This window comes from Alloscardovia macacae, assembly GCF_002259705.1.
Lineage (GTDB): Bacteria > Actinomycetota > Actinomycetes > Actinomycetales > Bifidobacteriaceae > Alloscardovia > Alloscardovia macacae.
In genome coordinates this window covers 113,977-207,319 of the sequence record NZ_MWWT01000009.1, presented here as the reverse complement: position 1 = coordinate 207,319, position 93,343 = coordinate 113,977, and the positions used below count along the sequence as shown (strand labels likewise).

Genomic DNA, 93,343 nt, shown 5'->3' with positions numbered 1-93,343 from the left:
GGGAGGGTTTGCGTATACAGCGTTTATTACTGACGCGTACTCGCGTCGAATAGTTGGCTGGACGTGCGCGACGAGTCTGAAAACTGAGGATATAGCCCTTCCTGCTTTGAACGAGGCACTCGTGTGGGCCTCGATAAGGGATACGACACAGGGGCTTATTCATCATTCTGATCACGGGGTTCAATACATTAGCCGTGTCTATAGTCAGCGGGTTGAAGATTACGGTCTTTTACCGTCGACTGGGAGTGTAGGAGATTCGTATGATAATGCTCTAGCAGAAAGGACAAATAATGCATACAAAACAGAACTAGTCTACCGGCATGAGCCTTTCGAGACTGTTGAAGAGCTCGAGTTTGCGACTTTTCAATGGGTGGACTGGTATAACAATCGGCGTCTTCATCAAGCACTCGATTACAAAACCCCAGCCCAAGTAGAAAAAGAATACTACCACAACCAACAAGAAAAAGAAGAAACTAGTATACTAGAAAAAAGGAACTAAACCAGCCCCACAGCGGAACCAAAACCAGTCCACATCATGCTGCTCATTTGTGGGCTTGGGAAGATACGAGTAAAGATCGTCTTCGTTCTTCAAGTGAACTTATTATCATTGCAAATGATAGTGAGAGCTCTGCTAATGTGAGCATAGTGAATGCGTATGAAAAATATGGCGTAGATGTCATTCCTGTGAGTGATATTTCTCGACTTAGTGCGCGACTCGCTGCTTAGGATTTACAAAACGGTGTCTACTAAAAACGTGGTATCGGTAAATCTTCAGACTAGGAATGCGATACGTTTAGCATGAAAAGGAAGATGTGAGGAAGAAGTATGGATAAACTCGGTTTAGATAATGTTGTTCCTAAGCTAGCAGCTGTAGGCGTGCCTGCATTGTCTTCGTAGTAGCGTATGGATCTGCAGTCGCGGCTGGACTCGCTGGAGCGGCAGCTTTTACTGCTACTTTGGCTGCACTGGGGCCAGCAGGAATGATAGGTGGGCTAGTTACATTGGGGCTCATCGGTCTCTTATCGCAAGTACTGGCTGAGCATGGTGCTGATGTAGTAGCAGAAGCTCTTATACGGGAATTGATTAACAAAGGTGAATCTCAGGAAAACATTAAGAAGAAAATTTCGGGCTACCCGATTACTCAAGCACTAAAGTTAAAACTCTATGAGTTATTAGAAAATGAGGGAAAGAAGGAGTAATACCATCTTCGGAAGATAATTATCGTGTTATATACTCTAGAAAATGAAGACAGAATTGTGATTCGGGACTAGGATGGTTTTCCTGGGTCTCGTAGTGTAAGGAAGCAGATCTAGTATTCTTTTACTTTAAAGCTGCTGTGTATTCAGATATGTAGATATTTTGTCTTTCTATGTGCACGACACGGTTTGTTTTCGTTCTCTCTTTTCTGTACTCTGCGGGCAGTATTCTAGATGTTAATTCTATGTATGACGTGGAGAGTTATACATTAAAGCACGAAAGGATGGTGTCCTCCAATGGATAAGCTGATAGACATTACTCAAGAGCCTATCGCGGGATTACTGGAGGATCTGCTTTTCGACCGTACGACGCGTAAGAATATCATATGGGCCACAGAAACATATAGCGACTTTGGAGATGGGTATCTAGATAAAGATTTTATTACCGCGCGGACTTTACTTAAACATACTGATAGGATTAAGCCGCGTATGGAGAAATCAGCCGAAGATCAGCAAGAACGTACGCGTAAGAAAGCAGAAGTTTTCACTCCGTCGTGGATCTGTAATGAGATGAATAACTATCTCGATGAAGACTGGTTCGGACGTAAAGATGTTTTCAACATCGTACAAGAAGACCATACATGGATTCCCGTGGAAGGGCGTATAGATTTCCCAGAAGGGAAGACCTGGAAAGATTACGTAGATTCACGCAGGCTAGAGATAACCTGTGGGGAAGCGCCTTATCTCATATCTCGGTATGATGTGTCTACCGGCGAGTTTATAGAACAGACCATTTATCGTATAGGTATTCTAGATCGCAAATTACGCATAGTAAATGAGAATGCTGAAAACTATGATGAATGGCTGAAATGGGTCTACCGTGCCTTTGAATCCTGCTATGGGTACGAATATCAAGGAGATAACTTACTGATAGCGCGTATCAATGCGCTGCTGACGTTTACTGATTACTATTTAGAGCGATGGGGAAAAGATCCAGATCAGAAAACTATGACGTTTTTATGCCGAGTGATTTCTTGGAACTTCTGGCAGATGGATGGTCTAGCTTGCACTGTTCCGATGGGAAAGTTGCATAGTGACCCAATATTTGATGGTGCAGTTCAGGGGTCTCTTTTTGAGAATGATCTGAAAGAAACGCATTATAGCAGGATACAAAACTGGAGAAGAGGCAACTCCACACCTTTTATAAACCTAAAGGAGAGAAAAGTGGGAAACAAGTTATTCGACTTTATAGTTGGCAATCCACCATACAATGAAGATTTTGGTAATTCAGGAGACAACGGTAAGTTTGCGAAGCCTGTATATAACGAATTCATGGATTCTGCATTTAATCTTGCTGAAAAAGTGGAGCTCATTCATCCAGCTCGATTCTTATTCAATGCGGGTAGCACGCCAAAAGTATGGAATAAAAAGATGCTTAATGACAAGCATTTTAAGATTCTTGAATATACGGCGGATGGGTCGCAGATCTTCCCTAATACAGATATTAAGGGCGGAATAGCAATATCGTACAGAGACTCTCTAAATGAGGGGAAACCAATAAAGGTATTTGTACCTTTTAGAGAGCTTACGTCGATAGTAGATAAAGTAGTACCTAGTACTAGTGAGTTCCTTGACAATATCGTACTCGGACGTGGAGTTTATAGGATTTCAGATTTGGCTCTCAAAGAACATCCAGAAATTGAAAAGATACAGTCAAAAGGGCACAAGGCAGATGTAGGAGGTAATGCTTTCCAAAAGCTTAAGGATATCGTGTTCTTTGATAAACCTAGAGATGATGGTAATGAATATGTAGAGTTTGTGGGGTTACAAGGAAACAAGCGAACTCGTAGATTTGCTATACGTGATTACGTAAAAGTTCCTGATAGCTTTTATAAATATAACGTGTTCGTACCGAAAGCTAATGGATCTGGTGCTTTAGGTGAAGTGTTGTCTACGCCCCTTATAGGGCAGCCCCTTATAGGGCATACTGAAACTTTCCTTACTGTAGGATCGTTTGATACTGAGGAGGAAGCAAATAATCTGCTGTTATATATCAAAACTAAGTTTGCACGTGTCTTACTTGGGGTATTGAAGGTAACTCAGGATAACACTGCTGAAAAGTGGAAGTATGTTCCACTGCAAAACTATAGCAATGATTCTGATATTGATTGGAAAGCATCAATTGCAGAAATCGATCAACAGCTATACGCAAAGTATGGCCTAGATGATTCAGAGATTGATTTTATCGAGTCTCACGTGAAGGAGATGGCATAAAATGGTACGTATTAATGTTAACTCCGTTAAGAAGGTACAGCCGCAGTGCTATGCCTATGTTCTTCCTACCGTTCCTGAGCATGCTGGATATACGAAGATAGGATATACAGAGCGGGATGTAGAGACGCGTATTAAAGAGCAAACGCATACTGCTGGTCTTAATCCTGTAATTAAGTGGCATATGCTTGCTAGCTTCGTGACGGATCCTATGGATATGTTTACAGATAAAGACTTCCATAAATATCTTAAAAAACTCGGGGTGAAGCGTCGTGAGGGTACTGAGTGGTTTGAGATAGATCCAGATCAGGCGAAGAGTGACTACCGTGATTTTACAGAGAATCACGGTGAAATAGAGCTAGATAAAGAAGAGTATACGAGTCTTCCCTACAAGTTGCGGTACGAGCAGAAGAGTGCAGTTTCGCATGCAGCTCGCTATTTTGAATCCCATCAGAAGAGCGAGTTCCTTTGGAATGCTAAGCCTCGTTTCGGTAAGACTCTTGCTACGTACGATCTATGTAAACGTATTAAAGCGAAGAATGTTCTCGTTGTAACGAATCGACCTGCTATAGCTAACTCATGGTATTCCGACTATGAAACGTTCTTAGGGCCGACATCAGGTTATCTATTCGTTAGTGAGATAGCGAGTCTTGAAGGGAAGAAATATGTGTATAGCCGCAAAGACTATACTCAGTTTCTGATTAAGAATAATGCGGATGGCAGGTATTCTGGTTGCATCGAATTTGTGAGCTTGCAGGATCTCAAGGGGTCTATAGAATTTGGTGGCTACATAGAAAAGTTACAGGAAGTTCGAAAAACGAAGTGGGATATACTTGTCATCGACGAAGCGCATGAAGGCGTGGACACGTATAAGACGGATGTAGCTTTCGAAAATATAGAGCGTAAGTACACTTTGCATCTTTCGGGTACGCCATTTAAGGCTCTTGCTAATGATAAATTTGCCGATGAAGCCATTTTTAACTGGACATATGCTGATGAGCAGAAGGCGAAGCGGAATTGGGATAATTCCTTGGAAGAGGAGAACCCTTATACAAACCTCCCGCAGCTAAACCTCTTTACATATCAGATGTCTGAAATAGTGCGAGATAAACTGTCTCAGGGTATTCAGCTCGCAGATAATGATATAGAAGAGTATGCTTTTGATCTCAATGAGTTCTTTGCTACGAATGAGTCGGGGAAGTTTGTTCATGATAAGGACGTGAATAGGTTCCTTGATGCTCTTACACAGCAGGAGAAGTTCCCATTCTCCACGCCTGAGCTTCGCGATGAGCTAAAGCATACTTTCTGGCTGCTTAATAGGGTAGCCAGTGCAAAAGCACTGGCTAAAAAGCTTGAAATGCATCCAGTCTTTAAAGATTACGCTATAGTTCTCGCTGCGGGAGATGGCAAGCGCGATGAGGACGATGCGAGCGTAACTGAAGATGCTTTTAACCGTGTGAAGAAAGCTATACAGGAGAATGATAAGACTATCACCCTATCTGTAGGTCAGCTAACTACAGGGGTCACCATACCCGAGTGGACGGCTGTGCTTATGCTTTCAAATATGTCAAGTCCTGCACTGTATATGCAAGCTGCTTTTAGAGCTCAGAATCCATGTCTTTTTGAGACCCCACAGGGGGCGCTGCGAAAAGAAAATGCATATATCTTCGATTTCGATCCAGCACGCACGCTGAACATAGTGGAAAAGTATGCTAATGATTTGATTCCATCTTCTTCGCATGGTGATAGCACACATGATAGGAAGCAGCGTATCCAGGAACTCCTGAACTTTTTCCCTGTATATGGCGAAGACTCCGAAGGAGTGATGGTAGAGCTGGATCCGGAATCTGTGCTAAGTATACCGCGTCGTATTCATGCGCGGGAAGTGGTAGACCGTGGATTCATGTCGAACTTCCTATTCTCGAATATTTCTGCTATTTTTGGGGCTCCCCAGGATCTCGTAGACTCATTATCTCAGCTGGAGGCTATAGAAGAACCGAAGAAGCTAACACCTGTTCATATAGATAGCCAGACTAGTGAGAGTCTTCATCTGAACAGTCATGGGGAAGTAGATATTTCAGAAAGTGTAGCTATCGGCCTTCAACGTGATATATTCGGTGATCATATTTATCGTGACATAGATGATGCCTTCAAGGATAATATAAAGGAGAAGCTTTCACAAGCGGAGAAAGAGAATGAATCAGCTATAGATGATATGCGTCGGATATCTCAGGCATTTGCTGCCCCGCAGGCAAAGGAATATCTGAATGCGACGAAAAAGCATTATGGGAATGAGCTCTCTAATAATGCGATTCGACAGGTCGATCAAGGTATTAAAAGAGTTACTAATCGGATAGTTCAGAGTAAACATGGACAGTACACTATAACGAGAAATAAACTCGAACAGGAGAAGCAGGCTAAGCTTTATGAAGCCCAGTCTGCGAATGCTTCCATGGAAGAAATAACTCAGATTAGTGATGAGTATGATCAGAAAAAATCTGAAGCTCGGAAGGAGATGCTTAACGAGATTCATGAAGAGTTAACCAGTTCTAATACCATCGATGCCATAGGCCAGACCGTAGCGAAAACCGTCGAGACAGAACGTCGCACGAAACAGAAGGAAAGCATAGAGAAAGATATACGTGACCACTTACGTGGTTTTACACGTACTATTCCAGCGTTCCTTATGGCATATGGGACAGAGGAAACCTCGCTGGCTAACTTTGATGAAATAATCGATCCACAAACCTTCCAGGATGTTACGTCTATCTCTGTAGAACGTTTCCGCCAAATGCGTGATGGATATGATTACTATGATGAAGAGAATAACCTCAAACATTTTGATGGGCATCTCTTTGATGAAGTAGTTTTTAATGATTCTGTGCAGGAATTCCTTACGAAGCGGCATGCTTTGGCGAACTACTTTGATGAATCTCAGAAGAGTGATATCTTCGACTATATTCCACATCAGAAGACGAATCAGATCTTTACTCCTAAAAAGGTAGTTATAGATATGGTGGATCGTCTTGAGCAGGAAAATCCAGGATGCTTCGACAATCCTGATAAGACATTTGCTGATTTGTACATGAAGTCAGGCATGTATATCTCGCAGATAGTTACTCGTCTATACCGTAGTGAAAAGATGAAAGAAATTTTCCCTGACGATGTAGAGAGACTGAACCATATCTTTGCTAAGCAGGTCTTCGGATGTGCTCCTACACAGATTATTTATGATATCTGCAGACGCTATATCCTCGGATTTAGTGAGGATATCCGCGTAGAGAAGGATAACATCCGACTTTGCGATACTTTAGAGCTCGCTAAGGAGGGGAATATGGAGGAGAAACTGAAGGAAGTCTTCGAGCTGTAAAGCCGTTTTCGCTTGGAGAGATTTATTGTGCCACTTGTGGGGATGTGAACCACAAGTGGCACAATAGTACTGTAGATAATGAGGAGGATAGAGAGGATGAAATATCAAATTCTACTAGACGAAGTGCGACAAAATTTTGCCAGTGTTGTGTGGACTCATAAGATTCAAGAGAAGCAGGCAGATTTGTATGAATGGCAGTATAAGTGTGTGATGACTATTAACATAGTATTGGCATCTATTACTTCTGCTGGTATTCTTACAGTTATCTTTAACGATGGTTTTGCGCTTCGATTATTCAGTGCACTCGTGTCGTTGGGGTCGTTAGGGACTACTGCGGTTCTTGGTAGTTTTGACTTGAAAGCAATGAGTGAGCGAAATAAAAATACTGCTAATAGACTGGTTATTTTAAGGAATCAACTGATTCATGTTATTGAGAAACTTCATGGAGAGGGAGACATAGAAGAGATTAATCAAGAGTATGAAAATATCATGAGTGAAGTTCACCGTGTGTATGCAGATGCTCCCAGCACTACGAGTAAAGCTGAACGAAAGGCATCGAAAGCACTCAAAGATAACAATGAATATACGTATACACAAGAAGAGATAGATCGTTTTCTGCCGCCTTCGCTGAGAGGAGAGATACATAACGTATGACACTAGCGGAAGATTTTGAACAGTTCTGTAAGGAAATTCAGCTTGATAATCTGAACGATATGAAGAATCAAGCAGCTAAGATAGCAAAGAAGCTTAATAAACACTACTATGGGATTGATGGCGATGATGATTCGCACATGTATATAGTAGGATCAGTGGGGCGTGGAACTGCCATAAAAGGTAGTAGTGACTTAGATCTTATTTTTGATTTACCTAACGATGTTTATAAACAATTTGATGCATACAAAGAGAATGGGCAATCGGCTCTCCTCCAAGACGTGAAAAAGGTGATGCAAGAAAGCTATCCTCGAACTACTATACGCGGAGATGGTCAGGTAGTAGTAATTGAGTTTGATAAGTATCGTGTAGAGCTTGTTCCTGGTTTTAAACAGAACGATGGAAGTTTTAAGTATCCTGATACTCATGATAGTGGAAGCTGGAAATACACTAACCCAATCATCGAGCAAAAGGAATGCAGCCTATGCAATGACAAGTCGTATGGAGTTTATTACGACTTCTGCCATATCATGCGTAGCTGGAAAAATACGATAGGATTCAAATGGGGCGGACTCTTAATTGATACTCTCGTATACAACTTTTTTAAGAAGAATGATTGGTTTGCTGGTAAGGATTCAAATGACTATTTAGAGATACTCAAAAACCTATTCGAATATCTTAAGAATCAAGATAAGTCTCATGCGCATTGGTATGCCCTAGGTAGTAATCAGAAAATTTATGGATCAAGGAATGAGAAATTCGTAGTTAAAGCTGAGAAAGCCTATAAGGAGCTTCAGGATATTACTGAAGCTGATAAAAAGATAAATGATGTATTGCGGTCATTGCTAGGTAAAAGATTCCCAAAGATTAAAGATCGATCTGCAGAGTTTTCTACAACAGAGCAATTTATCGAAGATTTTGTTCCAGTAGATATTAGATATGATCTTGAGATAGATTGTCTTGTCACACAAGATGGTTGGCGTCCTTTTAAGTTAAGGAAGTTTCTTCAGAATAATACGCTTTTGCGGCATAAGAAAAAGCTTACCTTTTTCATAAAAGATACTAGTAATCCATCACAAGACTACGATATTTGGTGGAAAGTAAGGAATGTAGGGGAGGTGGCTATTGAGCGGAGTATGACGAGGGGACAGCTTATTAGAAGTAATGAAAAGAAACAAGTTGAGCATACTAATTTTAGGGGGCCTCACTACGTTGAGTGTTACTTACTAGAAGACGGGATTTGCGTAGCAAGAGATAGAATTGAAGTACCTATAGGTAATGAATAGGTTGACAAAGAGACTGTAAAAGTGAGGAGGTGGCTAGAAATGATTCATTTTAGCTTAATAGCAAGATGCTTTTATATTAGCTTCCTCCTTCGACACCAGAACAAGCCAATAATAAAAGTGCTCCATGGTGTTCGTGGGGTGGGTAAATCTACTATCCTCAACATGTATCGTGACGAGTTACGAGTAGCAGGTGTAGATAAGCAGCATATCATCGTGGTGGACTGTGAGGAAAAGGATACTTATGAATGTGCAGATGTCTTTACTCTAAATAAATACATAGAGTCCCTGATGATGGATGATTCTCTGTATTATGTCTTTCTCGATGAAGTTCAGAAAGTAAAAGGGTATGAGCTTCTTCTGGGGAGTCTCTTCATTAAACCGAATGTGGATCTTTACGTAGCCAGTTCGAGTGGGGAATTTCTTCGAGGGACGTTATCTACGAATCTTACAGGGAGATACTTGCAGAAGGAAGTATTTCCGCTGTCGTTTGCTGAGTATGTATCAGCGAGTGACAGCGTTCTCGACCTAAAGGAGATGTTTCGGGAATATCAGTACAGCGCTTTTCCATATCTACGCCATACACGAGATGATGTAGAGCGAATAAACTATCTCGAGAATCTTTACGATACGATATGTGCGAATGATGGGGATGAGGTGCTTGCATACTCTATTCCTCGCTATGACATCAAGAAAAGAACTTTTCTGCGAGGTTCTGGGAAAGAATACGTGATAGATCTCGGTATGAAGGGGAAGCTAGATATAGAAAGAGCAGACGACGTGGATTATGAGTTAAAGAACATAGTCTGCTTAGAATTGCGTCGTCGTTTTGCTCACGTGTATGCAGGCGTCATAGGTGATTCTGAAATAGACTTCGTAGCCATGGGTGCGACTGGTGAGCGTGAGTATTATCAGGTAGAGTCGTCTCCTTTGTCTGAAGAAGATGTAGAGCATAAGCTGAAATCTCTCGCTACCATCGAGGATCAGTATCCTCAGTACATGCTGACGATGGATCGGAATACTCAGGTGAAGAACTATGGAGGAATTCGCGTGCTGAGTATAGTGGATTGGTTGCTTGAGTCATGCTAACCCACCACACTGAAGAAGTCCTCGCCAAATCCCACGCGAAGGCCCTCTATGACTCAGGCGCGCTCGCAGCTCTCACCCCAGGAAGCACAGCAGCCCTCAGAGCTATCCATGTAGCACTTTTTGAAGGAATCTACGCAGATGCAGGCGAGCTTAGAGATGTGGCCATAGCAAAAGGCGGGTATTCTTTCGTTCCGCCCCAGTACATCGAAGTATCTATGCAAAATGTCGAGAAGATGCCACAGAGTACGTTTGAAGAAATCATAGCGAAGTATGTGCAGATGAACATGATTCATCCCTTTCGAGAGGGTAATGGGCGTAGCATGCGCATCTGGCTGGACGAGCTTCTTAAGGCTGAGATAGGGAAGGTCGTGGACTGGACTGCAGTAGAGAAAGAGGATTATCTGCTCGCCATGGAGCGTAGTCCTATTCGGGACATAGAGTTGCGCTATGTACTTGGCCAGGCTCTGACGGAACAGAGTCATGACCGTGACCTGTTCCTTCAAGGACTTGACCAGAGTTTCTTCTTCGAAGGGTTCTACGCTGTGAACGCTCGGGAGGCGCACTAGCTGCAAAAAACTGTCGAAATTTTTCGTCATTCTGCGTGTTGCCCCTCGTGCTGTGCCGGGGTGCGTACTAGAGTAGTGCAAGCATCGCTGAAGGAGGCCACGCGAAGGTCGCGGGAGAATTGGCCTCAGGCAGAAGAAAAGGAAAGCGCCTTATGTCGCAGCTGACGAGCAGTAACAAGTACGGAAAGTCCATCTTTCAGCGCGTGTTCGGCGGATACTCACAGCTGCTGAGGATCCCGGGGACGGCGCGGTATGCGGTGGGCGCGGTCGTGGCGTCCATGCCGTTTCCCATGGTGGGCATGTGCATCACCATCTCCGTCCAGCAGATATACGGCAGCTACACGCTCGCCGGCACGCTCAGCGCGGTGCAGGCCATCTCGCTCGCGTGCTTGACGCCGCTATTCGGCAAACTCGTGGACCGGTTCGGCCAGACGCGCGTCTCGCTGCCCATCATCGCCGTGTGGGTGGCAGCGGCCATCGCGCTCATGACGTGCATTCAGCTGCGCGTGCCGCAATGGATTCTCTACTTCATCGTGCCGTTTATGGCATTCGTGCCGCCGTGGGGTGCGATGAGCCGGTCGCGCTGGACGTACCTGCTGAAGAATGCGGAGGACGGCGCGGAGAAGATTAATCGCGCGATGGGCTTCTCGTCTATCCTCGACGAGGCTATGTGGATGATCGGCAATCCGCTGTCCTCTATTCTCGCGGTGGTCTCTGGCGTGCTGTCCTTCAGCTTTACGGGCGTGTGTGTGGCTGTGGGGGCGCTCATGTTTCTGTCCGTGCGGTCGGCTGAGCCGCCGAGCCAGACGGATCTCGCACGGGAGGCTGGGCTGACGAGGAAGGAGTACCGGGCGCGGGAGGCAGCGCGCGCGGCTGGGGCTGTGGGGGCTGCATCTGGTTCTGGGGTCGAGGGGAAGCAGCGTTCTATCTTCTCGCTCGGTTTTATCTCCATCTGTGCCACGTGGTTCGGACTGGGAGCATTCCAGAGCGCGAGTGGCATATCCATCATCGCCTTCGCGCGCGAGCAGAATGTGCAGTCCTTCACTGGCTTCGTCTTCGCCTGTTTCTCCTTCAGTGCCCTCGTGGGCGCTACTCTCTATGGGGCAAAGGACTGGAGCATTCCGCTGTGGAAGCGGTTCTACTTCTGTATCATCGTGGTGGCGGTGGGACTGAGCTCCTTCCTGCTCGCGCAGAATATCTGGACCATCATGATTATCTATCTGGTCATCGGGGTGTGCCAGTCGCCGACGTGGATTAATGGGAACCAGATTATTTTGCATCTCGTGCCGCCGGCGCGCTTCACAGAGGGCGTGGGCATCATGAGCGCCATGAACGCCATCGGCGGTTCCGTGGGGAACTCTATCGCTGGCGTGTTCATCGATAAGTATGGAGCGCATGGTGGCTTCGCCACGGTGTGCGTGCTGGCGGTGGTGGCTGTAGTCATAGCCTTTAGCGGCGTGAAGCAGATTCGCGAGGCCACGCTTAAGCCTATGCTCGTGACTGTGGAGGCGTAGGGGAGGGCGCGGGGGTGGGTGACGCTGGAGCCCTCTCTGAGTACCCCGAAAGTTTTTTGCAGGTCGTGCCGTGGGTGGATAGACTTCGGCCCGCGGGAGCTCTGTGCTCGCGCGGGCCGAAGTGCAAAAAAGTTTGGGGGATGGGGAGAAAAAGATTACAGGACCAGACCCAGTACCATGAAGATTACTGCGAGAAGGGGCAGAGAGCCCTGCTTGGCGGATGCGGTGGCGAAAGAATTGTCCTTCAAAACGAGTCCGAGCGCGGCGCACAGCATGGACGCTGTGCCGGCGAGGACGAGCGCAGAGCCTACAGCTACGTGGCCGAGGAACAGAACCGCGAGACCGACGAACACCTCGATGGCGAGGAAGCCGTTATACAGACCCTGGTTATACGCGTAAAAGGCGAACGGGCGAGCGCTTTCCGGCGTGCCGCCGAACGTCTTGCGGGCGAGCGGGCCTTCCCAGGCGAACATCTCCATGTACGCGATGAGCACGTGCAGGGCGGCAGCGAGGAAGGCGAAAACGGACGCGATAATCATAAAAGTATTCATAAAGTACAGTCTATGTGGCACGGTGGAGAGGAGATGACGGCTTTCGGCTGAGAGGGGAATGCCGGGAGGCCGGGCGCTGCAGCACGCGTCCGGAGAGCCGTGTGTGCCGAAAAGCGTCCGAGGGAGCCGAAAAGTCAGGAAATGGGGGCAGAACAAGTGATAGCAGACATAGCACTCAAGCGCGCATACGAGCCAGCCAGGCCAGAGGTGGACGGGTATCGCATTCTCGTGGACCGGCTCTGGCCGCGCGGGGTGTCTAAGGAAAAGGCCGCGCTCGACGAATGGGATAAGGCCATCGCGCCGAGCCCGGAGCTACGCACATGGTGGGGGCATGACCCGGCGCGCTATGCGGATTTTGCAGAACGGTACAGGGCTGAGCTGGATGAGAATCCTGAGGTGCAGCATCTGGTGGAGCTGGTGCGCGGTGCGGGCGGCGTTGTCGAGTCGGACGGCGCCGTCGAGCTGGGCGTGGACGGCGCTGTCGGTGCGGACAGTGTAGAGAGCGGAGCGGTGCGGGCGAGCGGCGAGCCTGCTCCGCACGCCCGCGTCACGCTCGTCTACGGCGCGAAAGACGCGGTCTTTAACCATGCGCACGTGCTGCGAAACTACCTTATCGAGACTCTCGTGCCGAAGACGCATACTATCCTGAACTCGAACGGGTATGAAATCGCGACTATTCCAGCGCGTGCGGGGCGTGCGACGGATGGCGAGGCGCGGGCGGAACGGGCGGCGGGTGTAGCCCCGGAGACGACGGGCGGAACTCGGCAGCAGCAGAGCCCGAAAGTCCCAGACCTCACCGGCCTGACCTTGCGTCGCCTCACTCCAGACGACGCGAAACAGCTCCAATGGGTCTCCGCGCGCACCTTCGAAGACACCTTCCTGCTCACCTCGGAGCCGCGCGATAACGACGAGTTCATCGCGGAAGCGTTCACGCTCGAGGAGATTACGCGCCAGCTTCGCGATGAGCGGATGCTCCATTTCGCGCTGGTGGAGGATGCGACGGGTGAGATCGCTGCGTTTACGAAGCTGAATCTCGAGGGGGCGCAGACTGAGGGCGGCGGTAGTACGCTGGGCCCGTCGGGTGTGGACGGTAGCACCGGGGCGAGCGCGGCACGAGATGCAAAAAACTCCGCAGCACACTCCACAGCACACTCCCCAGCCATCCCGCGAAACAGCCTCGAAATCCATCGCCTCTACGTCACGAGCCGCTTCAAGCGTCGTGGCCTGGGCAGCTACCTCATGCAGCTTGCGCATGATACGGCGCGCGAGCAGGGGTGCGGCTGGCTGTGGCTGGGCGTGTGGCAGTATAATTTCGCCGCGCAGCAGTTTTACGCCGGCTGGGGATTCGAGCGCTTTAGCGAGCATACCTTCGTCGTGGGCTCGGACCCGCAGGTGGACTTTTTACTGAAGAAACGACTCGCCTAAGGCGCGCATGCGCGGGTCTGGCGAGGAATTGTCGAGCGTGACGCGGCCCGGTGTGTCGCGCTCGGCGAGTGCGTTTGTGCGTTCGAGAACGTCGTGGAGGTGCCGCGCAGTGCCGTCGTTTCCATCCACGATGTGCACGTGCTTAGGCACGGCCGCGCGGAAGTAGTCGCGGTAGTACGTGAAGTGCGTGCAGCCGAGGACTATGGAGTTCACTGAGCTCAGGTCGAACGGCGCGAGATACTCGGCGAGCGTGGCGCGGACGAGATTTGCGTCCTGGATTTGTCCGTTTTCTACTATTTCCACGAGTTTCGGGCACGGAAGTTTGTCAATTTTATGTTCAGCTGAGAATCTCTCCATCAGCGCTGCGAATTTCTTCTCGCGTAGTGTCAGTGGTGTGGCGGTCACGATGACGTGCTGTGGCTCGCCGTGACCGAGGTCACAGGCGAGCTTCAAGGCTGGCTCCATACCGATAATGGGAATGGAGTAGCGCTCGCGCATGGCCTGGGCGGCTGCACTCGTGGCAGTATTACAGGCGATGACTAGTGCCTTTGCGCCGAGGTCGATGAGATGGTCTGCCACAGCGAAACTCAGCTTCTGGACGTCGGCTGTGGAGCGGGTACCATACGGGGCGTTCGCTGAGTCTCCAAAGAAGAGGATGTCTTCCTGAGGCAGCTCCTGGTGAATCTGGTTCACCACAGAGATTCCGCCCATACCGGAATCGAAGACGCCTATCGGTGCGTTATTCGGCATGATCAGCCTCCTCGCGGAAGAATTGGGAAACGAGCTGAGCCTTCCGCACGCCGTCGTTATACATGTCCAGCAGTCCCTGACGCGTCTTGCTGAGCGTATTCAGGCCGTACGTCTCGTCCGGAGCGAGGATGAGCAGGCGGCCATCCGCGGCGTACCGGCGAGCCACGGCCATCTCGTCGTTATACGTCTGCGCGCGGCGGCGCAGAGCCTCAGCAGCGTACGGGTAGGAACGCTGCAGGGCGCGCGCCGGAGCCGTATCCTTATGCGGGTCGCGCACGAAATCCGCCGGATGCGTGGTGATGAGCACGACCTTCTCACAGCCGTCATCAAACGCCTTCTGCACCGGAATAGGATCCGTGAGGCCGCCGTCGAAATACGGCACGCCGTTTATGACCACCGGGCGATTCACCACGGGCACGCACGAGGACGCCATAATGACTGTGTAATCATCCTGATGCATGTCCTGTTTTGCAAAATAGTGGGGCAGACCCGTGGAAGCATCGCTGGCCACCACGGTGAGCGTGGTCGGGCTGGCCGCGAACGCCTCGTAATTCAGCGGATACTCGCCATCACTATTCGAGAGAGTCCCGTACGCGTAGTCGAGGCCCACGAAGTTCCGCGTGCGCAGCATGTTCCGCATGGAAGCGTAGCGGTGGCGGAAGGCGTACTCCATGTAAAAACGGTAATTACGCTTATGCTGGCCGGCGAGGAAGGAGGTGAGATTCCCACTGCCGGCGGAGATGCCGTAGGCGTGGGTGAAGTGGAGGGCGGTGGTGGCTGGGTGCTGCTGCTCGGGCTGGGGCTGCTGGCTATGAGGGGCCTGATGCTCGGGCTCCTGTCGCTGAAGCTCCTGCTGCTGAAGCTCTAAAATCCCGTCTAATACACCTGCTCCGAAAATGTCGCGGTAACCGCCGCCTACGTCTATAATCCCCGTAATCATAATGACTCCCAGTGTACTCCTACGCCTTCCTCGCTCGTTTCTCGGGGAGCGGAAGGGTGGTGCGGTGCGTGCGTGCGTGGGGGCGTGGAGAGGGGGGGGGCGGGTGGCGCGGCGTGGGCGGGGCGGTTTCTAGTGGAGGGGCTTGGCACGTTCTGCAAAAAAGTAGCGGGGTGTGCAGGCAGGCTCGTGAGGATACCGGCTCTCCGCCCTGCGGTACGCTCTGCAAAAAACTGCCGGGGTGGGCTCGCCACCCTCTCCACCCTCGCGTACTATAAAACGTATGACATACCCACGCACAGTAATTAAAGCCCACGGCACTGGTAATGACTTCGTTATCTACTTCGACCCTACCGGGGAGTATGAGCCTACGCCTGAGGAAGTGCGTTTCCTCGCAGATAGGCACTTCGGCATCGGTGGAGATGGCGTTATCCGCCTCACGCGGCCAGAGTATGTCTCCGATGTGAGCGAGGAACAAGCTAAGGAGTTTCATGCTCAGGGGGCAGACTGGTTTATGGACTACCGTAATGCGGATGGGTCGCTTGCGGAGATGTGTGGTAATGGTACACGTGTGACGGCTGCGCTCGCTATGCGCGAAGAGCTCACTCGAGCTACAGAGGAGGAGCCTTTCGCGCTCGCCACTCGTGCGGGGATAAAATACCTCACATCACTCGGATCTGTGGAAGGACTGGGGGAGAACGTCTTTAGGATAGACATGGGGCCGTGGAAACTCGGTGCGCGCGAAGAGCTTATGGTCACGCTCCCCGGTGGAGGCGAGCAGGGGATGGGTACTTTTGCAGATATGGGGAATCCTCACGTCGTGACTGTGGTGGGCGAGCCGCTGGTTTTGAACTCGCTGATGGGACCTATGGGTGGGGTCGGCACTGGCTTCGGCATCGGCATCGGTTCTGGAGCTGGTATCTCGGTGAACACGCTGCCAGATGTGCCAGACCTTGACCTCACGCGTACCCCGCGCATTACTCCTGAGCTACCGGCGGGCCAGAATGCGGAGTTTGTGCGCATCGATGCTATGGATAAGTCTGCCGATCAGGGTGAAGGGAGCGGAAAAGCCACTATGCGTGTGAACGAACGCGGAGCGGGCGAGACCCTGTCCTGTGGTACGGGGCTGTGCGCTACAGGAGCTGTGCTGGCGGAGCGCACTGGCGTGAAGCATTGGACGATAAGCGTTCCGGGGGGAGCGCTCCTCGTGGACGTCGAAGAGGAGCGTGTGCTGCTGACGGGAGATGCGACTCTCGTGGCCGAGGTGGAGCTGCTGTAGAGGTCGTCTGGAGTCTCCGGGCAGGAGCACTCCGACACTTTTTTGCAGGTCGTGTCACGGCTGGGTAGGTCGTACTGTACTGGCAGGCTGGAACGACACGCCCGGAGAACCAGACGGAGAGTTATCCACCATAGTTAAACGTTTTACCGCGTGTCGCTGAGAAGAGTTATTCACCGATTTCGCCTCGAAAAGCCCTTTTCGCGACACGTTTATCCACATCTGATAACAATTGCTTTTCACGCTGGACACCCAGCCGTCTCCGCGGAGACAATGGGTGTATGACTACACGACAGAACACGAGCAGCGCCACGCGCTCCGCCACCCGCCCTGCAGACCGTCCCGCTACGCGCGGCCCCGCAGACAGCCGCCCCGCTCGTGCAGAAATTGACACGACGCGCCCGCCGGCGAGAGGGCAGCAGACAGCAGAATCTCGAGCCCGCTCCTGCGCGATGGCGAGCGCCCCTCCGGCAGAATTGTCCCGAGAAAACGCTCCGCCTCAGAGCGGTCCGCACGTCTATGCGAACGCTCCACTGCACGGCCCCGCCCACGCAAACGCCAGGCGGCGCGCTCGCCGTCTCCTGCGCGCCGGCACGCTCACAGAGCTCATCTCCGGCAGATTCGCGCAGACTCAGGACTGGGCCAGGCATTCGCTCGACCGCAAAATCCTCGAGAAGATCCTCGCCGTAACGCAGGTGCATCCTCACTGGGCGCTGGCGAGCATTTCTGCGGCTGCGGTGTACGGCTACGTCGCGCGCGCGGGCTTGCACAGCCGCGTACACTGCACGGCCGACGAGCATACGGCCAGCGCCCGGCGCAGCGTCGTCCCCGTGTGCTTCCATCACGTGAAGGGCGGCCGGTTGCGCTCTGGGGAAGGCGACGACCCGCGTGCCGAGGAACCTCAGCCACGCAGCCAGACGCTTCTGAATGCGTTCGGCGAGCGCGGGTACGAGGACAGTCAGGACGTGGTGAGGAATTACGTGGCGCTCAGTGACACTCTCGGCCTGCTGTTCGGCATCCTCGTGACCTCGCCGCTGCAGACCATGTTCGACTGTGCGCGTATGCTGCCGTTTAGTGACGCGCTGCCGGCGTGCGACTACATCGCGCGAGTTTTTTGCATTTCGCGCGACGCGATTCGCGAGTTTCTCGACAAGCGGCGCGGCTGCTGGAAGATCCGCTACGCGCGCTTCGTCCTAGGCTTCGTGGACGCGCGCTCGGAGAGCGGCGGCGAGTCGTTCTGCCGCGCGCGCATGATCGAGAGTGGTTTCGTGCTGCCTGAGCTTCAGCAGTCTATGGCCAATCCTCTCTCCGCACCAGAATTCATCACCACAGCGCGCTATACCACCATGACGATGCGTACGGACTTTATGTGGAAGGGTACGAAAACTATAGTGGCGGAGTTTGATGGTCAGTGCAAATACACTGATCCCACGATGATAACGAGCGTGGGGGCGAGCGATGGGGATGAGGTGCACGAGATTCAGGCGGAGCGCGACACAGCGCTGACCATGATGGGATGCGAGGTCGTGCATGTCACCTACGCGGACGTCAGATATAACAGCGGCCGGTCTCTTAGCCGAAAGCTTCGCGCCGCTGGTGTGCCTGAAGTCTCTTACTGGGAGAAGTACCGGAGGAAGCACTGGCTCGCACGAAGCTTCCACGCGCGGAGCCTGATGCGGCTGGAATAGGAGGAGCATGGCTCGACCTGCGTCCCGACCTGCAAAAAACTTTCGGGGTAGGAAAAGAGCCGGAGAGGCGGATTACTCCGTCAGCGCGTAGCTCGTGGCGATGAGCTCTTCTACCTGCGCATCGGGCACAGTGCCGTCGAGAATGACTGACACCCAGTGCGTTTTATTCATGTGGTAGGCGGGGGCGAAGCCAGGAAGGGATTGGAGGAAATCCACGTCCTGAGGGTCAGCTTTGACGTTCAGGACCAGAATCTCGTCCTCCGAGTCGCTGATGCCCAGCGTGTACTCGGAGATACGCATGAGCAGACCGAACCATGTGCGAGTTCCTCGATGCCGGATTACTGCGTACTGTGGGTGGGCCTTAAAGGGATGGTCCACCGTGCAGTCGTAATAGTCCGTCACATGGGTGAGGACTGCGGAAGGAGAAGTGAAAATTGACATAAAAACACAAGTCTACGCAAACAGCGCCGCGCCGTACTTCAGCAGAACGACGGCGGCGATAGCCACGAAGACGAGCAGATTCACGAGCAAATCCGCGTTCAGGCGGAAGTATGCCGCGAGTCCGCGTGCAGCACGAGAACGCGCGCCGATGCCCTGCACAGCGTACGTGGCGTGCGACTGCGCCATGAATTGCAGCAGTGTGGAGGTGAGCAGGCCCATGCACCACGGGCACAGCGCCTCGATGACGAAAACGGACTGCGAGAAGAGCCAGAGCGCATAGGCGAGGGCGATCAGGTTACCCACCCACGACGCGATGCTGAACCAGCGCGGAAGCACCACGCCCGCGAGCCCCACGACGGCCACCGTCACGAAGACGGACTCTGCCGCGATGCCGAAGAACGCGTTCGGGAAGCTCAGGCCACCGAAATGGATGAACTCAGACTGCCAGGAATTCGCCACGTTTGAGCAGGAGATAACGGCATTTACATCGCAGGCGAGAGCGCCCTGAGGGTTGCGCGCGAGCTGCAGCGTCTCAGCGCTCAGCGCGAACGAGACGATGAGCGCGCTCGCCGACGCGAGAAGCATGACGAGGTACGTCCACGTGCGCGAGTGGCGCCATCCCGCGAGCGCTCGGGCTGGGGCTGCTGAAGCGTCTGACTCGGCTGGGGCGATGTCAGCGGGGGAGGCTGACTCGGCTGGGGTGGTGGCGTCTGGAGTGGCGGCTAATTTTTCCGTATCCTGAGAATCTGTCATGCTCATATGTATCCCTTTCGTTATGGCTCAGTCTACGATAGAAGTATGACGGTTTCACTGATGGCGCAGGATGGTGCGCAGGATGGTGCGCGAAATGCCACGCAGAGCACGAAGGGTTTACGTGATTCACTCGGACAGAACTCTCACGGCTGGGATTTGCACTGCCATACGGTCTTTTCGGACGGCACATTCAGTCCGACGGATCTCATCCGCATGGCATCCGGGCAGGGGCTCGCAGGCGTAGCCATAAGCGACCACGACACCATAGCTGGATGGTCAGAGGCGAAGGAGGCCTCGGCTCGCTACGGGGTACCGCTTATCCGCGGCACGGAAATAACTGCTCAGCATGATCATGGTCGCGTGAGCGTCCACGTGCTCGCCTACCTCTATGACTGTGAGAATGCGCATGTGCTGGGCTTGTACGAGGAGATGCGTCAGCGCAGGCTTGAGCGCGCGCGTGCGATGGTGGAGAAGCTGAGCGCGGACTATCCCATTTCGTGGGCATCCGTTATGGAGCAGGTCCATGAGGGGGATGCCACCACTGTGGGGCGTCCGCACATCGCTGATGCGCTCGTGGCTGCAGGAGTGTACGAGACGCGCTCGGACGCGTTCGCAGGCATCATTTCTACGAAAAGTCCGTACTATATTCCAGTCTTTTCGCCACGTGTAGCTACCGTGGTTCGCGCTCTCAAGGATGCAGGAGGAGTGGTGGTCCTCGCGCACAGTGGGGCTCCGTCGCGAAATCGTTCGCTGCTCACGGATGAGGATATCGAGTTTTTTGCATGTCAGTGCGGCCTCGATGGCCTGGAAGTGTGGCATAGGGATAATCCGCCTGAGCAGCGCGATAGGCTGCTGGGGTTGGCGCAGCGCTTCGATCTTCTGGTGACTGGCGGCTCGGACTGGCATGGCGCTGGTAAGCCGAACGTGCTCGGTGAGAATACGACGGATGAGCCGACGGTGCAGGAGATAATCCGTCGCGGAAGGATCCGCGTGCTGCCGTAAGTGGGGCGTAAATGCTAGCATGGGGAGGTATTTTTAAAAGCCTCGCGACTTTTTTGCATGTCGTGCCGGGAGTCTTCTTCGAGTCCCTGGCCAGCCGGAGTGGCTGCACCACAGATGCACCACAGATACACCACAGACATAGCCATAGGACATACGAAAATTGCGACTTTTCTAGACGTTCATACGTTCATCGACTTTTCGGCCTTCAAACCGAGATTTTTCGACGAGCGTCTAGAAAAGTCGCACTTTTTATATCCGTGGTCAGGATGCGTCAGCCTCTCATGGCACGACATGCAAAAAAGTCGCGAGGTGCGAGAGTCAGCGCCCTAAATCAAAAAACAAAATGCCCTACAGAGCCCCGAACCCCACTGGGTGCGAGGCTTCAGACCCTACGATGACGTACGCCAGTGAAGCAGCAGGGACGATGGTCGTGCGGCCTTTGTCATCCGTGAGGCGCAGCGCCTGTCCGTCCTTCAGCGCGGCGTCCACGCGCGCATTGACGGCTTCTGCAGTGTCCTGAGTTTCGAGAGTAATAGCTTTTCCGACGTTCTGTACGCCTATTTCGACGAGCATGCCGTCCCCTTTCCCTGATTGAGAGATTTTCAAAGATATAACGTTTAGTCTACCTGCTGTGTGCTGGACGAGTCCTCGTGTTCTTGCGCAGCGAAGACTGTCGTTTCCACATCGTCCGTGTTTGGCACGTCGTGAGAGGAGCTGTGCTCTAAGACGTGTGCGTCGCCCGTGTCGTCCGCATCTACTGCGTCTGTAGCGTCGTCCGTTCCCGTAGAGGCGCCCACGACGCCGTGCTCCACGGAGCTGACATCGTCTAGAACGAATCCCATGGAGTCTACGCGGACGTATTTCTGCGCGCTGTAGGCTGCGGAGGACGTGTACGTCTGGGCGTCGGCTGCGTGGCGTGCGGCGGCGGCCGCGGACTGTTCCTGCATGGCGATGGTGGCTGAGTTCAGGCTTTCTGCTACGGCTTCAGCGTCGCTGACGGCTTTCTGCTCGCCGGATGCGACAGGGGTGACCTCGGATGGAGAGGTGAAGGTGAAGCTTTCGGACTGCACTGGTGTAGAGTTCCAATTCCTCCTTGCTGAGCCTTCATCACGACTCTTTGTGGCAGTCTGAATGGTGCGGTCTATAGTCGCATCGTCCTGAAGTGTGGTCGTGCGCTGGCCGGAGTCCACCACGAAGCGCGTGTGTCCAGCCTTCTGGGAGTTTCCGCCGCGGGCGCGGGTCTCCGCCTTCCCCTGGACGGCACTCGGGTTTTCGAGCAGGTCTCCCACGGTCAGAGATGTGCGACGCTCGCTGGATGGTCGCTGTGGATTATTCTTCGCTATCTGGTGGGCCAGTGAGTTCACCTGGGACTTAAAGGCGAGGATCTTCGCAGTGTCCGCATTCTTCAGGGCGCGCATGTACTCGCCGACCTGTTCCATTTGCGTCCACAGGCCAGCACGCAGCCAAATCATATTATCGAGGCGACTGCCCATCATACGGCTGTACGAAGCGATGAATGCGTCGCGGTGAGATTTGTTCAAATGACTAAATATCCATGCGAGGTCTCGTGCAGGATCGTTAATCTGCATGTTCTCCCAGTGGCGGATAGCGCTCACAGAGTTTGAGACGAAGAGCAGGTCCCCGTTCTCTATGCCCCCGTGCACAGGGCATGCTGTAAAGTTCCACAGTCCGTCTGTGGATATGATGTTCCGCCAGTTATCGATAATTTCAGAAGGAATATGCCCGGCGGATTCCAGACTCGTCATCCAGTGGGATAATTGCCCCTGAATAGCCTCAGCAGAATACGCACGGTAGCGCGCAGACCGTAAAAAGCCGGGACGCAGCCGGTGCACGCCTGCGATGGCCGTACCCGCGGCGGTGCACTGCGCGGACGTGAGGTTCTTCAGCGCTACAGCGTCGCCATCCACGTGCGGCGTAATGTACACGGCATTATCTCCCGTCACATCCTGCGCGCTATCCCCAGGAATGTAGAGCGTATAGTCCTCCAGCGCGAAGCTCAAGCCCACCCCAGCCTTCGACTGCGTGAGCACGTACGCGGCCTTCGCACGGTCCTTCAGTACACTCTTACCCTCAGACGAGGAGGAGACGCTCACGTCGTACTCCATGCCTTCGATGCTCGTCACCACTGCGGTGGTAATATCTTTCTTATCGCCACTCATGATGAACTGCTCGGAGCCGCGCGTAGACGCGACCGCGAGCTCAGGCATGGCAGCAGAAGCTAAAGCTGCTATCTCTAATACTGAACGTAGACTCACACTCTTAAGAATAGTACAAGCGACATAAGTTATGTACCATGGTGTGTATGACTCCGGAATCTTCAGCATCTGTGTCCTCTTCAGCATCTTCGGCTGAACAGGCCGAGCGCATCCTCGCCGGCCTCGACGAGAACCAGGCATGCGCCGCCCAGGTACTCAGCGGTCCCGTGCGCATCATAGCAGGCGCGGGCTCGGGAAAAACGCGTACCATTACGCGGCGCATAGCCTACGCATGCGCGAGCGGCGCGTGGAATCCGGACGCGACCCTGGCCGTCACCTACACGAATAAAGCGGCTGCGGAGATGAAGCTGCGCCTAGCGCGCATGGGTGTGCACGACGTGCATGCGAGCACCTTTCACTCGGCCGCGTACTCGCAGCTTCGACGCGCGTGGCGCATCCTCTCGCACTTCGAGTCTCCTGAGATAGCTGACCCGCGCGACCTCGCCCTGCATGCACACGCCGCCATGGCACACACGCTGCAGCTGAGTGACTACACGGACAGTGAAGTGCGCGACGTTCTGCAGGAGCTGTCTTGGATGAAGGTGAACCTGCTGGGATACGAGGACTATGAGCGCATCGTCGGCTCGCTGGGTCATGAGCTGCCGCTCGACCTCGAGCCGCGTCAGATGCTGGACGTGGCGCGCGCGTTTGAGACGGAGAAGCGCCGCCATAACGTCATCGATTTCGACGACTGCCTGCTTCTGCTGGCTCACCTGTATGAGAACTATGAGGACCTTGCTGAGGATTTCCGTCAATTCATGCGTCACATAACTATCGACGAGTACCAGGATGTCTCGCCTTTACAGCATCTCGTCCTCACGCGATGGCTCGGGAAAAACAGGGACATCTGTGTGGTGGGGGATCCTGCGCAGACCATTTACTCGTATGCGGGGGCCACGAGCTACTACTTGCTGAACTTCGCTGAAGAGTTTGGCCCCGTCAGCCATGACGTGCAGCTAAACACGGACTACCGTTCCAGTGGAAACATCGTAGAATATGCGAATGCTGTGCTTGCTGGTTCGCCTGTGGCATCGTCGGCGTATATAACACTGACGAGTCCGCATGATGCAGGGCCGCGCGTGCATCTGGCGAAATTCGCTTCCGATGGTGAAGAGATGCGCGGCATAGCCTCGCGGATCCTGTGGCATCATGCACGCGGTACTGCTTTACGTGATGTGGCCATCCTCACACGCACCCGCATGCGCGCTCGTGACCTCGCGCGGGCATGCCGCGAGGCTGGACTGGCAGTGAACCTGCGGCTGGATGGGGAAAATGAAGTGCTACGGGGTGCAGTATCTGGCAGCGATGGTGGAGTGGATGTGGGGGCTCCGTCTGAGGAAGCTGGTCAGGACGGCGCCATCACCATCTCCACCATTCACGCTGCAAAAGGTCTCGAATGGCCCCTCGTCTTTATACCGGACTGCCACGAGGGGAATATACCCTTTTCCATGGAGCAGATGATGACGCGCTCAGATGAGGATGAGGACATAGAAGAGGAGCGTCGCATCTTCTACGTGGCTGTGACGCGAGGCATTCAGCAAGTCTACCTGTGTGTAGCGCAGTATCCATTCGAAGGTGGGCGAGGAGTGCAGCGCACGGTCAGTAGATTCGTGCGCCAGGCGAGTAATGCTGTGCGCAGGGCTCATAGGGGGAAATCATAGCATGTCAGACGTCCGGATGAGCTCACACGTGAGTAATCTTTAGTACCCTCTGTTCTACTCCATCGGCTTTTCTGGATCTTCCGCATCCAGAAGCTTGCTGAGCTCGCTATCCCAGTCGATGCGAGACGTGGAAGTCTGCTCAGATGCAGGGCTTTCAGTAGTGTCGGCTTTCGGTGCTTCTTCAGCCGTTTGCTCTGCCAGCTCTTCAAAGTCAGCAGTGGAGAGGGTCTGTGTGCTCTTCGCACTGTCATTCTTTAGCTCGAGCATCACATCGTCGGCGAGTACAGGAAGAGCGTCCGGATGCTGCCAGTGGGCGTCGCGGCCATCTTCGCCTTCTGCCACGGTAAGAGTCTCCCACATATCGCTAGCTTCGCGCAGCTTACGTGGGTGAAGGCTTAAGCCGACGAGAGTTTCGAAGCTACGGGCGGCAGCCCCTCCAGTGACGCGCTCGCGGCGCAGCATCTCACGCAGCTGGTCGATGTGTGGTAGGTAGGCTACTCCTGCACGCCACACGACGCAGTCCACCCAGCCTTCTACGAGGGCGAGGAGAGTTTCTAGCTTGCGCAGAGCTTCGCGCTGCTCAGGTGTATCACTCACACCCACGTTTTTCAGGTTCACTGCTCCCGCTATAGACTCTGGGTTCATAGCCTGTGCCTCGCGCAGCTGCTGCTCCATGGCATCGAGGTCTATGCTGATGGAACGCGCATACTTCGAGATAAGCGCGCTAAACTGTGGCATGAGCCATGGCACATTATGGAAGAGACGGGCATGGGCATTCTCCACGAGAGTGAGGTAGCTGAGCACCTCATTTTCGTCTATATCTAACTTTTTTGCATATTCGGTCACATTTTCCGGGACTATACCGCCACTCTCGTTCTTTGTCAGAGCGATGACTTGGTCGAAGGTTCCGCGCACCTCCTGTGCGAGGGACCCCGCAGCGGAACCGAACTGCATGGCATAGGATGTGTTCCCCAGGACTGCCATAAGTTTAGAAGGATCTTTCATATCATCGGGAAGTGGGATGTTTACTGGTCCTGCGAAGAGTCCAGAGACTTCACCGTCCATGCCCATAGCGCCGAAGCGTTCTTCGAATACCTCGGAGAGTGCGGTATTCATGGAGGAGGCGACAGGAGTGGCGAAGTCTATCCAGGCAGGCAGCGTGGCCTCGACCCATTCGTTTCGCGTATATACGCTCATCGGTTGACGTGATGGCAGAAGAGACGTGGCAGAGTCGAGCCATAAATTGGTCTCAGAGGCAGCAGAACGAACTCGTGACGCAAGAGCAGACGAAACGACCGTAATCTTCTCGCCTTCGCGGGCGCGCTGCTGAGCGATATTCTTCGCCAAACGGCGGTTAATAGGTCCGGAATCGAGAGCATTCTTCATATCATTCAGCGAATTCATGCCACTTTCGGTGAACGCTTGCATGAGCGACTGAATCTCGCGCGGATTCGGCAGACCCTTGCGCCCCTCGCGCAGAAGCTGGTCGCGCATGTACTCAGGAAGCTGCTGGAACTCCTGCCACGCCATCTGGCCTTCAAATGGTCCGAACGTCTCGAGCATCCAGGCGCGCAGGTCGTCCTCGCTCATCGAAGAGTCGTCAAACTCACTGAAATCGTTCGTGCTGTTCATGTCACTCATAGCGCGTCACCTCTGCAGTCTTCTGTAGCCGTCATTCATGCCGTTCACGCGTGCTGTCTCGTATGCTACCGTTTGAGTGCCTTCTGACGAGCTTCCGGCATACTGGGTAGTGTCGCTGGCGGTGCCGCGTGAAAAAATTCCGTACGCACCATACTATGGGAGATATGAAGCAAATGCATAATAATTCGGCGCAAAGCGCGAAAAATTCACGTTCGAGTGGAGAAATGGCCGCAGACTCGTCGCGTGAAAGCGCCGTCACGGCTGGCGGAAGTGCTCCGGCCTTTCCACGCGCATCAGTGCCTACTATGAACTCGTCGCGCAGAACCCCTGGCCGCCACCGCAGGCTCGTCCTCACCTGCGTCCTCGCCGTCGTTATGCTTCTGCTGAGTCTGCAGCCTACGGCACTGGTCATCGAGCTGCCTGGACCTACCGCGGATGTGCTTGGGACGGTGGAAGTGAGCGCTAGTGCGAGCGGTGCCGAGAGCGTGAGCGAGAAGGAGAGCAAGAGCGTGAGCGAGAAGGAGAGGGCGAAGGATTCCGCCACAAAGTCCGCCACAAAGACCGACATCATCTCCATCTCTGGTATCCGCACGTATAAGCAGAAGGGCCAGCTGCGCCTCGTAACAGTCTCGTCTACGGGAGTACCAGGATATCCTGCTCCAGCGGCGGCAGCTCTCTGGGCGTGGTTCGACCCTCGGATGGCTGTGATGCCCCAGGAAGTGGTATATTCTGTGGACACCACGCCTCAGGATTTTAAAAAGGAAGGCGACGAGGAGATGACCACCGCGCAGGATACTGCCAGCAAAGTGGCGGTGGAGTACGTGAAGAATCATGCGCAGGAGCTCGGCTTGGGTGAAAGTGCGTCGAGCATCAGTGCACTGAGCTCTGCGAAAATTCAGCTGCACATCGACGACATCGGTGGTCCATCTGCTGGCATGATGTACACGCTCGGCATTATCGCGAAGCTCACTCCTGCAGATGAGACAGGCGGACAGAAGATAGCCGGCACGGGGACTATAGAAAAGGATGGAACTGTGGGGCGCATAGGTGGTATTCAGCTGAAAATGCTCGGCGCTCAGCGCGATGGCGCACGCTACTTCCTAGCTCCTGAAGGGAACTGTGATGAAGTGGTCGGGCATATTCCACCGGGGCTGGAGGTGTATTCCGTGAAGACTATCGATGATGCGTATGCTGCGGTGAAGGCTATAGGCAGCGGTCAGGCGAGCGGTTTGACGCGCTGTGCTGTGAAGTGACCGAACTCCACAAACACACCGTGAGACGCTGAATTACCGTTTTTCCGCGCGTTTTGTTATGCTCAGAGTGTGTCTAATACAGAAAACCAAGCACTAGAATTCGGTTTCCAGCCAGGCGACGTCGTTCAGGAGTGGCTCTGGGATGATGACGTGGATGAGGATCTGCGCGCAGAGCTTGAGGACTACCTCGGCGAGGAACTCGTAGATGAAGAGTATGATTCCGGCGTAGACGGCGTTATCCTGTGGTGGCGCGACGGTGATGACGAGGATGAACTCGCCGATACTATCGTGGATGCCATGTCCCTGCTGAATGAGGGTGCGCCGTTCTGGGTGCTGACTCCGAAGCCGGGACGCGAGGGCGCCATCGGTCCGAATACGCTTCAGAATGCCGCGAAGACGGCTGGTATGAATGCTGCCACGCCGGAGACGGTGGGTCCGGACTGGAATGGTATCCGTCTGCGTGCGTTCGGCCGGGGACGCGAGCATTAGGATCTCGTTTTTTTGTAGTCAATTCTTCCTCGAGCACACCCGTCTAGTACCGTCTAGCGCTGGTGTGCTCGAGTTTTTTGCAGGTCGTGCCATGAGTCCCTGGCGGGCTCGCAGACCATGTAGGAGTAGCTAAGAGTAGCAAGGAGTAGCAAGGAGTGGCTATGACAGCTGGATATTCAGATAACACCTCCCCGGACGCCATCGTCGCGCAGGTGCGCGCGTGTGCCACGCCCGAAGAGGGTGGAAAGTTCTGGACTCTGATGGAGGAAGACCTCGATGGCGTGTCCGAGAAGGCGCGCGCGGCGGCTCTGGCCATGCGTACAGAGGCGTGCCATGTGGATTTTCCGCGCATATCCGCGTGGCAGCTGCCCGCTGATGTACGCGGAGAGCTGGCTGTGCCGTATGTGGAGGACGGCGATCGCTGCCATTACCTCGACATCTTCTACCCGGCCGACGCGCTGGAAACAGAGGCTCGGAAGGCCGACGCTGCTGAAGGCGCTCGCACGTATCCGGTGGTCATCGACTGCCACGGGGGCGGCTTCGTTTACGGCACGCGCGAACTGAACCGTAGTTTTGCTATGCATCTGGCGCATCGCGGCTACGTCGTCGTGCTGCCGAGCTACCGTCCCGGCCCGCGCTTCACCTTCGCGGACATCCTGACTGATCTGTCCGCTGCGTATTCATGGACGCGCGAGAATGCCGCGCGTTTCGGCGGCGACGTGAACCGACTGTTCCTCACTGGCGATTCTGCGGGTGGCTGCATGGCGCTGTATTCCGCCGTTCTTGAGGCGAGCTCGGCGTTCAGTGCGCAGTCCGGCATTCCTCAGGCCGGGCTCGATATCCGCGGGCTTCTGCTCGTGTGCGGCGTCTACGACCTCGCGAGCTGCTTCGACGAGACCGCTACGCGCGGCATCCTCGCTGGTATTAGTGCAGACGTCTTCGCGTCTGTGCGTGAGAAGTTCGCCGGATTCGAGAGCACCGCGCAGCTTCTAGATGCGGTCAGTCTTCCGCCCACTTTTGTCAACACTGCCTCGGATGACTTCCTCCACGACGAGAACGTCGATCTCTACGAACGCCTGCAGGCGCAGGGAGTGTACGCGGAGCTCGACGACGCAGATGCAAAAAAGTGGGGAAGTCTTGGTCACGTCTATGTGGTGGGTCTGGCCACGCATGAGCGCGCGCAGAAGACACTGGATGCGATGGACACGTTTATGCAGAAGGTTCTGGGGTAGCCGTACCGGCTATAGACGCATTCGTGCAGAGATAGCAGAGATAAACAAAAAGGAGAGCTGAAAAGCTCTCCTTTTTCTATCGGTGGGCGATAAGGTGTGGTGTTTCAGCTGATGTGTCCGCTTTTCGGGTTCGTTTTTGTGTGGCTGTGATGGGGGTTCGTGGCTGTGTGGGTATGATGGATTATGTCTTTTTCACGGAATCGTGCGATTGTGTTTGCTCTTGAGCATACGAACATGAGTGTGCAGCAAGCCGCGTATAAATTTGATTGTTCTACCCGCCAGATTCGTCGGATCCATGCTTGGTATAAAGCCGAAGGAGAAGAGGGTCTTCACCCACGCTCTCACGCGACCCGGTCACATCCTAACCAGACTCCCGAGACTATGGTTTTACGGGTCATTGAACTTCATGACCAGTTAAACGCTCAGGGGTGGGATAGTGGAGCGCGTTCTATTCACGCGTATCTCAGCCAGCAATCTCCTGGCCAGACTATACCGTCAGTGAGTACGATTTGGCGTATTTTGAAACGTGCTGACCGAGTCGAAGCCCAGCCTCAGAAACGTCCTCGCACGAGTTTTATCCGGTTTAGAGCTGATTATCCTAACGAGACATGGCAGTCTGATTTTACACACTGGCAGCTAGCAGATACCACCGATATCGAAATTACCACGTGGATTGATGACCATTCACGTTTCATTCTGCTCGCGCAAGCTTTCGAGGTCACCACTGTAGAGGTTATTACTCATACGTTCCTGACAGCCAGCCGCCGGTGGGGACTTCCTCAAAGTATTCTCACGGATAACGGCCTGGTTTATACTACACGTTTGGCACGCGGTAACCGGTATAACATGCAGCCTAACGGTTTTGAACAGCTTTTAGATAAACTCCATATCACAGCTAAACACGGGCGCCCGTACCATCTAGGAACACAAGGAAAAGTAGAACGCTACCACCACACACTCAAGAAATGGCTCACAGCCCAACCACCAGCACAAACTCTCGAGCAACTCAACCACATGCTCGCTGATTTCGTCGCATATTATAACTATCGGCGCCCGCACCAAAGCCTGGATAACCAGATTCCTTATAACGTGTATACAGCCACACCGAAAGCAGAACCCCAGATCAGTATGAATGGTAGCCTCTGGCGTGTTCGCGTGGATAAAGTCGATACATTCGGTAAAGTCACTTTACGTTGGCAATCAGAACTACGTCATCTAGGAGTAGGACGAGCACACGCCCACACGAGTGTAGCCATCCTCGTCAACGAAAACCACGCTACCGTGGTTAAGACCCAAACAGGAGAAATATTGGGCGAATTCACACTCGATGTGAACAAAAACTACCACGCGAAAAACCCGAAATAACCCCAAAAAGCGGACACATCCGCTGAAACACACACCAAAAACAAGAAATCTCAGGGGCTATCCATAGGACACATCCCCTGAGACATCACACGGTGGGCGATAAGGGACTCGAACCCCTGACATCCACGGTGTAAACGTGGCGCTCTAGCCAACTGAGCTAATCGCCCGACTTGGTAAAAGATAGCAGAGGTGCGCTCCCCTGTGCAAGCCTCGGCGTGTCGAATGTGAGTGAAGGAAAACGGCACACGGTGATGTATTCTTAGAGACAGGAATATATCAAGGAGCATGGTATGGCAGATCTCGCCCGCGTAGAAAAGAACAAGTGGGGCTATAGCGTAAGCCAGGTGGATGAGTTCTTCGCATCTACGAAGCATCTGTATGAAGAAGTAGAGCCGAATGTGACACAGCTGGATATCCAGAACACGAGCTTCGACCTCGAAAAGAACGGGTATGACACGAAGGCAGTGGATGCGGCTCTGCGCAGACTCGAGGACGCAGTCGTGGATAAATTGGCCGTATGGACCACGACGCACGAAGGCGAGCAGGCGTGGGTCGCGCAGACTGAGCAGCTCGCGCTTACGCTCGTGCCACGCGCTAAGCGTGACGAGCGTAAGACCTTCGAGCGTGCACGCCGTTTCATGCCAGCCTATGACATCAAGCAGGTGGACGCCTTCGTGGGCGACATCGTACGGTATGTGAACGCGCAGCTCGGTCTCGGCGTCCTCAGCGTGTCCGAAGGCGACGCGCCTCAAGCGGGGGAGTACACCTCGCACGGCGTCGAGGCGCTCACCTTCACGCAGAGGAAGGGACATCATGGCTACGACGAAGCACAGGTGGACGCATTCCTCAACCGCGTGGTCGAAGTGCTCACACGTATGGAAGCAAGCGAACGCATGGCGAAGAACGCTGCAGAAGCGAGCGCAGAGCCGCAGGTAGCGCCACTACTTATCCCGGTAAACGACCCGTTCGAGCAGGCGTACAGCCAAGCGAACATCCCGTCTATCTTCGAAAGCCTGGATGAGTCTGCATCCGCGCGTATGACGCGCAGTGCGCAGCACAGCAGCGAATTCAGCACGGTCAGCCAGGACGAGGAGCACATCTTCAGCACGAGCTTCCCTGTGGTCGAACCTGCATCTGGGGTTCAGGTCGAAACAGAATCCTCTACCTCGCGCGAGCAGTCTACTTTGCCGGAGGTAGACACGGCCACGGATAGCGTTCCGCAGAGCTTCGCGCCGGAACATAAGCCAGAGCGCGGTTCGGTGGGCTCTGAGCGTACGAGCGTAAACTACTCGGGTCTTATGGACACGGGCTCTATTCGTTCTGTTCAGTTCCATCTGCCGAAGCTGGGCGATGACGACGAGTAAGCCTCAGACGAGTAAGCCTCAGACGAGTAAGTCTCAGGGAAAGTCTGAGCGGAAGTCTGTACACAGGTTCCAGCAGAAAATCCTCGCTATTCGCACATGGTACAGCGTGCATACTGAGGATTATGACGACGGCTCATGGCGTCCGCTTAAGCGTGTGGTGGTCGTGGCCGTCGTTTTCGCTGTGCTTATGGGGCTGTTTATGGGAGTCTCGCGCGCTACGAGCATCGACTGGACGAATGGTCCGCGAGATCAGATCATCAGCAGCACGGGAAGTGATACGTCCGTTACTTTCGGAATGCGTGATGCTGCTCAGTCCTCTTCTGATGCGTCTGCACAGGAGGGGCGAGGCGCGCAGACTTCGCAGTCTTCGCAGTCGGCACAGTCTTCTCAGGTGTCCGAACAGTCTGCGCAGTCCGCACAGTCTGCACAGCAGAGCCTTCCACGGCGCGGAACTTACGCAGTGAAAGAAATCCACGACACCATAGATATCGTGCAGGATGGAACGGGAGAAGTGCAGAAGGATAACGTTATCCTTCGTATACCTGAGAATCCGGAAAACGTGGGGGAGAAGGGTACGAGCGTAGGCTCTGAGTCTATCTCGGGCTCGCGGGAACTTTCATCTCAGGCATCCGCATCCTCGGGCTCTGCGTCCCCGACATCTTCATCCTCGACATCCTCATCCTCGACCTCCGCATCCCAGCCACACAGCGGCATGCCTGCCGCCATCTTCGTGCACGGAGCGGGCACAGGTAATGCGGACGATTCCTTTAACGACGTGGCCGCAGACCTCGCCAGTGCTGGATTCGCTACTCTCGTCATGGATAAGCCACGCTGGAAGACGTGGGATGCCACTCGCGACTACCCGTCCTCGGCGAAAGCCTATCTTAAAGGCGTGCAGTATCTGCGCGATCTCAGCTATGTGAATGACGAAAAGGTGGGCATTTTCACTACGTCGGAAGGCACGTGGATATCCCCGTACATGGTGCGCGAGGATAAGCGCATAGCCTTCCAAGTGATGATGAGTCCTATGGTCTTTAGTCCGCGGCACTCACTGGCATTCTCCGTGGCGCAAATCTTCGCCATCGTGGGAGCAAACCAAGGCTACCAGAACTTTGTACAGAGGATATTCAGCCTCGACCTCGGCATGTTCGGCATTACGAACATAGACTTCGAATCCCAGATTCCTCAGGGGTATAACGTTCCCATTCTCGTCGCCTATGGCGCGAAAGATGTGCTCACCGCACAGGTCTCTGGAGCGCAGCGCATCCTCGAGCTCGCCCATAGCGTGGGAAACTGGGATGTAACCGTGCGCACGTACCCCATAGGGAACCATGTGCTGCGTTTGGGGGACCAGACGCAGGCGAAGACACTGTACGTGGACCACTATGAGTACGACTTCGTGGACTGGGCGGTAGGTGTGACGCGCGACGAGTATGCTTCGGGCGCACTCGTGCAGACGTCCTCGAAGATCTCTGGAGCGGACGTGCAGCAGCCCATAGCTGTTCCACAGTTCCTCCAATCTCATCGAGCACTGACCATCTACTTCGTGCTTTTGCATGCGTTTATGCTCCTGTGGATTCTGGTCACACTTATCCTCGGCCTGTATGCGCTAGGTCGCAAACTGTACCTGCGCCGGCTGGCGAAGAAGACTGGTGAGCCTGTACGCCACGTGTTCGGCTTCCAGGGGCGTTACCAGCGCACGCTTCTACGGCTCGTATTCGTTACTCTCCTGGCTCTTCTCATCTTCGTCGCTGGTGTAGGCCAGCTCATCTGGCGTGTGGTGAACCTTATCTGGGGTGCGGCTCCACCAGAGCCGGGCGTGACATACTGGAGCTGGTATGCCATTCAGGTCGTGTGCATTCTCGTCGTGCTGACGTGGGCGCTCATGGCTGCGGCAGCGTTCGAATCGCTGTCTGTGCGGCTGGCGCGTGCTCACGCGGTAGGCGAGACGCGCACTTTAGCCCAGAGAAAGAAAATGCCCCCGCTACTCGCCAGTGAGCGTTTCGGTATCGTATTCTTTAACGTAGCCATAGAGATGATGTTCTCCGTCCTGCTCGTTTTCGCCTACTGGGGGCTGTTTATCTACTAATGCCTACGTATACAGATGAAGGCGTAGTTCTACGCACAGTAAAGCTGGGTGAGGCGGATAGGATCATCACCATACTGACCCGCGACCATGGGAAGATTCGCGCTGTGGCGAAGGGCGTGCGGCGTACGAAGTCGCGCTTCGGCGGTCGGCTCGAGCCGTTTTCGCGCTGCTCCTTCCTTATCCATACAGGCCGCGGCGAGCTGCAGCACGTGAATCAATGCGAGTCGCTGCAGGCGTTTGGTGCGGACATCATCGCCGACTATGACGCGTATGTCTGCGCGCATGTGATGGCCGAAGCTGTGGATAAATTGCTCGAATCGGCGCATGACATCGTCACGAGCGACATCAGCGCGTACTATACGCTCCTCGTCGCGGCGCTCGGCTCGCTCAGCCGCGGCGAGCATGCGCCGAACGTCGTGGAAAGCTCGTTTCTGCTTCGGATGCTCGCGCTGGGCGGGTGGTCGCCGCGCCTCGACGCGTGCGTAACGTGCGGTAGGCAGACCGAGTTATCCAATTTTTCCGTTCAGGGCGGCGGTATGATGTGCGACACAGATAAGCTCCTCGACGCGCGTCCCATCACGCATGAGTCGCGCGTGCAGCTGTACGCACTGCTGAAAGGTCGGTGGGACCTGCTCGACAGGTCCCCGACGTGGAAGGGACTCGAACCAGATGTCGAGGGAATTGTCGAGGAATGGTTACAGTATTACATCGAACGGCCGGTTCGTTCGCTGAACTTGGTAAAATCCGTCCTATGAGTTTCGACACAGTAGATTACACGTCGCTGGATATCCCAGCAGCACCGTTCAGCCAGCCGGACATCATCCCAGCCTTCCCGAAAGGCGCTGTGCCGCGCCACGTGGGCGTTATCATGGACGGAAACGGGCGCTGGGCCCAGGAGCGCGGACTCATCCGCACGAACGGACATCAGGCAGCCGAGCCAGTGGTCTTCGATATCATCGCCGGCGCCATCGAAGCGGGTGTGCGCTATCTGAGCCTATACACCTTCTCCACGGAGAACTGGAAGCGCTCGCCGCAGGAGGTGCACTTCCTCATGGGCTTTTCGCGTGACATCATCCACCGCCGCGTGGAGCAGATGAACGAGTGGGGAGTGCGTGTGCGCTGGAGTGGGCGTCGGCCGAAGCTGTGGAAGTCCGTCATCGATGAGCTGGAAGTGGCACAGGAAAAGACGAAGCATAATACCGTCATCGACGTCATTTTTTGCATTAATTATGGTGGACGAGCGGAGATAGCGGATGCCGCAGCTGCCATAGCGCGCGAGGTGGCGGAAGGAAAGATTAAGGGAAATAAGGTCACGGAAAAGATGCTGGCCGACCATCTCTATCTGCCAGACGTACCGGACTGTGACCTCGTCATTCGTACCTCGGGAGAGCAGCGCACGAGTAACTTCCTGCCGTGGCAGGCGGCGTATGCGGAGCTGGACTTCGTGCCCGAGCTTTTCCCAGACTGCTCGCGCGAGGTTCTGTGGAGGTCCATAGAGCGGTTTGTGGGGCGTGACAGGCGCTTTGGTGGCGTGAAGGGCGCGAAGGGGGCGAAGGGGGCGGCGAAGTAGTGATGTAGAGGTTGTGGCCTTCGGGGAAGGCAGTCCATTCTGCAAAAAATTTCAGTAATCGGTATTTTTACCATTTTTAGAGCTCTTCGGGGACTCAAAGTGGTAAAAATACCGATTACTCGTAAAAATGGGTCTGGGCGAGTGACCGTGTCCGTGATTATGCTGCGTACTTTTTGCTAAACGGCGCATTTTTCTAGCTACCATCCTCATAAAATGCGCCGATAAGCAAAAAGTAGAGTACTCGAGTAAATGCTCGAAACATTTTTTGCATCTCAGGCCTCCGTCAAGCCAGCCTCACCACACACCCCACCCCCGCACCCACCCCACCCCTAGAACCCCACGTCCTCTTCCCAAAGTAAAGTATCCAGTGAAGAAAAGTGCTCATAAGCCGTATGAGTACGCATTATTAAAGGAGCTAAAGTGGCTGAATCTAAGCTCGATGCTGTCGTCTCTCTCGCGAAGCGCCGCGGTTTCGTCTTCCCAGCAGGTGAAATCTACGGTGGAACCCGTTCCGCATGGGACTACGGCCCTCTGGGCGTGGCCCTGAAGGAGAACATTAAGGAACAGTGGTGGCGTTTCATGGTCACCACCCGTGCGAACGTGGTGGGCGTGGATACCTCTGTCATCCTTCCGCGTGAGGTGTGGGTGGCATCCGGCCACGTGAACGTCTTTAACGACCCACTCACCGAGTGCCTGAACTGCCATAAGCGCTTCCGCGCCGACCACCTCGAAGAGCACTTCGAGGCAAAGCATGGCCGTCTTCCAGAATCCCAGGCCGAGATTCCATGCCCAGAGTGCGGTACGAAGGGTAAGTGGACTGAGCCTCGTGACTTTAACATGATGCTTCAGACGCATCTGGGCCCAGTGGCAGATGAGAACTCGCTGCACTACCTGCGCCCAGAGACTGCTCAGGGCATTTTCGTGGACTTCTCTCAGGTGCAGTCTTCCACGCGTCAGAAGCCACCATTTGGCATAGCGAACATCGGTAAGAGCTTCCGTAACGAGATTACTCCAGGTAACTTCATCTTCCGTACGCGCGAGTTCGAACAGATGGAGATGGAGTTCTTCGTCAAGCCTGGTGAGGACGAAGCTTGGCATCAGTACTGGATCGATGCGCGTAAGGCGTGGTACACGGATCTCGGCATCGACGAGGCAAACCTGCGCCTGTTCGAGCATCCGAAGGAGAAGCTCTCGCATTATTCGAAGCGCACGGTGGACATCGAGTATAAGTTCGGCTTCCAGGGTTCTGACTGGGGTGAGCTCGAAGGCATCGCAAACCGCACGGATTATGACCTGTCCGCTCATGCGAAGCACTCGGGTAAGGACCTGAGCTACTTCGACCAGGCCAGCGGTGAGAAGTACATTCCATACGTCATCGAGCCAGCTGCAGGTCTGACCCGCTCGCTCATGGCATTCCTCGTGGACGCCTATGACGTGGATGAGGCTCCGAATACGAAGGGTGGCGTGGACACGCGTACCGTTCTGCGCTTGGATCCTCGTCTGGCTCCAGTGAAGGCTGCTGTTCTGCCGCTCTCGAAGAAGCCTGAGCTCCAGGGCATCGCTCAGGATCTGGCTGCTGAACTGCGTATGCATGACTGGAACATCGACTACGACGAGGCTGGCGCTATCGGCCGCCGCTACCGTCGTGAAGATGAGATCGGTACGCCTCTGTGCATCACGGTGGACTTCGACACCATCGACGATCACGCGGTGACCATCCGTGAGCGCGATACCATGCAGCAGGAGCGCGTGGCTCTGGATAAGGTCGCTGAATACGTGGCTGCTCGCGTTGGGAACTCCATGAAGCGCTACCCAGCTGGTCCTGCTGAAGCATAAGTCTGCGTCAGCTGAGACAGTACGAGAACGCTCCGTTTCGCCTTCGGGCCGAAGCGGGGCGTTTTTTCTGTGGGTACGTTACACTAATGCGTATGACATCTTCCGTTCAGCTTTCTCCTTTAGACCTCGGGAACCATACCGTTCAGACACCTGTCGTGCTTTCGCCTATGGCCGGCGTGACGAACTGGCCGTTCCGCATGCTGTGCCGCGAGTTCGGCCCGGACGGCTTGTACGTGGCTGAGATGATTACGGCGCGTGCTCTCGTGGCGCGTAATCCTAAGGCTTTGCGCTTGTGCCAGTTCGACCCGTCTGAGAAGTACCGCTCTCTGCAGCTGTATGGGGTGAATCCTTCCATCGTCGAGCAGGCCGCCCGCATCGTCGTCGATGAGAACATGGCTGATCATATCGATCTCAATTTCGGCTGCCCGGTTCCGAAAGTCACGCGTAAAGGTGGCGGTTCTGCGCTGCCATGGAAGAATGACCTGTTCCGTGACGTTCTTCACAAGGTCGTCTCTGTAGCATCTCCAGCAGGCATTCCGGTAACGGCGAAGATTCGTGTGGGTATCGATGATGACCATACCACCTTCCACGATGCAGCCATGATCGCGCAGGAGGAAGGCTGCAAGGCAGTCACGCTCCACGCACGCACCACAGCGCAGTATTACGGTGGGCATTCCGAATGGGAGAAGATCGGTGCGCTGGTGGAAGAATTGGACATCCCAGTCATAGGAAACGGGGACATCTGGACAGCGGAAGACGCCGTCGAGATGGTACGCGAAACCGGATGCGCGGGCGTGGCCATAGGGCGCGGCTGCCAGGGGCGCCCGTGGCTCTTCGGCGACATCGCGAACGCTTTCGCGGGAAGCAGCGAGCGCATAAACCCTACGCTCGGTCAGGTGGGGGACATTATCGTGCGGCACGCACAGCTGCTGACAGCATTCTATGAAGGTGATGAGATGATGGCAGTGCATGACCTCAGAAAGCACGTCGCGTGGTATCTGAAAGGTTTCCCGGTGGGCGGAGGAACGCGTGCAGCCTTCATGAAGTGTGAAAGCGTGGCGGATGTCGAGGCTGAGGTGGCGAAGTTTGACCGCGAGGTAGAGTTCCCTATGGCCATAGCAGATAAGCCGCGTGGGCGCGTGCGCTTCGCAAAGAAAGTACATCTGCCTTACGGGTGGCTGGATTCGCGAGCCATGACCCATGAGGAGCGTGAAGATATGTTCGCGGATGACCCTATGGATGCGTCGTATTAAGATTCCTCTCAGAATTTCTGAAGAATTTTACTTACACGCGCCAGACTTGGGCAGGAAATGTATTACAGTGGTGTGTAGACGTTTATGGATAGGAGCACGATGAGCGAGAATCAGGAGCATACACTGAACAGCAGCACCGTTATTAAGGTCGTAGGTGTAGGCGGTGCAGGTGGAAATGCTGTAAACCGTATGATAGGTGATGGGCTGACGAACGTGGAGTTCGTGGCCATTAATACGGATGATAAAGACCTCGCGCGCAGCGAAGCAGATGTGAAGATATCTCTTGCGGATGACACGAGTCGTGGTCTCGGTGCTGGTGCAGATCCTGAGCGTGGTGCGAAGGCTGCGCAGGACCACCAGTCGGACATCGAGCAGGCTCTGAAGGGCTCTGACCTCGTCTTCATCACTGCTGGTGAGGGCGGTGGTACAGGTACGGGTGCCAGCCCTATCGTGGCGCGTGCTGCACGCGAACAGGGTGCTCTCACTGTAGCTGTCGTGTCTCGTCCATTCTCCTTCGAAGGGCGACGTCGTAGTGCTTCTGCAGAGCAGGGTATAGAAAAGCTGCGCGGTGAAGTCGATGCACTCATCGTCATCTCGAACGACCGCTTGCTCGACATCTCGGACCGCACTATCTCTATGATCGATGCCTTCCATAACGCAGACCAGGCACTTCTGGCTGGTGTGAAGGGTATTACGGAGATTCTCGACGCGAATGCATACATTAACGTAGACTTCGCGGATGTCACCTCCGTTCTGAAGGACTCGGGCACTGCTATCTTCGGTATGGGACGTAGCCGTGGGCAGGACCGCGCAGTGCAGGCGATGGAGCTGGCTATGAGCTCTCCTATGCTGGACGGTGAGATAGATGGTGCGAACGGTATCCTCGTTACCTTCTTCGGCGCTCAGGACATGGGCTTGTTTGAGATGAGCACAGCTATGGATCTCATCCATAAGATAGCGCACCCAGATGCGAACATCATCTGGGGCTCTGCGCTTGATGATACCCTCGGGGACGAGATGGCCATTACGGTTATCGCTACAGGTTTCGGTTTTAATGAAGATAGTGAGGAAGCAGGTCAGCAGACGAACGAGCTCCTCACGAGCGTAGCGGTACAGTCAGCCGCGCAGGCCGTTCAGGCACAGATGGACCAGGCTCCGGCTGTTGTGCAGGCTGCTCCTGCTGCACAGCTCAGCCAGCCAGTTCAGTCTGCGCAGCCAGTGCAGGCCGCCCAGCCAGATGCTTCTCAGTCTCAGCAGACTCAGGCAGCTCCAGTAGCGGCTCCAGCGGCCCAGCCAGTATCCGCAGCACTTCCACAGGTAGCTCCACAGGCTCCTGCGGAGGATGATGACGACGAAGGCTACTCTTTCGACGACATGATGCAGATTCCTGAGTTCTTGCGCTAAGACGAAGAAGAGATAGGGCAGCAGGACTAGCGAGCAGGGCAGTAGCCAAGCAGAAGGAGAACGAGGAATGGCAGGAGTATTTAACAGAGGCTTAAGCTTCTTTGGACTGGCAGATCCGGAAGATTTGGATGATGATAACGTCACCCTCGAAGAGACGGAAGACCAGCGTGAGACGGACTTCGACCGCGATGATACGCTCAGCGCTCAAGCGCAGCGCATCGTGGCTACAGGCCGCGGTGGCTCTGCTCCACTCGCCACTTCAGGCGGGGGAGCAGGGGCTGGCGTGTCTGCGAACGGCTCGACGTCCACTGCTTTCCCGAAGTCTGTGATGAACCGCATTACCACCATCCACCCACGCAGCTATAACGAGGTGGAGGGTGTGGGTCGTGCGCTACGTGACGGTACCCCAGTGGTTCTGAACCTCACGGGAGTAGCGGATAAGGATGCGCAGCGCATCGTGGACTTCGCTACGGGGGTGGTCTTCGGCGTACGCGGATCGGTGGAGCGCGTTACCCCGCGTGTGTGGCTCCTGAGCCCTGCAGCGGTGTCCATTCGTCCGGAGCAGACGGATAAGAGTGGCACTGCTGGGCTGTTCGAGTAGGTAGCGGTTCCATAGGAGAGGTTCACGATAGTAACATTATGGTAGCATTCACATCCCTGACGGCGCTCACGCTTATCTTCCTCGTCCTTCACTGGCTCATCGAGGCATATATGGCCATCCTGTTCATCCGTCTTATCCTCGACTGGGTGGCAGTGCTGTCTCGCTGGCAGCCGCGCGGAGTGGTCTATACTCTGGTGAATGCTGTGTATGTGGTCACTGACCCACCTCTGAACTTCCTGAGACGCTACATTCGGCCCATCCCCTTCGGACCTGTATCCTTCGATGTGAGCTTCCTCGTTTTATGGTTCGTCTTAGGGCTCCTCAGAATCATTCTGTAAAGCACTGAGTTAAAGAGTGCATATAAAACGTACTCATGAACCAGAAAAGTGAACGAGCAGAACGCGTGTCACGTCATACGTTACAGCTAACGTGTTAAAATAGTAAAGAAATCGTAAACGAGTGGCTCGATGGAGTCAAAAGTGAGGTGAAGAGCTCGATGGCCCTTTTAACACCACAAGATATTCAGAAGCACACTTTCCCTACCGTGCGGTTTAAGGAAGGTTATGACATCGATGCTGTGGATGACTTCCTCGATGAAGTCGTCGTAACGGTGGAGAACCTCGGTTCTCAGGCAGTGACGAGTGCTACGGCCTCTCTCGGTACGGATGTAGCTCCACTGAATAACAAGATAGCGGAACTGACTGAAGAAAATACTAAGCTACGCGAGCTGATTCAGCAGGCTGAATCTCAGGCGAGCCGGGCTTCTCAGGCGGGCGAAGAAGCCGCTGCCCATGAGGCTGAGCAGGAGAAGGCTGTGTCTGCCGCACGCGAGCAGGTAGAGACTCTTACCGCGCAGAATACCCAGCTGAAGACTCAGGTGGATCAGCTGAACGAGCAGATAGACCAGCTCACCGCTCAGGCGGCAGAAGGTGGAGACTCTGCGAAGGCTCTGGGAGACCAGCTCGAAGCTGTAAAGCGCGAACGTGATGAATATATTAATAGTGGCGAGCAGCTGCGCGCTGAGCTGAATAAGGCGAACTCTCAGCTGAAGGAAGCCACGGAGGTTCTTCAGCAGACTCAGGCTCAGCTCGAAGCGTCGAACACCACTGCATCTGAAAAGGATGAGCAGGTCACCTCGCTGCGTGCACAGATAGAGAAGCTCACGCAGGACCTGAAGGATTCTCGCGACCGTGAAGAGAGCCTGCGTAAGCAGGTATCCTCCCTTGAGCCTAGCTCAGAGACCGGTAGCCTGCAGAAGATCTCCTCCGCAGGTATCGACGCAAACTCCGAGCCAGAGCGTGCTACCGCTATGCTCGCCCTTGCTATGCAGCTGCACGATCAGTACGTGGATAAGGGTAAGGCGCAGAACGCTGAACTCATCGCCGAAGGTGAAGAGACTCGTGACCGTCTCGTGGCTGAAGCAAACGCGTACGATAAGACCACGCGCACAGGTGCAGATGCATATTCTGCTCGTACTCGTAATGATGCGGATAACTACTCGTCTGTCACCCGTAACGAAGCCGATGAGTACTCCGCAAAGGTTCGCTCGGATGCAGACGCATACGAGACCCAGGTGAAGAAGGCAGCTGAAGACTACTCGGCGAAGACGCATGATGATGCAGATAACTACTCTCGCCAGGTGAAGGATAAGCTGTACGCAGACTCGAAGGTCATCGAAGGAAACATCGAGAGCCTCAAGCAGTTCGAAGCGGACTACCGTTCTCGTCTTACGGACTTCCTCAGCGGTCTGTCTGCACAGATCAGCACCTCGGATAATTATCCTACCGAGAAGAAGAACGAGCAGGGTACCAAGTAGTGGTGGTCTGCACTTCAGAAAGACGGTCACATGTCCCTGTGGCCGTCTTTTGTTCTACAGTCATAGTGGGACTCGTTCTCGATCAGTGGACGAAGAGCTGGGCTCTGGCTCATCTCAGCGCCGGCCAGGATATTCCAGTCCTGAGCCTGGGGCCACTGCGCATCAGCCTCATGCTTCTGCATAATCCGGGTGCGTCGCTTGGTTTCGGCTCGTCCGTCACGTGGATTATCTCGCTGTTCGCGCTTGCTGCTGCGTGTGCCATCGGGTTTTTTGCACTTCGTACCACGAGCGTGTGGTGGGCGCTCGCGCTGGGACTGACGGTCTCGGGTGCGGTGGGGAATCTCATCGACCGCGTTCTGTATGCGCAGGGCTTCCTGAACGGTCGCGTGGTAGACTTCATAAATTACGGCCCGTTCGTGGGGAATGTGGCGGACATTATCCTCGGCTTTGCGGCTGTGAGCATTATCGGCTGCATGCTGCTGGGTGTGAAGACTGGCATAGCGCGCATGGACTCCCTGCTCTTTGATTCTGCCAATTCTTCCTCCACCACATCTGCCGGGGAGGCACGTGACTAATGCCACGCATACTTCCTGCTCCTGATGCTCTTCTCGGCAAGCGCTTCGACGTAGTCATCGCAAAGATGATGGGTGTCTCGCGCTCTGCTGCAGCTGTGCTCATTGATTCGGGGCAGGCGAAACTCGTAGGACGTACGAGTGATAAGTCGGCGAAGATAGCTGCACACGACATGATCGAACTCGACATCGTCGAAGAGGCTCCTGAGCCAGAACCTATCGACACCACCATGCCCATCCTTTATGAAGACGAGGATGTGGTCGTAGTGGATAAGCCTGTGGGCATGGCAGCACACGCATCTGCTGGGTGGACTGGCCCTACAGTCCTCGGGTCTTTGCTGGGGCGTGGCGTGCACATTACGGATTATGGTGCTGCAGGACGCCAGGGTATAGTGAGTCGTCTCGACGTGGGTACCAGTGGTCTCATGCTCGTGTGTAAGTCTGAACTCGCCTATAAAGAGATGCGCCGACAGTTCTCTGAGCATGAAGTGGTGAAGACCTACCATGCTGTGGTTCAGGGGAATCTCACTCAGGACCGTGCCACCATCGAAGCACCCATCGGCCGCGACCGTGTCTCGGACTTCCGCTTCACAGTCACCCCAGCGGGTAAGCCTGCTGTGACGCACTGGGATGTGCTCGAACGTTTCTCCGAAGCCACGTATGTGAGTGTGAATCTCGAGACAGGACGCACACACCAGATTCGTGTGCATTTCTCTTCTCTGGGGCACCCTCTGCTGGGCGACTCCATGTATGGGGCGAATCCTCGCCTTGCTGAGGCTACCGGCGTGGAGAGGCAGTGGCTGCATGCGAAAAAATTGGAATTCAAGCATCCGCGCACGCACGTGTGGACGGTGGTCGAATCCAGCATCCCAGCGGACCTTCTGCACGCGCTCGACGTGCTGCGTGGGCGAGCCGAGCAGCGCGCGAACGAGCAGTAAAACGCGCCACGCCGGCGAACGCTGGACGGCGCCTCTTCTTCGCGCAAACATCGTGGGCGGACACTACTCTAGAATGCATGGCTGATGTAAAACCTTCGGACTTCGTCCACCTCCACGTGCACACGCATTACTCCATGCTCGACGGCGCGGCGCCTATAGACAAGCTCGTCAGCGCCGTTAAAGAGCAGGGGCAGGTGGCCGTGGGCATCACGGATCATGGGAACATGCACGGCGCCTACGAGCTGTGGTCCACAGCAGTCGGTGCTGGAATTAAGCCTATCATCGGCATCGAAGCGTACTTGACACCAGGAACGTCGCGTTTCGATACCTCACGCGTGCACTGGCGCACGTCGGAAGATCAGAAGCGCGATGACGTCTCCGCGAACGGCTCGTACACGCACATGACCATGCTCGCCGAAACGGATGAGGGGCTGACGAACCTGCTGAAAGCCTCCTCCGTGGCGAACCTCGAAGGTCTCATGGGTAAGTCGCCGCGCATGGACCGCGAAGTGCTGAACCGCTATGCGAAAGGCGTCATCGCCACGAGCGGATGCCCGTCGGGAGAAGTGCAGACGCGCCTTCGCCTCGGACAGTATGACGAAGCTCTGCGTGCAGCAGGCGAGTTCCAGGATATCTTCGGTAAAGAAAACTTCTACGTGGAGCTCATGGATCACGGTCTGAGCATCGAGACGCGCGTGCGTCGCGAGCTGCTCGACATCGCGAAAAAGCTGAACGCGCCTCTCGTCGTCACGAATGACAGTCACTATGCGAAAGAAGAAGACGCCGCAGCACAGGACGCTCTGCTGTGCATTAACTCGGGCGCACGTCTGACGGATGCAGACCGCTTTAAGTTTGACGGTTCGGGATACTACATTAAGTCCGCCCAGCAGATGTATGACCTTTTCTCTGAGTTCCCTGAAGCATGCCGGAACACGGTGGAGATAGCCGAGCGCTGTAATGTCATCTTCGACGACCATCAGGACGGCGCGTTCATGCCGGAGTTTGACTGCCCAGAGGGCTGGGATGAGACGTCGCTGTTCCTCAAGCACGTGCAGGACGGTCTGCTGCGTCGCTATAACGGTAGCGTGCCAGAAGAAGTAGCGCGCCAGGCGGACTATGAGTGCGGCGTCATCTGCCAGATGCAGTTCTGCGGATACTTCCTCGTGGTGGCAGATTACATTAACTGGGCGAAAGAGCACGGCATCATGGTGGGACCTGGCCGAGGCTCGGCTGCAGGATCCATGGTGGCGTACGCTATGGGCATCACGGAACTCGACCCACTGAAGCACGGCCTCATCTTCGAGCGCTTCCTGAACCCGGAGCGTGTGTCTCTCCCGGATATCGACGTGGACTTCGACCCAGAAGGCCGTATGCGCGTCCTGGACTATGTGGCGAATAAATATGGCCATGATAAAGTGGCCCAGTGCGTCACCTACGGTACCATTAAGACGAAGCAGGCTCTGAAAGACTCGGCGCGCATCATGGACTATGATTTCTCCATGGGCGAGATGATGACGAAAGCCCTGCCGCCAGCAGTGGGCGGTAAGGATATCACCGTTCATGACATCTTTAATAAAGATGCGAAGCGCTATGATGAGGCCGTCGAGTTTAGAAACCTGTATAACGATAACCAGGATGTGCAGAAGATTACGCAGCAGGCCATGGGTATCGAAGGGCTTATCCGCCAGACGGGTGTGCACGCGTGTGCCACTATCATGGCGTCGAATCCTATCACCGATACGTCCCCGCTGCTCAAGCGCACGGATGGTACCGTGACCACCACCTTCGAGTATCACACCTGTGAGACTCTCGGACTGGTGAAGATGGACTTCCTGGGCCTGTCGAACCTGACGGTTATCCGCGATACCATCACAAACATCGAGCAGAATGGGAAGCCTGGATTTAACATTCAGGACGTGCCTATCGATGATAAAGAGACCTACCAGCTGCTCTCGCGTGGCGATACCCTGGGCGTCTTCCAGCTGGATTCGGATGGCATGCGTAACCTGCTCAAATCCCTGAAGCCGGATAACTTTAACGACATCTCGGCTCTCATCGCCCTGTACCGTCCGGGTCCTATGGATGTGGACTCGCATAATAATTATGCGAAGCGTAAGAATGGCCTCCAGCAGATAGTACCTATCCATCCGGAAGTGGCGGAGCCTCTGGCGGAGGTCCTGGATGAGACGTACGGACTGATCGTCTACCAGGAGCAGGTGCAGTCTGCTGCACGAATCCTCGCAGGATATTCGCTGGGCCGCGCAGACGTGCTGCGCCGCGCTATGGGTAAGAAGAAGCCAGAAGTGCTGGCGAAGGAACAGGTGCCATTCTTCGAAGGCATGGCAGAGCATGGGTACTCGCGTGAAGCAGCTCAGGCGGTCTGGGACATCTTCGTGCCATTCGCCGGATACGCTTTTAATAAAGCGCACTCGGCAGCATACGGGCTTATTTCGTACTGGACGGCGTACTTAAAGACGCATTATCCTACAGAGTTCATGGCAGCTCTGCTGGAAAATGCGAAGAATGATAAGAATAAGACGGCTCTTTACCTCGGCGAGGCGCGCCGCATGGGTATCCAGGTGCTGCCACCAGACATTAATGAGTCCCAGCTGCAGTTCTCCGCAGTGGGGGATGTGGTGCGTTTCGGCCTGGCTGCTATCCGTAATGTGGGAGCAGACCGTGTTACCGAGATCATTAAGGAACGCGAGGGGAAGAAGGGTAAGTTCGTCAGCTTCCTCGACTTCGTGAACCGTGTGCCGCTGTCTGTGCTGAATAAGCGTATGGTGGAGTCCCTCATTAAGGGTGGTGCCTTCGATAACACGGATGGAAACCGCCGCGCTCTCGTCACCATTCATGAGGCGGCCATAGACATCGCTGCTCCTATAAAGCGAAAGGAAGCAGAAGGACAGTTCGATCTCTTCGCAGACTTCGGAGATAATGAGGACGATGGTGCTTTGGGTGGCGGCGCCACCGACTCAGGCGGCCTCTTTGGTCCAGATGCCGGCGTGGAGATCCGCGTGCCAGACATCGAAGAGTGGGATAAGTCTACGAAGCTGAACTTCGAGCGCGAGATGCTCGGCCTGTACGTGTCCGACCATCCGCTCTCCGGTATGGAAAGTGTACTCGCAGGACTGCGTGACACATCCATCGCACAGCTTCTGAATAACGCGCATACTTTCGAGCCGCGCACTATGGTTACCATAGCGGGCTTGATTACGAGCGTGGAGCGTAAGATATCAAAGAAGGGGAACCCGTGGGCCATCATTACGGTGGAGGACATGGAAGCATCGGTTCAGTGCCTCTTCTTCGGTAAAGCGTATGAAGCCCATGCGCAGGAGCTGAACGTGGATACCATAGTGCGCGTGCGTGGTTTCGCTGAAGCGCGTGATGAATCGGTATCCATCCGAGCTGCGGAGATGGAAGTGCCGCACATCGAGGACGTGGATAATTCCGTCCTCATGCTCAAGCTTCCGCAGTCCGTCTGCCAGGGCGCGCGCATGGAAGAGCTGAGCGCGATTCTGCATAATCATCCGGGATACAGCGAGGTGAAGCTCGCCGTCGTGCAGCAGGATGGTTCGGCGTTCGTGGTGACGTTCGGAGATAACTTCCGCGTGAAAAAGGACGCGTCGCTGTACGGGGACATTAAGGCTATGTTTGGTCCGCACTGCATCGCCTGAGGCGAATTCTTCTGTGCACTCAGGGGGCACGTCCACGTGACGTGGCCCCCTTCGTCTTCTCCATGTCTCAGAACGTGGGACATGCACGCCTCTCGCGTGATTTTAGTCACAGATATGATTAGACTCGAGTTATGGCAGAAGAAAAAATTATACGAACTATAGATTTGCGCGGAAAGACTCTAACCCGCGCTGAGCTTCTGGCCGCTGTCCCTCGCGCTCAGATGGGTGTGAGCCAGGCGGAGGAGCTCGTAGCCCCTATCCTCGACGCTGTGAAAACGCGAGGCGCAGATGCCTTGCGCGAGTATGCAGAAAAGTTTGACCATGTGCGCCCACACCACCTGCGCGTGCCGAAGGACGCTATCCAGAATGCTCTGGAGACTTTGAAGCCAGAAGTGCGTGCCGCCATCGAAGAGTCGGTGCGCCGCATTCGCGCCGTTTGCCAGTCTCAGGTGCCGAAGGACTTTTCCACGCCGCTGGCCGAGGGCGCTCGCGTCTCCCAGCGCTGGATCCCAGTGGAGCGTGTGGGCCTCTATGTGCCTGGTGGTAAGGCAGTGTATCCTACGTCCGTTATTATGAATGCCGCTCCAGCACAGGCTGCAGGTGTCGAGTCCCTGGCCATCGCCACGCCGCCTTCACCACAGAATCCAGATGGCCTGCCGAACGCCACCATCCTGGCCACCTGTGCCATTCTCGGTGTGGACGAAGTCTACGCTGTGGGTGGAGCTCAGGCCATCGGCATGTTCGCGTATGGAGCGAAAGGCACCGAGCCACAGGATGGGGACGTCCTGTGCGAGCCAGTGGACATGATTACCGGCCCGGGGAACATCTTCGTGGCTACTGCGAAGCACATGATTTCTGGCATTTGCGGTATCGATGCTGAGGCGGGTCCGTCGGAGATAGGCATTATCGCGGACTCGACGGCGAAGCCAGCATGGCTGGCCGTGGATCTCATGGGGCAGGCCGAGCATGACGAGCTCGCGGGAGCGGTGCTCATCACCGACGACGCCGAGGTGGCGAAGAAGGTAGAGGAAGAATTGGCAGAACGCGTGCCGCGCACGAAGAACGCCCCGCGCATGACAGCCGCACTCACGGGCACACAGTCCGCCATCGTTCTCACGGACAGTCTCGACATGTCCATAGACGTGGCGAACGCGTACGCCGCCGAGCATCTCGAGATTCACACGGCGGACGCGGACGAGGTGGTGAAGCGTATCCGGAACGCCGGCGCTATCTTCCGCGGACCGTACTCGCCAGTGCCACTGGGCGACTACATGTCCGGCTCGAACCACGTGCTGCCGACGGGCGGTACAGCGCGCTTCCAGTCGGGCCTCGGCGTGCACACGTTTATGAAGGCCGTGGAAGTCATCGAGTATGACGAGGTGGGTCTGAAAGCTCTAGCGCGGAAGGTGAATGATTTCGCGGTTAGCGAGGATCTCCCAGCACACGGCGAGTGCGTGCTCACGCGCTTCGTGGATGACACGTATGATAAAGCGACCCTGGCAGACCAGGAGACGAAGGCTGGCCTATGACTGATATGACTGGTATCCCGCTGCGCAGCGACCTCCTCGGCGAAGAACCGTACGGCGCACCTCAGCTCGACGTGCCCGTATGCCTGAATGTGAACGAGAATCCGTATGCGCCGAGCCCTGAGGTCGTGGAGACCATCACGGCTCGCATAGCCGAGATAGCGCCCACGCTGAACCGGTATCCGGACCGCGAGCATACCGCGCTGCGCGAGGCGCTCGCCACGTATCTGAAGCGCGAGACGGGCGTGCAGCTGGCCGTGGAGAATCTCTGGGCTGCGAATGGCTCGAATGAGATTATGCTGCAGATCTTCCAGGCGTTCGGCGGTCCGGGCCGCACGGCTCTGAGCTTTGCGCCGACGTATTCCATGTATCCGGAGTATGCGCGCGACACCTTTACCGCGTGGCAGACTGTGCCGCGCCGCTCGGACTTTACTGTGGATGTTCAGGCGGGGATCGACGCCATCGCGCGCGTGAAGCCGTCCATAGTCCTGCTGACGAGCCCGAATAATCCGACCGGAACTCCTATCAGCGTTCAGGACATCGAACGCATCGCCGCTGCGTGCGCTGAGCTTCCCGTCGAGGGAGCGCCGGGTGCGCATCCGGTTCTCGTGGTGGATGAGGCATATGCGGAGTTTCGCGCGGAGGGCACGCCGTCTGCGCACACGCTCATCGCGCGCTATCCGCTCGTGGCCGTCAGCCGCACGCTCTCGAAGGCCTTTGCTTTCGCGGGTGCGCGCGTGGGCTACGTGGCGTCCAGCCGCGCGGTTATCGACGCGCTGCGCATCGTGCGCATGCCGTACCACCTGAGCGCTCTGACGCAGGCGGCTGCTCTGGCTGCTCTCGAGCATACCGAAGGTCAACTCTCCCAGGTCGCACACTTGCGTGCTACTCGAGAAGAGACCGCCTCCTGGCTTCGCTCTCAGGGGCTCGAGGTCGCCGCGAGCGACTCGAATTTCCTCCTGTTCGGACGGTTCGCCGACTGTCATGCTGTCTTCGAAGGTATGCTCGCTCGGGGTGTACTCATCCGCGAAGTGGGACCAGAAGGATACCTGCGCGTGTGCATGGGGACGGATGAAGAGATGACGGTCTTTCGGAATGCGCTGAGCGCAGTAGTGGAAGAATTGGAGTAAAAAATATGGCACGAACCGCCACCATCACACGCACGACGAGCGAATCAAGCATCGAGCTGACGCTGAACCTCGACGGTACGGGAAAAACGGACATCCACACGAGCGTGCCGTTCTACGACCACATGATGACGGCGCTGGGCAAGCATTCCCTCATCGACCTGACCATCCGCGCGAACGGAGACACGCACATCGACGCCCACCACACGGTGGAGGACATAGCCATAGTCTTCGGCGAAGCGCTGAAGCAGGCTCTCGGCGACAAACGCGGCATCGTGCGCTTCGCAGACTGCCTCGTGCCGCTGGACGAAGCGCTCGCCCAGTGCGTCATCGACATCTCGGGCCGACCATACGCGGTGTGCAGCGGAGAGCCGGACGGATTCGAATACGCGATGATAGGCGGACACTTCACTGGCTCACTCGTGCGTCACGCGCTAGAATCGATAGCGTATCACGCAGGCATCTGCCTGCACATGCGCGTCCTGGCCGGGCGTGATCCGCATCACATAGCGGAGGCAGAGTTTAAGGCTCTGGCCCGAGCGCTACGTGAAGCGGTGAGCCTCGACCCGCGCGTAGACGGAATTCCTAGTACGAAGGGGTCGCTGTAGTGGCAGACGATGAGAGAAAAAATGCAGACGGTGCGGATTCACGTGCTCACGGTGCGGATGCGCTGAGCGACGCGCAGGTGAATGCCGCCTTCGCCGACCTCGAAAAGCAGTTCTCGAGCGATTTCGAAGACTCGCTGAGTGCACTGGATGATAATCTGACCGATCCGGGCGCTGCGTCGGTCGCGTCGGACGCGGACAGCGCAGACAGTGCGAGTGCGGACGGCTTCTCGGATCTCTCGCTCGACCCGCATTTCGACGACGAACTCGCCGGAATCCTCGGACAGAAAGCGAAAGTGGCACTCATCCTCGCGCCCTTCGCTCAGCCGCAGATTCTCGCCGCGCTCGCACGCATGGCAGACGTGGAGATGAGCGTCTTCTTCATCCGCACGGGCTGCGTGGGCGTACTCCACGACCTCGACGGACAGGGGCCGGAAGATGCCGTGCGCGCGCTGTCTGAGATGATGACCGACGTGCCGTTCCTGCTGAGCGTGAACCGCGCTGATAAGGTGAGCCTGACACGCTGGGAAAATGGCGCAGAGGTGGAGCAGCTCACGCCGCCGCTCATCTTCGTGAACATGGACGATGTGGTCGAAGACCTCATGATAGGCTTCACCGCGCTTGGCGAGCTGTCTCAAGCAGGGTATGACGTCGTAGAGGCGAGCTCGTTCGAGACTGTGGAGGCTGCTATGAGCTACCTCGCCGGGATGATGCGCGCGAACAGGAATCCGTTCGCGGATGACGGCTTCGACAGCTCGGACGACTCGGACGGGGAGGCCGTATGACGTCACTCGTCGTCTTCGATTACGGTTTCGGAAATGTCCGCTCCATGGTCCGCGCTCTCGAAAACGTCGCGCCAGACGCTCGTGTGGAGCTGACGCGAGACCGCTCGGCCGCGCTGAACGCGGACGGTCTCGTCGTGCCGGGCGTCGGTGCCTTCGCCGCGTGCATGGACGGCCTCGTGAGCGCGGGTGGTGCGGATATCATTTATGAACGCGTGCGCTCGGACCGCCCTGTCCTCGGCGTGTGTGTAGGCGAGCAGATTATGTTCAATTCTGGCTCTGAGCGGGGGATTCACTGCGACGGCCTCGGTCTTTTCGGAGGGCACGTGGGGATGCTTTCTGCTCCCGTCGTGCCGCATATGGGGTGGAATACCGTGGAGGTCGCGCAGGATTCTGTTCTGTTTTCGGGGCTGGAGGACGAACGGTTCTATTACGTGCATTCTTATGCTGCGCATGAGCTGAACGAGCCTGCGGAGCATGAGGGCGTATTCTCTCGTGCGTATGAGCCACGCGTCACCTATGGAAGCTACGGTGCAGATACTTTCGTGGCTGCAGTGGAAAAGGGGCCACTCATGGCTACGCAGTTCCACCCGGAAAAGTCTGGAGAGGCGGGGGCGGGACTTCTGCGTAACTGGATACGAAGTTTTTCCTAACGAAGAAGGAGCGACGCTATGCTTACACTTTTACCAGCAGTGGATGTGCGATCGGGACGTGCTGTGCGTTTACGCCAGGGGGCCTCGGGCTCGGAGACAGATTATGGCACGCCGTTCGAAGCCGCACAGCGCTGGGTGGATGAAGGAGCCACATGGCTGCATGTGGTGGACCTCGATGCGGCCTTCGGGACGGGAACGAATCACGCGCAGGTGCAGGAGATAGTGGATAAGCTCGGCTCTGTGGTGCATATCGAGCTCTCGGGTGGCATTCGTGATGACGAGTCGCTGGAGTCAGCTCTTGAGGCTGGCGCTGCGCGCGTGAACATCGGTACGGCTGCTCTCGAAAAACCAGACTGGACTGCTGAGGTCATCCGCCGCTATGGTGAGCGTGTGGCTGTGGGTCTGGATGTGCGGGGAATGACGCTAGCGGGTCGCGGCTGGACGAGTGAGGGGGGAGACCTCTTCTCGATGATAGAGAAGCTCGACGCTGCTGGCTGCTCGCGTTATGTGGTCACGGATGTGAACCGGGATGGCATGATGGGTGGACCGAATGTGGAGCTTCTGCGCGAGGTGACAGCACATACGAGCGCATCGGTGACGGCTTCGGGCGGCATTTCGAGCCTCGACGACCTGCGGGCGCTGGCTACGCTCGAGGGTGGTGTGGATGCTGCCATCCTCGGAAAGTCTCTGTATTCGGGAGCGTTCACGCTTCAGGATGCGCGAGAATTGGATATATAACAAACGCGTAACAATTACCTGAGAAAATGACACGTATGAACAAGCAGCAAGAATTCGCATTACGTACGGTAGAAGAGCGCGACATACGCTTCATCCGTCTCTGGTTTACTGACGTACTCGGCCAGCTCAAATCCGTGGCTATAGCTCCAGCCGAGCTGGAAGACGCATTCGAGGAGGGCATCGGCTTCGACGGCTCGGCCATCGAGGGCCTCACGCGTGTCTCGGAAGATGACATGATAGTACGTCCAGACCCGACCACATTCCAGATTCTGCCGTGGCGTGGCGGCCCACAAGGCACCGCGCGCATGTTCTGCGACGTGCTGACCCCAGAAGGACAGCCATCGCTCGGCGACCCACGCTACGTGCTCAAGCGCACGCTGACACAGGCTAAGGAGATGGGCTTCACCTTCTACGTGCATCCGGAGATAGAATTCTATCTCTTCGAGCAGCAGGACGATTATTCGAAGCCTCCAGTACCTATCGACGCGGGCGGATACTTCGACCACGTCCCACGTAGCTCAGGTATGGACTTCCGTCGCGCTACGGTGAATATGCTCGAGCAGATGGGCATCTCCGTGGAGTACTCGCATCATGAGGCTGGACCTGGCCAGAACGAGATAGACCTGCGCTACGCCGATGCGCTGGCCATAGCGGATAACATTATGACCTTCCGCACTGTGGTGAAGGAGATATCTCTCGAACGCGGCATCCATGCGAGCTTCATGCCGAAGCCACTCGTGGACCAGCCAGGATCTGGCATGCACACGCACCTGAGTCTTTTCGAGGGCGATGCGAATGCCTTCTATGAGGCTGGGCAGGAATTTAACATGAGCCAGACTGCTCGTCAGTTCGCAGCAGGTTTGCTGTACCATGCTGCCGAAATCACTGCCGTGACGAATCAGTACGTGAACTCGTACAAGCGCCTGTGGGGTGGGGCAGAGGCTCCGAGCTTCATCTGCTGGGGACATAATAACCGTTCTGCTCTTCTGCGTATCCCGCAGTATAAGCCAGGTAAGGGAAACTCTGCCCGTATGGAATTCCGCGGCCTCGATCCTGTGGCGAACCCATACCTCGCATATTCTGTGCTTCTGGCTGCTGGCCTCGACGGCATCAAGCAGGGCATGGAGCTGGGAGAGCCGACGAGCGATGACGTCTGGGAGCTGACGGATATGGAGCGCCTCGCCATGGGCATACAGCCGCTGCCAGATTCGCTGGACAGGGCGCTGAAGGTCATGGAAAAGTCTGATTTCGTGGCTTCTGTCCTGGGCGAGCATGTCTTCGAATACTTCTTGCGTAATAAGCATAAGGAGTGGGAAGAGTATCGCATGCAGGTGACGCCGTACGAGCTGGAGAAGTATCTGCCACGGCTGTAGTGTGCGGGTGGGGGTGTGGTGCTGGTGTGCGCGGCTGGGACGGGCTTTGCTCCGGGGGCTGCCGAGTACTTGCCGAAGTCGCTTCTGTCTGATTTAGACTACTTTTTGCTAATCGGCGCATTTTTTGAGGTTGGTACCTTGAAAAATGCGCCGATTAGCAAAAAGTAAAATATGGTGAGGGAAAACAATGGTGAATAACTTGCCATAAACGAAGAAAATGTGGATAAGTTTTCCACATCTGATAACAATTACTTCTCAGAGTAGACAAGAGAAGAATGTGTGATACAAACTGATGATATGACACGTGAATATAAGAACTACGTCGAGCTTACCCGGCTTGATGATAAGCAGGAACGGGCTTGTGCTCGTAGAAAAGTACGTAAAGGGTTACTTTGTGAACCTATGTTGGGGTGGTTCATTACTGCAGAGGCATGGACTGCGCTCCCGAAGGATAGACAGATAGTCGAGAAAATTCGTGCTGCAGCAGTGACTCATCCGAACGAGATACTTTCTGGAGTGTCAGCTGCAGCTATTCTTGGTGCTATCTTATGGCCACGGTTTCATCGACATGTTCACTTTGCGACGGATGAACATACATCCACGAGAAATGGCAAGATGAATGTTTATGTACGCCATTACGTTAAAGATTGTCGTAAAGATCTCTATAAGCGCGCGACACTGAATCCTGTATCCGCCGAGAAGTTATTAACCTATGATTCGTCTTATATGTACTGGCTGTATAAGCGTATCAGCGATGTAGCAGGAATAGTGTGTGGATTCCTTGTGACGAGTCCATTACAAACTATGCTTGACGTGGTACGCCAGATAGAGTTCGAATTTGCTTTAGCGGTCTGTGACACGTTAGCACGTTTGTATCACATTACCCGAGAACAGATAGACGAGTTTCTGACGAAGCGAGCTCGATGCAGAGGAATAGATTATGTGAGATATGTTCTCGGATTCATTCGCACAGATTCAGATAATGGTGGAGAATCATTTGCTCGTGCGCGGATGATTAAGGCTGGATTTGAAATACCGGAGTTACAAGTATCAGTAAGGAATCCTTTTTACTCTTCTCAGCGTGATAATAATCCCACACTACAAAATACAAAGACTGTCCGCGTAGACTTTATGTGGAAAGTACCAGGTTCTGATGGAAGAACGAGGTGTGTGGCTGCAGAGATGGATGGGAGAGACAAATATACAGATGCACGAATGCTCGTGGATAGTGGTGCTCAGGATGGGCTAGATGTACTTTTACGACAGCATGATCGTGAAGGAGCACTCACACTTTTGGGTATGACAGTTCTACGGTTTCAGTTTAGGGAAGCATATGAGAAGAATGGTGAATCGATGATTCTTAAGCTGCACAGATGTGGTATACCAATGGTTAGTAGTCAGGAACAAGACGAGAGAAGAAAATGGTTGATAGAGTATCCTCAAAAACATAGGCTGAAGTTTGAGTAAGCCGATGTGAGTCGGCTAATTTTTGCTAATCGGCGCATTTTTCAAGGTACCAACCTCAAAAAATGCGCCGATTAGCAAAAAGTAGGTAAAATACCGTTGACGTTTGAGACCTGGATTTATCCATGGGGGTTATATTTTAGCGACCCCGTCCAGCCCCGTCCAGCCCCGCCCAGAAGGCCAGCCCTACGCCGCCCCAGCCGCCTTCCGCAGCCGCTTCAGGCTAACCGGATACGCCGTCCCATACTCCTGCGCCCACAAGGACACGAGGAATTCTTCGTACATCCAGCGCACCTGCTCGGCCGCCACCACAGCAGCCTCATGCGCCGGCCCCGCGCCTGGTCCGGCAGCCACCCGCGCAGACACACGCGCCACCACAGCAGAGGCTTCATCCGCTTCCCAGGCCCATTGCACGTCGCGGTCGCGGTTCGTCTTCGCTTTCTCCACGCGCAGCACGTCGGCTTGAAGGTAACGCTTAATACGTGGCAGATAGTCGGCAGGCGTGGACCCGATAAACCCAGGTTCCATGAGCGCGGCGCTGTGCGTACGCACGGACTGCAGGACGGACAGCAGCGGCAGGTCAGCCTTTCCGCTCACCACGGTCTGCACGTTCGCATACGCGCGCAGAATGCCGATGACGTCATGCGCCACCTGGTACACGGTGTCCTCGAAGACGTTCACCATACCGGAGATGGCTTCGGCGAGTTCGGCGTCCGTGGTGATGGCGTCCACGGTCGGCATGAGCCGGCGCACGGCCGCACGCTGCATGTCCTCTATGGTCGCCTCCACGTTCGCGTACGGCGCGGTGGCCAGGACGAGCGCCTCCTGGCCGAGCCAGCGCGAGCGGATGCGGTCTGCCGGCAGGCGCAGGGTATCCAGAGCGCTCGACCATAGCATGTCGCGGCGCAGCTGATCCGTGGCGCCCGCGTTATGGAGCAGGTCGGCGCGCTGGACTTCGTGCCCCGCTTTGCGTGCTTTGACCGCTTGGCGCGAGATGCTCGCGTGCGCGGAGGCTTGCGCGCGTTCGCTGAACTGCTGCTGAAGCGCGCTGAGGTCTTTTCCTGTGGCCAATTTTTGCGCTGCGCGTCGTATCCGCCCGCGAGGACCGCACACGGGGTCAGATTCTACGGCGAAGTTCAGTCGTACAAATCCTGGCAAACGCTCGAGCTGGGCAGCACCGAAGTCTTCCGGGTGCAGCTGGGCATTCGTCACGCTGATGGCTGCCTGCGTGAAGGCATGCGTAAAGTCCGGTATATCCGAAACATCCAGAGCTTCACGAGATCCCGGAAGAGCAGGGTAGCGCTCGTCCAGCCACCTGCGGATGCGTGCAGCTGTGTCTGGCGCGGGGACGAATTGGACACGAAGAGCTTTCGGTAGGGACTTAATGGTCTGGATGATGAGATCATCGAGAATACCTGGCACATTCCACGTAAAGTCTTCTGGCTTCACGCGCAGTAGTGCAGACAGAGGGATGTGTACAGTGACGCCATCATCCTCTGCATGCGTGTCATACACATAGCTCAGATGCAGGGCGAAAGCAGTGCCATCTGTACCGCGCACATGCCACGTATCGGGATAGTCACTCAGATCCGTACTGCCAGACTCAGCCAGACGCTCCACCTTCGACTCGTCGAAGTCCAGCAGCTCAGGATTCGCATCATGCACACCCTTCCACCACTTCGCCAGCTCTGCTACGGAGGTCACCGTAGCAGGCAGGACAGAGTCGTAGAAGTCATACAGGTCTTCGTCGCTCACCACATCCGCGACCTGACGAGTGCGGTGGATTTCCTCACCAGCATCTTCGAGAACCTGGCGGTTCTTCTCCACGAAGTCATCATAGCTAAAGTGGCGAGTGATGTCTCCTTCTATGAGTCCCTGACGGATGAGGAGCTCACGCGCCTCAGCAGGATTAATGCGCCCCCACTGGACCTTTTTCCCTGTGATGATAGGCAGGCCATAGAGGTGGATAGTCGCCTCAGCCACTGCACTTCCCGAAGAGCCAGACCAGTGTGCAGGGCCGTAGGAGGTTTTCGTCAGGTCACGTGCCAGATCATATGCCCATTCTGGCTGGATGGCCGCACTCGTGCGCGCCCAGAGGCGTGAGGTCTCGACGAGTTCACTCGTCATGACCCAGGCAGGGGTCGTGGATGCCACGGCAGAGCCCGGGAACAGAGCGAAATGGGTGCCGCGGGCACCCTGGTACTCATTTTTCGCCATTTTAGCGGCCCGCTTCATAGCTCGAGCGCGCGCAGCGCCCTTGAGACCGGAAAATTGGGAAGCGTGCGGCTCGCGGATAACCTGCATGCCGAGGGAAGACAGCAGCCCAGCCAGCATGGACCGGTGGATAGACTCGCCGTCCCACGCGCAGGCGAGCGCGCCCGCGGCCTGCTGCGCGGACGGCAGAGCGAGGATCTCAGCAGACGGACGCTTCAGAGGCGTCACCGCGCCCACCTGCCAGCCCATGTCCGTGCACATCGTGCTGAGCTGCTGGTAGAGGTCTCGCCATTGGCGCATACGCAGGAAATTCACGAACTCCGCCTGGCACAGCTTCCTGAACTGCGAGCTCGACAGCTTCTCAGAACGTTCGAAAAAGTACGTCCACAGGTTCAGCGCGGTCAGGAAGTCCGAGTCAGCAGACACGAAACGCTTATGCACGCGGTCGGCCTCCTCGCGCTGATCCTCCGGACGCTCGCGCGGGTCCTGCAGACTGAGGAAGGCGACTACGGCGAGCACATTCGCGAGCGTATTCGGCGTGGTGCTGCTCGCCTCCACGATCATGCGTGCGAGGCGCACGTCGAGCGGAAGGCGGGCGAGCTGACGGCCTATTTTCGTGAGCGTGACGTCGGATTTTGAGGTCTCAGTCTGAGCGTTCTGCCCACGAGAGCGACCGCATCCGCGCCCAGAGCCGCGCCGGATGGCCTTCAGCTCGAACAGTTCATTAAAGCCGTCGCTGACCGCGCGCATATCCGGCGGATCGATAAAGCCGAAATTCGTCACATCACGAGCAGTGCGCGCCACGCCCACAGACAGCATCTGGAGAACGACGGAACCGAGCGAGGTACGCACTATCTCTGGGTCGGTAAAAACATCGCGAGACTCAAAGTCTTCCGAGGAATACAGGCGTATGGCTATGCCGTCGGCTATGCGCCCGCAGCGGCCAGAACGCTGGTTCGCGCTCGCCTGAGAGATAGGCTCGATAGGAAGGCGCTGCACCTTCGCGGTCTTCGAGTAGCGCGAGATGCGCGCAAAGCCAGGGTCTACCACATAGCGAATGCCCGGAACCGTCAGCGATGTTTCGGCCACATTCGTGGCGATGATAATGCGCTGATGCGCATGGTCTTCGAAGACTTTATGCTGGTCCTTCGCGCTCAGGCGTGCGTAGAGGGGGATTATCTCGATGGCGTCAGAGCGGTGCCGCGGAGCATCGGCTGCAGCGCGCGGCCCGAAAGCGCGGCGGATAGCCGTCTCGTACTCGCGGATGTCGCGCTCGCCGGCCGCGAAAACGAGGATGTCGCGGGCAGAGCTGACGCCTCGGCCGGCTGAGTGTCCGGCGGCGCTTCCGGCTGAAACACCGGCTGAAACACCGGCAGCCGAGCGGTCGTGCGAGGAGTGCACGACGAGCTGCGCGCAGGCGCGGGCTACGGCTGTGGAGACGGCCATGTCGTCGTCGAAGGCGGAGTCCGAGGAGTCTGCGATATCCGAGTCGCCCGCGTCCGCGTCCGCGCCTGAGGCGTCCGCGCCTGAGGCGTCCGCGCCTGAGTCGCCCGCGCCCGCCCCTGCGAACCGAAACTCGCTCAGGTTCCGCACGAGAGCAGGGGCAGAACCGACAGGCTCATAGATGACCTGCACAGGGAAGGTGCGTCCGCTCACCTCGATGACGGGCACGTCGGCGCCCACCACGGAAGAAAAATGTTCCTGGAACTTCTGCGAGTCTATGGTCGCCGAGGTGATGATGAGCTTGAGGTCGCGCCGGCGCACGAGGACGGTGGTGAGGTAGCCGAGCAGAAAGTCGATGTTCAGGCTGCGCTCGTGCGCCTCGTCGATCATGATGGTGTCGTAAGCGCTCAGCAGGGGGTCACGCTGAATCTGCGCGAGCAGAATGCCGTCTGTAGCGATGACCAGACGTGTGTGCGCGGAGCTTTCGTCGGTAAAGCGCACACGGTAACCTACCTGGTCGCCGAGTTTCGTGCGTGTTTCCTCGGCTATACGTTCGGCTACGCTACGCGCGGCTATGCGCCGAGGCTGCGTGACGATGATGCGCTTTCCATGCGTGCCGCGACCCATGTCCAGCAGCATTTTCGGAATCTGTGTGGTTTTACCTGAGCCGGTTTGTCCGGAGACGATGACCACCTGCGAGCTGCGGATGGCGTCCATAATTTCGGTGCGACTGCGACTGACAGGTAGCGCGTCCGGATAGGTGAAGTGAAGTTTTTTCTGTTCTGTCATGAATCCTGTTAGTGTCGTGTGACCTCGATAATGCGGTATCCCTTCGCGGACGCGTACTTCGTCGCGCTCAGCCCCTGGTCTCCGAGCTGGTCGTTCAGCCAGGCGATGAGTGGGTCTGCGCCGAGATGCTTCTGTACGACCAGATATGCGCGTCCCGTCTCGGGAGTGAGGCGTGGGAGGTATTCGAGTAGTAGCGCGTGTAAGGCCTCTTTACCGATGCGGATAGGAGGGTTCGACCAGATGGTGTCGAACGTGACGCCCTTCCATGCATCCGCCAGGCTTTCGCTCGTGCCTGCCGAGACGTGCGTGAGACCGGCTGTTTGAGCATTTTTTGTGGTCAATTCTACTGCTCGCTCATTGACATCTACACCCCACACGGTCGCATCCTGCGGAGCATCCGCGGCGAGTCCGAGAGTGATAGGTCCCCAGCCACAGCCTATGTCGAGCAGATTCGTGCCTTCAGGAGCTGGGGCGCGGTCGAGCAGTACCTTTGTGCCGAGGTCGAGGCGGCTGTTCGAAAACACACTGTTCGATACCTCTACTGTATAGTTTCGCCCTCGTATGGTCACGTCGAGAGTGGAGCGCACATCTTTCGTAGTCGGGTGAGCGCTAAAGTACTGTTCATTTGCTTGAGTCATATCATGGTATTTTACTCGGCGACGCGGATGAGTCATGCAGTCGTGGGCGCTGAGCGAAAAAGTGCGAAACGCACACGATGTCATTCGGTCGTGCTGTGTGCTACACTGGTCACGACAGTCTGGTTAAACGCTTAACCACTGGCGGATGTTTCTCAAGAAAGGGAACAAGCGCAGGATGAGCGAGAATTGACCAGAATAAAACGAAACGATATACAGAGAATAACGGAGGCTTTCGTTATGTCAAAGAAGATGATTCTCGACCTCGACACCGGCGTCGATGATGCACTGGCCATCGCATATGCGCTCGCCAGCCCAGAGGTAGAGCTGATAGGCATCACGGGCACATATGGGAACGTTCTCATGGATCAGGGGACGCGAAACTCGCTGGCCATTACAGACATCCTCGGCCACCCAGAAGTGCCAGTGTTTCGCGGGGTGGATCATTCGAGCACGAGCGAGCCAGGGTCCTTCGAAGTTCTCGAAATATCGAAATTTATCCACGGGGAAAATGGTATAGGCGATGTAGAGATTCCAGACTCTCCGCGCGTGGTAGAGCAGCAGGATGCTGTAGACTTCATCATCGAAGCAGCGCATACGTATGGTGAAGACCTCATTTACGTACCGACTGGTCCAGACACGAACATCGCAGCGGCGCTGAAGAAAGACCCTCAGATAGCCCATCTCATCGGAAGCATCGTCATCATGGGTGGAGCACTCACCGTTCCAGGAAATGTGAACGCGTGGACTGAAGCGAACATCTCCCAGGATCCTGAAGCGGCAGATTATCTCTTCCGTTCCGGGGCGAATGTGACCATGGTAGGACTCGACGTCACCCTGCAGACGCTGCTCACCTATGCAGATACCGCGAAGTGGCGTGCACTCGGCACGAAGGCTGCGAAGTTCTACGCGGATATGACGGACTTCTACATTAAGGCCTACGAGACTACATCTCCACATCTGGGTGGCTGCGGTCTTCATGACCCTCTGGCTGTGGCAGTGGCGGTAGACCCGAGCCTCGTGACCCTTCTGGACATAAACATGAAGGTGGATGTGGACGGGCCGACCCGTGGTCGCACCATCGGAGACGAACAGCGCATCACGGACCGTACGAAGACCATGAAGGTCGCTGTGGCAGTGGATGTGGACCGCTTCGTCGGCGAGCTGATGGACCGCATCGGCGCACTTGTAGCGAAAGCAAACTAAGAGAAGAGAAGTATAATGACGCAAAAAAAATGAATCTTCTGTAACACGTGAGATGACCAGCGATATGGCCGTGAAGGCTCTCATCCCGCTGCTCATCACCTTCATCCTCGGCACTCTGTGCCTGCAGGGTTTTAACCTCGTCTTCCAGCAGGTGGGCCAGGATGTGGGCGCAGCCGGTCAGGCCTCGCTCATCACGGCCATCCCGGGCATAATCCTCGGCATCGTCTGCTTCGTCTACGGCTCGCTCGGCGACTTCGTGTCTCTGAAAAAGCTCGTGACCATCGGTATCGTGACACTGTTCGTCGGATCTGTCTTCGGCTTCGCTGCCAGCTACTTCTTCACTCCGAACCTGTGGGTGGTCATCACTGCACGCGTCCTGCAAACTGCTGGTGAGCAGGTAGCAGGCTCGGCCTTCCTTGTGGTGGCCACGAAGTACCTGAAGAACTCGCTGAAGGTCGTCTTCTTCGGCCTGTTTACCGCGGGATATCAGCTTTCGGCAGCCATCGGCGTCTTCGCAGCTGGCTTCTTCAGCTCCATTCACTGGGCATTCCTCTTCCTCATTCCTACCGTGACTATCCTGCTTCTGCCAGTTTTGCTCGCGAACCTGCCGAACGCGTCTGGTACGGGCGAAAAGGTCGATGGCTGGGGCTTCGTCATCTTCGGTCTGGGCGCTGCATTCCTCGCTCTATTCTTCAGCTATCAGGCATGGTGGATGATAGTGGTGGCCATAGCCCTCTTCGGCTTCTTCGCGTACTACATTCATGTGGCGAAGCATCCGTTCGTCACTCCAGAGTTCTTCCATAATACGAAGTGGCTGACGGCTACCGGCTACGTTCTGCTTTTGTTCTTCCCGAACTACTTCTTCTCGCCGATGTTTAACTACGTGGCGACGAACGTGTACAGCCTCGATACGTCCACCGCGTCGCGCTACATCGTCTGGGGCTTCATCGTGGCGGCAGTGCTTGGGACGAGTTCCGGCTGGATTATCGGTAAGATAGGCCGCCATGCAGCGCTTCTTACCTCTATCTGCCTCATGGGTGGCGGTTTCGTGCTGGCTGGTTTTATGGTCAATTCTGGAATTCTGGCGCTCACCGCAGTCGGATGCATAGTCTACGCTGGCGCGGGGATGCTCTACTCGCCGACGGTCTCGCTGGTTCTCGGATCGCTTTCGAAGGATGAGTCCGGACGTGGTGTCGGTATGAATGACCTGGCCATGAACACTACGGCTTCTATCGGTATAGCCATTATGGGTACGCTCCTCGGCTCGAATGCGCTGAGCGGTTTTAGTGCCATCGGCGCTACAGGTGAGGCTGCGAATGCGTCGAACGTGTTCTTCTTCGCAGCTGCTGTCATCGTGGTGGGTCTGGTCGTGTACCTGGCGACGCATAAGAAGGTAGAAGCAGAGTAGGGACTTCCTTCTTACGCCTTCGGGTAAGCGCGCATGCTCGAGTACGGGTATGCGCGCTTATGCGTTACTATAGAGAAAGATTATTTCGTATACAGAAAAGGTGATATGGCAGTACAGACACATCAGTCATCCTCCTCTCATCAGGGGCAGGCAGCACATGCGCGAACGACGGCGTGGCATACGAACCGTCAGCGAGACAGCTTCGATGTGACCGATGAGCGTTCGGACATCCTCCTCGATGATCATGCTGGCGAAGTAGCAGCGCGTGGAGTTCAGGGGCTGACTGGCGAGCAGACCTGGGAAGAGCGCGAAGGGCGAAATAAGCTTCGTCACGTGGAGGGCTTAGGAGAACTTCAGGACATTACTGAAGTGGAATACCGTAAAGTGCGCCTCGAGCGTGTAGTCCTCGTGGGGGTATGGTCGAGCCGGGAGACCACTCTCCAGCAGGCAGAGGAGTCTCTGCGCGAGCTCGCCGCATTAGCGCGCACGGCTGGTGCTGAGATCATGGACGGCGTGCTTCAGCACCGCATGAAGCCAGATAAAGCGACTTACATAGGTTCGGGTAAAGCAGCTGAAGTGGCAGGAATAGTGGCCGCTACTGAGGCGGATACCATCGTGGTGGATGCGGACCTTCCTCCGAGCCAGCGCCGTGCTCTTGAAGATGTGACGAAAGTGCACGTGGTAGACCGTACTGCTGTTATCCTCGACATTTTTGCACAGCATGCCACGAGCCGAGAAGGTAAGGCTCAGGTAGAGCTGGCACAGATGGAATATATGCTTCCACGCCTTCGAGGATGGGGTGGAAGCCTGTCCCGTCAAGCAGGTGGACAGGCTGCCGGCCAGGCGGGTGGTATAGGTTCGCGAGGTCCAGGCGAAACGAAGATAGAGATGGACCGTCGCGTTATCCGCACCCGTATGGCGAAGCTCAGGAAGCAGATAGAACAGATGGCTCCGTCACGTGCTGTAAAGCGCGGTTCTCGTCACCGCAGCGGGATCCCCACTGTAGCCGTGGTGGGATATACGAATGCGGGAAAGTCGTCGCTTATTAACCGGCTGACAGGGTCGGAAGAATTGGTAGAAAATGCTCTCTTCGCCACGCTCGACACGGCAGTCCGCGCGGCGAAAACGGATGCCGGACGCAGCTTCACGTACGTGGATACCGTGGGCTTCGTGCGAAAGCTCCCCACACAGCTCGTCGAAGCGTTTAAGTCTACGCTCGAAGAGGTAGCGGAATCTCACGTCATCGTGCACGTGGTGGACGCCTCGCATCCGGACCCGTTCTCGCAGATCGATGCGGTAAATGACGTTCTCGAGGACATCGACTCCCTCGCAGGCATGCCCACCGTCATCGTATTTAATAAGATAGACCGCATCGATAGCGTGGCACTCAGCCGTCTCAAAGAGCTCGCGCCGGACGCCTTCTTTGTCTCTGCAGCCTCAGGTGAAGGACTTTCTGAGCTGAACGAGCACGTCCAGTCCCTGCTGCCGAAGCCGAGTGTGCGTGTGGATGCCGTGGTTTCCTACGCGGCGGGGGCACTACTGAGCCAAGCGCGCGAGAAGGGAAGTATTCTCAGCCTCGAGTACCTGAATGAGGGTGTGCATGTGGTGTGCGATGTAGACAGTGCTCTGGCGTCTGCGCTGCTCACCGCACGAGTGGAGGTGGACTCAGCACCTGGAGATGAGGGAGATGAGGGTGAGTGAGTTCTCTCACATTCTTCTTCAGACTGCTCGAGGAGCCTCACTTTCGTAGAGCGGTCTGAGTAAACTAGTATGTGCAATCTCGTTCAGGAACATATTCCTATCATGAAAATCCATGAAAGAAGGGTTCTATAATGGCAGTAACGCCAGTAAAGCCAACTAAGCTTGCTATCGTCGGTGCAGGCGCTGTAGGTTCGACTATCGCATTCGCAGCAGCACAGCGCGGCATCGCACGTGAGATCGTGCTCGAGGACATTAACCTCAAGCGCGTGGAAGCTGAAGTGCTCGACATGCAGCACGGTTCGAGCTTCTATCCTACCGTGTCCATCAGCGGTTCGGATGATCCAGAAATCTGCCGCGATGCAGACGTCATCGTCATCACTGCAGGCGCTCGCCAGCAGCCTGGCCAGAGCCGCCTCGAGCTGGCTGGTGCCACCATTAACATTATGAAGGCCATCATTCCGAGCCTCGTGAAGGTAGCTCCTAACGCTATCTTCATCCTCATTACGAACCCTGTGGACGTCGTCACTCAGGTGGCTCTGAAGCTTTCGGGTCTTCCAGCAAACCAGATGTTCGGCTCCGGTACGAACCTGGATTCCGCTCGTCTGCGCTTCCTCATCGCAGAGCAGACTGGTGTAAACGTGAAGAATGTTCACGCTTACATCGCTGGTGAGCATGGTGATTCTGAAGTAGCACTGTGGTCTTCTGCGACCATCGGTGGCGTTCCTATGCTCGAGTGGAAGGAACTCGCAGGTCACGCTCCTCTGACTGCAGACGTGCGCGAGCAGATTCACCAGGACGTAAAGAACGCTGCATATCAGATTATCGCTGGTAAGGGTGCGACGAACTACGCTATCGGCATGTCCGCAGTGGACATCGTCGAGTCCATCCTCAAGGATTCGAACCGCATTCTGCCAGTATCCTCCCTCCTGGATGACTTCCACGGAATCTCCGACGTGTGCATGTCTGTGCCTAGCGTCCTGAACCGTGAAGGTGTGGATACTCGCCTGAACACGCCTCTGAGCGACGACGAGCTAGCAGCTCTGACTCGTTCTGCTCAGACTCTGCGTGCTACTGCTGCTGAGTTCGGCTTCTAGTTTCTAGAATTCTTTCGTAGCAAAAGGGGCGTGACGTGCTGTATGCATGTCACGCCCCTTTTCGTATGACAGTCAATTCATTCTTTGTCAGGGCTGGTCTGTCTTCGCTCGCCGAGGCGTCTACAGCTTACGCAGGACTGTGACGACCTTTCCCATAATTCTGGCATGGGTGCCATCTATAGGGGAGTAAGCCGGATTATGCGGCATAAGCCACACATGGCCATTCTTATCCTGCTGGAAGGTCTTTACTGTGGCTTCATCGTCGAGAAGGGCTGCGACGATATCCCCATTCGTAGCAGTGGACTGCTCGCGCACGACGACGAAGTCTCCATCACAGATAGCTGCATCCGTCATAGAGTCTCCATGAACTTCCAGCATAAACAGTGTACCTTCACCAGTGAGGCGCTGTGGCAGACGCATGACGTCATCCACATGCTGTTCTGCAGTGATAGGTATGCCAGCTGCGATGCGACCTACGAGTGGAATATCGTGAGAAAGCGCGATGGATTCGCTCACCTCTTCAGGCTGAAGATACTGAGGAATCTGCTGGCCTTCTGGATGAGTTTGGGGGAATGCGTATATCTTCGCTGTCTGCCGTTCTTCAGCAGTTTCTGAGTGAGAGTACTGGTCTGTGTGGGCTTGGTCTGGTTGACCTTCCTTTTTTGTCTGTCCTGTCTGTGACTTCGCTGGTAAAAGCTCTATAGCGCGACCTTTTCGGGGGTTCACACGGATGAGTTCGTGCGTGACGAGAGACTGAACCTGATGCTTGACAGACGAGGAGCTTCGCAGGCCTACGAGGGCACCTATTTCGCGTAACGTAGGCGCAAAGCCGTGCTCGTCCACGTGTTTGCGGATAGCCTCATATACCTGATACTGGCGTGCTGACGTCAGGCCCAGGGCCTTAGCTTTTTGTGCTTCGTCTTCTGAAGCAAAAGAGTTAAGCGGGGTGGTAGTCATGACAGTCCTTCCATAGATGTCTCTAGTCTAGCGTGTTTCTTTGCTGAAAGCAAACAGATGTTCGAATGCGTGTCCTCGGATGGCGACACGCTAGGTGACAAGGTCGAACAGATGTGCGATACTTAGAACATACGTTCGATAGAACATATGTTCGACTTTTTTGTACGTCAAAGGAATGAGAAAACCGAGATGGGAAGTGAGGAGAGTGCTATGAGATCGATGATGGATGCCGGTAATGATGCCACGTATGCAGGCTCCCTGTATGTAGATGCGGATACTGCTGACGTGGATGATATGGGTACCGGGGTATTCGAAAACTTCCTGATGAGTGGACGCGGAGTCTTTACTGTCCTCGGGCTCGCTGTAGTGGTGCTGGTATGTGCTGTGGCGTTCATGCTTCCACAGGCTGCAGCGGATAATGGTGAGGACGAACTCGTGCGGTACACAGTACAGCCGCAGGAAACTCTGTGGTCTTATGCGCAGCAGGTTACTCCAGAAGGAGCTGATATATATGCGACTATGAAGCGTATAAAACGGATTAATCATCTCAGTAGTGATCAGCTTGTCGTAGGACAGACTCTGCTTGTGCCACAAGCCTAGTATCTGCTAGGGTTAGGGGTATGCATTGTCCTTTTTGTCAAAGTGAAGATACGAAAGTCGTCGATACTCGCGTGAGCGAGGATGGATACTCTATCCGCCGCCGTCGCGAATGTGTCGTGTGCTCGAAGCGCTTTACGACACAGGAGTCCATGGTTCTCATGGTCGTTAAGCGCGATGGAAGCTCTGAGCCTTTTAACCGGGAAAAGGTCGTATCGGGAGTGCGAAAGGCATGTAAGGGACGTCCTATCGAAGAAGAACTGCTCAAGCAGCTCGGCATTCATGTAGAGCGGGACCTCCGTTCGCGTGGCGTAGCAGAAGTGAAGGCTGAAGAAGTAGGGCTTGCTATCCTCGAACCACTACGCTTGCTGGATGAAGTAGCGTACATGCGCTTTGCATCCGTGTATCAGCACTTTAATTCCCTCGAAGACTATTCGAAGGCCATAGATCAGCTTCATGCTGCGCGTCTCCACGAGTAGCATCGAGTAGTATGAAGTAGTTAAACGATACACTACTGCGTTATGACAGAGTTCTTATCCACGAGTGAGCAGTGGATAAGAACGTCTCCCTCGCTGTCGAGTGGTGGGAGAGTAGCGCGTAGCGGACGTGGGCTTGTGGAGAAGTCCAGCTCCCGTTCTGGCTCTATCATGCTGATGAGCTTACATGCCGCCCAGTATCCCATTTCGTAGTGGGGAAGTTCTACGGTAGAAAGCTGAGGTTCGAGAGTCTCAGCGAAGATGCGATGGTTATCCACGCCGACCACACTGATGTCTTTTCCGATGGTCAGGCCGAGTCGAGCGGCAGTGTCATATACATACCACGCGCGGGCATCATTAAAGCAGAAAATGCCATCAGGATGCTGTGTCTCTATGAGTTCTCGCACACTGTGCAGAGCAGGACCATTATTCAAAACTGCTGTAACGAGAGAAGAATCGAAAGGCAAGCCAGCTTCTCGAAGTGCCTCTTTATATCCCTCGAGGCGTAATCCTTCGGCGAGCATCGGTTCGCTACATCCTACATAGGCTATGCGTGTGCATCCTGCGTGGATGAGCCGCATCGTCGCATCGTATCCTATGAGGCGCTCATCTGGAGCTATGCCAGTATGATGAATCTGGTTCGGTGTAGTACTGGATGCGGGATGTCCATCCGTAGCATTGACAAGCACGGTAGGGTAGTTCTGGAGTGACGACGGAACCTGCGCTTTTCTGTTTGACATTTCCGCGAGGAAGAAGCCATCCACGCCGTAGCGTTCGAGTGCAGATATCTCGGTTTCTTCTGAGGAACGAGGGTCGTCTGCTGAGACAGTCATAATCACATACCCATACTGGCTAGCCGCATCCTGAGCGCCTAAAATGATAGGTCCAGCGTATGGCGTGGTAGCCACTTCTTTACTGAGGAATCCGAGGATGTGAGTGTGGCTCGTTTTGAGGCTCCTGGCCATGAGATTAGGGCGGTACCCGAGGTCTCTGGCGACCTGACGAATCTGGGCAGCTACACGTGGCTTTATGCGGCCTTTATCACGGTTATTCAGAACGAGAGAGACTGTGGAGACGGACACTCCTGCTTGAGCAGAAATCTCTTTCATCGTCACCATATACGTCTCACCTCTCGTCTTCTCTCGGATCTCAGAAAAGTACTGTCACCCACTATACACGTCGGGTATGGCATACGAGTATACGAAAGCGGGGTGTAAAGCAGAAAATCTGCCCTACACCCCGCGTTCGTATGATTCTTAGAGCTCGGAACTACTCGTTAATCTCAGCGAAGTAGAGGAGGGTACGAATCATGTTGCAGGTGAAGCCATACTCGTTATCGTAGAATGCTACGGTCTGTACGAGCTGCTTGTCACCAGCGGTGTTCACTACGGTCTGGGTAGGGTCGAAGACACCACCGTGGGTGTCGCCGATGATATCCGAGGAGACGATGCCGTCACCGTTATAACCGTAGTACTCGCAGCCTTCGAAAGCTTCCTTAAACGCTGCGTTAATCTCATCAGCGGTGACCTTCTCGCGAAGCTGAGTGGTCAGCTCGGTGATGGATCCATCTGGAACCTGAACGCGCTGAGCGTGGCCCTGGAGCTTACCGTCTACGGAAGGAACGACCTTACCGATAGCCTTAGCTGCACCAGTGCTGTGAGGAATGGTGTTCACAGCTGCTGCACGGTTATTACGGCCAGACTTGTTACGTGGGCCGTCCAGAATCATCTGAGTGCCGGTGTATGCGTGGATGGTGGTCATGAAGCCTACTTCGATGCCCCACTTCTCGTCGAGGAGCTTCACCATAGCAGCCATGGAGTTCGTGGTGCAGGAACCTGCGGACACGATAGCGTCTGCTGGGGTGAGAATCTCGTGGTTTACACCATAGACGACGGTAGGAGTGGTGTCATCCTTAGCTGGAGCGGAGATGAGAACCTTCTTCGCGCCTGCATCCAGGTGAGCCTGGGACTTCTCAGCAGAGGTGTAGAAGCCGGTGCACTCGAGGACGTATTCCACGCCATCGTTTGCTACCCATGGGATATCCTTAGCGTCGCGCTCTGCGTACACTGGATATTCCTTGCCGTCTACCACGAGTGCGGTGTCCGTAGCGGAAATCTCATATGCAGTGCCATCGTCATGCTTGAATGGGCCCTGGCTGCTGTCATACTTGAGCAAGTAAGCCAGCATGGATGGGGTGGTCAGATCATTAATAGCAGCAACGTCGATGTCACCAGCTGCGCCGCCACGATTCTGCAGCTCGAGAATGCGACGGAATGCGAGACGACCGATACGGCCGAAACCGTTAATACCAATCTTTACTGTCATGTAATACTTCCTTATTTAGTGTGCCGTAACCCCGTGTAGAGTTACGAGCTCGGCTAAATGCCTACGCTCCCATTTTAATGCTCTGCCTGTACCGACACGACGAGCGGGCGGGTCATTTCGCCTTAAGCGACGTGCCGTCCTCGTTTAGCGCCCGCGTTAGGCTGGAGATAGGCTGACTTCTTTTGGGTCAATTGACCAAAATCTGCGCTGTCCACAGGCGGAACGCGGCTCTCCACACGCGGGGTAGGCGCCTCACTCGGGTAGATGACGAGCAGTGCGCCGCCGTCTACGGATATCTCAGCAGGCGTATCGGGCAGAAATTCGTTACTCAAGCCCATCGGCTCGAGGTTCGAAAACTCTACATCGTCCACGCAGTACTTCAAGCCCGTAATGCTCACGTGCGCGCAGACGGAAGAGTGAGCAAAAACAGACAGCGGACGCCCGGCGGCTACGTAGCCAGCCGGAAAAGTCATCGTCGCATCCTGAATCACGGTAGTAATCACATGGTCGCCATGCAGAAACGCCACGCCACCAGCAGTAGCTATCTTCGCCGCCGTCTGCAGATTCGCGATGCTATGGTCCATACGCCCACCGAAGACTCCATAAAACTCAAACTCGCGCATACCCAGCGCCCACGCGTGCTTCACGGCTGCCAGCATATCCGAGTCATCCTTCTCGGATGGAAGCGCGATGACGTGGGGAGCGAGGTCCAGTTCGTCACGCTCCTGAATGGAATCCATATCTCCCACGAGCGCGTGCGGCTCTATCCCGAGCGACATCACGTGGTCGTATCCGCCATCTGCAGCGATGACGTAGGCTTGGGGAGGAACGAAAGGCATCTCCTCGTAATACTCGCCTGCGCCGAAGATGATGGCGCGGCGGTATTTAGCTAATAGTAAACCGTCCGAATCATTCGTGCTTTTACTCATGGGTACTACTATACTTTCACCTATAGCTCGAGCTGGTGGGGCGCGAGCATGAATCAAGCATGAACTGAACATGAACTGGACATAAAGGAGTGGGCATGGCAGAGACGAACGTGGTCTATGTGGCAGGTGGATGCTTCTGGGGTATGGAAGAGTACTTTCATAAGGTAGACGGTGTCGTAAAAACGACCGTAGGATATGCGAACTCGCGCGTGGAGAACCCGAGCTATGAGCAGGTATGCACGGGAGCGACGGATGCTGTGGAAGCCGTGCGAGTGGAGTATGACCCATCGCGCGTGTCCTTGCGCGTGCTGACGCTGCTTTTCCTCGACGTCATCGATCCGTGGAGCGTGGACCGTCAGGGGCATGACGTGGGACGTCAGTACCGCACGGGGCTCTACCTCGGTGGACCGGGGGTGGATGCGGATGACGTGGAAGCACAGCGTGAGACCTTCACGACCGCGCTCGCACAGCTCGAGCGCCGCGAGCAGAAGGACAGTGCTGTGGAAGTGGTCTCTCTCGAGAACTTCTACCCAGCAGAGGAGTACCATCAGGATTATCTCATCAAAAATCCTACGGGATACTGCCACATCTCCGTGCAGGCCATGCTGCGCGTGCCACAGCGCCAGAAGTACATAGAGCGCATCTGGGAGCTCAGTAACCTCAGCTACCAGGTGACGCAGAATGCCGATACCGAGCGGCCTTTCGCGAACGAATATGATGCGACGTTCGAGCCGGGGATTTATGTGGACATCGTCAGCAGGAAGCCGCTGTTCGTCTCCACGACGAAGTTCGACTCCGGCTGCGGCTGGCCGTCCTTCAGCAAGCCTATCCATAATGATGACCTCGTGGAAGTAGAGGACTACTCACTCTTCGGGCGTCCTCGCATAGAAGTACGGGCGAAGGACAGTGGCATTCACCTCGGCCACGTCTTTACGGATGGTCCGAAGCAGATGGGAGGCCTGCGCTACTGCATGAACTCCGCCTCCCTGGACTTCGTGCCGCTCGAACAGATGGAGGAGCAGGGGTATGCTGAGCTGATTCCTCTCGTGCTGGAGGGGGAGTAGAGGGGGGGGAGTAATCCTCTAAAAATTTACCTCGCGAGTTTTTTGCATATCGTGCCGCGGCGGTCTGTGAGGCCTCCGCGGCCTTGTTTTGTGAGGTGCCGCGGCGGTACTGGACTGCATTTTCGGGCTCGTACCTTCCACGGCACGGAATGCAAAAAACTCGCGAGGTGTCTTTTTTTCAGCCGTTTAACATAGATGTTACATAGCTTTTATGTCTTCATAACCCCCTGTCTGTAGAATGGAATGACACGAATAGAGATGAGATACAGACTGAAGGAGGAGAGCATGGCTACAGAAATCCTTAATAGTGTGCATATACACCGCAGTGTTCACGTGGGAGATAACATAGAAAACCCACTCGTGGAGCTGAGCCACGTGGAAAAGCACTATGGAGACCTTCACGTGCTGAAGAATATAAACCTGAAGGTGGGAAAGGGCCAGGTGATGGTGGTTCTCGGACCATCGGGCTCGGGTAAGTCCACCATGTGCCGCACCATTAACCGCCTCGAGACCATCGACTCTGGCGTCATTCGCATCGATGGTGAAGTGCTCCCTGCAGAAGGTCGCGACCTGGCGAACCTGCGCGCAGAAGTGGGCATGGTGTTCCAGCAGTTTAACCTGTTCGCGAATAAAACTATCCTCCAGAACGTAACCCTTGCGCCGATGCGTGTACGTCACATGTCGAAGCGCGACGCAGAGGATGAGGCTATGGAGCTTCTGGCGCGTGTGGGTGTGGATTCCCAGGCGCAGAAGATGCCATCCCAGCTCTCTGGTGGCCAGCAGCAGCGCGTGGCCATAGCGCGCGCACTCGCCATGCATCCGAAGGTGATGCTTTTCGACGAGCCGACCTCGGCTCTCGACCCAGAGATGGTGAACGAAGTACTGGACACCATGACACAGCTCGCACACGAAGGCATGACCATGATTTGCGTGACCCACGAGATGGGCTTCGCACGTCAGGTGGCAGATAACATCGTCTTCATGGCGGACGGTAAGATCCTCGAAGCGGGCTCTCCGGAGCAGTTCTTCGAGAATCCGCAGACTGACCGCGCGAAGGACTTCCTGTCGAAGATCCTCAAGCATTAACAGAGCAGAGGAGACGCTCTGAAAGAGGAGCGAGAATTGGCAGTAAAACCAGAGGAACGAGACAGAAGAAACGACATGACGAAACTTTTAGCGAAAACTGCAGCCGCCGTGCTCGCCGCAGTCAGTGTCCTGTCACTGGCAGCGTGCGGGTCGAGCAGTGCGGACAGCAGCGACCATAAGATTACTATCGGTATCAAGTTCGACCAGCCAGGCGTGGGCTTTAAGAAGGGCGGCACGTACACCGGCTTCGACGTATCCGTGGCGCGCTACATCGCGAACCAGCTCGGATACAAAGATTACGAAATCGTGTGGAAGGAAGCGCCATCGAAGCAGCGCGAAGCTATGCTTCAAAACAGGGACGTGGACATGATCCTCGCATCCTACTCCATCACGGACGACCGTAAGAAGACGGTAGACTTCGCGGGCCCGTACCTCGTAGCCGGTCAGGACCTGCTCGTGCGTGCGGATAACACGACCATCCAGGGGCCGGAAGACTTGAACGGAAAGCGCCTGTGCTCGGTGACGGGCTCCACCTCGGCCGTGGTCATTAAAGAAAAATACTCGAACCAGGTCCAGCTCATGGAGCAGCCGAGCTACGCGGAATGCGCCACTGCTCTCTTCTCCGGCATCGTAGACGCGGTGACCACGGATAACATCATCCTCGCGGGACTCGCGTCGAACTCGCGCGGACGCCTCAAGCTCGTGGGTAAGCCATTTACCCAGGAATACTACGGTGTGGGCATCCATAAGGGAGACCACGACCTCGCGAAAAAGATAAACGCGGCCATTAATAAGATGATCTCCACGGGAGACTGGGAGCAGGCCATCGAGGAAAACACGCAGGGAACCGGCTTCACGCCAGACCCAGCGTATAACCCGCCGACCGCGAACGAAGGGGAGGGGAACTAAGCCATGACTGGATTCTCGTCTACGAACCTTTCGGAGTTCTTCTCACTGTTCACCGAGTATGACATTCTCGGTGCATTCTGGGTGAATATCCGCCTGACCTTCTGGTCAGCCGTCATCGCCACGGTGCTCGGCATCGTGCTCATCATCATGCGCATCAGCCCTATCTCCTCGCTGCGCGGATTCGCAGCCGGATACTGCGAGTTCTTTAAGAACATGCCGCTGACCATCATCATGGTGTTCATGGTGCTCGGCGTGTTCGGACAGCTGAAGATCAGCTTCTCGGACACTTTCACCATAAACTTCTTCTGGCTGGCCGTCACGGGTCTGGGCGTCTACACAGCTGCCTTCGTGTGCGAGTCGCTTCGAAGTGGTATAAACACCATTCCTGTGGGTCAGGCCGAGGCCTCGCGCGCACTGGGCTTAAGCTTCATGCAGTCTGCCACGCAGATCATCCTGCCGCAGGCCATCCGCGGTGCCGTGGCTCCACTGGGTAACACGCTCATCGCTCTGCTGAAGAACTCGACGGTAGCGGCGGCTGCATCCGTAGCCACGGAGACCTCGAGCCTCATGAGCACGATGATCGAGTTCCATTCGGAGCACATCATCGGTATCTTCCTCATCTTCGCGGTGGGCTACCTCATTCTCATTATTCCTATCGGTCTTCTGACCACATATCTCTCGAACAGACTGGCGGTGCGTCGATGAACTCGAATGATTCTACTACGAAGCTTCTCTTCGATGAGCCAGGCCCGAAGGGTAAGCGCCTTATCCGCATTATGAACTGGATAGCGGGAGCAGTACTCATCGCGCTCGCTGTGGTGATTCTGGCTCGTTTGGCGAATCCTCCGCAGGGCGAGAACCAGCTGTCCTGGGACCTGTGGAAGCCTGCTCTGGATACGGAAGCCTGGACGGACTTCTACCTGCCTGGTTTGGGGCTTACTTTAGGGGCTGCGGCTGCCGGCATCGTCGGCTCGCTGGTCTTCGGACTCGTCTTCGGCGTGCTGCGTTTGCTGCCGAATCCGTACATTCGGTTCGTGGCGGCTATCATCATCGAGTTCTGTCGCGCGGTTCCGGTGCTCATTATGATGGTCTTCTTCTGGCGCTGGTTCGCGGCTGTGGGCATTCGTCAGGCGTCCTACTTCGCCGTCGTCCTCGCTTTGATTTTGTACAATGGCTCGGTTATCGCGGAGCTCGTGCGTTCTGGCGTGGGTAATCTGCCGGGCGGTCAGCGTGAGGCGTCCCTCGCTTTAGGCTTGACCCGCACGGAGTCGCTCATGCAGGTCGAGGTTCCTCAGGCAATTTTCGCGATGCTTCCAGCGACCGTGACCCAGCTCGTGGTCGCTTTGAAGGATACCGCACTGGGATCCATCATCCTGTATACCGACCTGCTCCAGGAGTCCAGGAGACTCGGATCCATGTACTTTAACATTCTGCAGACGCTGGCCGTGTCCGCGGTGGTGTACTTCGTCATCTGCTGGATAGTCTCGCGTATCGCAGAAGCTATGCCAGCCTGGATGGCGAACCGCACATCTGGTCCTGTGGAAGAAGAAGTGGTGCCACCTATCGCTGTGATGGATGCGACGAACCGTAACCAGATTAAGGCTGCGAAGACTCCACGTCCATTCGGCGGTGCAGAGCCGGTCTACCCAGACCACTACCACGGCTCGAATGCGCATAACGAGCACTGGCTGCATAACCACTATGTAGAGCAGGAAAACCTCGAACATCCACACGACTACGCGCAAGAAATCACGCAGGAAATCAAGAAAAACATGGAACACCTGCGCCTTCCACAGAGGAAGGAAAAGAAGAAGTAGCCGTAGTACTGGCGTAGAGGATACGCCCCCCAATACGCCCAAATTGAAGATTGAATACAGAAGTCCCCTCTGCACAAGATTGCGGAGGGGGCTTCTGCGTATAGTGGCTGGTTTTCGAGTTATGCTTCGTGCAGGCGCCGCGGTTTTGCCACAATGTATTATGATGTGTCGTCCCGAAAAACCAACAAAACAAAAGGCACATCACCCCCTACACGTTACCGCTTCACTTCGCGAATATCACGCAAGAAACACCAATCGCCCGAACGACGGCAACGCCTCGTAACGGTGCCCATGTATGCAATTGCTTCCGCTCGCGTCATAAATGTGGTAGCATTAAACCATTGCCCCTCGCGAGGGTTGAAAGATGTAAAAGTAATGCGAACCATGTTCATCTTGCTTTTCAAAGAGTGAAGGCAGTCCGTACGAATGAAATGCCTTCACGTGTACGTTGCACACGCGTGCAATGCCCTGCCGCTCGCGCGGTAAGAATCGCACCCCCCGCCGTTCGCGATGAGGGGCATTTTAATCCTTTTTGCAAGAGCGCACAATCGCTTAGATGTGCGATGAACACGCAAACACGCGCACATCCCTACATCCACTCCCACTAAGTCACCCCTTGTGATACCATAAGTAAGGCTTGAGAAATCAAGAAAGTGGAATTTCCCACCTGGAAGTTTTGTATGACTTCGGGTTCAGACTTAGGTCACCATAGGTACGTGCACCTAAGTGTATGGAGGCGAAAGCAGAAATGCCGTGCACCTTCATGCCGCATGTACATAGGGAGACAGGGGTCTCTGGGATGTACCCACGCATAGTTTTACGAATGGAGACATCATTACAGAACCACGTATTAACGATGAGATTCGTACGCCGCAGCTGCGCTTGATCGGCCCTAAGGGCGAACAGGTGGGCGTGGTCGCTACGTCCGTCGCTCTGAACCTCGCTCGCGAAGCGAATTTGGATTTGGTGGAAGTGGCGCCGAACGCTAAGCCGCCGGTGGCTAAGCTCATCGACTATGGTAAGTACAAGTATAACGAAAAGATTAAGGCCCGCGAAGCTCGCCGTAACCAGAGCACTGCCGAGGTGAAGGAGATTCGCTTCCGCCTTAAGATAGACGACCATGATTTTGAGGTAAAGAAGGGTCACGTCACTCGCTTCTTGAATGGTGGAGACAAGGTAAAGGTCACCATCATGCTGCGCGGACGTGAGCAGTCTCGTCCTGTGGGAGGCGTCGAGCTTCTTCAGCGTCTGGCTGAAGAAGTCGAGGAGTTCGGCTCCATCGAGTCGCGTCCACGCCAGGATGGCCGTAACATCATCATGGTGCTCGCACCAAAGGGTAAGAAAGTTCAGACCCAGTCTGAGCAGCGCCGTCGCGGTGCCGAGTCTCGTGCAGAGCGTCAAGCACGTCAAGCCGCTCGCCTGAATGCTAAGCGTGAAGCCCAGGCTACAGCAGTAGCCGAAGCGGAAAGCAAGGTAGCAGGCGCAACTGCGAACAAGACTTCTTCCCAGAAGACGACAAGCAAGGAGGGCAGTAATGCCTAAGATGAAAAGTAACTCCGCTGCATCTAAGCGAATCCGCGTAACTGGTTCCGGAAAGCTCATGCAGGCTGGTTCCTCTATGCGTCATAACCTGGAGCACAAGAGCGCACGTAAGCGTCGCGCTCTGAAGGCAGACCAGGTGCTGGCACCAGCACAGAGCAAGAAGCTGAAGGATATGCTCGCTAAGTAAGCGTGCGTTTGGATTTAATTAGAAAGTAGAGGATCTACTATGGCACGTGTAAAGCGCGCAGTTAATGCTCATAAGAAGCGTCGTGTTGTTCTCGAACGCGCTAGCGGTTACCGCGGTCAGCGTTCTCGCCTGTATCGTAAGGCGAAGGAACAGCTCCTTCACTCCTTTAATTACAATTTCCGCGACCGTAAGGCACGTAAGGGCGACTTCCGCAAGCTGTGGATCACCCGTATTAACGTGGCTGTACGCGCAGAAGGCATCACCTATAACCGCTTCATTCAGGGTCTTCGCCTGGCAGGCATCGAACTCGATCGCCGCGCTCTGGCAGAGCTCGCTGTAAGCGATGCAGATACCTTCAAGGCTATTGTCGAGCAGGCTAAGGCAGCACTTCCAGCTGACGTAAACGCTCCAGTTGAGGCTTAAGTAAGACATTACTTGGCTTAACCTGTAAGCTTAAACGATACGACCCCTGTGCACTCCTCCCAGCGAGGATAGCACAGGGGTCTTTCGCATAATGCGTGCTATCCTATAACGTATGCCGCACACAGAACAGACCGCATATAGCAGGTATCTCGACCAGTTTCTCGTCCACATATCCGTGGAACGAGGACTCTCCGACGCGACGTCGCGTGCCTATGCGGCAGATATCCGTACCTACACGCGCTGGCTGACGGAGCGTGGCATCCACGAGCCGAAAGAGATCACCACCTCAGACATCGAGCTCTACGTTACTGACCTCGGCCTGCAGGGGCAGAGTGCGCGCAGCATAGCGCGACGCATAGCCTCCATTCATGAATTTCATAAGTTCCTCCTCGCAGAAGGACGTACCTCACACGACCCTTCCGCACCCATCACACCACCGAAAGCAGCGTCACAGCTTCCCGAAGCTCTCACCATCGAGGAGGTTTTCGCCCTCATCCATGCCACGCATACGGACACTCCAGAAGAGCAGGCCACAGCTGACCCTATACGGCTCAGAGACAGAGCGCTCCTCGAGTTTATGTATGCCTCCGCTGGTCGTGTCTCTGAGATAGTGGGGGCGAACCTCGCGGACATAGATTTCGACGAGCGTGTGGCACGACTCATCGGTAAAGGCGATAAGCAGCGCCTCGTTCCGCTCGGCTCGTACGCGTGTGATGCCCTGCGCATCTACCTCGAGCATGCTCGTCCCGCGCTTCAAGCGAAGGCAAACGCAAAGACCGCGCCCCCAGAGACGCACGCCATTTTTCTGAATAAACGCGGCCGGCGCCTTTCTCGGCAGAGCGTTTGGGAGATAGTGCGTACCTATGCTGAAGCTGCTGGCATTCGCAAGAGTATTCATCCACATACGCTGCGTCATTCCTGTGCTACGCACCTCATCCAGGGTGGGGCAGACGTGCGCGCGGTGCAGGAGCTTCTCGGCCATGCATCCGTGACCACCACGCAGATCTACACACATGTGACCCCGCAGGCTCTCATGGAAAGCTACCTGCTGTCGCACCCGCGCGCGAAGTAGGACCACGCTACTACCATAAACTCTATGAGAAAAGTAGAAGAACTCCTCCCTGGCCTCGCCATCAGTGCGGGCATAGCCGTCGTCGCATGGTTTCTCGGCCGTCAGCTTCCGCTCATCGGCGGGCCCATTGTAGCTATCATCCTTGGCATGGTCATCACGCTTGCATGGACGCATAAGGGGCGCGCGCAGGCGGGCATCAGCTTCACTTCGAAGTATGTGCTGCAGACTGCGGTAGTGCTTCTCGGTTTCGGGCTGGACCTCGGCGTCGTCGCGCGCACCGGCTGGATGTCTCTGCCCATCATCGTGGTAACCATTTCCACTGCGCTTATTCTCGCGTGGGTCATGTCCCGCGTTCTGCACATGGCCTCGAATACCGCGACTCTCATCGGCGTCGGCTCGTCTATTTGCGGTGGCTCGGCCATCGCGGCTACAGCTCCTGTGATTAAGGCGAGCGATGACGAGGTGGCACAGTCCATTTCGGTCATTTTCCTCTTTAATGTTCTGGCAGCGCTGCTTTTCCCGCTTCTCGGACATGCGCTGGGCATGAGTACCACGAGCGGCGAGGTATTCGGCATTTTTGCGGGTACTGCGGTGAATGATACGTCGTCCGTGACAGCAGCGGCGTCCACGTGGGATACCATGTGGCATCTGGGTTCGGCCACGCTGGATACGGCTGTAACGGTGAAGCTCACACGTACGCTGGCCATCATCCCCATCACGCTCGCGCTGGCTTTTCTGCGCCGCGATGCTGGGACGTTCAGCGTGAAGCGCGCGTTTCCGAAGTTTCTCGCATGGTTTATCCTGGGGTCAATTCTCACATCTCTACTCCTATCTTTCGGTGTATCGCCGGCCGTCTTCGTACCGCTGAAAGAACTGTCGAAGTTTTTCGTCATCATGGCCATGGCTGCAGTGGGGCTGAATAGTAACGTGATCCAGCTCGTGAAGACGGGTGGTAAGCCACTGGTGCTTGGCGCTGTGTGCTGGGCCGGCATCACCGTGGTGGCCGTGGTGCTGATGGAAGGATTGGGCATACTCTAAAAGCAAACGAGTGCATTATGGGGATGCGAACGCGGCGCGACACGCGGACGCATCCCCTTATTTTAAGCCGAAAATGGTATAAAGCGAGGTGCGAACGTTTGCAAAAAACTGCAGAAAGGTGCATAATAAAACTAAACCTAACTCAGGGCGTCGTTCGCAGCAGATGACGTCTGAATGATAGAAAGAGAGGTTCGATGATGAATCGAGTAGTGAAGTCCACAGTAGCAGCTACAGCAGTGCTCGCCATGTCTTTCGGCGCATTCGCAGCATGCTCGAACTCCAGCTCCAGCGATAACGGTAAGGGTAAGGTCTACTTCCTGAACTTTAAGCCGGAAAACGCTGACCAGTGGCAGGCGCTCGCGAAGGCCTATACGAAGGAAACGGGCGTCGAGGTAAAGGTGCAGAACGCTGCATCGGGCTCCTACGAAACCACGCTGAAGTCCGAGATAGCGAAGACTGACGCGCCGACGCTGTTCCAGATAAACGGACCAGTGGGCTACCAGAGCTGGAAGAACTACACGGCAGACCTGTCGAAGTCGTACATCTACGAGCAGCTGAACGATAAGGATATGGCGCTCAAGGATGGCGATAAGGTCGTGGGCGTGCCATATGTGACGGAGACGTACGGCCTCATCTATAACAAGGACATCCTCGCGAAGTACTTCGCACTCTCGGATGCAGCTGTAAAGTCTGTGGATGAGATTAACAGCTTCGATAAGCTGAAGGCTGTGGCAGATGGCATTCAGGCGCATAAGGCAGACCTCGGTGTGGAAGGCGCCTTCACGTCAGCTGGCTTCGATTCCAGCTCGGACTGGCGCTTTAAGACCCACCTGGCGAACCTGCCACTGTACTACGAATTCAAGGATGGTAAGGTTACCGAGCAGCCTGCAAAGGTAGAGGGTAAGTACCTGGATAACTATAAGAAGATCTTCGACCTGTACATTAACGACTCCACCACGCCGAAGACTCAGCTGAGTGCTAAGACTGGTGACGATGCAAACTCTGAGTTCGCTCTGGGTAAGGCTGTCTTCTACCAGAACGGTACCTGGGCATGGTCTGACCTGCAGAAGGCAGGCATGAAGCCAGAATCTGTAGGCATGCTGCCTATCTACATCGGTGCAAACGGTGAAGAAAAGCAGGGCCTGGCTACCGGTTCGGAGAACTACTGGTGCATTAATGCAAAGGCTTCCGAGAAGGATCAGAAGGCTACCGAAGACTTCCTCAAGTGGGTCACCAGCTCGAAGCAGGGCATCGAGTCCCTCTCCAAGGATATGGGCTTCACGGTACCATTTAAGAACTTCGCTGATGTCAAGTCTGAGAACCCACTGGTTCAGGCAGCTGTAGAAGACTCCCAGTCGGGTAAGACCCCAGTATCCTGGAACTTCACTATGATGCCTTCGGAGAACTGGAAGAATAACCTGGGTCAGGCTCTCCTCGAGTACGCACAGGGTACCGGTGACTGGGCTAACGTGAAGAAGGCCTTCGTGGATGGCTGGGCTGAGGAATACGCAAACGCTGCACACTAAAGTCTCGTACGTAGTTTCTTCGACTCAGATATATAACTGAAGATATGAGGCGGCTCGCTCCTGGTTTCGGGGGCGGGCCGCTTGCGTGTTTGTGACGTGTGGGTCTGCGGTACTTATCAGCGCTTCTCGCTTCTCGCTGTTTGCCGACTATTATGCGAGTTATTCCACTTTTTACGTCCAGCAACGATCAGAATGGAATAACTTGCAAAAAAGTCGACTGATCTGCTCCCTGTTTCTTAGATGTGTGTGTACGAATCCATGTGCGCCCTCACATAACCCCGTCACCGCGGGGACGCCGTTCATGGTAACGATGGCGGAATGTTGAGGAAAAATTGACAGAAAAAGGGCTGCTGAACGGTGCCAGCAGCCCTTACGAAAAAACGAACTTACGCGTGCGCACGCGTCGTGGTGGAGCGCACGACGAGCTCAGCCTTCTCCACGCACAGCGGAGTATCCAGTGTCTTACCGTCGATGAGCTCCAGCGTCATCTGTGCCGCCTTACGAGCGAGCTCTATAGGATTCTGACGAATGGTGGTCAGACCCAAATCCGAGGCATAGAAGCTGTCGTCGAAGCCGATCAGCGAGATATCGCGCGGAATGTGCAGACCGCTGCGCTCGAGCTGGAACTTGAGCGGAATGGCTATGCCGTCTTCCTGGCACGCGATGGCCGTAGGCAGTTCAGGCATACTGAGGATGCGGGAAGCCACATCGCTAATAGGGTAGCGGCCGTCTTCAGTAATGTTACACGGGATATTCTGTACGGTCACCCCCTCCGATGCGCAGTATGCAGCAAAGGAGTCGATACGCGTCTGCACAGAGAAGTGCAGAGTGACGTTACGATGTGTGCTCACATATGCTATCTTCGTGTGCCCCAGCTGAATGAGGTGGCGGGCGGCGAGCTCCGAACCGTGAATATCATCGATGTTCACGGCAGCGGTAAAGCCGAGCTCGTCCGGATTATCCACATTAATGCCGATGACGGGAATACCTATGGAGCTCAGGAGCTGCACCTCCTCCTTCTCGATGCTAAACGAGGAGACGATGACGGCGTCCGCGTTCCGGCGCAGAGGAAGGTTCTGGAAGAATTCCTTGCGCTCGTCTGTGGTGGACATCTGGTAGACCGAGACATCGTAACCGGCGTCATGGAAGACTTCGTTCAGCCCTTCGAAGATGGAGGACACGAACCAGAGATTCATCTTACCGCTCATGAGGAGCGCGATGCGCAAAGATTTGCCAGATTTCAGTGCTGCTGCAGAGCGCGAGAGGGAAAAATGAAGCTCAGATGCGACCTGTAAGATGCGCTCACGCGTCTTCGCGGAGACGAGATCTGGTCGCGTAAAGGCGCGCGAGACGGTCGATGGGGACACTCCCGCTGCGTGAGCGACATCCTGAATAGTGCTGCTCATGTATACCTCCTATACATGTAAGACTTTATATAGTGTATTCTACCATCAGGAAGAGGGGAAAAATACAAACGTTTGCAAAAAAGTCCAGCGAGTTTTTTGCAGAACGGACCGTACGGGCTGCTCGCCGCAGTCAGGCGCGAAAGATGGCGTTTTTGTTTGGTGTAAAGAGGTACTGAAGCGGCTCTTCGAAAGAAGTCTCGCGAGTTTTTTGCAGAACAGATGACGCGTTTCATACTGGAAGACACGACGAAAAATGCGAACGTTTGACATCCTCCATGCTCGAGGTTATGATGGAGCTATAGAGTTCATCCGAGCTGAGCCATACCACGTGCAGACACGACGGAGTAACGAGTATGAAGCGCGATTACACAGCAGTGAGGCGAGGCACAGATGAGAAAGAGTCTTCAGGGGAGCGGTACGTGCCTGTGTGTGGACTTCTATAGGAGAGCCACATAGGTACGAGCCTATCCGGACTGGGTACCTCAGTCCGCACCCCGCAGATTCACAAAGCAGTGTATCGAAGGAGGAGAGCCACATGGTAGATATGGCCGGTAAAGCTATACGAAAGTGGTGGGCACTTTTCGCCGCCCCTACTTTCCTAGCATTCATCATAGGCTTCTTAGTACCATTTATCATGGGTGTGTACTTAAGCTTCTGTGAGTTTACTACAGTGACAGATGGGCAGTTCGTGGGCCTGAAGAACTTCCAGAGGGCGCTCGCTGACCCTCAGTTCATTCATGCTCTGGGCTTCTCTACAGCGTTCACCATAGTGACCACCATCATTATTAACGTTATCGCATTTGCTATAGCATACTTGCTTACGCGTGCTATTAAGGGATCGTCCCTGTACCGTTCGGCTCTGTTCATGCCGAACCTCATCGGCGGTATCATTCTGGGCTACATTTGGCTGCTTCTGCTGAACGGCATTCTGGCGCACTGGGGGCGCGCGCTGACGTACTCTGCCACCTATGGTTTCTGGGGACTGGTCGTCGTGGTCAGCTGGCAGCAGATAGGGTACATGATGATCATCTACATCGCTGGTCTGCAGTCCCTTCCGACGGATGTGCTCGAAGCAGCATCGGTAGATGGGGCGAATGGGCGCCAGATCATGTTCCGCATCATCGTTCCACTCATGATGCCATCCATTACCGTGTGCTCGTTCCTTACGGTGACGAACGGCTTTAAGCTCTACGACCAGAACCTCGCCTTAACGAACGGCGCTCCGAGCTATATGTCTGAAGGTTTGGCCATGAACATCACCCGCACCTTCTACGGACGCATGGGATGGGAAGGCGTAGGACAGGCGAAGGCAGTGCTGTTCTTCATCCTGGTCGCAGCCATCGCCCTCATTCAGAATAAGCTCACCACGAGTAAGGAGGTTCAGGCATAATGAATGATACTAGTAATAAGATTAAGCACTCGACTGCATGGTCGGTCTTCTTCGCCGTCCTGTCTGTCCTCTGGATATTCCCTATCCTGCTCGTTCTCGTGAACTCGTTCAAGCAGAAGGCATACATCTCTACGAATGCCTTCGAGCTTCCGAACGCGAAGTCCTTCGTGGGCCTGGAGAACTACACTCGTGGCATCGAGACCACACAGTTCTTCGAGTCCTTCGGCTGGACGGTATTCATCACGGTAGGTGCTGTGGCACTCATCATCCTGTGCACCTCCATGTGCGCATGGTGGATAGTGCGCGTAGATAACTGGGCTGCGAAGCTGCTCTACACGCTCTTCCTCTTTAACATGATTGTTCCATTCCAGATGGTTATGTTCACCCTCTCGAAGATAGCGGATATGCTGAAGCTGAATAATCCATGGGGTCTGTGGGTCGTTTACCTCGGCTTCGGTGCGGGCCTGGCAGTCTTCGTCTTCACGGGCGTGATTAAGGGCATCCCGAAGTCTCTCGAAGAATCCGCCATGCTGGACGGCGCATCCGTACCACGCATCTTCTTCCAGATAGTGGTACCTATCATGAAGCCATCCATCATCTCGGTATCCATCCTCGAAGCCATGTGGATATGGAATGACTACCTGCTTCCATACCTCACGCTGGATCTCGGAAAGTATAAGACCATCTCCGTGGCCATCCAGTATCTGAAGGGTGGATATGGCTCCATCGATATGGGTGCCATGATGGCCTGCCTCGTTCTGGCCATCATCCCTATCATCATCTTCTACCTCATCTGCCAGAAGTACATCGTCAGCGGTGTCATGGCTGGCGCGGTGAAGGGCTAGGATAGGCCTAGACTAGGGTAAAGAACATGTCAGCGGTCGTCTCCTCGCTATATGCGTCAGGAGACGGCCGCGTTATACATGGTTATACATGCAGTATGCAGACAGACACACGAAAGGTACAGGATGAATTGGCTCTCCCCAGACTCACGCTTCATGCAGGCGTGGAATAATCTCACGGACGGCATACTCATAAACCTGTATATGCTGCTCACGTCGCTGCCTCTCGTCACGGTCGGCGCCGCGCTCGCTGCGGGGAACGTGGCTGCGCGCAAGACGCTCTACGGCGAGGGGCGAGGCGTGACGCGCGCGTACTTCAGCGCTTTTCGAGCGAACTTTCGGAAGGCGACCCTGCTGTGGCTGCCGTACCTCGCCGTGGGCCTTCTGCTCGGCTATATGTGGCTGTTCGTCCAGATACGCGAGGCGCTTATCCTGCAGTACGGTCTGAGCATCGTGTGGGTCATCGGCATGGAGTGGACGTTCGCGGTGCAGGCGCGGTTCGAGAATACTGTGCCGCGGATTTGGTTCAATTCTCTCGTCTTCGGCGTGGTACACATCCCGTACACGCTGGCCCTCGTCCTCATAGACGCTGTGTACGTAGGGCTGTTCTATGGGACAGTGCTGTATATGCCGCAGTTTCTCTTCCTCGTCGTGGTCTTCGGTTACGGCAGCATGCTCATGCTGCACGTGCCGTTTACCGAGCGTGTGTTCATGCGCTATGGGGTAGGTGCGTCAGCGGAACACCTCGCATAATCAAGTGTAGAAGACGTGACATCACACACGGCGTTTACATTCCGCGGCGCGTGCTAAGGTAGTGGTTATGCCTACAGATCTCTTGGGTCGAGAGTATGACGCTTTCCCCGCACCGAAAACGCTCGAGCAGCATGGTCCTGCTCGCATCATCGCTATGTGTAACCAGAAGGGTGGAGTAGGAAAAACCACCAGTAGTGTGAATATAGCGGGGGCGCTCAGTCAGTATGGTCGTCGCGTGCTCATCGTGGACTTTGATCCGCAGGGTGCAGCCTCGGTGGCTCTAGGTGTGAATGCGAATAAAGTGCCGAATACCATCTACACGGCCATGTTTAACCCGAAGATGGATGTACATGAGGTAATTCAGCATACGCGTTTCGAGAATCTGGACGTTATTCCTGCGAACATCGACCTGTCTGCAGCGGAAGTACAGCTGGTCACGGAAGTAGGCCGTGAGCAGGTACTCGCTTCGGTGCTACGCCAGATTAAAGATGAGTATGATCTCATTATCATCGACTGCCAGCCATCCCTCGGCTTGCTTACGGTGAATGCACTCACTGCAGCAGATGGCGTCATCATTCCTGTAGCAGCAGAGTTCTTCGCTTTGCGTGGTGTGGCACTTCTCATGGATTCCATCGAGAAAGTGAAGATGCGCATAAACCCGAACTTGCAGGTCTACGGTGTGCTCGTCACCATGTACACGCGCACTCTCCATGCTGAGGAAGTGCTTCAGCGCATTTATGATGCATTCCCTGGGCGCGTCTTCCACACGGTCATCACGCGTTCCATTAAGGTAGCGGATGCATCTGTCGCCGCGAAGCCTATCACCATGTTCTCGCCTCAGCATGCTACGGCGAAGGAGTACCGTGAAGTGGCTCGCGAGATAGTGGCGAACGGCATCGTGGAGTAGGAGCCGTGGAGTAGGAGCCGAGGAGTAGCCTTTCTCAGAGAGAAAACCTCTGTAGTTTCACGCTCAGCTGAGCATGTGGCACATACCTGTGTACCCGTGTCTGCTCGACAGCGTAAACTTGCAGAGGTTTATTTATATTTGTCTAAAGAGGTTATGAATGGCAGTTCGCTCTAATATCCGTAATGTCGCTATCGTGGCTCACGTAGATCACGGTAAGACCACTCTCGTGAATGCTATGCTCCAGCAGTCGAACGTCTTCTCCGAGCGTGAAGAAGTTCCAGACCGCGTCATGGATTCCGGTGACATCGAGCGCGAGAAGGGCATCACCATCCTCGCGAAGAACACTGCCATCGACTATAACGGTCCTGCGGCAGCTGAGCTCGGTCAGGAAGACGGCATCATTATTAACGTGGTGGATACCCCTGGCCACGCAGACTTCGGTGGTGAGGTAGAGCGCGGTATCTCCATGGTCGATGGCGTGGTGCTCCTCGTGGACGCATCTGAAGGCCCACTTCCACAGACTCGCTTCGTTCTGCGTAAGGCTCTCGAAGCAAAGCTGCCAGTGATTCTGGCCATTAATAAGACCGACCGTCCAGATGCTCGCATTTCTGAGGTCGTCTCCGAAGCCACGGACCTCCTTCTCGGTCTGGCTCAGGATGTCGTGGAAGAAGGCGTGGAGCTGGACCTCGACTCTCTGCTGGACCTGCCAGTCATCTACTGCGCAGCAAAGGCTGGTCGCGCATCGGTGAATCAGCCAGCAGATGGTGACGTGCCAGATAATGATAACCTCGAGCCTCTCTTCGAGATGATCGTAAAGAACATCCCAGCTCCTCACTATAACGAGGATGCACCTCTCCAGGCTCACGTGACGAACATCGACGCATCCGAGTACCTCGGCCGCCTCGGTCTCGTCCGCATCTACTCGGGTGAACTGGTCAAGGGTAAGCAGTATGGCCTGTCTCGTAACGATGGCACCATCCAGAACTTTAAGCTCACCGAGATTCTGCGTACCGACGGTCTCGACCGCGTACCAGCAGAAACTGCTGGTCCTGGTGACATCGTGGCTATCGCCGGTGTGGATGACATCATGATCGGTGAGACCATCGTGGACCCATCGAACCCACTACCACTGCCACTCATTCACGTGGATGAGCCAGCCATCTCCATGACCTTCGGTACGAATGATTCTCCTCTGGCAGGTACGGAAGGTAAGGATCATAAGCTGACCGCTCGTATGCTGAAGGACCGCCTGGATAAGGAACTCATCGGTAACGTATCCATCCAGGTGCTGGATACGGACCGCCCAGACGTGTGGGAAGTGCGTGGCCGCGGTGAGCTCGCTCTGGCAGTGCTTGCTGAAGAAATGCGCCGCGAAGGCTTCGAGCTGACTGTGGGCCGCCCACAGGTGGTTACGAAGAAGGAAGATGGAAAGACCCTCGAGCCATTTGAGCACTCCACCATCGACGTTCCAGAAGAGTACATGGGTGCTGTAACCCAGCTGATGGCTGCTCGTAAGGGACGCATGGATTCCATGACGAACCACGGCTCTGGCTGGGTGCGCATGGAGTTCACGGTTCCGAGCCGTGGTCTGATCGGTTTCCGCACGCAGCTGCTGTCCAGCACGCGCGGCACGGGCATCGCTTCCTCCATCTCTGCTGGCTACGACGAGTGGGCTGGTGAGATAGTGGTGCGCCAGAATGGCTCCATGGTGGCCGACCGTCAGGGTAAGGCGAGCCCATACGCTATGCAGAAGCTGCAGGCTCGTGGTAACTTCTTCGTTCAGCCACAGTCTCCAGTGTATGAAGGCCAGGTCGTAGGTGTGACCGGTAAGCCTGGTGACCTCGACATTAACATCACGCTAGAAAAGCATATGACGAATATGCGTTCGGCTACGGCAGACGTTCTCGAGACGCTTACGCCTCCTATCCAGATGAGCCTCGAAGAGTCTCTCGACTTCGCGAATGATGACGAGTGCGTGGAAGTGACGCCAGAATCCATCCGCGTGCGTAAGATTATCCTGAGCCGTGATGCATGGTATAAGTGGCATGCTCAGCAGCGTCGCCAGTCGAAGCAGAATAATTAGTACAAAGAGCTAGTTCGGCTGATAGTAGACGCAGAAGAAGGCGGGTTTGCGCAGGCAGTACGAGAGTACGGCTGCACGCCCGCCTTCGTGCACTTTTCCTAAGTGCCGGTTCGAGAAGTTCAGGAGCGAAAGAGGAGAGATCGCGTGAAAAAGACCGCACTGGTATGGTGTCAGACGCTGGTATCGGGCGCCGTTATAGGAGTAGTCGGCACTTTTACATACCGTCTGGGTGCTGCGTATAACATTCCGTACGGCCTCATCGTGACGCTTCTGGTCGTGGGGGCGCTGTGTCTGCTGTCCGGCGGGCGTGGTGGAAAGATGGGCTTGTGGCATGAGTTCGCGCATGCGTTTGTGTCCACTGCTGTGACGTGGGGGATAGCTCTGGCTAGTACACAGTCGAGTTCCGTCGTGGCTATGGGTGGTTCGGCGCTGACGACGTTCTGGTCGCTGCATGCGTCCATCGTCTGGCTGTATGGCATTTTTTTGGTCCAATTCTTCGTCATGTTCCTCCCCGCCTCTCTCCGAGCGCGATTCACTGATGAGCAGGCATCTGAGGAGGACTCTTCCCCAGAGAACTCTTCCCAGGAGGTCGGCGAGTGAAGCTCTACTATCTCGGCCCGCTCGGTTCCTTCACCTATCAGGCGGCACTCCAGGTCAGCGCATACGTACCGGATGTGCAGCTTGCATCTTGTGGTACAGAACGTGAGCTGCTTGACCACATCGAAAGGGGAGAGGGGCAGGGTATCCTCGCCTGGGAGAATAATGTGGAAGGCTACGTGGCTCCGAACCTGGATAAACTCATCGATGCGCATAATGTAGCAGGCATAGGGCGCATAAGCGTGGATGTTATCTTCGATGCTTATGTGTGTCCTGACCATACTGAGCTTACGGAAGTGACAGCACATCCTCATGGCTTAGCGCAGTGCCTGAACTTCACTCAGGAGAGGGGACTGAGGCCTGTTCCTGCGCACTCGAATACTGCGGCGTGTGAGAACCTGGAAGCTCATCAGGTGGCGCTGGCTCCGCGGGGAAATGCTGAACGCTTCGCTCTCGACGTATATGCGCAGGGGGTTCAGGACTATAGTGGAGCGCACACAGACTTTCTTCATCTCGCTTCACGAGATGATGCGCTCCGTTTGAGTGGAGTCTTACGAGAAAATAATGCAGCATGTGAAAGCATCCTCACGGTTATCCCCCTGTACACTGGTCCGGGTGTCATAGCGAATCTGCTGGATGTTTTTCGCGATAATGGCGTAAATATGACGAGCCTCATCTCACGTCCCATTAAGGCAGTGGATGGTACGTATAGCTTTATCATTACACTGGATGCTGCTCCGTGGGACGCCAGTATGAGCCATGTCTTAGACGAAGTGCGTGCACATGGCGACTGGGTGAAGATCCTCGCAGTATACCCGCGGTACGAAGTGCAAAAAATTCCGGTGGTAGACTGGAACCTTCCTCACCTCGGCGTGAATCCTATGCTCGATATGTCTTACGCAGGAGAAGAACGATGAAAGTAGCCATAGCAGGACTGGGCCTCATGGGAGGCTCACTCGCCCTCGCCCTCGTCCAGAGCGGACACGATGTCCTGGGGTGGAACCATCGCAGTGCCCCTTACGAGCAGGCGCGAAAGAATGGCATCACCTGCGTAAAAACCGTGGAAGAACTCGCACTAGCGCGGCCAGACATTCTCATCCTGTGCACTCCGCTGAAAGCCATGGACACTGTCCTAGGAAAGATTAAGCTCGTCCTCGACGAACACACCACTCTTACCGATGTAGGCTCAGTGAAGCGTGAAGTCCTTTCCAGTGTAGAAAAGCACGGACTGCGTCCCCTGTTCGTAGGTGCACATCCCATGGCGGGAAATGAACTCGCAGGATTCGAAGCGGCAGACGCACACCTCTACGACTCGGCGACCTGGGCCATCACCGTAGAAGAGGATACAGATAAAGAGCGCGTCATTACTGTGGGGCGTATGATTACCGAAGGTGTGGGGAACCGCTTCATCGTCACTACTGCTCAGGAGCATGACCGTGCCGCCGCCCAGATATCCCACATGCCCCACGTCGTGGCGACTACGCTTGCCGCTCAGCTCGTGGTAAATCCTGCCTCAAACATAGCGCTCGCGCTCGCTGCTGGTTCCTGGCGAGACATGACGCGCGTAGCGCTGACCACGCCTGAGCGCACGCAGGCTATGGTGGAGGAGAATCCAGATAATGTGGCGGATTTGCTGCGCGATCAGGCTGCACGGATGACAGCCGTGGCGGATCTCCTCGCGGCGGGAGATGCGGATGGCCTCGCTGCTTTCTTCGCTACCGCCGAGCCGTACCGCACTGTCCGCGCGCGCCTGCAGCAGGGGATTCCGGAGGGAGTGTACAGCATTCTGCTCGATGAAAGCTGGCGTGAACGCTTGCTTTCTGCATCGCGTCGTGGTGGCCGCGTGGAGTACATCGACAGCGTGGAAGCGCATGCCCGCGACTTCGCTCATCTGCGCGAGGCGTAGCTTCCGCGCTCCGGGATAGGTTTAATGCGTATAATTCTCCCTACATCGAGGCTCACTACACTTCCCGGGCGTGAGCCATTCGCTGCGGGGTCGCGAGACACCACGAGTGTGGTTTCACTGACGCTGAGCACATGGCCGACGGTATCACGGAAAATTGGCCTTCCAGAAAACTCATCCACACCGTCGCGTGAACGCACGACTATGCGTGCGCCTACAGGAATCTGAAGCATACTGGTATTCTAAGAGTATGACAGAACAGGACGCACTCGAGGACTACCGCACGTATCTGACGGTAAATAAGGGCCTGAGCCCACAGACCGTTCGCGCGTATATGGCGGACATCACACAGGCGCTGCACGTGCTCGAGCTGCGTGGCATCGACACACTCGACGCCATTACTCTCGATGACCTACGCTCCTGGATGGCACATGAACTGCACGGGGGGCTGACGAAAACCTCTCTCGCGCGAAAAGTGGTAGCCGTACGCGGATTCTTCGACTACGCGCAAACGCACGGGATGTGTAGGACGAATCCTGCTGCCCAGCTCGCCACGCCGAAGCAAGCCGTACGCCTGCCCGTCGTTCTGAGCGAAAACCAGGCGGAAAAACTCGTCGAAGTGTCCTCACAGGACCATAACGTGCTCGCACTGCGCGACCATGCCATGGTCGAACTGCTCTACGCTACCGGAATGCGCGTGGCGGAGCTGACTGCACTGAACGTAACGGACATAGACTTTTCGCAGCATATGGTGAAAGTAACGGGTAAAGGGAATAAACAACGCGTGGTTCCCGTGGGAGCGCCTGCCATGCGGGCTCTGGCAGAGTGGATGCGCTCGGGCAGAGGCGCTCTTCTGGCAGAAGGGGAAGAAACGACACCGGCAGTCTTCCTCGGAGCACGCGGTGGACGGATAAACCAGAGAGTCGTGCGCAGAGTAGTTCATGAAAGCGCAGCTG

General features: G+C 55.3%; 82 protein-coding genes, 1 tRNA gene and 1 pseudogene (1 of these 84 cut by a window edge). 67 read left to right on the top strand and 17 right to left on the bottom strand.

Annotated elements, in window-relative coordinates:
* The 10 genes from ALMA_RS07785 to ALMA_RS07740 form a co-directional block, all read left to right on the top strand.
* A partial coding sequence (locus tag ALMA_RS07785; RefSeq protein ID WP_148140296.1) for an integrase core domain-containing protein occupies window positions 1-499 on the top strand: 499 nt, incomplete at its 5' end.
* A gap of 47 nt (window positions 500-546) precedes the next feature.
* Window positions 547-726: a DUF1829 domain-containing protein gene (locus ALMA_RS08405; protein WP_094727239.1), complete on the top strand. Its 180-nt coding sequence runs from the start codon at window positions 547-549 to the stop codon at window positions 724-726.
* A 230-nt stretch (window positions 727-956) separates the two neighbouring features.
* Window positions 957-1,199, top strand: coding sequence for a hypothetical protein (locus ALMA_RS08215; RefSeq protein WP_211278351.1), 243 nt, complete (start codon window positions 957-959; stop codon window positions 1,197-1,199).
* 294 nt (window positions 1,200-1,493) lie between these two features.
* Window positions 1,494-3,470, top strand: a complete 1,977-nt coding sequence (locus ALMA_RS07770) for an Eco57I restriction-modification methylase domain-containing protein (RefSeq protein ID WP_094727237.1) — start codon at window positions 1,494-1,496, stop codon at window positions 3,468-3,470.
* A gap of 1 nt (window position 3,471) precedes the next feature.
* Window positions 3,472-6,837, top strand: coding sequence for a DEAD/DEAH box helicase family protein (locus ALMA_RS07765; protein ID WP_094727235.1), 3,366 nt, complete (start codon window positions 3,472-3,474; stop codon window positions 6,835-6,837).
* 96 nt (window positions 6,838-6,933) lie between these two features.
* On the top strand, window positions 6,934-7,491 hold the full coding sequence (locus ALMA_RS07760) for an SLATT domain-containing protein (protein WP_094727233.1): 558 nt from the start codon (window positions 6,934-6,936) through the stop codon (window positions 7,489-7,491).
* The gene (locus ALMA_RS07755; protein WP_094727231.1) at window positions 7,488-8,774 is read left to right on the top strand and encodes a nucleotide-binding domain-containing protein; all 1,287 of its coding nucleotides are present in this window, start codon (window positions 7,488-7,490) and stop codon (window positions 8,772-8,774) included. The genes ALMA_RS07760 and ALMA_RS07755 overlap by 4 nt, the downstream gene beginning before the upstream one ends.
* Window positions 8,775-8,813: 39 nt before the next feature.
* The gene (locus tag ALMA_RS07750; protein ID WP_094727229.1) at window positions 8,814-9,860 is read left to right on the top strand and encodes an ATP-binding protein; all 1,047 of its coding nucleotides are present in this window, start codon (window positions 8,814-8,816) and stop codon (window positions 9,858-9,860) included.
* Window positions 9,854-10,426: a protein adenylyltransferase Fic gene (gene fic / locus ALMA_RS07745; protein ID WP_094727227.1), complete on the top strand. Its 573-nt coding sequence runs from the start codon at window positions 9,854-9,856 to the stop codon at window positions 10,424-10,426. The genes ALMA_RS07750 and fic overlap by 7 nt, the downstream gene beginning before the upstream one ends.
* Before the next feature lie 152 nt (window positions 10,427-10,578).
* Window positions 10,579-11,940: an MFS transporter gene (locus tag ALMA_RS07740; RefSeq protein ID WP_094727225.1), complete on the top strand. Its 1,362-nt coding sequence runs from the start codon at window positions 10,579-10,581 to the stop codon at window positions 11,938-11,940.
* Window positions 11,941-12,095: 155 nt separating this feature from the next.
* Here the strand turns inward: ALMA_RS07740 and ALMA_RS07735 are convergent, their stop codons facing one another.
* A complete protein-coding gene (locus tag ALMA_RS07735; RefSeq protein WP_211278350.1) occupies window positions 12,096-12,491 on the bottom strand; it encodes a DUF1304 domain-containing protein in 396 nt (131 codons plus the stop codon).
* 141 nt (window positions 12,492-12,632) lie between these two features.
* Between ALMA_RS07735 and ALMA_RS08290 the strand changes: the two are divergent.
* Window positions 12,633-12,911: pseudogene (locus ALMA_RS08290) on the top strand (DUF488 domain-containing protein); the annotation flags it as partial.
* A gap of 549 nt (window positions 12,912-13,460) precedes the next feature.
* Window positions 13,461-13,916 carry a GNAT family N-acetyltransferase gene (locus ALMA_RS08285; RefSeq protein ID WP_244568921.1) on the top strand — a complete coding sequence of 152 codons (456 nt, stop codon included), beginning with the start codon at window positions 13,461-13,463 and terminating at the stop codon, window positions 13,914-13,916.
* On the opposite strand, the gene murI is transcribed toward ALMA_RS08285, so the two are convergent.
* On the bottom strand, window positions 13,893-14,666 hold the full coding sequence (gene murI, locus ALMA_RS07725) for a glutamate racemase (protein WP_094727220.1): 774 nt from the start codon (window positions 14,664-14,666) through the stop codon (window positions 13,893-13,895). The genes ALMA_RS08285 and murI overlap by 24 nt on opposite strands.
* Window positions 14,656-15,606 carry a patatin-like phospholipase family protein gene (locus ALMA_RS07720; RefSeq protein ID WP_094727218.1) on the bottom strand — a complete coding sequence of 317 codons (951 nt, stop codon included), beginning with the start codon at window positions 15,604-15,606 and terminating at the stop codon, window positions 14,656-14,658. The genes murI and ALMA_RS07720 overlap by 11 nt, the downstream gene beginning before the upstream one ends.
* A 280-nt stretch (window positions 15,607-15,886) precedes the next feature.
* On the opposite strand from ALMA_RS07720, the gene ALMA_RS07715 reads away from it, so the two are divergent.
* Together ALMA_RS07715 and ALMA_RS07710 are read left to right on the top strand one after the other, a co-directional pair.
* Window positions 15,887-16,882, top strand: a complete 996-nt coding sequence (locus ALMA_RS07715; RefSeq protein WP_094727216.1) for a diaminopimelate epimerase — start codon at window positions 15,887-15,889, stop codon at window positions 16,880-16,882.
* 278 nt (window positions 16,883-17,160) lie between these two features.
* Window positions 17,161-18,567, top strand: a complete 1,407-nt coding sequence (locus ALMA_RS07710; protein ID WP_148140294.1) for a hypothetical protein — start codon at window positions 17,161-17,163, stop codon at window positions 18,565-18,567.
* Between the two features lie 72 nt (window positions 18,568-18,639).
* Here the strand turns inward: ALMA_RS07710 and ALMA_RS07705 are convergent, their stop codons facing one another.
* Together ALMA_RS07705 and ALMA_RS07700 are read right to left on the bottom strand one after the other, a co-directional pair.
* A complete protein-coding gene (locus ALMA_RS07705) occupies window positions 18,640-19,008 on the bottom strand; it encodes an MmcQ/YjbR family DNA-binding protein (protein WP_094727212.1) in 369 nt (122 codons plus the stop codon).
* Between the two features lie 12 nt (window positions 19,009-19,020).
* Window positions 19,021-19,593, bottom strand: coding sequence for a vitamin K epoxide reductase family protein (locus ALMA_RS07700; protein ID WP_244568920.1), 573 nt, complete (start codon window positions 19,591-19,593; stop codon window positions 19,021-19,023).
* A gap of 213 nt (window positions 19,594-19,806) precedes the next feature.
* Between ALMA_RS07700 and ALMA_RS07695 the strand changes: the two genes are divergently transcribed.
* Entirely contained in the window at window positions 19,807-20,763 is a 957-nt protein-coding gene (locus ALMA_RS07695) for a PHP domain-containing protein (protein ID WP_244568916.1), read from the top strand.
* Window positions 20,764-21,111: 348 nt separating this feature from the next.
* Here the strand turns inward: ALMA_RS07695 and ALMA_RS07690 are convergent, their stop codons facing one another.
* Both ALMA_RS07690 and ALMA_RS07685 read right to left on the bottom strand, forming a co-directional pair.
* Entirely contained in the window at window positions 21,112-21,336 is a 225-nt protein-coding gene (locus ALMA_RS07690) for a DUF3107 domain-containing protein (protein WP_086106932.1), read from the bottom strand.
* 44 nt (window positions 21,337-21,380) lie between these two features.
* Complete coding sequence (locus ALMA_RS07685) at window positions 21,381-23,039, bottom strand: phosphotransferase (protein ID WP_148140293.1); 1,659 nt, start codon at window positions 23,037-23,039, stop codon at window positions 21,381-21,383.
* A gap of 47 nt (window positions 23,040-23,086) precedes the next feature.
* Between ALMA_RS07685 and ALMA_RS07680 the strand changes: the two genes are divergently transcribed.
* A complete protein-coding gene (locus tag ALMA_RS07680; protein ID WP_158520687.1) occupies window positions 23,087-24,700 on the top strand; it encodes an ATP-dependent helicase in 1,614 nt (537 codons plus the stop codon).
* 54 nt (window positions 24,701-24,754) lie between these two features.
* Here the strand turns inward: ALMA_RS07680 and ALMA_RS07675 are convergent, their stop codons facing one another.
* The gene (locus tag ALMA_RS07675) at window positions 24,755-26,341 is read right to left on the bottom strand and encodes a zinc-dependent metalloprotease (RefSeq protein ID WP_244568915.1); all 1,587 of its coding nucleotides are present in this window, start codon (window positions 26,339-26,341) and stop codon (window positions 24,755-24,757) included.
* Window positions 26,342-26,505: 164 nt separating this feature from the next.
* Here ALMA_RS07675 and ALMA_RS07670 point away from each other — a divergent pair, with 164 nt between their 5' ends.
* From ALMA_RS07670 to ALMA_RS07655, 4 genes are all read left to right on the top strand, one after another.
* The gene (locus tag ALMA_RS07670) at window positions 26,506-27,594 is read left to right on the top strand and encodes a S16 family serine protease (RefSeq protein ID WP_244568914.1); all 1,089 of its coding nucleotides are present in this window, start codon (window positions 26,506-26,508) and stop codon (window positions 27,592-27,594) included.
* Between the two features lie 69 nt (window positions 27,595-27,663).
* The gene (locus tag ALMA_RS07665; protein WP_094727204.1) at window positions 27,664-28,083 is read left to right on the top strand and encodes a DUF3052 domain-containing protein; all 420 of its coding nucleotides are present in this window, start codon (window positions 27,664-27,666) and stop codon (window positions 28,081-28,083) included.
* 161 nt (window positions 28,084-28,244) lie between these two features.
* Window positions 28,245-29,315 (top strand): alpha/beta hydrolase, encoded by a 1,071-nt coding sequence (locus tag ALMA_RS07660; RefSeq protein WP_094727202.1) that lies wholly within the window; start codon window positions 28,245-28,247, stop codon window positions 29,313-29,315.
* Between the two features lie 183 nt (window positions 29,316-29,498).
* Complete coding sequence (locus tag ALMA_RS07655) at window positions 29,499-30,680, top strand: integrase core domain-containing protein (RefSeq protein ID WP_094727200.1); 1,182 nt, start codon at window positions 29,499-29,501, stop codon at window positions 30,678-30,680.
* 93 nt (window positions 30,681-30,773) lie between these two features.
* On the opposite strand, the gene ALMA_RS07650 is transcribed toward ALMA_RS07655, so the two are convergent.
* Window positions 30,774-30,847: transfer RNA gene (locus tag ALMA_RS07650), tRNA-Val, on the bottom strand.
* A 123-nt stretch (window positions 30,848-30,970) separates the two neighbouring features.
* Between ALMA_RS07650 and ALMA_RS07645 the strand changes: the two genes are divergently transcribed.
* From ALMA_RS07645 to ALMA_RS07545, 21 genes are all read left to right on the top strand, one after another.
* Window positions 30,971-32,044, top strand: a complete 1,074-nt coding sequence (locus ALMA_RS07645; protein WP_094727198.1) for a DivIVA domain-containing protein — start codon at window positions 30,971-30,973, stop codon at window positions 32,042-32,044.
* A complete protein-coding gene (locus ALMA_RS07640) occupies window positions 32,031-34,133 on the top strand; it encodes an alpha/beta hydrolase family protein (RefSeq protein ID WP_094727196.1) in 2,103 nt (700 codons plus the stop codon). The genes ALMA_RS07645 and ALMA_RS07640 overlap by 14 nt, the downstream gene beginning before the upstream one ends.
* A complete protein-coding gene (gene recO / locus ALMA_RS07635; RefSeq protein ID WP_094727194.1) occupies window positions 34,133-34,888 on the top strand; it encodes a DNA repair protein RecO in 756 nt (251 codons plus the stop codon). Before ALMA_RS07640 ends, recO begins: the two co-directional genes overlap by 1 nt.
* A complete protein-coding gene (locus ALMA_RS07630) occupies window positions 34,885-35,703 on the top strand; it encodes an isoprenyl transferase (RefSeq protein WP_094727192.1) in 819 nt (272 codons plus the stop codon). The genes recO and ALMA_RS07630 overlap by 4 nt, the downstream gene beginning before the upstream one ends.
* A gap of 420 nt (window positions 35,704-36,123) precedes the next feature.
* Window positions 36,124-37,539 (top strand): glycine--tRNA ligase, encoded by a 1,416-nt coding sequence (locus ALMA_RS07625; RefSeq protein ID WP_094727190.1) that lies wholly within the window; start codon window positions 36,124-36,126, stop codon window positions 37,537-37,539.
* A 92-nt stretch (window positions 37,540-37,631) separates the two neighbouring features.
* The gene (gene dusB, locus ALMA_RS07620; RefSeq protein ID WP_169712326.1) at window positions 37,632-38,792 is read left to right on the top strand and encodes a tRNA dihydrouridine synthase DusB; all 1,161 of its coding nucleotides are present in this window, start codon (window positions 37,632-37,634) and stop codon (window positions 38,790-38,792) included.
* 99 nt (window positions 38,793-38,891) lie between these two features.
* On the top strand, window positions 38,892-40,196 hold the full coding sequence (gene ftsZ, locus ALMA_RS07615; RefSeq protein ID WP_094727262.1) for a cell division protein FtsZ: 1,305 nt from the start codon (window positions 38,892-38,894) through the stop codon (window positions 40,194-40,196).
* Between the two features lie 67 nt (window positions 40,197-40,263).
* Window positions 40,264-40,797: a cell division protein SepF gene (locus ALMA_RS07610; RefSeq protein ID WP_094727186.1), complete on the top strand. Its 534-nt coding sequence runs from the start codon at window positions 40,264-40,266 to the stop codon at window positions 40,795-40,797.
* A gap of 38 nt (window positions 40,798-40,835) precedes the next feature.
* Window positions 40,836-41,135, top strand: coding sequence for a YggT family protein (locus ALMA_RS07605; protein WP_094727184.1), 300 nt, complete (start codon window positions 40,836-40,838; stop codon window positions 41,133-41,135).
* Window positions 41,136-41,293: 158 nt separating this feature from the next.
* Window positions 41,294-42,613, top strand: a complete 1,320-nt coding sequence (locus ALMA_RS07600) for a DivIVA domain-containing protein (protein WP_094727182.1) — start codon at window positions 41,294-41,296, stop codon at window positions 42,611-42,613.
* Between the two features lie 38 nt (window positions 42,614-42,651).
* Complete coding sequence (locus ALMA_RS07595; protein ID WP_244568913.1) at window positions 42,652-43,188, top strand: signal peptidase II; 537 nt, start codon at window positions 42,652-42,654, stop codon at window positions 43,186-43,188.
* A complete protein-coding gene (locus ALMA_RS07590; RefSeq protein WP_094727180.1) occupies window positions 43,188-44,123 on the top strand; it encodes an RluA family pseudouridine synthase in 936 nt (311 codons plus the stop codon). Before ALMA_RS07595 ends, ALMA_RS07590 begins: the two co-directional genes overlap by 1 nt.
* A gap of 77 nt (window positions 44,124-44,200) precedes the next feature.
* Window positions 44,201-47,800 (top strand): DNA polymerase III subunit alpha, encoded by a 3,600-nt coding sequence (gene dnaE, locus ALMA_RS07585; RefSeq protein WP_094727178.1) that lies wholly within the window; start codon window positions 44,201-44,203, stop codon window positions 47,798-47,800.
* A gap of 131 nt (window positions 47,801-47,931) precedes the next feature.
* Window positions 47,932-49,329: a histidinol dehydrogenase gene (gene hisD, locus ALMA_RS07580; protein ID WP_094727176.1), complete on the top strand. Its 1,398-nt coding sequence runs from the start codon at window positions 47,932-47,934 to the stop codon at window positions 49,327-49,329.
* Window positions 49,326-50,456, top strand: a complete 1,131-nt coding sequence (locus ALMA_RS07575; protein ID WP_094727174.1) for a histidinol-phosphate transaminase — start codon at window positions 49,326-49,328, stop codon at window positions 50,454-50,456. Before hisD ends, ALMA_RS07575 begins: the two co-directional genes overlap by 4 nt.
* 5 nt (window positions 50,457-50,461) lie before the next feature.
* Window positions 50,462-51,061, top strand: a complete 600-nt coding sequence (gene hisB / locus ALMA_RS07570) for an imidazoleglycerol-phosphate dehydratase HisB (protein ID WP_094727172.1) — start codon at window positions 50,462-50,464, stop codon at window positions 51,059-51,061.
* Window positions 51,061-51,843 carry a hypothetical protein gene (locus ALMA_RS07565; protein ID WP_094727171.1) on the top strand — a complete coding sequence of 261 codons (783 nt, stop codon included), beginning with the start codon at window positions 51,061-51,063 and terminating at the stop codon, window positions 51,841-51,843. Before hisB ends, ALMA_RS07565 begins: the two co-directional genes overlap by 1 nt.
* Window positions 51,840-52,493: an imidazole glycerol phosphate synthase subunit HisH gene (gene hisH, locus ALMA_RS07560; protein WP_094727169.1), complete on the top strand. Its 654-nt coding sequence runs from the start codon at window positions 51,840-51,842 to the stop codon at window positions 52,491-52,493. The genes ALMA_RS07565 and hisH overlap by 4 nt, the downstream gene beginning before the upstream one ends.
* 18 nt (window positions 52,494-52,511) lie before the next feature.
* A complete protein-coding gene (gene priA, locus ALMA_RS07555; protein ID WP_094727167.1) occupies window positions 52,512-53,231 on the top strand; it encodes a bifunctional 1-(5-phosphoribosyl)-5-((5-phosphoribosylamino)methylideneamino)imidazole-4-carboxamide isomerase/phosphoribosylanthranilate isomerase PriA in 720 nt (239 codons plus the stop codon).
* 35 nt (window positions 53,232-53,266) lie between these two features.
* A complete protein-coding gene (gene glnA / locus ALMA_RS07550; RefSeq protein ID WP_086107205.1) occupies window positions 53,267-54,604 on the top strand; it encodes a type I glutamate--ammonia ligase in 1,338 nt (445 codons plus the stop codon).
* 297 nt (window positions 54,605-54,901) lie between these two features.
* Window positions 54,902-56,071 (top strand): hypothetical protein, encoded by a 1,170-nt coding sequence (locus ALMA_RS07545; protein WP_148140292.1) that lies wholly within the window; start codon window positions 54,902-54,904, stop codon window positions 56,069-56,071.
* Window positions 56,072-56,254: 183 nt separating this feature from the next.
* Here the strand turns inward: ALMA_RS07545 and ALMA_RS07540 are convergent, their stop codons facing one another.
* Both ALMA_RS07540 and ALMA_RS07535 read right to left on the bottom strand, forming a co-directional pair.
* Entirely contained in the window at window positions 56,255-60,514 is a 4,260-nt protein-coding gene (locus ALMA_RS07540) for a DUF3418 domain-containing protein (RefSeq protein ID WP_094727164.1), read from the bottom strand.
* An 8-nt stretch (window positions 60,515-60,522) separates the two neighbouring features.
* Window positions 60,523-61,152, bottom strand: coding sequence for a class I SAM-dependent methyltransferase (locus ALMA_RS07535; protein ID WP_094727162.1), 630 nt, complete (start codon window positions 61,150-61,152; stop codon window positions 60,523-60,525).
* 237 nt (window positions 61,153-61,389) lie between these two features.
* Between ALMA_RS07535 and ALMA_RS07530 the strand changes: the two genes are divergently transcribed.
* From ALMA_RS07530 to ALMA_RS07515, 4 genes are all read left to right on the top strand, one after another.
* A complete protein-coding gene (locus tag ALMA_RS07530; protein WP_086107108.1) occupies window positions 61,390-62,355 on the top strand; it encodes a nucleoside hydrolase in 966 nt (321 codons plus the stop codon).
* 52 nt (window positions 62,356-62,407) lie between these two features.
* Window positions 62,408-63,763, top strand: a complete 1,356-nt coding sequence (locus tag ALMA_RS07525; protein ID WP_094727160.1) for an MFS transporter — start codon at window positions 62,408-62,410, stop codon at window positions 63,761-63,763.
* 105 nt (window positions 63,764-63,868) lie between these two features.
* On the top strand, window positions 63,869-65,464 hold the full coding sequence (gene hflX / locus ALMA_RS07520) for a GTPase HflX (RefSeq protein WP_094727158.1): 1,596 nt from the start codon (window positions 63,869-63,871) through the stop codon (window positions 65,462-65,464).
* 131 nt (window positions 65,465-65,595) lie between these two features.
* Window positions 65,596-66,558, top strand: a complete 963-nt coding sequence (locus ALMA_RS07515; RefSeq protein ID WP_086107111.1) for an L-lactate dehydrogenase — start codon at window positions 65,596-65,598, stop codon at window positions 66,556-66,558.
* A 120-nt stretch (window positions 66,559-66,678) separates the two neighbouring features.
* Here the strand turns inward: ALMA_RS07515 and lexA are convergent, their stop codons facing one another.
* The gene (gene lexA, locus ALMA_RS07510) at window positions 66,679-67,515 is read right to left on the bottom strand and encodes a transcriptional repressor LexA (RefSeq protein ID WP_094727156.1); all 837 of its coding nucleotides are present in this window, start codon (window positions 67,513-67,515) and stop codon (window positions 66,679-66,681) included.
* A 210-nt stretch (window positions 67,516-67,725) separates the two neighbouring features.
* Between lexA and ALMA_RS07505 the strand changes: the two genes are divergently transcribed.
* Both ALMA_RS07505 and nrdR read left to right on the top strand, forming a co-directional pair.
* The gene (locus tag ALMA_RS07505) at window positions 67,726-68,115 is read left to right on the top strand and encodes a LysM peptidoglycan-binding domain-containing protein (RefSeq protein ID WP_158520685.1); all 390 of its coding nucleotides are present in this window, start codon (window positions 67,726-67,728) and stop codon (window positions 68,113-68,115) included.
* A 20-nt stretch (window positions 68,116-68,135) separates the two neighbouring features.
* On the top strand, window positions 68,136-68,591 hold the full coding sequence (nrdR, locus tag ALMA_RS07500; RefSeq protein ID WP_086107114.1) for a transcriptional regulator NrdR: 456 nt from the start codon (window positions 68,136-68,138) through the stop codon (window positions 68,589-68,591).
* A gap of 32 nt (window positions 68,592-68,623) precedes the next feature.
* Here the strand turns inward: nrdR and ALMA_RS07495 are convergent, their stop codons facing one another.
* From ALMA_RS07495 to ALMA_RS07485, 3 genes are all read right to left on the bottom strand, one after another.
* On the bottom strand, window positions 68,624-69,706 hold the full coding sequence (locus ALMA_RS07495; RefSeq protein WP_094727153.1) for a LacI family DNA-binding transcriptional regulator: 1,083 nt from the start codon (window positions 69,704-69,706) through the stop codon (window positions 68,624-68,626).
* Window positions 69,707-69,857: 151 nt separating this feature from the next.
* Window positions 69,858-70,913: a type I glyceraldehyde-3-phosphate dehydrogenase gene (gene gap, locus ALMA_RS07490; protein ID WP_086107116.1), complete on the bottom strand. Its 1,056-nt coding sequence runs from the start codon at window positions 70,911-70,913 to the stop codon at window positions 69,858-69,860.
* A 122-nt stretch (window positions 70,914-71,035) separates the two neighbouring features.
* A complete protein-coding gene (locus tag ALMA_RS07485; protein WP_158520684.1) occupies window positions 71,036-71,842 on the bottom strand; it encodes a thiamine diphosphokinase in 807 nt (268 codons plus the stop codon).
* Window positions 71,843-71,937: 95 nt separating this feature from the next.
* Between ALMA_RS07485 and msrB the strand changes: the two genes are divergently transcribed.
* The 11 genes from msrB (at window position 71,938) to ALMA_RS07430 (ending at window position 82,506) form a co-directional block, all read left to right on the top strand.
* The gene (gene msrB / locus ALMA_RS07480) at window positions 71,938-72,906 is read left to right on the top strand and encodes a peptide-methionine (R)-S-oxide reductase MsrB (RefSeq protein WP_094727149.1); all 969 of its coding nucleotides are present in this window, start codon (window positions 71,938-71,940) and stop codon (window positions 72,904-72,906) included.
* A 285-nt stretch (window positions 72,907-73,191) separates the two neighbouring features.
* Window positions 73,192-73,992, top strand: coding sequence for an amino acid ABC transporter ATP-binding protein (locus ALMA_RS07475; protein WP_169712325.1), 801 nt, complete (start codon window positions 73,192-73,194; stop codon window positions 73,990-73,992).
* A 75-nt stretch (window positions 73,993-74,067) separates the two neighbouring features.
* Window positions 74,068-74,901 (top strand): glutamate ABC transporter substrate-binding protein, encoded by an 834-nt coding sequence (locus ALMA_RS07470; protein ID WP_094727147.1) that lies wholly within the window; start codon window positions 74,068-74,070, stop codon window positions 74,899-74,901.
* Between the two features lie 3 nt (window positions 74,902-74,904).
* On the top strand, window positions 74,905-75,606 hold the full coding sequence (locus tag ALMA_RS07465; protein ID WP_094727145.1) for an amino acid ABC transporter permease: 702 nt from the start codon (window positions 74,905-74,907) through the stop codon (window positions 75,604-75,606).
* Window positions 75,603-76,718, top strand: coding sequence for an amino acid ABC transporter permease (locus ALMA_RS07460; RefSeq protein ID WP_086107121.1), 1,116 nt, complete (start codon window positions 75,603-75,605; stop codon window positions 76,716-76,718). Before ALMA_RS07465 ends, ALMA_RS07460 begins: the two co-directional genes overlap by 4 nt.
* Window positions 76,719-77,549: 831 nt before the next feature.
* The gene (gene infC, locus ALMA_RS07455) at window positions 77,550-78,260 is read left to right on the top strand and encodes a translation initiation factor IF-3 (RefSeq protein WP_086107128.1); all 711 of its coding nucleotides are present in this window, start codon (window positions 77,550-77,552) and stop codon (window positions 78,258-78,260) included.
* Entirely contained in the window at window positions 78,253-78,447 is a 195-nt protein-coding gene (gene rpmI / locus ALMA_RS07450) for a 50S ribosomal protein L35 (RefSeq protein ID WP_086107123.1), read from the top strand. Before infC ends, rpmI begins: the two co-directional genes overlap by 8 nt.
* A 39-nt stretch (window positions 78,448-78,486) precedes the next feature.
* Entirely contained in the window at window positions 78,487-78,870 is a 384-nt protein-coding gene (gene rplT / locus ALMA_RS07445; RefSeq protein ID WP_086107124.1) for a 50S ribosomal protein L20, read from the top strand.
* Between the two features lie 112 nt (window positions 78,871-78,982).
* Entirely contained in the window at window positions 78,983-79,942 is a 960-nt protein-coding gene (xerD, locus tag ALMA_RS07440) for a site-specific tyrosine recombinase XerD (RefSeq protein WP_094727143.1), read from the top strand.
* Window positions 79,943-79,966: 24 nt separating this feature from the next.
* Window positions 79,967-80,980: a YeiH family protein gene (locus ALMA_RS07435; protein WP_094727141.1), complete on the top strand. Its 1,014-nt coding sequence runs from the start codon at window positions 79,967-79,969 to the stop codon at window positions 80,978-80,980.
* Window positions 80,981-81,174: 194 nt separating this feature from the next.
* Window positions 81,175-82,506 (top strand): ABC transporter substrate-binding protein, encoded by a 1,332-nt coding sequence (locus tag ALMA_RS07430; protein ID WP_086107126.1) that lies wholly within the window; start codon window positions 81,175-81,177, stop codon window positions 82,504-82,506.
* Window positions 82,507-82,892: 386 nt separating this feature from the next.
* Here the strand turns inward: ALMA_RS07430 and ALMA_RS07425 are convergent, their stop codons facing one another.
* Complete coding sequence (locus ALMA_RS07425; RefSeq protein ID WP_094727139.1) at window positions 82,893-83,912, bottom strand: LacI family DNA-binding transcriptional regulator; 1,020 nt, start codon at window positions 83,910-83,912, stop codon at window positions 82,893-82,895.
* Between the two features lie 535 nt (window positions 83,913-84,447).
* On the opposite strand from ALMA_RS07425, the gene ALMA_RS07420 reads away from it, so the two are divergent.
* The 8 genes from ALMA_RS07420 to ALMA_RS07385 all read left to right on the top strand — a co-directional run bounded on the left by ALMA_RS07420 (window position 84,448) and on the right by ALMA_RS07385 (window position 92,390).
* Entirely contained in the window at window positions 84,448-85,302 is an 855-nt protein-coding gene (locus ALMA_RS07420; protein WP_086106839.1) for a carbohydrate ABC transporter permease, read from the top strand.
* The gene (locus ALMA_RS07415) at window positions 85,302-86,147 is read left to right on the top strand and encodes a carbohydrate ABC transporter permease (RefSeq protein WP_086106840.1); all 846 of its coding nucleotides are present in this window, start codon (window positions 85,302-85,304) and stop codon (window positions 86,145-86,147) included. Before ALMA_RS07420 ends, ALMA_RS07415 begins: the two co-directional genes overlap by 1 nt.
* Window positions 86,148-86,270: 123 nt before the next feature.
* Window positions 86,271-86,897, top strand: a complete 627-nt coding sequence (locus tag ALMA_RS07410) for a DUF624 domain-containing protein (RefSeq protein ID WP_094727137.1) — start codon at window positions 86,271-86,273, stop codon at window positions 86,895-86,897.
* A 67-nt stretch (window positions 86,898-86,964) separates the two neighbouring features.
* A complete protein-coding gene (locus ALMA_RS07405) occupies window positions 86,965-87,804 on the top strand; it encodes a ParA family protein (protein WP_094727135.1) in 840 nt (279 codons plus the stop codon).
* A gap of 157 nt (window positions 87,805-87,961) precedes the next feature.
* Complete coding sequence (typA, locus tag ALMA_RS07400; protein WP_086106843.1) at window positions 87,962-89,887, top strand: translational GTPase TypA; 1,926 nt, start codon at window positions 87,962-87,964, stop codon at window positions 89,885-89,887.
* Window positions 89,888-90,031: 144 nt separating this feature from the next.
* Entirely contained in the window at window positions 90,032-90,487 is a 456-nt protein-coding gene (locus tag ALMA_RS07395; RefSeq protein WP_094727133.1) for a hypothetical protein, read from the top strand.
* Window positions 90,484-91,401 carry a prephenate dehydratase gene (locus ALMA_RS07390; protein ID WP_094727131.1) on the top strand — a complete coding sequence of 306 codons (918 nt, stop codon included), beginning with the start codon at window positions 90,484-90,486 and terminating at the stop codon, window positions 91,399-91,401. The genes ALMA_RS07395 and ALMA_RS07390 overlap by 4 nt, the downstream gene beginning before the upstream one ends.
* Window positions 91,398-92,390 carry a prephenate dehydrogenase gene (locus tag ALMA_RS07385; protein WP_094727129.1) on the top strand — a complete coding sequence of 331 codons (993 nt, stop codon included), beginning with the start codon at window positions 91,398-91,400 and terminating at the stop codon, window positions 92,388-92,390. Before ALMA_RS07390 ends, ALMA_RS07385 begins: the two co-directional genes overlap by 4 nt.
* Here the strand turns inward: ALMA_RS07385 and ALMA_RS07380 are convergent.
* The gene (locus ALMA_RS07380) at window positions 92,372-92,620 is read right to left on the bottom strand and encodes a DUF6725 family protein (RefSeq protein WP_086106847.1); all 249 of its coding nucleotides are present in this window, start codon (window positions 92,618-92,620) and stop codon (window positions 92,372-92,374) included. The genes ALMA_RS07385 and ALMA_RS07380 overlap by 19 nt on opposite strands.
* Window positions 92,621-92,637: 17 nt before the next feature.
* Here ALMA_RS07380 and ALMA_RS07375 point away from each other — a divergent pair, with 17 nt between their 5' ends.
* Window positions 92,638-93,343: the 5' portion of a tyrosine recombinase XerC gene (locus ALMA_RS07375; RefSeq protein WP_094727127.1), read on the top strand. It continues 194 nt past the right edge of the window; the window shows 706 of its 900 coding nt (coding positions 1-706); it begins with the start codon at window positions 92,638-92,640; its stop codon lies off the right edge, out of view.

What these genes read in the sequence shown, in the direction of transcription:
- ALMA_RS07680 (WP_158520687.1), top strand. Translation starts at nt 23,087, where the DNA reads ATGACTCCGGAATCTTCAGCATCTGTGTCCTCTTCAGCATCTTCGGCT.
- priA (WP_094727167.1), top strand. Translation starts at nt 52,512, where the DNA reads ATGCTTACACTTTTACCAGCAGTGGATGTGCGATCGGGACGTGCTGTG.
- ALMA_RS07720 (WP_094727218.1), bottom strand. Translation starts at nt 15,606, where the DNA reads ATGATTACGGGGATTATAGACGTAGGCGGCGGTTACCGCGACATTTTC.
- typA (WP_086106843.1), top strand. Translation starts at nt 87,962, where the DNA reads ATGGCAGTTCGCTCTAATATCCGTAATGTCGCTATCGTGGCTCACGTA.
- ALMA_RS07495 (WP_094727153.1), bottom strand. Translation starts at nt 69,706, where the DNA reads ATGGTGACGATGAAAGAGATTTCTGCTCAAGCAGGAGTGTCCGTCTCC.
- ALMA_RS07765 (WP_094727235.1), top strand. Translation starts at nt 3,472, where the DNA reads ATGGTACGTATTAATGTTAACTCCGTTAAGAAGGTACAGCCGCAGTGC.
- ALMA_RS07425 (WP_094727139.1), bottom strand. Translation starts at nt 83,912, where the DNA reads ATGAGCAGCACTATTCAGGATGTCGCTCACGCAGCGGGAGTGTCCCCA.
- ALMA_RS07575 (WP_094727174.1), top strand. Translation starts at nt 49,326, where the DNA reads ATGACTGATATGACTGGTATCCCGCTGCGCAGCGACCTCCTCGGCGAA.
- ALMA_RS07485 (WP_158520684.1), bottom strand. Translation starts at nt 71,842, where the DNA reads ATGAGTAAAAGCACGAATGATTCGGACGGTTTACTATTAGCTAAATAC.
- ALMA_RS07605 (WP_094727184.1), top strand. Translation starts at nt 40,836, where the DNA reads ATGGTAGCATTCACATCCCTGACGGCGCTCACGCTTATCTTCCTCGTC.
- gap (WP_086107116.1), bottom strand. Translation starts at nt 70,913, where the DNA reads ATGACAGTAAAGATTGGTATTAACGGTTTCGGCCGTATCGGTCGTCTC.
- ALMA_RS07435 (WP_094727141.1), top strand. Translation starts at nt 79,967, where the DNA reads ATGAGAAAAGTAGAAGAACTCCTCCCTGGCCTCGCCATCAGTGCGGGC.
- ALMA_RS07705 (WP_094727212.1), bottom strand. Translation starts at nt 19,008, where the DNA reads ATGTCAATTTTCACTTCTCCTTCCGCAGTCCTCACCCATGTGACGGAC.
- ALMA_RS07760 (WP_094727233.1), top strand. Translation starts at nt 6,934, where the DNA reads ATGAAATATCAAATTCTACTAGACGAAGTGCGACAAAATTTTGCCAGT.
- fic (WP_094727227.1), top strand. Translation starts at nt 9,854, where the DNA reads ATGCTAACCCACCACACTGAAGAAGTCCTCGCCAAATCCCACGCGAAG.
- ALMA_RS07415 (WP_086106840.1), top strand. Translation starts at nt 85,302, where the DNA reads ATGAATGATACTAGTAATAAGATTAAGCACTCGACTGCATGGTCGGTC.
- ALMA_RS07610 (WP_094727186.1), top strand. Translation starts at nt 40,264, where the DNA reads ATGGCAGGAGTATTTAACAGAGGCTTAAGCTTCTTTGGACTGGCAGAT.
- ALMA_RS07770 (WP_094727237.1), top strand. Translation starts at nt 1,494, where the DNA reads ATGGATAAGCTGATAGACATTACTCAAGAGCCTATCGCGGGATTACTG.
- ALMA_RS07755 (WP_094727231.1), top strand. Translation starts at nt 7,488, where the DNA reads ATGACACTAGCGGAAGATTTTGAACAGTTCTGTAAGGAAATTCAGCTT.
- ALMA_RS07700 (WP_244568920.1), bottom strand. Translation starts at nt 19,593, where the DNA reads ATGCTTCTCGCGTCGGCGAGCGCGCTCATCGTCTCGTTCGCGCTGAGC.
- ALMA_RS07385 (WP_094727129.1), top strand. Translation starts at nt 91,398, where the DNA reads ATGAAAGTAGCCATAGCAGGACTGGGCCTCATGGGAGGCTCACTCGCC.
- hisD (WP_094727176.1), top strand. Translation starts at nt 47,932, where the DNA reads ATGGCAGAAGAAAAAATTATACGAACTATAGATTTGCGCGGAAAGACT.
- ALMA_RS08285 (WP_244568921.1), top strand. Translation starts at nt 13,461, where the DNA reads ATGCTCCATTTCGCGCTGGTGGAGGATGCGACGGGTGAGATCGCTGCG.
- ALMA_RS07655 (WP_094727200.1), top strand. Translation starts at nt 29,499, where the DNA reads ATGTCTTTTTCACGGAATCGTGCGATTGTGTTTGCTCTTGAGCATACG.
- ALMA_RS07670 (WP_244568914.1), top strand. Translation starts at nt 26,506, where the DNA reads ATGAAGCAAATGCATAATAATTCGGCGCAAAGCGCGAAAAATTCACGT.
- rplT (WP_086107124.1), top strand. Translation starts at nt 78,487, where the DNA reads ATGGCACGTGTAAAGCGCGCAGTTAATGCTCATAAGAAGCGTCGTGTT.
- glnA (WP_086107205.1), top strand. Translation starts at nt 53,267, where the DNA reads ATGAACAAGCAGCAAGAATTCGCATTACGTACGGTAGAAGAGCGCGAC.
- ALMA_RS07690 (WP_086106932.1), bottom strand. Translation starts at nt 21,336, where the DNA reads ATGCTCGTCGAAATAGGCGTACAGAACGTCGGAAAAGCTATTACTCTC.
- ALMA_RS07715 (WP_094727216.1), top strand. Translation starts at nt 15,887, where the DNA reads ATGACATACCCACGCACAGTAATTAAAGCCCACGGCACTGGTAATGAC.
- ALMA_RS07640 (WP_094727196.1), top strand. Translation starts at nt 32,031, where the DNA reads ATGACGACGAGTAAGCCTCAGACGAGTAAGCCTCAGACGAGTAAGTCT.
- nrdR (WP_086107114.1), top strand. Translation starts at nt 68,136, where the DNA reads ATGCATTGTCCTTTTTGTCAAAGTGAAGATACGAAAGTCGTCGATACT.
- ALMA_RS07675 (WP_244568915.1), bottom strand. Translation starts at nt 26,341, where the DNA reads ATGAGTGACATGAACAGCACGAACGATTTCAGTGAGTTTGACGACTCT.
- murI (WP_094727220.1), bottom strand. Translation starts at nt 14,666, where the DNA reads ATGCCGAATAACGCACCGATAGGCGTCTTCGATTCCGGTATGGGCGGA.
- hflX (WP_094727158.1), top strand. Translation starts at nt 63,869, where the DNA reads ATGGCAGTACAGACACATCAGTCATCCTCCTCTCATCAGGGGCAGGCA.
- hisB (WP_094727172.1), top strand. Translation starts at nt 50,462, where the DNA reads ATGGCACGAACCGCCACCATCACACGCACGACGAGCGAATCAAGCATC.
- ALMA_RS07630 (WP_094727192.1), top strand. Translation starts at nt 34,885, where the DNA reads ATGAGTTTCGACACAGTAGATTACACGTCGCTGGATATCCCAGCAGCA.
- ALMA_RS07460 (WP_086107121.1), top strand. Translation starts at nt 75,603, where the DNA reads ATGAACTCGAATGATTCTACTACGAAGCTTCTCTTCGATGAGCCAGGC.
- recO (WP_094727194.1), top strand. Translation starts at nt 34,133, where the DNA reads ATGCCTACGTATACAGATGAAGGCGTAGTTCTACGCACAGTAAAGCTG.
- ALMA_RS07735 (WP_211278350.1), bottom strand. Translation starts at nt 12,491, where the DNA reads ATGAATACTTTTATGATTATCGCGTCCGTTTTCGCCTTCCTCGCTGCC.
- ALMA_RS07430 (WP_086107126.1), top strand. Translation starts at nt 81,175, where the DNA reads ATGATGAATCGAGTAGTGAAGTCCACAGTAGCAGCTACAGCAGTGCTC.
- ALMA_RS07540 (WP_094727164.1), bottom strand. Translation starts at nt 60,514, where the DNA reads ATGACAGAACAGAAAAAACTTCACTTCACCTATCCGGACGCGCTACCT.
- ALMA_RS07525 (WP_094727160.1), top strand. Translation starts at nt 62,408, where the DNA reads ATGACCAGCGATATGGCCGTGAAGGCTCTCATCCCGCTGCTCATCACC.
- ALMA_RS07405 (WP_094727135.1), top strand. Translation starts at nt 86,965, where the DNA reads ATGCCTACAGATCTCTTGGGTCGAGAGTATGACGCTTTCCCCGCACCG.
- ALMA_RS07420 (WP_086106839.1), top strand. Translation starts at nt 84,448, where the DNA reads ATGGTAGATATGGCCGGTAAAGCTATACGAAAGTGGTGGGCACTTTTC.
- ALMA_RS07545 (WP_148140292.1), top strand. Translation starts at nt 54,902, where the DNA reads ATGACACGTGAATATAAGAACTACGTCGAGCTTACCCGGCTTGATGAT.
- ALMA_RS07710 (WP_148140294.1), top strand. Translation starts at nt 17,161, where the DNA reads ATGACTACACGACAGAACACGAGCAGCGCCACGCGCTCCGCCACCCGC.
- ALMA_RS07475 (WP_169712325.1), top strand. Translation starts at nt 73,192, where the DNA reads ATGGCTACAGAAATCCTTAATAGTGTGCATATACACCGCAGTGTTCAC.
- ALMA_RS07660 (WP_094727202.1), top strand. Translation starts at nt 28,245, where the DNA reads ATGACAGCTGGATATTCAGATAACACCTCCCCGGACGCCATCGTCGCG.
- ALMA_RS07600 (WP_094727182.1), top strand. Translation starts at nt 41,294, where the DNA reads ATGGCCCTTTTAACACCACAAGATATTCAGAAGCACACTTTCCCTACC.
- ALMA_RS07645 (WP_094727198.1), top strand. Translation starts at nt 30,971, where the DNA reads ATGGCAGATCTCGCCCGCGTAGAAAAGAACAAGTGGGGCTATAGCGTA.
- ALMA_RS07505 (WP_158520685.1), top strand. Translation starts at nt 67,726, where the DNA reads ATGAGATCGATGATGGATGCCGGTAATGATGCCACGTATGCAGGCTCC.
- ALMA_RS07740 (WP_094727225.1), top strand. Translation starts at nt 10,579, where the DNA reads ATGTCGCAGCTGACGAGCAGTAACAAGTACGGAAAGTCCATCTTTCAG.
- ALMA_RS07470 (WP_094727147.1), top strand. Translation starts at nt 74,068, where the DNA reads ATGACGAAACTTTTAGCGAAAACTGCAGCCGCCGTGCTCGCCGCAGTC.
- xerD (WP_094727143.1), top strand. Translation starts at nt 78,983, where the DNA reads ATGCCGCACACAGAACAGACCGCATATAGCAGGTATCTCGACCAGTTT.
- hisH (WP_094727169.1), top strand. Translation starts at nt 51,840, where the DNA reads ATGACGTCACTCGTCGTCTTCGATTACGGTTTCGGAAATGTCCGCTCC.
- ALMA_RS07535 (WP_094727162.1), bottom strand. Translation starts at nt 61,152, where the DNA reads ATGACTCAAGCAAATGAACAGTACTTTAGCGCTCACCCGACTACGAAA.
- ALMA_RS07465 (WP_094727145.1), top strand. Translation starts at nt 74,905, where the DNA reads ATGACTGGATTCTCGTCTACGAACCTTTCGGAGTTCTTCTCACTGTTC.
- ALMA_RS07380 (WP_086106847.1), bottom strand. Translation starts at nt 92,620, where the DNA reads ATGCTTCAGATTCCTGTAGGCGCACGCATAGTCGTGCGTTCACGCGAC.
- ALMA_RS07530 (WP_086107108.1), top strand. Translation starts at nt 61,390, where the DNA reads ATGTCAAAGAAGATGATTCTCGACCTCGACACCGGCGTCGATGATGCA.
- msrB (WP_094727149.1), top strand. Translation starts at nt 71,938, where the DNA reads ATGGCAGAGACGAACGTGGTCTATGTGGCAGGTGGATGCTTCTGGGGT.
- ALMA_RS07695 (WP_244568916.1), top strand. Translation starts at nt 19,807, where the DNA reads ATGACGGTTTCACTGATGGCGCAGGATGGTGCGCAGGATGGTGCGCGA.
- ALMA_RS07590 (WP_094727180.1), top strand. Translation starts at nt 43,188, where the DNA reads ATGCCACGCATACTTCCTGCTCCTGATGCTCTTCTCGGCAAGCGCTTC.
- ALMA_RS07410 (WP_094727137.1), top strand. Translation starts at nt 86,271, where the DNA reads ATGAATTGGCTCTCCCCAGACTCACGCTTCATGCAGGCGTGGAATAAT.
- ALMA_RS07750 (WP_094727229.1), top strand. Translation starts at nt 8,814, where the DNA reads ATGATTCATTTTAGCTTAATAGCAAGATGCTTTTATATTAGCTTCCTC.
- ALMA_RS07515 (WP_086107111.1), top strand. Translation starts at nt 65,596, where the DNA reads ATGGCAGTAACGCCAGTAAAGCCAACTAAGCTTGCTATCGTCGGTGCA.
- lexA (WP_094727156.1), bottom strand. Translation starts at nt 67,515, where the DNA reads ATGACTACCACCCCGCTTAACTCTTTTGCTTCAGAAGACGAAGCACAA.
- ftsZ (WP_094727262.1), top strand. Translation starts at nt 38,892, where the DNA reads ATGAGCGAGAATCAGGAGCATACACTGAACAGCAGCACCGTTATTAAG.
- dusB (WP_169712326.1), top strand. Translation starts at nt 37,632, where the DNA reads ATGACATCTTCCGTTCAGCTTTCTCCTTTAGACCTCGGGAACCATACC.
- rpmI (WP_086107123.1), top strand. Translation starts at nt 78,253, where the DNA reads ATGCCTAAGATGAAAAGTAACTCCGCTGCATCTAAGCGAATCCGCGTA.
- dnaE (WP_094727178.1), top strand. Translation starts at nt 44,201, where the DNA reads ATGGCTGATGTAAAACCTTCGGACTTCGTCCACCTCCACGTGCACACG.